Source organism: Pantoea sp. R13S299 (assembly GCF_048515925.1).
Classification (GTDB): domain Bacteria; phylum Pseudomonadota; class Gammaproteobacteria; order Enterobacterales; family Enterobacteriaceae; genus Pantoea.
On sequence record NZ_JBLYEF010000004.1, the window covers coordinates 1 to 113,264 of the forward strand.

Here is a 113,264-nt window from a genome sequence, read left to right on the forward strand (position 1 = left end):
TTGCCTGGCGGCTTTAGCGCGGTGGTCCCACCTGACCCCATGCCGAACTCAGAAGTGAAACGCCGTAGCGCCGATGGTAGTGTGGGGTCTCCCCATGCGAGAGTAGGGAACTGCCAGGCATCAAATTTAGTGCGCTGATATGGCTCAGTTGGTAGAGCGCACCCTTGGTAAGGGTGAGGTCCCCAGTTCGACTCTGGGTATCAGCACCAGTTAAGACACGAGTTCGGTAAATAAAAGAATTTGCCTGGCGGCTGTAGCGCGGTGGTCCCACCTGACCCCATGCCGAACTCAGAAGTGAAACGCCGTAGCGCCGATGGTAGTGTGGGGTCTCCCCATGCGAGAGTAGGGAACTGCCAGGCATCAAATAAGAGAGAGCCCTTTGCGTATGCGAAGGGCTTTTTTCGTTGTGCCAATCCGATAATCCGCACTAAGACTCCCTCATATCAGCCCGGTTTTCTGTGCCTTTATCACCGCATCGGCTCATTCAGCTGACTGAAGGTGGTTTTAAGGCCATAAAAAAACCCGGCACCAGGCCGGGTAGTAAGAAAACTGAGTCATTAATCAGTGAATAACCTGCGATAAAAAAGCCCGTGTACGTTCCGATTTAGGATTCGCAAAGAACTCCTGCGGCGGTGCAACTTCGACGATCTCACCCCGATCCATAAAGATCACCCGGTCAGCCACCGTTCTGGCAAAGCCCATCTCGTGGGTGACGCACAGCATGGTCATTCCATCCTCAGCCAGACCAATCATCGTATCCAGCACCTCTTTAACCATCTCAGGATCCAGCGCTGACGTTGGCTCATCAAACAGCATAATTTTAGGCTTCATACAGAGTGAGCGGGCGATGGCGACACGTTGCTGCTGTCCGCCAGAGAGCTGACCAGGAAACTTATGTGCATGCTCGGCGATACGCACGCGTTCCAGATAGTGCATAGCTAGCTCATCAGCTTCTTTCTTAGGGATCTTCCTCACCCAGGAAGGGGCCAGCGTACAGTTCTGCAATACGGTCAGATGCGGGAAGAGATTGAAATGCTGGAATACCATGCCGACTTCGGTACGCACGCGCTCAATGTTACGAACGTCATCGTTAAGGTGGATACCGTCAACAACAATGCGGCCCTGCTGATGCTCTTCCAGATGATTGATACAGCGGATCGTCGTCGATTTGCCGGAGCCGGAAGGTCCGCACAACACGATGCGTTCACGGGGTTTAACCTGCAGGTTGATGTCTTTCAGTACGTGGAACTGCCCGTACCATTTATTCACGTTCTCAAGGGAGATCATCAACGCGTCGGAAGAGTGTGTCATAGAGTCAGTCATGTAAAACCTCAGTGCGATGTACGCCCGGTGTGAAAGCGCTTTTCCAGATACTGGCTGTAGCGCGACATGCTAAAACAGAAGATCCAATAGACCAGTGCAGCGAAGACATAACCTTCAGTCGACATACCCAGCCAGGTCGGATCGACCGTTGCCTGCTGGACGCTGCTGAACAGATCGAAAAGACCAATGATGATGACCAGACTGGTATCTTTGAATAGTGCAATAATGGTGTTAACCAGGCCGGGGATGGTGAGCTTCAGCGCCTGTGGCAGAATTACCAGCATCTGCGTCTTCCAGTAGCCCAGCGCCAGAGACTCGGCCGCTTCATACTGACCTTTCGGCAGTGCCTGCAGGCCACCACGAACCACCTCGGCCACATAAGCGGACTGGAACAGAATGACGCCTACCAGTGCGCGCACCAGTTTATCGATGTTAGTACCTTCAGACATAAACAGCGGCAGCATCACTGATGACATGAACAGCACGGTAATCAGCGGCACGCCACGCCAGAACTCGATAAAGATAATCGACAGCGTGCGGACCACCGGCATACGTGAGCGACGGCCAAGCGCCAGCAAAATACCCAACGGCAGTGCACCGGCAATACCGACCGACGCGATAATCAGCGTCAGCGTTAATCCGCCCCACTGACGTGTTTCGACACGCTCCAGCCCCAGATACCCGCCATACAGCAGGAACCAGACAATCACCGGATAGATGACGGCCCAGGCCGCAATGTAGCGTCCACGATACGGCAGGCTCTTGAGGAACATCGGCACAATCGACAGCAGGCCAATCACCAGCGCCAGATTGATACGCCAGCGCAGCTCATGTGGATAAAGCCCATACATGAACTGGCCGAAACGCGCATGGATAAAGACCCAACAGGCACCCTCTTTGGTGCAATCGGCGCGCGTGGTGCCAATCCAGTTTGCCTGAAAGACCAGCCAGTTCAGCGCGGGCGGAATGACGTGCCAGATTACCCAGATGCAAAACAGCGTCAGTAACGTGTTAAACCAGCTGGAAAACAGATTTTTACGAGCCCAAAGCCAGGCGCGACTGACAGGAGTCGTCGGGACGGGGGGCGTTTCATGCGTAGTCACAGACATAGTTATCCCGTTCTCTTAACGCTCAACCAGCGCAATTTTGCGGTTGTAGAAGTTCATAAGCATCGATATCAGCAGGCTGATAATCAGGTAAACGCCCATCGTAATAGCAATCGTCTCTATCGCCTGACCGGTCTGATTCAGCACCGAGCCGGCAAACAACGACACCATATCGGGATAACCGATAGCGGCGGCCAGTGAGGAGTTTTTCACGATGTTCAGATACTGGCTGGTCAGCGGCGGAATAATGACGCGCATGGCCTGAGGAATAATCACCTGGCGCAGCGTAACCGGATTCGGCAGACCCAGCGATCTTGCGGCTTCATGCTGACCATAGGGCACCGACTGAATCCCGGAACGGATCACTTCGGCGATAAACGATGAGGTATAGATCGACAGTGCCAGCGTCAGTGCCGCCAGCTCCGGTATCATCACCGAGCCACCGCGGAAATTGAATCCATGCAGTTGTGGCACATCCCAGTGCATAGCTGCGCCAAACCCAAGATGCGCCAGCAAAGGAAACAGAATCAGCATCCCAATGGCAGCGGGCCAGGTGCGACGTAACTCACCAGTTTTCAGCTGGTGCTGGCGGTTAAAGCGGTACAGTCCATAGCTCACCGCCATGGCCAGAAGCACCGCGATCACAAACGGCCAGCTGCCCGGCGCATAGGTCGGCCACGGAACGTAAAGCCCGCGATTGCTGACATAGGCCAGATCGAATGCACTCAGCGCCTGACGGGGTCCCGGCAGATTGCGTAATACCGCGAAGTACCAGAAGAAGATTTGAAGCAGGGGCGGGATATTACGGAAGGTTTCGATGTAGATGTTAGATAGCTTACGCAGCAGCCAGTTATCAGAAAGGCGGGCAAGACCGACCGCGAATCCGAGAATCGACGCGAAAACAATACAGAGTGCAGAGACCAGCAGCGTGTTGGTTAATCCGACCAGAAACACGCGCGCGTAGGTATCTCCCTCTGTGTACTCAATGAGATGCTGAACGATGCCGAAACCGGCAGTGCGTTCCAGAAATCCAAACCCCGATGTAATGCCGCGATTGGCAAGGTTGATAATGGTGTTATGCACCAGATAACCCACCACACCAAGCACAGCGACGACGGCTATGAGTTGATAAATCCAGGCGCGAACCGTGGGATTACCAAATGAAAAATCCCTTTTCACGGTTGGGCGTTGTGACATGTTGAAACCTCAATACGAAAGCTGGGGTAGGGCACCGCAGAATACGGTGCCCGATTGGTGAGGTCTGTTAACGTACCGGTGGTGCGTACTGAATCCCGCCCTGGTTCCACAACGCATTCTGACCACGTGCGATCTTCAGTGCGCTGTCTTTACCGACGTTACGGTCAAAGCTTTCCTGATAGTTACCCACTTGCTTGACGATGTTGTAGGCCCACTTGTTATCCAGCTTCAGATCTTTACCAAAATCACCTTCGGCGCCCAGGAAGTGTGCCATGTCTGGATTGGTTGGTTTGGCTGTCATCTGGTCAACGTTCTTCGAGTTGATTCCCATCTCTTCCGCATTCAGCATGGCATAGAGCGACCATTTGACGATGGTGAACCAGTCATCATCGCCACGACGCACCAGCGGCCCCAGCGGCTCTTTGGAGATCACTTCTGGCAGGACGATAAACTCGTCAGGTTTGCCGAGCTTAATGCGTAGTGCGTAGAGCTGAGACTGGTCAGATGCCAGCGTATCGCAGCGGCCGCTATCCAGCGCCTTAGCGGATTCATCGGAACGGTCGAAGGTCACCGGCGTGTATTGCATTTTGTTAGCTTTGAAGAAATCCGCCACGTTAAGTTCGGTATCGGTACCCGCCTGGATACAGACAGTCGCGCCATCCAGCTCTTTTGCACTTTTCAGACCGGCTTTCTGGTGAGTCAGGAAGCCGATACCGTCGTAATAGTTCACGCCCGCAAACAGGAAGCCCATGCCGCCATCGCGCGATGAGGTCCAGGTGGTATTACGTGAAAGCACATCTACTTCGCCTGACTGCAGTGCGGTAAAACGCTCTTTCGCGGTCAGCGGGGTGTATTTCACTTTGGTCGCATCGCCAAACACAGCCGCAGCCGTCGCACGACACACATCCACATCGATACCGGTAAACTTGCCGGCAGCATCTGCATAGGAGAAGCCCGGCAGGCCGTCACTGATACCACATTGAACAAAACCTTTTTTCTTTATCGCATCCAGTGTGGTGCCTGCGTGTGCTTGCTGAGCAATGCCAACCAGCGAGGCGGCGGCGATCAGCGTAGAGAGCATCATCTTTTTCATAAAGCATCCTGTGTGGCGGGATCATGTTGTTATGTTTGCGCACTTTAATGTGCGTTTTTTCCTGTCTGTGGCGGTCAGCCATCCACGACTCTGCAAAGCTGATGCCAGGTTTGCAGAATCCTGAATTCATATGAAAGAACGGTTAATAATCGGAAGCACTTAGAAAGTTCCGCTAATATGGCGCACCAAAAGGAAGCAAAGCGAGCCGACCCGATCACATTTAGTGCAAATAGTTTCACTATATAGAAGCAGTGTGAGCGCTCGCTCAGGCAGGAATGTATGAAGAGATTGCGTTGCTATTAAATGCGCAGAAAGTCACATACCCAGCAGTGATGGGATATGCAGCGAGGCGAGAGAGAGGATAAGCACTAAGTCAAATCAGAGCGGACGAAAGCGAGAGGGCGAAATATCACCTCAGCGATTGCAACTATAGTTACCATATAGCAGGAAAGTGTTTCACTATTTTTGCCGTTACTTTGTGCGACGTTGCACAAATAAAAACGCCAGCCCGAAGGCTGGCGTAATTAACAGACAGAACTAAAAATCAGTTCATGCCGTATTTTTTCAATTTCTTACGCAGCGTACCGCGGTTGATACCCATCATCAGGGCAGCACGGGTCTGGTTGCCACGGGTATACTGCATCACCATGTCCAACAGAGGCTGCTCGACTTCAGCCAAAACCAGCTCATACAGGTCGCTCACATCCTGACCATTCAGTTGAGCAAAATAGTTCTTCAGTGCCTGTTTAACCGAATCACGCAAAGGTTTTTGAGTTACCTGATCCTGTGAGTTAACGGTAGAAACGGTCAGTACGTCAGAATTTACGCGTTGTTCGAACATAGTTCTTTCAGCTCTTTATTTCGTTACGCAAGATTTTCGAAGTATGCCTCCAACGCCTCCAGCTGTTCGCTGGCATCCTCAATGGCGTTGAATGTGCGCCGAAACTGGTCATTCGGGGCGTGCTCCTGCAGGTACCAGGAGACGTGCTTTCGCGCTATACGGTATCCCTTGCCTGAACCGTAAAAGTCGTGCAGCTCACGTATATGCGAAACAAGCAAGCGCTTGACCTCTGCCATCGGCAGCGGGGCAAGCAACTCCCCAGTGTCCAGATAATGCTGGATTTCCCGGAAGATCCACGGTCTTCCCTGAGCAGCGCGTCCTATCATCAGAGCATCGGCCCCTGTATAGTCGAGCACCGCTCTGGCTTTATGCGGGTCAGTTATGTCTCCATTCGCGATAATCGGAATGGAGACACTCTGCTTAACTGTCCGAATGCTGTCATATTCAGCTTCTCCGTTGAACAGGCAGGCACGAGTGCGACCATGTATCGTCAGAGCCTGTATACCGCAGCGTTCAGCCAATTGGGCAATCGCGACACAGTTCCTGTTTTCAGGATCCCAGCCAGTACGAATTTTCAGCGTAACCGGCACATTCACTGCATTAACCACTGCGGAGAGAATTGACTCCACCACGGTGGGATATTGCAGCAAGGCTGAACCCGCCATCTTGCGGTTAACCTTCTTGGCAGGGCATCCCATATTAATGTCGATGACCTGTGCACCAGCCTCAACATTAATGCGTGCGGCTTGCGCCATTTCACTGGGATCGCAACCGGCAATTTGCACGGCGCGAATGCCTGGCTCATCACTGTGAACCATGCGTAATCGGGATTTGTCACTAGCCCAGACTTCCGGGTTAGAAGACAACATCTCAGAAACTGCCATGCCTGCACCCATTTCGTGACACAGCGCCCTGAACGGCCTGTCGGTAATACCGGCCATCGGTGCTGCAATCAGTCGATTTCTCAGCTGGAGGTTTCCAATACGCATGAAGTCAGAATAGCCATACTGTGTCTGCAAGGCGGCGTATATTACGCATTTTTGCTGGAAGATGAAAGGCCAAACTTTGAACAATCAGCAAGAAAGATCAATGAAATCCGGGTGATGATTGTAGGTCTTGATTATTACTCTTATATATCAATGAATTAATAGTTTATGCTTAAATTGTGAACAAAAGTTTTTCCAGAAAAGTACGTCGATTCGCCAGATAAAAAACGTCACATGCCGTGATTAACGATACAAGCATCCATTTCATATCGGGAAAGCCCGCAGCTTACGCTACGGGCTGGCTTAATGTTCTGTGAAGGCACTTTGTACCGGCGAGAGCGGTATCAGAAGGGCAGACAGGCGCTAAATTCAGGATTTAATCCCGGTAATCCGGCACCACTCTTCTTTAACCGCCACCGGGTCGAGCGTGAACTCGCTGGCATACGCTTCACAGACGCTCTCTGCCTGGCTCTCTAACACACCTGAGAGGCCCAGGTGACCGCCAGACTTAGGCAGTACGCTGATCAGAGGAGCCAGTTCACGAAGCGGACCGGCCAGAATGTTAGCGACCACCACATCAGCCTGCAGATTGTCCGGTTGCTGGTGGGGCAGGTAGAGCGACAGGCGATCGGAGACACCATTGCGCTCAGCATTATCCCGGCTAGCCTGAATGGCCTGCGGATCGATATCAATGCCGATCGCCTGAGATGCGCCGAGTTTAAGCGCGGCGATCGCCAGGATCCCCGAGCCGCAGCCGAAATCGATCACCGTTTTGCCTTCCAGATCCAGCCCATCGAGCCAGGTGAGGCAGAGCGAGGTGGTGGGATGGGTGCCGGTTCCAAACGCCAGGCCCGGATCGAGCATCACGTTGACGGCATCGGGATCCGGCACATCACGCCAGCTCGGACAGATCCAGAGACGCTCACCGAAGCGCATCGGGTGGAAGTTTTCCATCCATTCGCGCTCCCAGTCTTTATCTTCGATCTGTTCGATCCGGTGACGAAAACCAGCGCCCAGCAGCGGATGCTGCTCCAGTTCGGCGGTAATAGTGGCCATGTCAGTTTCTGCATCGAACAGGCCGATGACATCGGTATCGCCCCACAGGCGAGTTTCACCTGGTAGCGGTTCATACACCGGCGTGTCGTTGGTATCCTGAAAGGTCACTGAAACCGCACCGATGTCCATCAGCGCATCGCTCAGCGTCTCCGCGTGAGCACCTGAGCTGTTAATTTTGATTTGAATCCACGGCATAACGTCTCTCTTTCCGTCAGTGTTGCGGCGCGTCGACCGCTTGCGGCGCGCGTCCAAACAGGTTGCCCACTAAAAATGCCAGCAGGCTTAAAAGCAGGGAGGGCACAATGGGGTGAAAACCCAGAATCTGCAGGTTAAGGCTCGCCATAAAAGCGTAGCAGCCTCCACCCACCACCATGCCGGTGATGGCCCCTGCGGCATTGGCGCGTTCCCAGTAAAGGCCAAGTACCAGCGGCCAGAGGAAAACCGCCTCAAGGCCGCCAAATGCCAGCAGGTTGAGCCAGATAATCATATCGGGCGGATTCCATGCCGCAATCAGCAGCAGGATACCCAGTGCGAAGGTAATGGTGCCAGATAAGAACCTAAGTCGCGTCTCATTTTCCAGCTGTTGCGGGGCGACTCGCAGATAGAGATCTTTGATTAGCGTAGCCGAAGCCTGTAACAGCTGGGCATTGATGGTCGACATGATCGCAGCCATCGGGGCCGCCAGGAACAGCCCGGCCGCTAACGGTGGCAGAACCGTAATCATCAGGGTCGGAATGACGCTATCCGGCACGGTCAGATTCGGCAGTACGGCACGGCCCAGCGCGCCGGCCAGATGCATGCCCAGCATCAGAATCACCACCACGATGGTGCCCAGAATGATGGCCCGATGAACAGCCTTGCTGTCTTTATAGGAGATGCAGCGCACTGCCGTATGCGGCAGGCCAATCACCCCAAAGCAGACCAGCACGACAAACGAACTGAGGAAGGTCGGCGTAATAATCTCGCCTGGCCCCTGGGGCGACAGCAGAGCAGGATCAATGTCATGCAGTTTCTGCACGGCGGTGCCTAATCCGCCAGCCTGATGAATCACCGCGAACAGCAGCAGAAAGGTGCCAATCAACATCACGATGCCCTGCATGGCGTCATTGAGGACGCTGGCACGGAATCCGCCGAAAGCGGTGTAGAGCGCGATAGTACCGCCAAAAATCAGCAAACCCGTGTCATACGGAATACCTGCGGCGGTTTCGAGTAGCCGCGCACCGCCAATAAACTGCACCGTCATGGCACCGATAAAGGCAATCAGCAGGCTCAGACTCGCCAGCCAGATCAGCAGCGGGCTCTGATAACGGGCATAGAGCATGTCATTCAGCGTCACCGCATTATGCTTACGCGCCAGAATGGCAAACTTTTTCCCCAGTACACCCAGCGAGAGCCAGACGGCGGGCACCTGCACCATCGCCAGCAACACCCATCCCAGCCCATATTTATACGCGGCACCGGGGCCTCCAATAAAGGAGCTGGCACTGATATAGGTAGTCGTGAGCGTCATCGCCAGCACAAACCCGCCCATGGAGCGGCTGCCAAGGAAATATTCAGTCAGGAAGCTGCCTTCACGCCTTTTACGGACGGCAAATACCGACAGGGCGGCAATCACCACCAGATAAATCAGCAACGGCAGGATAATTTCACTGTTCATTTTTATCCTCCAGCGGCATGTCGCGGAAAATGACCCGCACCATCATCCAGCACAGGAAAATAAACAACAGGGGAGCAAACAGGCAGGAGAGTTCAAACCAGCGCGGCAGGCCGGTAATACCTATGTCATTGCCACCCAGCCAGGCGGAAAGCCCCCAGGCAGCGAGCCAGAGGAGAGTGAGATAGAGCGACCAGCGCGCCTCTTTATGAGCCTGTATAAAACGAGCGTCCATGATTCAACCTTAACGCCAGCGGCAAAAGAAAAAGGCCGGATTAACCGGCCTCTGACTGACTCAGCGTTGCGATTACTTCTCGTGCAAGCCGAGTTTTTTCTCCAGATAGTGGATATTGGTTCCACCGTGCTGGAAGTTTTCGTCGGACATGATTTTCATCTGCAGTTCAACGTTGGTTTTGATACCGTCGATGATCAGTTCCGCCAGCGCATTTTTCATGCGGGCGATAGCCACATCGCGCGATTCGCCATAAGTGATCAGTTTACCAATCATGGAATCGTAATAAGGCGGCACGGTGTAGCCTGAGTAAATGTGCGACTCCCAGCGCACGCCAAAACCGCCTGGCGCGTGGAAGCGGGTAATTTTACCCGGGCTTGGCAGGAAGGTCACCGGATCTTCGGCGTTGATACGGCACTCGACCGCATGTCCGCGAATGATCACATCTTCCTGTTTGATCGACAGAGGCTGGCCCGCAGCAATGCGCAGCTGCTCTTTGATCAGGTCGACACCGGTGATCATCTCGGTCACGGGATGTTCAACCTGAATACGGGTGTTCATCTCAATGAAGTAGAACTCACCGTTTTCATACAGGAACTCAAAGGTGCCTGCGCCGCGATAGCCAATTTCAATACAGGCCTGGGAACAGCGATTGCCGATAAAGCGACGCTGCTCTTCGGTGATGCCTGGGCCTGGCGCTTCTTCGACAACTTTCTGGTGACGACGCTGCATGGAGCAGTCACGTTCGCCCAGATAGATCGCGTTGCCCTGACCGTCAGCCAGTACCTGAATCTCGATGTGGCGCGGATTCTCCAGATACTTCTCCATGTAAACCATGTCGTTGTTGAAAGCCGCTTTGGCTTCCGCTTTCGTCATGTTGATGGATTCTTCCAGATCTTTGTCGCCGCGCACTACGCGCATACCACGACCGCCGCCGCCGCCGGACGCTTTGATGATGACCGGATAACCGATGCGCTTAGCAAAGGCACGGTTTTTTTCCATATCATCAGTCAGCGAGCCGTCAGAACCCGGTACGGTCGGGACGCCTGCTTTCTTCATCGCGTTGATTGCTGAGACCTTGTCGCCCATCAGGCGAATGGTGTCTGCTTTCGGGCCGATGAAGATAAAGCCGGAGCGCTCAACCTGCTCAGCAAAATCGGCATTCTCAGAGAGGAAGCCGTAGCCCGGGTGAATCGCCACCGCGCCGGTGATCTCTGCAGCAGAGATCAGCGCCGGGATATTGAGGTAACTTTTAACTGACTGCGCCGGGCCGATGCAGACGGTTTCGTCTGCCAGCAGCACGTGCTTCAGGTCTCGATCCGCGCTTGAGTGAACCGCTACAGTCTTGATGCCCAGCTCTTTACAGGCACGCAGAATGCGCAGTGCGATCTCACCACGGTTAGCAATAACAATTTTATCCAGCATGATCTGCCCCGTTACTCGATGATAACCAGTGGCTCGTCAAATTCGACCGGCTGACCGCTTTCAACCAGGATAGCTTTAACCACGCCTGATTTGTCCGCTTCGATCTGGTTCATCATTTTCATGGCTTCGACGATGCACAATGTATCGCCGGCACTTACTTTCTGGCCGACTTCAACAAAGGCTTTCGCATCCGGGCTCGGCGTACGGTAGAAGGTGCCTACCATCGGTGAACGCACGATGTGACCGCTGATCTCAGCCGGTGCCGCTTCGGCAACCGCTGCGACAGGGGCAACAGCTGTCGCCAGAGCAGGCTGTGGAGCTGGCGCAGCGTAAGCCTGCTGCATCATCGGGTAACCTGTGTTGACAGGTGCACGGCTGATGCGAACGGACTCTTCACCTTCGGAGATTTCCAGCTCAGAAATGCCAGACTCTTCAACCAGTTCGATCAGTTTTTTAATTTTACGAATATCCATGAGTGGGGTTCCGTACTCAGTTTGATTAATTAGATTGAGACAGGCGTTTTACTGCCGTTTGTAAAGCCCATGTGTAGCCGTCAGCGCCAAGCCCACAGATCACGCCAGCAGAAACATCAGAAAGATAGGAGTGATGGCGGAAGGGCTCGCGGGCATGCACATTAGAGAGATGAACCTCGATAAACGGTATTTCTACCGCCAGCAGGGCATCACGTAGTGCAACACTGGTATGGGTAAACGCGGCAGGATTAATGACGATGTAATCCACATTGCCTTTGGCCTCATGAATGCGATCAATCAGCTGAAATTCAGCATTGGTCTGCAGGTGGCTCAATTCCACATTCAACTGGTCTGCCTGACGCGTCAAATCGTCCACGATCTGACGCAGCGTGGTATGGCCATACTTCTCAGGTTCACGTGTTCCCAACAGGTTAAGGTTGGGCCCGTTTAAAAGCAGAATATGTAATTTATGCGCCATCGTGCTGCCATCTCCCGCAATCATTGAGGCATCGCGTAAAATACCTTGCGAATCTTCGTTTGTCACCTTTCAGGATGAAAAAGAAGACCCGACGAGCAATAAAGCCGGGCATTATATCCGTTTCGTGTCATTTCGCAGCAAAATACTGGTCTTATCTGCGAAGATGATCGGATGTGGCCTGCGGGCCACATCTTTTATCAGAAAACAGCAGAAGAAAACAACGGAAGAAGCGCTAGCGGGGCCACCATTTAAGAAATTTTTTGTAACGCCACGCTAACAGTATCGCAGCAAGCAGGGCATAGATAAGTGGCTGGGGAGAAAGGATTTTCACTGACCAGATATAGTGAATCGGCACCAGGATCGCGACAAGATAGACCGCGTTATGCAGGGTTTGCCAGCGCTTACCGAGCTTACGCTGAGCGCGCTGGAACGAGGTGACCGCCAGGGCCAGTAATATCAGCCAGCTGATAATTCCCAGCGTCAGATAGGGACGGGAGATCAGCTCGCTGCCCAGCAGACGCAGGTTGTCAGCGCCCAGCTCCAGCAGGTAATAGCTCAGCAGATGAAGCGAAGCCCAGACAAACGTCCAGACGCCGAGCAGACGACGGGTGCGGATGAGAAGCGGCTGCCTGCCGTAACGTGCCAGCGGTGAGACCAGCAGCGTACCCAGCAGCAGTTTCAACGCCATACGGCCGGTAAAGTGCTGAATATCTTTTGCCGGATCCGCACTCAGGCCACCCTGCATCGCGGCCAAAATCAGATAAACCAGCGGCAACAGGGCCGCCAGATGCAGAATTACCTTGAGCCACATGATCTGTTTTATCGACAGGCGGACCACTTAGTAATTCTCCCGTAAATCCATGCCACGGTAGAGCGACGCCACCTGTTCGGCATAGCCGTTAAACAGCAGCGTTGGCTGACGTTCAACCTTAAGGCTGCCACCAGGGCCAATAAACCGCTCTGTCGCCTGCGACCAGCGTGGGTGATTGACGTGCGGATTCACATTGGCATAAAAGCCATACTCGTCGGCAGCAATCTGGTTCCAGGTGGTTGGCGGCTGTTTATCGGTCAGCGTGATTTTGACGATCGACTTAATGCCTTTGAAGCCATATTTCCACGGCACGGTCAGACGAATCGGCGCGCCATTCTGCGGCGGCAGCGCTTTACCGTAGACGCCGGTAGTCAGTATCGTCAGCGGATGCATCGCTTCATCCATACGCAGACCTTCTACATAGGGATAGTTGAGGCCACCACCAATAAAGCGATCTTTTTGTCCCGGCATCTGCTCCGGATCGTACAGCGTCTGGAAGGCGACAAAGCGCGCTTTGCTGGTGGGTTCCGCCAGCGAGAGAAGCTTATTCAGCTCAAAGCCTATCCAGGGCACCACCATCGACCAGGCTTCTACGCAGCGCATGCGATAGATCCGCTGCTCCATGGCAAACCGTTTAAAGATGTCATCCATATCCAGCGTCACGGGCTTAGCCACTTCGCCATCAATGGTCAGTTTCCAGGGCTCTGTTTTCAGCGTACCGGCATTGGCAGCCGGATCGGCCTTATCCAGTCCGAACTCATAGAAGTTGTTGTAGCCGGAGACTTTATCCGCAGGCGTTAAAGTCAGATCGGCCTGATACTGCGCCGGTTTGGTAAAGTCCAGTGCCCGGCCTGCTGGCGCAGGTGGGCGGTCGTTGCCTTTGAACCAGCTGAGAATATCGGCATTGGCTACGCCCGGCATACCCATCGCCGCAGCGCTCAGTCCCAGCGTTTTCAGCACCTGGCGGCGCTTCATATTAAAGATGCTTTCCGGCGTTACGTCGGCTTCGGTCAGGTAGGGTATGCGTTTCATTGGGCTTCTCCAGACAGGATGTCATCATCCAGCATGATGACTATCGCTGATATCAGCCAGTTTCGCCGTGAAAATGTGAAATTTCCTGGCTGACCGGTGCGATGAGAATGCACCGAAAAGTGGCGGGATCAACGTCAGCGATGATATCCCAGGGATATACTTCGGCTTCATGCGTCCGGGCACTGTCGGCAGCGGCAAATTATGCTATTTTGCTCGTGTTTTCGTCAGGCTGACGGTACAAGGTTGGGTGATCCGGTTATCACCGCAGTAATACAGGCACAGGGATGCGATTAACCACAAAATTATCTGCGTTTATTACCTTTTTAAGCTTGCTGGCAATGTCATTGATGCTGGCTGGCTGCGCATTCAGTATTTTCTGGTTCAGTCATCAGCGGGTTGAACATCGGGCGCAGGTACTGGCGACCGAGGTCGATCAGGCGATGTTTACCGAGACGCCAGCAGAGCTGCATAACTGGCTCACGCGTATGATGCCGATTATGAACGCTGAGCAGATTTCCCTTCACAACGGCAAGCAAACTTTTCTCACCCTCTCCCGACACGAAAATCAGATGCTGGAAGACGAGCCCAATCGTTTTCTCCAGGTCGATGTGCCTTTGATGCATCAGACCGGTTTGCAACTGCGGGTCGTTACCCTTGATCCTGCCAAAACCTGGCTGCGCTCCATCACCGGAGCCTACACGCTGGGCATCCTGTTTACCGTTATGCTGGTGATGAGTCTGGTGCTGCTGATGATGCATCGCTGGCTCAGCCGTCAGTGGCGCGGCATGGAGCACCTTGAGGTGCGGGCTGAAGCGATTATCAGTGGTGAGCGCGGAGTCGTGCCGAAACGGGGTGTGGATGAGTGGCCACCCAGGGCGAGCCGCGCGATGGATGTGTTGCTGGAGGATTTGCAGGAAGCGGGCGAACAGCGTCTGCGTATCGACACCCTGATCCGTACCTTTGCTGCGCAGGATGGCCGCACCGGCCTCAATAACCGGCTCTTCTTTGATAACCAGCTCGCCACCCTGCTGGAGGATCAGGAGGATGTCGGCACTCACGGTGTAGTGATGATGGTGCGCCTGCCTGATCTGGACACGCTGAAAGATTCGCTGGAGCCGGGGCTGGTGGAGGAATACCTGTTTAATTTCGTCAACATGCTCTCCACCTTTGTACTGCGCTATCCCGGCGCCTTGCTGGCACGCTACTTCCGCAGCGATTTTGCCGTGTTACTGCCGCATCGCAGCCTCAAAGAGGCAAACAGCATTGCCGATCAGCTGATTAATGCCGTCGATTCTCTGCCGCCGATGCGCATGGTGAATCGCGATGATCTGATCCATATCGGTATCAGTGCCTGGCACAGCGGACAGACCGTGCCGCAGGTGATGGAAAATGCCGAAATGGCCACGCGACGTGCGGCACTATTAGGCGGCAACAACTGGACCAATGGTGCCGGAAATCCTCAGGATGCCGGACGTGGAAGCGTGCGCTGGCGAACCCTGCTGGAGAACACGCTCAGCAGAGGCGGCCCACGGCTTTACCATAAACCCACCGTCAATATTGAGGGTAAGGTACAGCATCGGGTGATGCTGACCCGCATCTTCGATGGCGACAAAGAGGTACTGGCCGCGGAATATATGCCGCTGGTTCAGCAACTCGGTATGGCGGATGCCTGGGACCGCCAGCTAATGACCCGCATTGCCGCACTCTCTGAACTCTGGCCGGAAGAGACACTGGTGATTCCGGTGACGATAAACTCGCTCCTGCACCGTTCATTTGTACTCTGGCTGCAAAATATGCTGCTGCAGTGCCCTAAATCACAAAGAAAACGATTTTTATTTGAACTTGCCGAGGCAGATGTTTGTCAACACATCAACCGTTTAGCGCCCGTATTCCGCGCACTCAAAGCGTTTGGCTGTCGGGTTGCGGTAAATCAGGCGGGTCTGACTGTGGTCAGCAGCGCCTATATACGACAATTACCGCTGGAGCTGATCAAGCTTGATGCCGGTCTGGTGCGCAACATAGAGCGTCGGACCGAAAATCAGCTGTTCGTGCAGAGTCTGCTGGAAGTCTGTAAGTGCACAGGCATTCAGGTATTTGCTACCGGGGTCCGTACAAAAGCGGAGTGGCAGACGTTAGTCGCGCTGGGTGTCGCAGGCGGGCAGGGTGATTTTTTTGCCCCTTCGCTTCCGGTTAACAGTAACGTGAAGAAGTATTCACAACGTTACCGTATTTAATGAATTGCCGTCGGACTGACGAAAATTTGCGGTTTTTTTTAATGTTTAGCCGCATCTGAACCACTAAGTCTGCTGTCGGAAATGTTAGATTTTATGTCGGGCTGGGCGAAGGGAAATCGCATGAAATGCAGTGCTGATGGCGTCTGGTCGCCATTCAGCCGTTGCGGATCGCCGGTTCAGATGACTTAAACGCAATCAGGCGTCTTTTTTCACCGAAGCAGAACGTTTTTGCGCCTTGTGGCAGCTTCGTGTGGTTGGTAAAGTAAGCGGATTTTATTTTCCGCCCCCAGCTTGCAGGATTATCCCTTAGATGTTTAAAAAATTTCGTGGCATGTTTTCCAACGACTTGTCCATTGACCTGGGTACCGCGAATACCCTGATTTACGTAAAAGGACAGGGCATCGTGCTGAACGAGCCTTCCGTGGTCGCTATTCGTCAGGACCGTGCCGGTTCGCCGAAAAGCGTCGCGGCCGTGGGTCATGACGCCAAACAGATGCTCGGCCGTACGCCAGGCAACATTGCAGCTATCCGTCCGATGAAAGATGGCGTTATCGCTGACTTCTTCGTGACCGAAAAGATGCTGCAGCACTTCATTAAGCAGGTTCACAGCAACAGCTTTATGCGTCCCAGCCCACGTGTGCTGGTCTGCGTACCCGTTGGGGCCACGCAGGTAGAACGCCGTGCGATTCGTGAATCCGCTCAGGGCGCAGGCGCGCGTGAAGTCTTCCTGATTGAAGAGCCGATGGCTGCCGCTATTGGTGCAGGTCTGCCTGTTTCTGAAGCGACCGGTTCCATGGTCGTCGATATCGGTGGCGGTACGACAGAAGTGGCCGTGATCTCCCTTAACGGTGTGGTCTACTCTTCCTCCGTACGTATCGGTGGCGATCGCTTCGATGAAGCTATTATTAATTATGTGCGTCGTAACTACGGTTCACTGATCGGTGAAGCGACCGCAGAACGTATCAAGCATGAGATCGGTTCAGCCTATCCGGGTGACGAAGTCCGTGAAATTGAAGTCCGTGGCCGTAACCTGGCAGAAGGTGTACCGCGTGGCTTCACGCTGAACTCCAACGAAATTCTGGAAGCGCTGCAGGAGCCGTTAACCGGCATCGTTAGCGCGGTGATGGTTGCTCTTGAGCAGTGTCCGCCAGAGCTGGCTTCTGATATCTCAGAACGCGGCATGGTGCTGACCGGTGGCGGTGCGTTACTGCGCAACCTGGATCGCCTGCTGATGGAAGAGACAGGTATTCCTGTTGTGGTTGCTGAAGATCCGCTGACCTGTGTGGCTCGCGGTGGCGGCAAGGCGCTGGAAATGATCGACATGCATGGCGGCGATTTGTTCAGCGAAGAATAATTGCCTCAACCGGCTGAGAACGCAATGATCATGCGAGGGAGTGGCATGTGAACCGGCGATATCTGTGCCGGTACAGTGCGTTCAGCCCAGGGAAGCACGGTGTTTGCCGTCGCTTCCTCTCCTGTTGTCGAGGATCACGCAGATTATATGAAGCCGATTTTTAGCAGGGGGCCTTCCCTGCAGTTGCGTCTTTTTCTGGCGGTAATTGTGGCGATTGCCATCATCATTGCCGACAGCCGTGTGGGTTCTTTTACCCAAATACGCAACTATCTGGATACGTCGGTCAGTCCGTTTTACTTCCTGGCCAATGGGCCACGTCAGCTGCTGGATGGCGTGTCTGAGTCGCTGGCGTCGCGTCAGCAACTGGAGCAGGAAAACAAAGCGTTACGTCGTGAACTCTTCCTGAAAAACAGTAACCTGCTAATGCTGGGGCAATATAAGCAGGAAAACGCACGTCTGCGTGAACTGCTGGGTTCACCGCTGCGTCAGGATGAGCAAAAGATGGTGACACAGGTGATCTCCACCGGCACCGATCCTTATACCGACCAGGTTGTGATCGACAAAGGCAGCGTTAACGGTGTCTATGAAGGTCAGCCGGTTATCAGTGATAAAGGTGTGGTGGGTCAGGTCATCGCCGTTGGACAACTCACCAGCCGCGTGCTGCTGATCTGCGATGCGTCCCATGCTCTGCCGATTCAGGTGCTGCGTAATGACATTCGTGTGATTGCCGCCGGTAACGGCTGTACCGAAGATCTCCAGCTTGAACATCTGCCGGGTAATACGGACATTCGTGTCGGTGATGTGCTGGTGACCTCTGGTATTGGTGGCCGTTTCCCTGAAGGCTATCCGGTGGGCGTGGTCTCCTCTGTGAAAGTGGATACCCAGCGTGCTTACACAGTGATCCAGGCGCATCCGACCGCCGGTCTGCAGCGTCTGCGTTACCTGCTGCTGCTGTGGGGTGCCGATCGTAATGGCGATATGCCACTGCCGCAGGATGAAGTCCACCGCGTCGCGAACGAGCGTCTGATGCAGATGATGCCGCAGGTTTTACCGCCTGCCGGTGAAATGGGTCCGCCAGCGCCAGCCACTCAGATGGGACCGCCTGCACCGTCAGCCAGTAGCAGTAGCGGACAGAGCAGCACCTCGCGTTCACGCGGGGGCCAGCCTTGAGTCGATATCGTAGCCAGGGACGTTGGGTCATCTGGCTCTCTTTCCTGGTTGCGTTAGTCCTGCAGATCATGCCCTGGCCGGAAGAGATTTATATGTTCCGGCCCTCATGGCTGCTGCTGATCCTCATCTATTGGGTGCTCGCACTGCCGCATCGGGTGAATGTCGGTACCGGATTCGTGCTGGGTGCCATCATGGATCTAATCGCCGGATCCACGCTAGGCGTGCGTGCGCTGGCGCTCAGTATCATTGCCTACCTGATTGCCTTTAAGTTCCAGTTATTCCGCAACTTAGCGTTGTGGCAGCAAGCGTTAATGGTTATGGTGCTGTCACTGGCGATGGATGTGATTGTCTTCTGGGCAGAATTCCTGGTAATCAACGTTTCATTCCGACCTGAAATTTTCTGGAGCAGTGTCGTCGACGGTATTCTCTGGCCCTGGCTATTCTTATTAATGAGAAAAATTCGTCGTCAGTTCGCTGTTCAATAAGGAAATTTATGGTAACCCTCTATCTTGCTTCCGGTTCACCGCGTCGTCGTGAGCTGTTAACTCAACTTGGCCTGACCTTTGAGCGCATCGTGACTGACGTTGAAGAGCAACGTCAGCCGAATGAAGCGGCGGAGATCTATGTCCGCCGTCTGGCGAATGACAAAGCGCAGGCGGGTGTCAGGCTGGTCGGGCAGGATCTGCCGGTGCTGGGCGCGGATACCATTGTGGTGCTGAATGGCGAAGTGCTGGAAAAACCGCGCGATGCCGCCCACGCCCACGCGATGCTGCGTAAACTCTCCGGTCATACGCATCAGGTGATGACGGCGGTGGCGCTGGCCGACAGCCAGCAGGCGCTGGATTGCGTCGTGACCACTGATGTGACATTCCGCACCTTAACTGAGAGCGACATCGACGACTATATCGCTACCGGCGAACCGATGGATAAAGCGGGTGCATACGGTATTCAGGGCAGGGGAGGAAACTTTGTCCGCAAAATTAATGGAAGCTACCATGCAGTGGTCGGATTACCTCTGGTTGAGACAGCGGAGCTGCTCAGCCATTTCCAGTCACTGCGTGCTGTAAGAGGTCAACATGACGGCTGAATTACTGGTTAACGTCACGCCTTCTGAAACCCGTGTTGCCTATATCGACGGCGGCATCCTTCAGGAAATACATATCGAGCGTGAAGCGCGGCGCGGCATTGTTGGCAATATTTACAAAGGACGGGTAAGCCGTGTTCTGCCCGGCATGCAGGCTGCCTTCGTCGATATCGGCCTGGAAAAAGCGGCCTTTCTGCACGCCTCTGACATCATGCCGCATACTGAATGTGTGGCGGGTGATGAAAAGAAAAACTTCATCGTACGCGATATCGCTGAGCTGGTGCGTCAGGGACAGGATCTGGTGGTTCAGGTTGTTAAGGATCCGCTGGGCACCAAAGGCGCCCGGCTGACTACGGACATTACCCTGCCTTCACGTTATCTGGTCTTTATGCCGGGCGCATCGCATGTTGGTGTCTCGCAGCGCATTGAGAGTGAGAAAGAGCGCGATCGGCTTAAAGCGGTGGTGGCTGACTACTGCGACGACCTCGGCGGCTTTATTATCCGCACCGCCGCAGAAGGGATCGGAGAAGAGGAACTGGCGCAGGATGCCGCTTTTCTCAAACGTCTCTGGACCAAAGTCAGCGAGCGTAAAAAGCGCAACCAGACCCGCTGCCTGCTCTACGGCGAGCTGGCGCTGGCCCAGCGTATTCTGCGTGATTTTGCGGGTGCCGCGCTGGATCGCATCCGGGTCGACTCGCGTCTGACCTGCGACATGCTGGTGGAATTTACCGGTGAATACATCCCGGAAATGGCCGGTAAGCTGGAGCTCTACAACGGCAAACAGCCTATTTTCGACCTGTTTGACGTCGAAAATGAGATTCAGCGCTCGCTGGATCGTAAAGTTGAACTAAAGTCAGGCGGATATCTGATCATCGATCAGACCGAAGCGATGACCACCATCGATATCAACACCGGTGCATTTGTCGGCCATCGTAATCTGGAAGAGACGATCTTTAATACCAATGTTGAGGCCACTCAGGCGATCGCGCGTCAGCTGCGACTGCGTAATCTGGGGGGCATCATCATTATCGACTTCATCGACATGAGCAATGAAGATCATCGGCGTCGCGTGCTGCATTCGCTGGAAAGTGCGCTCAGTAAAGATCGGGTCAAAACCGGTATCAATGGCTTCTCGGCCCTGGGTCTGGTGGAGATGACGCGTAAGCGGACCCGTGAAAGTATTGAGCATGTCCTGTGCCAGGACTGCCCGGTCTGCAAAGGGCGCGGCACGCTGAAAACGGTTGAAACGGTTTGCTATGAAATCATGCGTGAGATTGTCCGGGTTCACCATGCCTATGATTCTGACCGTTTTCTGGTCTATGTTTCACCGACGGTCGGCGAGGCGTTAAAAACCGACGAGTCTCATGCACTGGCTGAAGTGGAAATCTTTGTCGGCAAGCAGGTTAAAGTTCATGTCGAAGCGCTCTACACTCAGGAGCAGTTCGACGTGGTGATGATGTAACGCCAGCCCGTGACCGGTTTCTTCGGATATCGGGCTGAAAAATCGCCCTTGTTTGGGATAAAATGCGCGTTTTTAACGCTTTTATCTGGAGACGGTCGGGTATGAGAACCAACTATCCGTCGTTTACGGAACACAAGGAGAGGCGTGAGTGAGGCAGTTGCCGAAGATTATGTTACTGCTGGTCGCGGCAATCATCGTGATTGTCGCGCTGCTGGTCAGCGGATTGCGTCTGGTGATGCCGCATCTCGACAGCTATCGCAGCAACCTTCTTCAATTCATCTCCGATCGAAGCGGAGTGCCGGTTAACGCCAGCCAGTTAGAGGGCAAATGGGAGAACTTTGGCCCAACTCTGCAGGTTCGCGATCTCAGCGTCGATCTGCATGAGAACGGCAAGCTCACCATCAATCGCATCAATCTGGCGCTCGACGTCTGGCAATCCCTGCTGCACTGGCGCTGGCAGTTCCGCGACCTGACCTTCTGGCAGCTGCATCTCGACACCAATCGTCCCCTGCTCGACAACGACAAAGAGAAAAACAGCTTCCGTCCGGCGCAGATTAACGAACTCTTCCTGCGGCAGTTTGACCACTTCGACCTGCGTGACAGCACCATCCGTTTCCGCACCCCATCCGGCCAGCATGCTGAGCTGGCGATCCCGCGACTTACCTGGGTCAATGAAAATAATCGCCACCGGGCCGAAGGCGAAGTCAGTCTGTCGAGCTTTACCGGCCAGCACGGCGTAGTACAGGTTCGACTCGATCTCAACGACAGTAACGGTTTACTCAATGATGGCCGCATCTGGATGCAGGCCGACGACGTCGATATGCGTCCGTGGCTGGGCCGCTGGGTGCGCGACAATACCCGTCTGGACAGCGCCCGCTTCAGCCTGGCAGCCTGGGTCAACCTGCGTGATGGCGACATCTATGCCGGTGATCTGCTGCTGCGCAAGGGCGGAGCCAGCTGGCAGGGCGAGACCGGACGACACCGCATCGAGGTCGATGGGCTGACCGCGCACCTCTCACGTTTCCAGAATGGCTGGGTGGTCAATGTGCCACAGACCCGGCTCAGCACCGACGGCGAGTCCTGGCCCGCCGGTCACTTCTCGCTGTTATGGCGTCCTGAAGATAAGCAGATGCTGGGGCCGGATGGTCAGCCGGAAGTGCGGGTTCGCGCCACACAACTGGTGCTGAGTCATATTGCGCCGATCGTTCCGCTGTTTGCGCCACTCTCTCCGGCGCTATTTGAAAACTGGCAGACGCTGCAGCCACAGGGCACCATCGATGGCCTGGCGCTGGATATTCCGTTACAGCAGCCTGAAAAAACCCGTGTACAGGTGAAGTGGCGTGATTTCAGCTGGCAGCACTGGAAATTGTTGCCGGGCATCAGCCACTTAAGCGGTGAAGCGCGCGGTAGCCTGAGCAATGGTCAGGTCAGTGTGGATATGGGGGCGGCGACCGTTCCCTATGGCGATATGTTCCAGGCTCCGTTAGAAATTAAGCGGGTGACCGGTGCACTGCGCTGGCTTAAAGATGAACATGGCCTGACGCTGGCGGGTGAAAATCTTGACCTGGAAGCGCGTTCGCTCTGGGCGCGCGGCGACTTCAGCTACCAGCAGAATAGCGGCGGTGAGCCACGTCTGGATATTCTGGCGGGTATCCGGCTTACCGATGCGGGCGATGCCTGGCGCTACTTCCCGGTGCCGCTGATGGGTAACAGTCTGACGCACTATCTGAGTGGGGCAGTGAAGGGCGGCAAGGTGGACAACGCCACGCTGCTGTTTGCCGGTAACCCGGCGCTGTTCCCGTTCAAGCACAATGATGGCATGTTCCAGGTCTGGGTGCCTCTTCGCCAGGCGACCTATGAGTTTCAGCCCAAATGGCCGGCGCTGAGCAATCTCGACATCGACCTCAACTTCCTGAACGACGGTCTGTGGATGAAAGCGCCAGTGGCCCGACTCGGCGAGGTGGACGCGCGTAACGTCACGGCGGTGATCCCGGACTACCTGAAAGAAAAACTGATTATCGATGGCGATATCAGTGGTGAAGGCCAGCAGATCGCTGACTATTTCGACCAGTCGCCGCTGAAACCTTCACTGGGTGCCGCGCTGGAGCAGTTGCAAATCAAAGGCCGCGTCGGCGGTCATCTGAATCTGGATATTCCGCTGGATGGCCAGCAGGTACATGCCCGCGGCAATGTCGACCTGAATAATAATTCGCTGTTTATCAAGCCGTTAAAAACCACGATCAACAACCTCTCAGGCCGCTTCCGTTACGACAACGGCAATCTGGCCAGTGAGGATCTGCGGGCGAACTGGTTCGGTCAGCCGATGGGCGTCCGTTTCAGCACCAAAGAGAATCCGGACGACTTTGGCGTGAACGTCAAACTTCAGGGCGACTGGCAACCCGCGAAAATCAGCGAGATCCCGGCAGCCGTCAGCAAACAGTTGGGCGGGCATTTCCCCTGGCAGGGCGACGTTAATATCACGCTGCCCCATCATGGCGGGGCGCGGTATGACGTGCTGCTGAACGGTAATGCCAAAGGAGTAAGTAGTCACTTACCTTCGCCGCTCGACAAGAAAGCCGGTGAGGCGATGCCAGTTGCCATTCAGGCCAGCGGCGACCTTAGCCATTTCGATCTCAGCGGCAGCGTCGATGCAAACCATCGCTTTAACAGCCGCTGGTTGCTGGAGCCGACGCTGCGTGTTGACCGCGGCATCTGGCTGAATGATGCCCGGAAAACGCCTGCGCTGCCCGATCATCCCGGCATGGTGCTGAACCTGCCTGCGCTGGATGGCGAGGCCTGGGTAGCGATGATGGCTGCCGGCGGTTCTGCAGGTGCGGGTGCGACCGGCGGGGGCGGTGACTTCAAGACGGGTGGCGTCACGCTGCCGGGTAACATGACTCTGCGCAGCCCGGCGGTCACGCTGGCGGGGCAGCAATGGCATGAAGTTGAAGCGACACTGACTCAGAGTTCAGGCGGCAATGGCCAGGTCAGCGTCAATGCGAAAGAGCTACGTGGTGCGCTGACAATGGCGCCCAAAGCACCGTGGCAGGTGAACCTGGATTACCTCTACTACAATCCGCAGTGGGATAACGATGCAGGTAAAGGCGGCAAAGCGCCTCCTCAGCAAGCTACAAACATTAACTTCAGCCAGTGGCCTGCCCTGCAGTTGCGCTGCAAAGAGTGCTGGGTACTGGGTCAGAAATATGGTCAGGTATCCGCGATGCTGCAACCTAAAGGAGATACGTTAGCGCTTACTAACGGGAAAGTGGATACCGGCAGTTCGCAGCTGAAAATCAATGGTGAGTGGGTCAATCGGCCGGAAGACCAGCGCACCTCGCTGAAGGGCACGCTCAAGGGTCCGAATATTAATAACGCGACCAACTGGTTTGGCGTCAACACGCCGCTGCGCGATTCGCCATTTGATATTACTTACGACCTGCACTGGCGTTCAGCGCCCTGGCAGCCCTCGGCTGAGACGCTGAGTGGCACACTTAAGACCCACTTTGGCAAAGGCCAGATCGCGGATGTCAATACCGGCACGGCCGGGAAAATCCTGCGGCTGGTAAGCTTTGATGCGCTGCTGCGCAAACTGCGCTTCGACTTTAGCGACACCTTCACCAACTCGTTCTATTTCGATTCGATTAACGGCACGGCCTGGATCGAAAACGGCATGATGCGCACCGACAACCTGCTGGTAGATGGGCTGGAAGCGGACATTGCGATGCAGGGCAATCTCGACCTGGTGAAGCGTCAGATCGACATGGAAGCGGTGGTTGCCCCTGAAATATCCGCCTCGGTCGGTGTGGCAACCGCCTTCGCCATTAATCCGGTGATTGGCGCGGCGGTGTTTGCCGCCAGTAAAGTTCTGGGACCGCTGTGGAACAAGATATCGCTGCTGCGTTATCACATCAGTGGCCCGCTGGATAAACCGGAAATCAATGAAGTGCTGCGTAAACCGCGTGAAACAGACAACAAGTGAATTTGACGCCGTACCGGAATTACCGCAGGCTATGATTATCTGAGCACATAATGAGTGAGAAACGATGACTCTGAACCTGGTAAGTGAGCAGTTACTGACTGCTAACGGCATTAATCAGCAGGACCTATTTTCCCTGTTAGGGCAGCTTTCAGAACGTCGTCTGGATTATGCCGATCTCTATTTTCAGTCCAGCTTTCACGAATCCTGGGTGCTGGAAGACAAAATTATAAAAGATGGCTCATACCATATCGATCAGGGTGTGGGCGTGCGCGCGGTCAGCGGTGAGAAAACCGGCTTCGCCTATGCAGACCAGATCACGCTGAATGCGCTGCGTCTCTCTTCTGAAGCGGCACGCAGCATTGTGCGTGAACAGGGCAATGGCAAGGCACACACGCTGTCTGCCGTGATGAACCGTTCGCTCTATTCGGCGGTCGATCCGCTGAGCAGCCTGACGCGTGAAGACAAAATTGCCCTGCTGCATCGCGTTGATAAAGTCGCCCGTGCGGCTGACCCGCGCGTACAGGAAGTGAATGCCAGCCTGACCGGTGTTTATGAGCAGGTACTGGTAGCCGCGACTGACGGCACGCTGGCGGCAGACGTTCGTCCGCTGGTTCGCCTCTCTATCAGCGTTCAGGTTGAAGACCAGGGCAAGCGTGAGCGCGGCGCAAGCGGCGGCGGTGCACGTACCGGTTATGCGTTCTTCCTTGAAGATGAAAATGGCGAAGTGCGCGCTGACGCCTGGGCGCGTGAAGCGGTGCGCATGGCGCTGGTTAATCTCTCTGCTGTGGCGGCACCTGCTGGCGCGTTGCCGGTGGTGCTGGGCGCGGGCTGGCCTGGCGTCCTGCTCCATGAAGCGGTCGGTCACGGTCTGGAAGGTGACTTCAACCGCCGTGGCACCTCGGTGTTCAGCGGTAAAATCGGTCAGCAAGTCGCGTCTGAACTCTGTACCGTGGTAGATGACGGCACCCTTGAAGGGCTGCGCGGTTCACTGGCGGTGGATGATGAAGGCGTTCCCGGCCAGTACAACATGCTGATTGAGAATGGTATGCTGAAAGGCTACATGCAGGACAAGCTGAACGCGCGTCTGATGGGCGTCAGCCCGACCGGTAACGGACGCCGTGAATCTTACGCGCATCTGCCGATGCCGCGCATGACCAACACTTATATGCTGGCAGGCAAATCATCGCCGCAGGATATTATTGAAAGTGTTGAGTACGGCATCTATGCGCCGAACTTTGGTGGTGGTCAGGTGGATATCACCTCCGGCAAATTTGTCTTCTCAACTTCAGAGGCTTATCTGATTGAGAACGGCAAAATCACCAAACCGGTCAAAGGTGCCACGCTGATTGGCTCCGGCATTGAAGCGATGCAGCAGATCTCGATGGTGGGTAATGACCTGGCGCTGGATAAAGGCGTGGGCGTCTGCGGTAAAGAGGGCCAGAGCCTGCCGGTCGGTGTCGGTCAGCCTACCCTGAAGCTGGATAAACTGACCATCGGCGGCACCGCCTGATGTGACCTTAACAACCCGCCGCCCGGCGGGTTGTCAGAATGCTGACAAATCCAAAGCCGGATGAACCTGGCAGCAATGCAATAGCTGAAAGCGCAGGGAACACGGGCAGAGGAGGAAAGCGTACCGCGCCACGGATGGCGCGGGCCGAGCGTGTCAGGGATGACATCTTTTGCGTCTTTCCGATCTGACCGTGTTCCCTTCGCTGGCTGGGTCTCACAGCTGGCCGGGGCAGATGTTGTCAACAATCTCTTGCTAGCTTTTACGGTGCTGCTGATACTGCTCGGCCACCTGTTCAAAATAGCCGGTCAGATAATCGATACAGACCTGCACCTTGAGCGGCAACTTATCTTTCTCGGTATAGAGCGCATAGACCGGACGCGGATCGGACTGATACTGCGGAAACAGAATATCGATCTCCCCTGCGGTGATCTCATCAATCACCCACATCATCGGCACATAGGCGATGCCATTGCCCGACTTCAGCCAGCGGATCAACGTCAGCGAATCATTGGTCACGAAACGTCCCTGCGGTGCCAGGCGGGTCACGAGGCCCTCCGGCGCAATCAGCTCGAAATTATTGTCGGGTCGAACGCTATATTCCAGCCAGGAAAAATTATCGATATCACCCGGCTTCTCCGGCGTGCCGTGCTGCGCCAGATAGCTTTTTGCGGCGCACACCACCATCGGCATTGCGCCAAGACGACGCGAAAAGAGGCTGGAGTCTTTTAATGCACCTACCCGAATCACCAGATCCAGACCATCCGCAATCAAATCCGGAGCCGGCACGCCGGTGACCAGATTCACACTCAGCCCAGGATATTCCCGCAGCATATCGCTGGTCATACCGGCTAACACGTTCTGCGCCATGGTCGAGGAGCTGCCAATTCGCAGTACGCCAATCGGCGTATTGTTAAACGCATAGAGCTGCTCATGCACCTGCGTCGCTTCCGCCAGCATACGACGGCAGCCCTGATAATAGATTTTACCCGCTTCGGTCAGTCCGATACTGCGGGTACTGCGATTCAGCAGCTTAACCTGCAATGCATCTTCCAGTTTCGCGACGATCTGGCTAATCGATGAGACGCTCAGATGAAGCTGACGCGCCGCAGCGGTAAATGAGCCCAGTTCAACCACTCTGGCAAAGACAGACATGCCTTTCAGTCGTTCCATTGTTTACTCTGGCTTAAAAGTGATTTAGATCACCTTCTGTAGAAAACTTATAGTCAGGCGCGTTATTATAAGCGCGCCGGGGTATTTCCCGGTGATTCTTCATTGCCTGATACCCTTCGATGATACGCTATTATTAAGCCAGCTGCGGTTCGGATAGCGCTGCCAGAGGGTTTTCCTGCGACATCTGAAAAGGCAACGAAGTATCCCGGCAAGGTCGAACTAAGGATTTGTGATGAGTGTGCTTCCGGTATTTGTCATGTTTGGGCTCTCTTTTCCGCCCGTTTTCATCGAACTTATTATTTCACTGATGCTGTTCTGGTTAGTGAAACGTGTGCTGACGCCGAGCGGTATCTACGATCTTGTCTGGCATCCGGCACTTTTTAATACAGCGCTTTACTGCTGTGTGTTTTACCTTGTCTCCCGTTTATTAGTCTGAGGTTGAAGTGAAAGCACTCATAAGAAAAATCGCGCGCTACGCGATCACTATCCTGCTGGTCATCATTGCTGTGGTCATCATCTTCCGCGCCTGGGTGTTCTATACCGAATCGCCCTGGACGCGTGATGCGCGTTTCGCGGCTGACGTGGTGGCGATCTCGCCGGATGTTACCGGCCTGATTACCGAGGTCCCGGTACACGACAACCAACTGGTGAAGAAGGGCGATACCCTGTTTGTCGTTGACCGGCCGCGCTACCAGAAAGCGCTCGATCAGGCTCAGGCGGATGTTGAATATTACCAGGCGCTGGTCAGTGAGAAACGTCGCGAAGCCGGACGCCGTAATCAGCTTGGCACCTCAGCAATGTCCCGCGAGGCGATTGAGCAATCCAACAACGATCTGCAAACCAGTGAGCATCAGCTGGCGAAATCGGTGGCGACACGCGATCTGGCTGCGATCGACCTTGAGCGCACCACCGTGAAAGCGCCTTCCGATGGCTGGGTCACTAACCTCAATGTTTACCAGGGCGAGTTTATTACCCGTGGTTCTGTGGCGGTGGCGCTGGTGCAGCAGCACTCTTTCTATGTGCTGGCTTACCTGGAAGAGACCAAACTGCATGGCGTGGAGAGGGGATTCCGCGCGGAAGTGACCCCACTCGGCAGCAATATTGTGTTGCGTGGCACCGTTGACAGCGTGGCGGCGGGCGTGACCAACAGCAGCAGCTCAGTCGACAGCAAAGGGATGGCGACGGTAGATTCCAACCTGGAGTGGGTCCGTCTGGCGCAGCGTGTGCCGGTCCGCATCCGGCTTGATCAGCAGCCCGGCAATCGCTTCCCGGCGGGTACCACGGCAACGGTGGTTATCACCGGTCAGGCCGATCGTCAGCCTGAGCATGTTTCACCGATGATCCGACTGTTTAATCGCCTGCGTGAGTTTGGTTAAGAGGGCGATATGATTCAGTTCCTGCGGTTCCCGGTAAAGCTCACCTTTGCGCTGGTGTTAGCGCTGATGGTCGGCTTTCATCTCAACCTTGAAACGCCACGCTGGGCGGTGATGACCGCCGGGATCGTGGCGGGCGGCACCGCGTTTGCGGCCGGTGGCGATCCCTATTCAGGGGCGCTGCGCTATCGCGGTGTGTTACGTATTATCGGGACATTTATCGGCTGTATCGCCGCGCTGACTATCATGATCGCCACCGTTCGTGCGCCGGTCGTAATGCTGCTGCTGTGCTGCATCTGGGCAGGACTCTGCGTCTGGCTCTCTTCGCTGATCAAGGTAGAGAACTCCTATGCGCTGGGACTGGCGGGCTACACCGCGCTGATTATTGTGGTGACGGCCAACGCCAGCGGCGGTCTGACGCTGGTGCCACAATATGCGGTAGAACGCTGCAGTGAAATCGTACTCGGGATTCTGTGCGCCATCCTGGCCGACATGATCTTCTCACCCCGTTCGATTAAAAAAGTGATCGATGCGGAGGTCGACTCACTGCTGGTGGCGCACTATCACCTGCTGCAACTCTGCGTCGCTCATGCGGACAAAGACGAGGTCGATAAAGCCTGGAGCGCGCTGGTACGGCGCACCACGGCACTGAACAGCATGCGCAGTCAGCTGATGATGGAATCGTCCCGCTGGAAGAACAGCAACCGCCGTTTGCAGATGCTCAATACCCTGTCGCTGACGCTGATTACGCAGGCTGCCGAAACCTTTCTGATCCAGAATTCCCGTCCTGATTATATTCCGCCCCAGTATCGGTTGATGGTTGAAAAGCCAGCCTCGACCATTGAAGAGGTGCATAAGCGGATGAAAGTGATGCGGCGGGTGATGGGTGCTTCGGGCAAAACAACGCCGGTCACGCTGGCCAGTTGGGTCGGCACCGCTACCGAATATCTGCTGCTGCTCAAAGGGATTAAAAGCAACAGCCGGATTACCTCGCTTGAAGAGGAAATTCTGCAGCGTGAAGTGGTAATTCAGGCGCGTTCCGCTGAAACCCATCATGCGATGATTAACGGAATCCGCACTTTTGTGGCTACCGCGCTGGGATCGCTGTTCTGGCTCTATACCGGCTGGACCTCAGGCAGCGGCTGCATGGTCATGCTGGCCGTCATCACCGCGCTGGCGATGCGTATGCCCAACCCGCTGATGATGGCGAAGGATTTTCTCTACGGCATGATCGTCGCGGTTCCGCTGGGTGCGCTCTACTTTATGTATGTTCTCCCCGGTACGCAGCAAAGCGCACTGCTGCTCTGCATCGCAATCGGCCTGCTGGGTTTTATCGGTGGCATCTTCATTCAGCGGCGTCAGCTCGGCACGCTCGGGGCGTTAATTGGCACCCTCAATGTGCTGGTTCTTGATAACCCGATGCAGTTCCGCTTTAACGTCTTCCTCGACAACGTGCTCGGTCAGGTTATCGGCTGCTTTGTGGCGATGATGGTCATCCTGCTGATTCGTGATAAATCAAAGGCGCGCACCGGACGCAAACTGCTGAATCGCTTTATGTATGCAGCGGTCTCGGCCATGACCACCAATCAGGCGCGTCGGCGTGAAAACCATCTGCCTGCGCTCTATCAGCAACTGTTTCTGCTGCTGAACCTGTTTCCGGGCGACATCAATAAGTATCGCATCGCACTAACACTTATCATCGGTCATCAGCGGTTACGCGACGCGGAAGTGCCGGTTAATGACGATCTCTCTGCTTATCATCGGCAGCTGCGCTACACCGCGGACCGGGTGATCTCCGCCAGCAGCGATGACAAGCGGCGTTACTACTTTGAACGCCTGCTGAAAGAACTCGATGTCTATCAGGAAAAACTGGCCCATTACGATGCGCCTGTCAGCGTAACGGAACCAGTAAAACGACTGGCGATGATGCTGGATAAGTACCAGAACACGCTCATCCAAATCTGAATCTGGCCGCTGCGACCTGTAGCGGCCTGCGCAATCCCCGCCCATCACAAAATCTGTCGCTTTTGCCAACTATACTCTCCTGACGGAAGAGCAAAACTGACAGGAGCGAATCAATGAAATCACTGCAAGAGAGCGAACTGTTCCAGACCGGCTATTTGGCCGACGGCCAGTGGCATCAGGCTGCCTCTACCTTTGACGTGACCAATCCGGCAACCGGTGAGGTGATTGCGCAGGTAGCAAAAGCCAGTAAAGCTGAAACGGAACAGGCTATCGCCGCCGCAGAACGTGCCTTTCCCGCCTGGCGTGCGCAGACCGCAAAAGCACGTGCTGAAATTCTCACTCGCTGGTACCAGCTGATCATTGAAAACAAGCGCTGGCTGGGACAGCTGATGACGACCGAACAGGGCAAGCCCCTGAAAGAGGCGGAAGGGGAAGTTGAGTACGCCGCCAGTTTCATTCAGTGGTTTGCCGAGCAGGCGAAACGGGCCAATGGTGAGATCATTCCGCCCGCAAAACCGGGTTCCCGTATTCTGGCAACCCGTGAGCCGATTGGCGTGGTGGCTGCCATCACGCCGTGGAATTTCCCGATGGCGATGCTGACCCGCAAACTGGGGCCAGCCCTGGCGGCGGGCTGCACCGGCATTATTAAACCCGCTAATAACACGCCGCTCTCCGCCTTTGCCCTGCTGGCGCTGGCGAAACAGGCGGGCGTGCCGGATGGCGTACTGAACGCGGTGGCGGGGGATACCCATGCCATCAGCGATGCGATCATGGCCAGCAAAGCAGTGCGTAAAATCTCGTTCACCGGCTCCACCCAGGTAGGCAAGCTGCTGATGCGTAATGCTGCCGAAACCATGAAAAAAGTGTCGATGGAATTAGGGGGGAATGCCCCGTACATCGTGTTCGACGATGCCGACATTGATGCCGCTGTACAGGGTGCGATTGCCAACAAATTCCGTAATGCAGGCCAGGTGTGCGTCAGCGTAAACCGGTTCTATATCCAGAATGCCATCTATAACCGTTTCACTCAGCAACTGGCTGCCGAAGTGAACAAGCTGAAGGTGGGCAACGGCATGGACGAAGGCGTGATTGTCGGACCATTGATTGAAGCGTCGGCGGTGGAAAAGGTTGAGCAGCACGTAAAAGATGCAGTAGCCAAAGGCGGCAAATTACTGGCGGGTGGCGAGCGACATGCGCTGGGCGGCAACTTCTGGCAGCCAACCGTCATTACCGAGGCGCACGAAGATATGCAGCTCGCGCAGGAAGAGACGTTTGGTCCGGTAGCCGCCTGCTTCCGTTTCGATGATGAAGAGGACGTGATCCGCCGGGCCAACAATACACCATTCGGCCTCGCTGCTTACTTTTACACCCAGAATCTGCAACGGGTGTTTCGTGTTTCAGCCGCGCTGGAAAGCGGCATGATCGGCATTAACGAGTGTGCTGTTTCCACTGAGCTGGCACCGTTTGGTGGCGTGAAAGAGTCGGGGCTGGGCCGCGAAGGTTCAGTACTCGGCATGGAAGAGTATCTGGAGGTCAAAACGCTGCACCTAGGCGGTTTGAGCTAACCGGGACACAGCCGGGCGGCAAAAGTCGCCCGCAGACGGAGCATGGGAGCCGTCAGCATGAAAATCGAGCGTTTTGATTTTAATGAAATTGTCGACCAGGCCCATTTCTTCCGCCAGTTCGCCGAGCGGTTTTCGCTGGAGGAGCGCCGTATCTGCGATCTGGATGGATTATGGGATGTGGTGACGGGCGATCTGTTACCGATGCCGCTGGAGATTGAGTTCGTCAATCTGGGCAGGGGACAGCGACGGCGCTATGGCGCACTGATTCTGTTATTTGATGAAGCGGAAGAGGAGCTGGAAGGCCGGCTGCACTTTAACGTCAGATAAAACGTCAGATGAAAAAAGGCCCCGGCGAGCGGGGCCAAAGGGTTCGTCATAAATCTGACGAGGAATTACTTATAAAGCTGTGCGGTGATGTGATAGTTATCACCGGTGCGCGCTTCAATCACTTTATAGGCGCTGGCACCCTGTTCATCGGCTTTCTGTGAAAGCTCAGCGCGGTAATCCATTGGTGCTCCCGCGGTTCCACTGATGCTTACGGTGCCCGCAGGCTGCAGGTTCTGCGTCTGATCGGCGGTTACCAGTTGTGCGGCTGATGCGCCGAACGCCATAACGGAAAGCAGACTGACTGTAGCGATGGTTGTTTTGATATTCATGATTATCTCCTCAATACAATCAACAACCTGCGGTTACTCATAGAGGCGGGTCGTCGATATTTGTTATGCGCCTTCAGGCGTCATCACGGTTAATTATTTATAAAGCTCAGCGGTAACATGCCAGGTGTTGTCCTGGTTGTTTTCGATGATGCGATAGTGGCTTGCGCCCTGTGCATCGGCTTTCTCTGACAGCACCTGACGAATATGCGTCTGGTCGCCGTTACGGCCACCAATGCTGATGGTCTGATTCATTGGCTGCAGACCCTGTGCCTGTTCATTAGATACCAGGCTTGCGGCGCTGGCGCCCACTGAGAACAGGGAGGCCAGGCTCAGTGCGGCAATCGCTAATTTCATTTTCATGGTCAACTCTCCTGAAGTTTTTGCTTTAGCTCTCCGGAGCGCAAAAGGCGCGTCAGACAGAGAGCCAATGGCATTATCGGGTTACGCCTTAGTTATAGAGTGCGGCGGTAGCGTGATAATTGCCGTTGTTGTAGGCCTCAATCACGCGATAGGCTTTTGCGCCCTGCTGATCGGCTTTGTCGCTGAGTTTCTGCCTGATATCCATTGGTGAACCCGATACGCCGCTGACACTGATGGTGCCGACAGCCTGCAGATCCTGAGCCTGAGAAGCATTGATAGATTCTGCGGCCACAGCACCAAATGAGAGGGCAGAGAGAATGCTCAGGGCAGCGATGGTAGTTTTTACGTTCATAGATATTTCCTCGTCGTCTATTTTTATCTTTCTAGTTAGTGTGATTTGCATCACGAAAAGAAGTATAGAACTAATAACGACAGAAATTAATACTCCGCTAATAATGTTTTTTTGTGATTCTTTATCCTTATGGCTACTTTTAATAACTTAACGTTATAAAAACTGCATGAAAAATAGCCTTTGGTCTGTTTTTAATCACAAAAACAGTGAGATAGATCACTTTAACGTTTAGTGCGAAACCAGGGGATATATCGGACTGGAGTTTGATCTGGATCCGGGTATTGGTGCCGGATCAGTGATGTAAAGCAGTGTAAAATAGCGCAAAAAGTGAAGCATAGTAAGCGATCTGACCAACGGTCAGGGGCATGAAAGCAGGCTTATTGCTCATTAAGTAGCAGGGTAGTGTGACGTAAAGCTATGGGAAGAGAGAACAAACTGACGACCTGGCGCGGGAGTGCAGGCCGTCAGTCAGCGATCAGAGTTCCTGTTCAAACAGGTTGAGGATCGCGCTGTGCAGCTGCTTAACCGTAAAGTCGCGCGCACGGGTGATAAAGATCGTGTCATCGCCAGCAATGGTGCCAAGAATCCCTTCTGACTTACCCAGTGAATCCAGCAGGCGTGCAATCAGCTGTGCTGCGCCCGGGCTGGTATGAATTACGACCAGCGCATCGTTGTAGTCGATATCCAGTACCAGGTTTTTCAACGGGCTGGTGGTGGTCGGCACACCCAGCTCAGCGGGCAGGCAATAGACCATCTCCATCTTGGCATTGCGGGTGCGCACTGCGCCAAACTTGGTCAGCATCCGCGAGACTTTGGACTGATTGATATTTTCAAAGCCCTCATCCTGAAGCGCCTGAACAATTTCGCCCTGGGAACTGAATTTTTCTTCTTTTAATAAGGCTTTAAAAGCCTTGATCAGATCGTCTTGTTTCGATGGGTTTCGCATAGGTTACCAATAAATAGAGAGAATAACCGCGCAGCCGCCTGCGGCAGAGTGGTGATTATGCATTTAAATGCATTTTTATGCAATCGGTCGATTGATGAGCAGGGTTCGGGCGGCTAGCGGGCGGCGATAATAACAAATAAATCCGCTCAGACCAAAACCCCCGTCACAGCCCCGGAAGGCGAAGGTTGCAAAGTTGTTATATTATTGGTGGTGTAGTAACAGAAGTAGTAACAGAAAACGCTCGTAGCCGTTCTCTGTCTGACGACGGCAAAGTTGTCGGTCATTCAGGCGCAATGATAAGTAACTTTTGAATCCGGCGATTAAGTGTGAAAACACGTAGAATTAACAGCGGATATTTATCATCGCCTGAGCAGTTGATTAAGGTCTGACACAGATAGAATTTCGGCCCATCTCTGCCCCACCTTAATAAGGAGTTAAGAATGAAAGTTGCCGTTCTCGGTGCCGCTGGCGGCATAGGCCAGGCGCTCGCACTTCTGCTCAAAACCCAGCTTCCCGCAGGTTCAGAACTCTCACTGTACGACATCGCGCCGGTTACGCCTGGCGTTGCCGTTGATCTCAGCCATATCCCGACTGCCGTTGCTATTGAGGGCTTCAGTGGAGAGGACGCGACACCCGCCTTGCAGGGTGCCGATGTGGTACTGATTTCTGCTGGTGTTGCACGTAAACCGGGTATGGATCGTGCTGACCTGTTTAACGTTAATGCGGGTATCGTGCGTAACCTGATTGAACAGGTTGCTACTACGGCACCTAAAGCATTGATTGGCGTTATTACCAACCCGGTCAATACCACCGTTGCCATTGCAGCAGAAGTGCTGAAAAAGCACGGCGTCTACGACAAAAATCGTCTGTTTGGCGTGACTACGCTGGATATCATTCGCGCCAATACCTTTGTGGCGGCGCTGAAAGGTAAGCAGCCTGATCAGGTTGAAGTTCCGGTGATTGGCGGCCACTCTGGCGTGACCATTCTGCCGCTGCTGTCGCAGGTTAAAGGCGTCAGCTTCAGCGAGCAGGAAGTTGCGGATCTGACCAAACGCATTCAGAACGCCGGTACCGAAGTGGTGGAAGCCAAAGCGGGTGGCGGATCGGCTACGCTGTCGATGGGCCAGGCGGCCGCACGATTCGGTCTGTCACTGGTTCGTGCGCTGAAAGGTGAGGCGAATGTGGTGGAGTGTGCTTACGTGGAAGGTGAGGGTGAACATGCCCGCTTCTTCTCGCAACCGCTGCTGCTGGGTAAAAACGGGATTGCTGAGCGCAAGCCGATTGGCACCCTCAGCGCTTTCGAACAGCAGGCGCTGTCAGGCATGCTGGATACGCTGAAGAAAGATATCGCCCAGGGTGAAGAGTTCGTTAAGCAGTAACTGACGGTTCAGACTTGCAATAACGCCCGGCCTTGCCGGGCGTTTTGCATTACAGGCCGCCAGATTTGTAGGCGCGGGCTGCGGGCGTACCGTTGCTGGCAGGCAGCTTCTTGCCCAGGGTCTCCATACGCATCTGGAACGGCGGGAATGGCATCTCAATACCGTGCTGATCAAATCCGCTCAGAATTAACTGATGCAGCTCGTGACGCAGCGGCATACGGTGTCCCATCTCAGCGGCATGCACACGGAGTTCAAACAACTGAATCCCCTGCTGCAAATCGACCAGGAAGGCTTCCGGTTGCGGCGTGTCCAGGACATAGCTGCAGCGTTCCGCCGCCTGAATCAGAATGGTGGTCACCTGTTCACTGCTGACTTTCGCCGGGGCCGGAATGGTCAGCACCACGCGCGTCACGGAATCGGACAGCGACCAGTTAATAAACTGCTCGGTGATAAAGGCCTTGTTCGGCACAATGATCTCTTTGCGGTCCCAGTCGGTAATGGTGGTCGCGCGGGTATTGATCCGCGTGATGCTGCCGGTCAGATCTCGGATCGTCACGGTATCACCGATACGAATCGGCTTTTCGAACAGGATAATCAGACCCGAGATAAAGTTGGCAAAAATCTCCTGCAAACCAAACCCCAGTCCCACACCCAGCGCGGCAACCAGCCACTGTAGCTTCGACCACTCAATACCAATCATTGAGAAACCAATCAGACCCCCAATCAGCAGCAGCAGATATTTGGTCAGGGTTGTGATGGCGTAACCGGTGCCGGGCGTCAGATTCAGATGCTGCAGCAGCGCCAGCTCTAGCAGCGCGGGCATATTGCGCACCAGCTGGGTAGTAATGATAAACACCAGAATGGCAATCAGCACCGACCCCAGGGTGATGGGCTGAATCGACTCCACGCCCTGCACGGACGTACTGACATCCCACAACTGAATATTCTCCAGGAAGCCAAAGGCCGAATGGATTTCTGACCACAGCACAATCACCGAGACCAGCGCGATCAGCATCAGGATAGAGCGAACCAGCCGCAGCGACTGCGCACTGATCGCATCCAGGTCAATCACCGGCTCTTCAATTTCAATCGCATCAGTGTTCAGAGAGCCTTGCTCTTTCTCTTCTTCACTGCGCGCACGGTTAGCCAGCATGTCGGCACGGCGCTGACGGGCGCGATCAAAGCCGAGACGGCGACGCTGAATCAGCATCCAGCGCCGGATAATGTGATAGATAACCAGCAACAGGAACCAGATGGCGACGGAGGTCTCCAGTCGCGCCAGCAGCGCCTGCGCGGTCGCCAGATAACCTACGGCGGAGGCGAGAGCAGCCATCAGCGGCATGGCGATCATCAGGTTCCACAGCATCCGGTTCACCATATTCTCGCCATTTCCCTCTTTATCGAGGTAGAGCGGAATGCCGGAACGTTTCAGACTCACGGTAACGATACTGATTGCCCCGCAGATCAGGATGAAACAGAGACGGCCCAGCGATGAGGAGAACTGCCGATCTTCCAGATTGCCAAAAGCTATCAGCAACATAATCAGCGGCACAATTAATCCGATGCTCAGCGAGTAGTAGCGCATGGCGCGTGCCACCCGGTTTTGCGGCCAGCGGAAATGCACAATGAACAGGCCGTTGGGACGGGCAAAGGCGGCGCTGATCATAAATGCCCACAGCAGCGGCAGCGTGGCGGTAATGCCATCGCCAATCGCTACGGCGATAGGGTAGGGCCATGCGTTCTGCAGGCCATAACCCAGCGTACCCCATAACACCGGCAGCGGCAGCGCCACCAGGATCGACCAGAACAGGGTACGGATGGTCAGGCGGAAACGATCCTGGGTCACCTTGCCGACCTTGCTGGCGGAGCGCTCGAGAAAAGCATTGAAGTGGCGGCGCGAGCTGATGCTGAAGCCGACCAGCAGTAACGCACCAATGATCGGCAGCACCGAGTTACGGCTGGTGAACATCATTGCCATCGCTTTGCCGAGTTGCCCCAGCGTATCCAGCGATAGCAGACGGGAAAGATCTTTGGCCAGATCCAGCGGATAACTTAAACCAATCGGATTGACATCGGCGGTCCAGAACAGATAGCGGTGCGTCGCCTCTTTGACTTCCGTCAGCGCATCCTGCAACTGCGTATTGCCGACCTTAAGCTTGGTAATCTCCAGAATCAGCGTGTCACAGCCGGAGATCAAAGAATTGAGCAGTTCGCGCTGTGTGCGTAGCTGCGCATCAAGAATACGTTTCTGATCTGCGGTTAAGGGCTGACCATCGGCCTGCCGTCCTTTACGCAGCGCATCCTGGCGCTCCAGCAGATCCTCATAATAGAGACGCTGCACGCGAAGCTGTGCCATCTCATTATCAATCTGCTGCGACTTCGGCATCTCCGGCAGGCGTGCGACCTGTGCCCGTAGTGCTTCGCCCAGCAGGTTAGAGGCGCCCAGCCACTGCGATTGCTCACGCAGGGTAGAGAGCGCCTGGCGGACCTGAATAATCTGGTTGGTGGCCAGTCGCTGCTGCGATGCCACCAGATCCATGCGCTGCGCCTGTTGATTCAGTGCAACCGAGAGTTCACGGTTAACCCGAAACTGATCGCTGATCTCAGGCGGCAGATCGCCACTGTTTTCCGCCAGTTGCTCGGTGCGGGCCAGTGCGACTTCCGCTTCACGTTGCCGCTGATCGTTGAGCTGGTTGCGCAGCGCCTGCAGATAGTTATCGAGCTGAGTCGCTTTACGCTGGTGGGCTTCAGCGCGCATCCGTGCCAGTTCCTGGCGGTTGTTGGCGGAGAGCTGTGCCAGCTCAAGTTCATCGACGAGTGCTTTATTCGCGGCGCTTTCCGCCTGACGTGCCGCCAGTTGCAGCTGGCCCTGCGGCGAACTGCTGCTGACGCCCTGCAACCGACGTTCACTCTCCGTCATCGCCCGGCGTGCTTCGGTCTGCTGCTGCGGCAACTGCGACAGAGAATCACTGATTTCCCGCGCCCGATCCTGCTCCTGCCGCGCCTGACGACCCTCTTCCAGCAACTGGCTGCTGACCTGCAGGATCTCCTGATCCAGCTCGGCGCTGCTCATGTTGTTGCGCACGGTTTTCCCGCTGTCACTCAGCGCGGCAATCTGCTGACGCAGTTCGCGCGCCAGACGCGGAAAGTCATCAATGACCTGCTGATATTGCGCCGCGCGTTCCAGCGATTCATCGCGTTCAGAGAGGAAGTTCAGGGCGGCTTCAATCGTCTGGATCTGCTCCGTCTGAGACGGTGAGCTTTTGGCCGATTTTACCTCTTCCAGCTGCTGTTTGAGCTGGCTGGCGTCAGGAAGGCTGGCCGCGAAGGCCGGGCTGCTGAGCCACAGGCTCAGCAGCAGGAGGAGAATCGAACGCACAGAGGACACTCAATTTAATCGACGATGACGTCGGAAATGTCTGTCGCGACCGGCAGCGCAATCGCCAGCGGTTGACCCAGACGGGTTTTGCTTTCGGCTTCCAGGCTTTCAGCCAGTTTGACGCGGCCCGGTGCGAACAGGTTGATGACGGTAGAGCCGAGTTTAAAGCGGCCCATTTCCTGACCTTTAAGCAGTACCACGGCGCCTTCATCATCCGCTGCCGGATAGTGCCAGCGCTTGATCACACCTTCACGCGGTGGCGTGATGGTGCCAGCCCAGACGGTTTCAATGCTGCCGACAATAGTCGCGCCGACAAGGATCTGTACCATCGGCCCGATATCGGTTTCGAAGTAGCAGATAACGCGCTCGTTACGGGCGAACAGGTTAGGAATATTACGTGCAGTCAGTGGGTTGACGGAGTAGAGGTCGCCAGGCACATAGATCATCTCGCGCAGGATGCCGTTGCACGGCATATGGACGCGGTGATAATCACGCGGTGCCAGATAGGTGGTGACGAACTCGCCATCAACAAACCGTGCCGCCATCTGCTCATCACCCGCCAGCAGCGCGTCAATGGTGTAGTAATGACCTTTAGCCTGGAAAATCTGGTCGCCTTCAATGTGTCCGAGCTGGCTGATAGCGCCATCTGCGGGCAGGGCGATAAGGCTGGCGTCAGCATCCACCGGGCGCGCATCGTCTTTCAGCGGACGGACAAAAAAGTCATTAAAGGTACGATAGCTGGCGGTATCGGGCTTCCGCGCTTCCGCCATGTCGACTTTGTAAAACCAGACAAAGATGTCAATGACCAGTTTGGTCAACCAACCACCGCGGCGACTGGCGCCCCAACCGGCAAGTTCAGTCAGCCATTTCTTCGGGAGAATATGATTCAAGCCGAGTTTTAAACGATCAAACACCTTAGCCTCCTGGCTATTTGTGGACGTAGTAAAAAAGGGGGCGAATTGTAGCAGCGCCCCGTTCAGATGGCGACTATACCCGATTTCCGGCACGCTGCACGGTCTGAACGCACCACTGGAATGGACGTCGCAAAATGCAACGGCTTATCTGTTCAGACGGGGTTATACCGATTAACTTTCACCATCAGGGAAATTTTTACGCGTTTTTACCTGCGCCATGCTCTCCAGGATACGGTGGTAGTTATCGAAACGGGAACGGTTGATTTTTCCCTGTTCGACCGCTTCACGAATGGCACAGCCAGGATCGCTGCCGTGTTTACAATCGCGGAATTTGCAATCGCCCAGGTATGCACGGAATTCGACAAACCCGCGGGTAACCTGTTCCGGCTCCAGATGCCACAAACCAAACTCTCGCACGCCAGGTGAATCGATCACGTCGCCGCCGTCCGGGAAGTGATACAGACGCGATGCGGTGGTTGTGTGCTGGCCTAAGCCTGAGCCATCCGACACTTCGTTGGTCAGAATCGCGACCTGCTCTTCTTTGTCGAAGCCGAGCAGGGCGTTCAGCAGACTCGACTTACCCACCCCGGACTGACCGGCAAAGATACTCACACGGTCGGTTAAGGCCGTTTTCAGATCGTCCAGGCCGTTTTTCGCCCGGCTGGAGACCATCACGACGCGATAGCCAATATCGCGATAGATATCCATCTGCTTATCGACAAAGGCGCGCGCCTTGTCATCCAGCAGATCGGTTTTGTTCAGTACGAGTAACGGTTCGATGTCCAGCGTTTCGCTGGCCACCAGATAGCGGTCGATGATATTCAGCGACAGTTCGGGCAGGATCGCCGACACGACGATGATCTGATCGATATTCGCCGCCATCGGCTTCACGCCGTCGTAAAAATCGGGGCGGGTTAACACGCTGGTGCGCTCATGCACCGCTTCAACAATGCCTTTGCCGCCGCTGGTGGCCGGACGCCACATCACCCGGTCGCCAGTCACCAGCGAACGGATAGTACGGCGGATATTGCAGCGGTGGGCGACGCCTGCGCTATCCTCAACATCAGCATGCATGCCAAAACGACTGACAACGACCCCATCTGCAGTTTCACCAAACAGGTTGTCATCCGCATCCGGACGCTCTCTGCGTTGGTTGAGACGGCGATCGTGGTTAGCGCTTACGCGACGTTGTTGGCCTTTCGACAGTTTATTTTTACTCACTCACCCTCACAGCATTAGCCAGATTTCGCCCGGCTGGGCAAAACGTCTATGATACACCTTATTCATCGTGAATGACGACTACAGCAACCGCAGGAAACAGCATGGCTACTGGAAATGAACAGAATCTGATCTGGATTGATCTTGAGATGACCGGACTTGATCCGACGCACGATCGCATTATTGAGATTGCGACCCTGGTGACTGACGCCAACCTGAACATTCTGGCGGAAGGGCCGGTCATGGCCGTTCATCAGTCCGATGCGCAGCTGGCGCTGATGGATGAGTGGAACGTCCGCACCCATACCAACAGCGGTCTGGTTGCGCGGGTGAAGGAGAGTAGGATTGACGACCGCGCAGCAGAGCTGGCGACCATTGAGTTCCTGAAACAGTGGGTTCCTGCCAACACATCGCCTATCTGTGGCAACAGCATCGGGCAGGATCGCCGCTTCCTGTTTAAGTACATGCCTGAGCTGGAAGCCTATTTCCACTATCGCTACCTGGATGTGAGTACTTTGAAAGAGCTGGCGCGTCGCTGGAAACCGGAGATCCTGCCTGGCTTCAAAAAAGGCGGCACGCACCAGGCGCTGGATGACATCCGTGAGTCTGTGGCGGAGCTGGCTTACTACCGCGAGCACTTTTTGCAGCTTTAGTGGGCTGCGGGTGCGCATGAAATCGCCAGTTTGCTGTTTTAATCAGCAAACGCGCGGAAAGCGAAAATTTTTGCTTTCAGACGCTTGCAGCAGCAACGATTTCTCGTATAATGCGCACCCCGTACCGGTGAAGAATTTATTAACGGTACAAGGCGCGGGAATAGCTCAGTTGGTAGAGCACGACCTTGCCAAGGTCGGGGTCGCGAGTTCGAGTCTCGTTTCCCGCTCCAGATTTAAAAAGCATGCAGTAACCTCTTTGCGGGAATAGCTCAGTTGGTAGAGCACGACCTTGCCAAGGTCGGGGTCGCGAGTTCGAGTCTCGTTTCCCGCTCCAGTTTTGATTAAGCAGTACCCTTCTATGCGGGAATAGCTCAGTTGGTAGAGCACGACCTTGCCAAGGTCGGGGTCGCGAGTTCGAGTCTCGTTTCCCGCTCCAGTTTTAACATCACCCTGTTTCAGTCCGTTATCCGGCTGTTTTACGTCGCGTGATTTTTGATTGCTTCCTGAAGGTTATCCACAGCACGATACCCCATCATCCGCGCCCGTTACGGCGATCTGTAAATTGTTTTTGAACAGAGTTATCCACAGCTTTGTGCTTTAACCGAAGCGATAGGCTCATTATTAAATAAACACAACTTTTACATAAGCTGTTGATATTTATATCTATGAAAATATTTCAATTTGTTATTTCACAGCGAAATCAGCGATGTTGCAGTTGAATGACAACAGCTTTTTATTTTTATTCACAGCATGTGGAAAACGATAATACGCGCCAGGGCTGGTCAATCACGCATCACGCGGCAAACCCTTCTCTACTGCACGAACCAGCCGCTTCTGCTGGGCAGGCTGCACTTCAACCACAAGTTGATCGCGTTTCTGCTGCTGCTGTGTGATTGCCCACAGAATATGTTCATCCAGGAGTTCGCTCTCACCCAGTCGCTGTTCCAGAACCTGAACAACTTCAGGCGACCAGGGCGCGTTACCCAGCGCGACGGCAATATTACGCAACCAGCGTAAATGACCAATTCGGCGAATCGCTGAGCCTTCAGTAATACGTAAAAACTTCGCTTCATCCCACTGAAACAGTTCGACCAGCTCCGGCGCATGTAACGCGGCTCGCGGTGAAAAGTCACTTTCGTCACTGAGTTGTCCATATCGATTCCACGGACAGATGAGCTGGCAGTCATCACAGCCATAAATCCGGTTGCCCATCAGCGGACGAAACGCTTCCGGAATAGCCCCTTCCAGCTCAATGGTGAGATAGGAGATACAGCGACGAGCATCAACGACGTAAGGCTCAACGATAGCGTTGGTGGGGCAGATGGTCATGCAGGCGACACAGCGACCACACTGCTCCTCCTGCGGGGTATCTAACGGCAGCGGAATATCGATCAGCAGTTCGCCGAGGAAAAACCACGAGCCAGCTTCCCGGTTCAGTATCAGCGAATGTTTGCCGGTCCAGCCGAGTCCGGCTTTGGCCGCCAGCGGTCGCTCAAGCAGCGGTGCTGAATCCACAAATGGGCGGAAATTTAGCTCGCTACAGTGCTGCTGGATCATTTCTCCGAGCTTTTTCAGTCGATTGCGCAATACTTTGTGGTAATCACGACCTAATGCATAACGGCTGACATAGCCCAGTTGGGGATTTTTCAGCGTGCTGGCAAAGGCGGCTTTGGCCGGAAGGTAGTTCATGCGAACGCTGATGACGCGCAGCGTGCCGGGTAGCAGCTCATGAGGACGCGCCCGCATCATGCCGTGTCGCGCCATCCACTCCATCTCGCCATGATACTGCTTGTCCAGCCACGCCTGCAGGCGCGGCTCTTCCGCACTGAGATCGGTATCAGTGATGCCGACCTGCTGAAAGCCGAGATCCAATCCCCACTGTTTAATCTGTTGTGCGAGCTGATGAAGATCGAGAGGGTATGACATGAGTGACCAGGATTCGAAGAAAAACAGCCGCAGTTTACCATATTCTGTCTGGCCTGCGCAGGCCGTGGCGCAGCTTGAGCAACAGGGAGCCGATACGCTCGGGATAACTCTGTATGAGCTGATGCTGCGCGCCGGACAGGCCGCTTACGAGCATCTGACTGCGTACTGGCCAGAAGCCAGTAACTGGCTGATTCTGTGCGGCCACGGTAACAACGGTGGCGATGGCTATGTGCTGGCGCGACTGGGTCAGGCGGCGGGCAAAACCGTTACGCTGCTGGCGTGCGAAAGTGAAAAAGCGTTGCCCGAAGAGGCTCAGCGCGCGCGGGACGCATGGCTGGATGCGGGCGGTGAAATTCATGCGGCCGATGCGGCCTGGCCAGAACAGATTGATGTGATTGTCGATGCGCTGCTGGGAACCGGCAGCAATCGTGCGCCCAAAGAACCCTATGCCACGCTAATCCAGCAGGCGAACGCCCATGCGGCACCGATACTCGCCATCGATATGCCTTCCGGCTTATCCGCCCGCAACGGGACCGCGCCTGGCGAGGTGATTAATGCCAGCCATACGCTGAGCGTGGTGGCACTGAAACCGGGCCAGATCACCGGCAAGGCACGAGACTATATCGGAAAGCTCTATTATGCCGATCTCGGACTGGCCGCTTTTCTGGCGGGCGAAGCGGCACCCATCGCGCGATACGATGCCAGTGCATTAACTCGCTGGCTAAAACCGCGTAAACCGACCTCGCACAAGGGTAGTCACGGTCGGCTACTGGTCGTCGGGGGCGATGCCGGTACCGCTGGCGCAGTGAGAATGACCGCAGAAGCCGCATTACGCAGCGGCAGTGGATTAGTGCGAGTACTTACTCACAAAGATAATATTATTCCGATTCTTACCGCCCGACCCGAAGTTATGGTCGATGAACTGACCGATGAACGGCTGACGGAGGCGCTGGAGTGGGCCGATGTTATCGCGATTGGGCCGGGTCTGGGTCAGCGTGAATGGGGAAAGCGGGCACTGAAGCAGGTCGCGGGCAGTGAAAAGCCGATGCTTTGGGACGCGGATGCGCTTAACCTGCTGGCAATCAGTGCTGAGAAACGTCAGAATCGCATTATTACGCCGCATCCTGGCGAAGCGGCGCGTTTGCTGAATATCGAGACCAGTGAAATTGAGAGTGACCGCTTACATGCAGCGCAGACATTGGCGCAGCGTTATGGTGGCGTGGTGGTCCTGAAAGGTGCCGGTACACTGATTGCCAGCGAGCAGGGCGAAATGGCTTTTGCGGACGTGGGCAATGCCGGTATGGCCTCTGGCGGTATGGGTGATCTCCTGAGTGGAATTATCGCCTCGCTGGTGGGTCAGAAACTGACGCTGTTTGATGCGGCCTGCGCTGGCTGCGTGGCTCATGGTGCAGCGGCCGATGCGGTGGCTGCAGAACGCGGTACCCGCGGTATGCTCGCAACTGATTTACTGGATCTGCTGTGGCAGTTTGTTAATCCTGAGATGAATAAAGAAGCATGAAGACCTGTGTTATCTCTTTGCCCGATGAGGCGGCTACGCTCAGTTTGGGCGCTCAGCTGGCGCGCGCCTGTGGCAGCGCGACAGTGATTTATCTCTATGGCGATCTGGGGGCGGGTAAAACCACCTTCAGCCGCGGCTTTCTGCAGGCGCTGGGCCATCAGGGTAACGTGAAAAGTCCCACTTACACCCTCGTTGAGCCTTACCAGCTCAACGACCGTACGCTCTATCACTTCGATCTCTATCGCCTTGCCGATCCCGAAGAGCTTGAGTTCATGGGTATCCGTGACTACTTCAGCGGCGACGCCATCTGTCTGGTGGAATGGCCGCAGCAGGGTGCCGGTTTCCTGCCGTCGCCCGACCTTACCTTAACGCTGCGTTATGTGGGCGAGGCGCGTGAGGCGGAGCTGACGGCACAATCCCCGTCGGGCCAGCAGTCGCTTGAACAATTTGGTCAGGGCAGGGATCAGGCATGATGTCACGGATGAAAATAGCGCTGGTATCTCTGTTGCTGCTGGTCTGTACGCCCCTTTTTGCCGCCACCCTGTCCGATATCAAAGTGGCCAATGGCGACAGTCAGGCCACCATCACCCTGAACTTTGCCGGACAGCCGGTCTATGCCTTCTTCCCTCTGCACAACCCGAATCGTGTAGTGCTTGATGTGCGCCAGAGCGGCGTAGTTCAGGGGCTGCCGCTTAACTTCAGCGGCGAAAATATCGTAAAGCGAATTCGTACCAGCACGCCTAAAGATAAACAGAGCGTGCGGCTGGTATTTGAACTGACACAGGCGGGTAAAACCCGGGCGGTCACCCAGCGCAACGGCAACAGCTACAGCGTGGTCTTCACCATTACCGGTAAGGCGCCTGTTATTACGCGCAGTGTGCCTGCACCGGTCACCGCCCCGAGGCCTGTGCCGACCCAGAGTGCCGACGCGGTTAACCCGTTTAATTCCAGTCCGGTGACATCCGTGACCAGCACCACCAGCACCGTGCGTCCCGGTAGTGCGGTCAGCCAGAATGACACCGTGATTGTGGCGATTGATGCCGGACATGGCGGCCAGGATCCGGGCGCTATCGGGCAACGCGGACTAAAAGAGAAGAACGTCACGATTGCGATTGCCCGTAAACTGCGGGTGCTGCTGAACAACGATCCGATGTTCAAAGGCGTGCTGACGCGTGATGGCGACTATTTTATCTCGGTCATGGGCCGCTCCGATGTAGCGCGCAAGGCCAATGCCAACGTGCTGGTCTCAATTCACGCTGACGCCGCGCCAAGCCATGCCGCGACCGGTGCCTCGGTCTGGGTATTATCCAACCGTCGCGCGAATAACGAGATGGCAAACTGGCTGGAGCAGAAAGAGAAACAGTCTGAGCTGCTGGGCGGCGCAGGAGACCTGCTGGCGAACAGTCAGGCCGACCCTTACCTCAGCCAGGCGGTACTGGACCTGCAGTTTGGGCACTCGCAGCGTGTGGGTTATGACATCGCCCAGAAAGTGTTGCAGCAGCTGCGCGGCGTAACGTCGCTACATAAACGTCTGCCCGAGCATGCCAGCCTTGGCGTGCTGCGTTCACCGGATATTCCTTCTTTGCTGGTGGAAACCGGCTTTATCAGTAATTCCTCGGAGGAGCGACTGCTTGGCAGTAGCGCACACCAGGATAAGATTGCGCAGTCGATCTACAGAGGTCTGCGCACTTATTTCCTGGCGCACCCGCTACAATCCATCCCAAAGGAGGAAAACCGGCCGCTGGGCTCGTCGCCAGTGGTCAGCGTAGCCAGTAACCCGGCGACCGGCGTGACGCAATATACCGGTGTAACCCAGCGTCATACGGTGGCGCGCGGTGAGACACTCTCCGGCATTGCTGCGAAGTATGGCGTCAGCATGGACACCCTGCGTGACATGAACACCTTGAAGCGGGATGTGGTCTGGGTCGGGCAGCGGCTGAAAGTGCCGGCCAGTGCGGCTGCCAGTCGTACCACGCGCGCTGCGCCACGCGGTATGGTGCGCCATAAAGTTGTGGTCGGTGATTCACTGACCGGCATTGCCGCCCACTACGGCGTCAGCCCGAAAGCGATAATGCAGACCAATAATCTGAAGTCGACCAACGTCATGTTGGGACAGAACCTGAAAATTCCTGCATCCTGATTGTTTGCCCGGCCGCTGTGCCGGGCTGCCAGCTAAAAGGAAAACCATGCCGATTCAAATTTTACCGCCCCAGCTGGCAAACCAGATTGCGGCGGGTGAAGTGGTTGAGCGTCCTGCATCGGTTGTCAAAGAGCTGGTGGAAAACAGCCTGGATGCGGGTGCGACGCGCATTGACGTGGATATTGAAAAGGGCGGCGCAAAGCTCATCCGCATCCGTGACAATGGCTGCGGCATCGTGAAAAGCGAGCTGTCGATGGCGCTGGCCCGACACGCCACCAGTAAAATTGCCTCACTCGATGACCTGGAAGCGATCATGAGCCTGGGTTTTCGCGGTGAAGCGCTGGCCAGTATCAGCTCTGTCTCCCGCCTGACCTTAACCTCTCGTACCGACGATCAAACCGAAGCCTGGCAGGCCTATGCAGAAGGGCGTGATATGACGGTGACGGTGAAACCGGCGGCGCACCCCTGTGGTACCACGCTGGAAGTGCTGGATCTCTTTTACAACACGCCGGCACGCCGCAAATTTATGCGCACTGAGAAAACCGAGTTCGGTCATATCGACGAAGTGATCCGTCGTATTGCACTGGCGCGTTTTGACGTTGCGATTTCGCTGAGCCACAACGGCAAGATGATGCGCCAGTATCGGGCCGTCAGCGAGGAGAGCCAGCGCGAACGGCGACTGGCGGCGATCTGCGGCACCACCTTTATGCAGCATGCGCTGCGAATTGACTGGCAGCATGACGACCTCTCGCTGCGCGGCTGGGTCGCCGATCCCACCGGTTCGCGCCAGGTCACCGATCTGCAATATTGCTACGTCAATGGCCGGATGATGCGCGACAAGCTGATCAACCACGCTATCCGCCAGGCGTTTCAGACCCAGCTTCAGGATGACCAGCAGCCTGCTTACGTGCTCTATCTGGAGATCGATCCGCATCAGGTGGATGTCAACGTTCACCCGGCCAAGCATGAAGTGCGGTTTCATCAGTCGCGTCTGGTACATGATTTTATTTACCAGGGCGTGGTCAGCGCTCTTCAGGCGATGGCGGCACCCACCTTGCCTGCGCTGCAGACCGAAGAACCCGCGCCGCGCTGGCAGCCTGAAAACCGTCAGGCGGCCGGGGGAAACCATTTTGCCCAGCCTGCGGCGTCCGGCGGTGAGCGAAAACCCTCAGCGCCCGCGCGTGAAGCGCAGCCTGCAGCGGCACCCGCCTGGCAGAACAAAGAGAATGTTTATCGTCAGCGTGAAGGCGCAGTTTATCAGCAGCTGCTGAAAACACCCGTCAGCGCCACACCGCCTTTAAAAGCCCGCGAGCCAGCGCCACCTCCGGTTGAGAGGCCTTCGCCGCTGGCGGCCCATGCCCAGAGTTTTGGCCGGGTACTGACGGTGTTGCACAACCATTATGCGCTGCTGGAGCAGGAGCAGAAGTTAATGCTGATGGCGCTCCCGGTTGCGGCGCGCTGGCTGAAACAGGCGCAGCTTGAACCGGGTGAAGAGGGGCTTAAACCGCAGCCACTGCTCATTCCGGTACGGCTGAAAATCGCCCTGGATGAACGCCAGTCGGCGAAAGAAAATAGCAGCCTGCTCAATCAGATGGGCATCGATCTTCAGATAGACGGCGACCACGTGACCCTGCGCGCGGTGCCTTTACCGTTACGAACACAAAATTTACAAATCTTGATTCCTGAGCTGTTAGGCTATCTCGCCCGGCAGCAGGAGAACTCTGCGACGCAACTGGCCCAATGGCTGGCGCGGCGTCAGGAAACAGTGTCCTCCGACTGGAATCACTCACAGGCGATCAACCTGCTGGCAGAGCTTGAACGGCTTTGCCCACAGCTACTGAAATCGCCGCCTTCAGGCTTATTACAGCCCATAGAGATTGAGAGCGCGGTTAACGCGTTGAAGCATGAGTGAACTAAACCAGGCTGGCCGGCCAAAGGCTATTTTTTTGATGGGACCCACGGCGTCTGGCAAGACTGCTTTAGCAATTGAGTTGCGTAAGCAGTTACCAGTGGAACTAATCAGTGTTGATTCTGCCTTAATCTATCGTCAGATGGATATTGGCACGGCGAAACCGTCGGCTGAGGAGTTAGCAGTGGCGCCCCATCGTCTGCTCGACATCCGCGATCCCGCAGAAGCCTATTCGGCAGCGGAGTTCCGGCGGGATGCTTTAGCAGAAATGGCGGAGATCGTTGAAGCCGGACGAATACCGTTGCTTGTTGGTGGAACCATGCTCTACTTCAAGGCGTTACTTGAAGGATTGTCGCCGTTGCCCTCGGCCGATCCCGACGTTCGTCAGCAGATAGAGCAAACGGCGCGTGAAAAAGGCTGGGATGCTTTACACCGCCAGCTGTGTGAAATCGACCCGGTTGCCGGCAGTCGTATTCATCCGAATGATCCGCAGAGACTTTCGCGAGCACTGGAAGTTTTTTTTATTTCGGGTAAAACTTTAACGGAACTGACAAAAACATCCGGTGAAGCGTTACCCTACGACGTGCAACAGTTTGCCATCGCCCCCGCGAGCCGTGAATTGCTGCATCAGCGCATCGCGTTGCGTTTTGAGCAGATGTTGGCGTCAGGATTTGAAGCGGAGTCTCGGGCCCTTTTTGCACGAGGTGATTTGCATACGGACATGCCTTCCATTCGTTGTGTTGGCTATCGTCAGATGTGGTCTTATTTATCGGGCGAAATTGATTACAGCGAGATGGTTTATCGTGGAATTTGCGCGACCCGGCAGCTTGCTAAGCGACAGATGACCTGGTTACGCGGTTGGGAAAATGTTCACTGGCTTGACAGTGACGAGCCCCGGCTGGCGCGTGATACAGTGTTACAGGTTCTTAGTGCGAAGCATGGGTGATTGTGTACAATTGATGGGTTATCGTGCGCAAATTTTTACGCAGTTTTTTTCGAACCATAGGTTCTACTAGCAACAAACAACAAGCATATAAGGAAAAGATAGAATGGCTAAGGGGCAATCATTACAAGACCCGTTTTTGAACGCACTGCGTCGTGAACGTGTTCCGGTTTCGATTTATCTGGTTAACGGTATTAAGCTGCAGGGTCAGATTGAGTCATTTGATCAGTTCGTCATTTTGTTGAAAAACACGGTAAGTCAGATGGTTTATAAGCACGCCATTTCTACCGTAGTTCCTTCGCGCCCGGTTTCTCACCATAGCAATAATACCGGTGGCGGCAGCAACGGCGGCAGCAACAATTACCATCATGGCGGCAGCAACACGACTGCGCAGCCACAGCCACAACAAGACGGTGATAACGCAGAATAACGCGTCACCGTACAGCCAGGAACGGAGAACAGAGGTTTTCCGTCCTGGTCTTTTATTTAGCGAGGTTATAGCTTGTTTGACCGTTATGAAGCCGGTGAGCAGGCCGTACTGGTACACATCTGGTTCTCCCAAGACAAAGAAGTAGAAGATTTGCAGGAGTTCGAAACCCTGGTCTCTTCTGCTGGCGTTGAGGCGCTGCAAGTGGTTACTGGCAGCCGTAAAGCGCCACATCCCAAGTATTTTGTCGGTGAAGGAAAGGCCGTTGAAATTGCCGATGCGGTAAAAACAACTGGAGCATCGGTCGTATTATTCGATCATGCCCTTACACCCGCTCAGGAAAGAAACCTCGAGCGCCTGTGCGAATGCCGGGTCATTGATCGCACCGGTTTAATCCTGGATATCTTTGCCCAACGCGCACGTACCCACGAAGGTAAATTGCAGGTTGAGCTGGCACAGCTACGCCATCTTGCGACACGTCTGGTACGCGGCTGGACTCACCTTGAACGCCAGAAAGGCGGGATCGGTTTACGTGGTCCGGGCGAAACACAGTTAGAAACAGACCGCCGCCTGTTGCGCGGACGTATCAGCCAGATTTTGTCTCGTCTTGAGCGGGTTGAGAAACAGCGTGAGCAGGGACGTCAGTCTCGTGCCAAAGCGGACGTACCAACGGTTTCGCTGGTGGGTTATACCAACGCCGGTAAATCGACCCTCTTTAACGCCATGACCTCTGCCAACGTCTTTGCCGCAGACCAGCTGTTTGCGACACTCGATCCCACACTGCGCCGTCTGAATGTTGCCGATGTCGGAGATGTGGTGCTGGCGGATACGGTCGGCTTTATTCGCCATCTTCCTCACGATCTGGTTGCCGCTTTTAAAGCCACGCTGCAGGAGACACGTCAGGCGACGCTGTTAATGCACGTGATCGATGGCGCTGACCTTCGCGTCACAGAAAATATCGCCGCCGTTGATGCCGTACTGGAAGAGATTGAAGCGGACGAAATCCCGACGCTGTTGGTGATGAATAAAATCGATATGCTCGACGGATTCGAACCGCGTATCGATCGTAACGAAGAGAATCTGCCGATTCGCGTCTGGCTTTCCGCCCAGACCGGCGTTGGCGTTCCGTTGTTATGGCAGGCGCTTTCAGAGCGTCTGGCAGGTGAAATCGCCCAGCACGCGTTACGTCTGCCACCGGAAGCGGGGCGTCTTCGCAGCCGTTTCTATCAGTTGCAGGCGATTGAGAAAGAGTGGAATGAAGAAGACGGCAGTGTAGGATTGCAGATACGTATGCCCATCATTGAGTGGATGCGTTTATGTAAGCAGGAACCGTCGCTGACCAGTTATATTGTTTGATATTTCCCAATCCAACTTACCCAAAAGATTTCAGGTTGTAGCAAGGCGGCAATTAAACGAATCCCCGGGAGCTTACTCCTGTAAGTGACCGGGATGAGTGAAAGCAGCCAACGCAGCAACAGCCTGAAAGATGACGGGTAAATCGTAATTACAATAAATGGAGTAGAGACATGGCGTGGAATCAGCCCGGAAATAACGGACAGGACCGCGACCCGTGGGGAAGCAGCAATAATCAAGGCGGCAACTCTGGGGGGAATAAGGGAGGACGGGAATCCGGGCCTCCTGATCTGGATGATATCTTCCGTAAGCTGAGCAAGAAGCTTGGTGGACTGGGCGGTGGCAAACAGAGCGACAACGGTCAGCGCGGCTCCGGCAGCGGTGGCAAAATTGTTGGCATCGTGGCTGTTGCTGCTGTAGTCATCTGGGCTGCAAGCGGTTTCTACACCATCAAGGAAGCGGAACGTGGCGTGGTGACGCGCTTCGGTAAGTTCAGTCACCTGGTCGAACCGGGTCTGAACTGGAAGCCGACGTTCATTGATCAGGTGCGTGCGGTTAACGTTGAATCGGTGCGTGAACTGGCGGCTTCTGGCGTCATGCTGACCTCGGATGAGAACGTCGTACGCGTCGAAATGAACGTGCAGTACCGTGTGACCGATCCTGAACGTTATCTCTACGCTGTGACCAGCGCGGATGACAGCCTGCGTCAGGCGACTGACAGTGCGCTGCGTGGCGTCATTGGTCGTTCTACCATGGACCGCATTCTGACCGAAGGCCGTACCGTGGTGCGTAGCGAAACCCAGCGTGAAATCGACGAGACAATTCGTCCTTACAACATGGGCGTCGCAGTAGTGGACGTCAACTTCCAGGCTGCCCGTCCGCCGGAAGAAGTGAAGTCTGCGTTTGATGACGCGATTGCTGCACGTGAAAACCGTGAGCAGTACGTCCGTGAAGCAGAAGCTTACGCCAACGAAGTTCAGCCTCGTGCTAACGGTCGGGCGCAACGTATTCTGGAAGAGGCGCGCGCGTATAAAGAGCGTACCGTTCTGGAAGCGCAGGGTGAAGTGGCGCGTTTTGCCAAGATTCTGCCGGAATATAAAGCCGCTCCGGAAATCACCAAAGAGCGTCTTTATATCGAGACCATGGAACGCGTGCTGAGCCATACCCGCAAAGTCCTGGTTAACGATCGGGGTAACAACCTGATGGTGCTACCGCTGGATCAACTGATGCGTGGCACGCAGGCTGCACCGGGCCAGAGCGGCCAGAAGGGCAGTAGCAGTTCTTCGCTGCCGGCTATCTCCGATCGCAGCGCCAGCCGCACTGACACGTCGTCATACAGTCCGGACAACATCATGGATCAGCGTCGGGCAAATGCTCAGCGCAGCGACAGCCAGCGCGAAGGGAGAGAGTAATCGATGCGTAAGCCAATAGTATTTTTGATCATTGTCGTACTGGTGGCGCTCTATGCGTCGCTGTTTGTGGTGCAGGAAGGGGAGCGAGGTATTGTTCTGCGCTTCGGTAAAGTCCTGCGCGATGGCGAAAACAAACCGCAGGTATTTGCGCCGGGTCTGCATTTCAAGATCCCATTCCTGGAAACGGTTAAAACGCTGGATGCACGCATTCAGACCATGGACAACCAGGCCGATCGCTTCGTCACCAAAGAGAAGAAAGATCTGATCGTGGACTCCTACATCAAGTGGCGTATCAGCGACTTCAGTCGTTATTACCTGGCCACGGGTGGCGGTGATGTCTCTCAGGCGGAAGTGCTGCTGAAACGTAAGTTCAGTGACCGCTTACGTTCTGAAATGGGCCGTCTGGATGTGAAAGATATCGTAACGGACTCACGGGGTCGCCTGACGACGGATGTACGTGACGCGCTGAACACCGGTTCTGCAGGCAGCGATGATGAAATCGCAACACCAGCGGCGGATGACGCGATTGCCAGCGCAGCGGCCCGTGTAGAGCGTGAAACCAACAGCAGCGAGCCAGCACCGAATCCGAACAGTATGGCGGCATTAGGTATTCAGGTGATGGATGTGCGCATCAAGCAGATCAACCTGCCGACCGAAGTGTCAGACGCGATCTTCAATCGTATGCGTGCTGAGCGTGAAGCAGTAGCACGCAGCCAGCGTTCGCAGGGTCAGGAAGAGGCAGAAAAACTGCGTGCTCAGGCCGATTACCAGGTAACACGTACTCTGGCTGAAGCCCAGCGTGAAGCGCTGATTACACGCGGTGACGGTGATGCGGAAACGGCGCGGTTGTTTGCCGATGCATTCAGCAAAGATCCGGACTTCTACGCCTTTATTCGTAGCCTGCGTGCTTATGAAAACAGCTTCAGTGAAAATCAGGATGTGATGGTGTTAAGCCCGGATAGCGACTTCTTCCGATATATGAAGGCGCCCTCTAACGCGACCCGTTAAGAACTGATATAACCTGTGGGCCGACAATGTTGTCGGCCTTTTTTTTGGGTAGCAGAATGAAAACGAGCATCTGGATGGCACTGGCGCTGGTATTAGTGCTGGAAGGGTTGGGACCGATGTTTATGCCGCGCGCCTGGCGACGCATGATCCTGACGATGACCCGCTTACCCGATCGCCTGCTGCACCGCTTTGGTGGAGGGTTGGTGGTGGCTGGCATGGTGATTTACTGCATGCTTAGCCTGCATGGCAACCTGTAAATCGGGTTTCAGACCGGCTAAATTGTGCCTCTTCGCGCCATTATCCCCAACATGTTGTAGTGATCAAAACTCAGGCAAAAAAGCGCGCAATCGTATGCTAAAAGTGCTGAAAACCATGGGATCAGATGGTAGAATCCTTTTTTAAGCAATCGGTGATTTTGAGAAATGGGTAAGAACGTCGTCGTACTGGGCACCCAATGGGGTGACGAAGGTAAAGGTAAGATTGTAGACCTTCTGACTGAGCGCGCGAATTATGTTGTGCGTTATCAAGGCGGCCACAATGCGGGCCACACGCTTGTCATCAACGGTGAAAAAACCGTCCTCCACCTGATCCCTTCTGGCATTCTGCGCGATAACGTCACCAGCATCATTGGTAACGGCGTAGTGCTCTCTCCTGAAGCCTTAATGAAAGAGATGAAAGGCCTGGAAGCGCGCGGGATTCCGGTACGTGAACGTCTGCTGATTTCTGAAGCCTGTCCGCTGATCCTGCAATATCATGTTGCGATGGATATGGCGCGTGAACGTGCCCGTGGTGCCAAAGCGATTGGTACGACCGGACGTGGCATCGGTCCTGCTTATGAAGATAAAGTCGCTCGTCGTGCACTGCGCGTCAGCGACCTGTTTAACAAAGAAACTTTTGCCGCCAAGCTGAAAGAAGTCGTCGATTTCTACAACTTCCAGCTGGTGGAGTACTACAAAGAGCCGGCCGTCGACTTCGATAAAGTGCTTAACGATGTGATGGAAGTCGCTGACATCCTCACTGGCATGGTCGTTGACGTCTCTGAACTGCTGGACGTCGCGCGTAAGCGTGGCGATCTGATTATGTTTGAAGGCGCGCAGGGTACGCTACTGGATATCGATCACGGTACCTATCCGTACGTGACCTCATCCAACACGACTGCAGGTGGCGTCGCAACCGGTTCAGGTATTGGCCCGCGTTATGTCGACTACGTGCTGGGTATTGTGAAAGCTTACTCAACCCGCGTTGGCGCAGGCCCGTTCCCGACTGAACTGTTCGACGAAACCGGCGAATTCCTCTGTGCGCAGGGTAATGAGTTTGGCGCGACCACCGGTCGTCGTCGTCGTACCGGCTGGCTGGATGCGGTAGCGGTTCGCCGCGCAGTTCAGATCAACTCCCTGTCAGGTTTCTGCATGACCAAGCTGGACGTGCTGGATGGCCTGAAAGAGGTGAAAATCTGTGTTGCTTACCGTATGCCTGATGGCCGCGAAGTCACCACTACGCCACTGGCCGCAGAAAACTGGGAAGGCATTGAGCCAATCTACGAAACTCTGCCAGGCTGGAGCGAGACAACGTTTGGCGTGAAGACGCTGGAAGGTTTGCCTCAGGCAGCACGTGACTACATCAAGCGTGTGGAAGAGGTAACAGGTGTGCCGATTGATATCATCTCAACCGGTCCCGATCGTAGTGAAACGATGATTCTGCGCGACCCGTTCGACGCATAATCATTGAGGCCGGACACTGTCCGGCCCTTGTTTTTCCACTCTCTGATGCCACTTAACCTCCCTTCGCTTGTCAAACCTCGTGCTGGCTTAAAAAATCGCACGGCGGATCAGACTCTGGTTTATCATCGTAGTTAATCGAATGGCGATCCGATTTAATCCTGACATCAATCGTAAGGCGAATAACGTCATGCCGCGCCTGAAGGTTCACTGAGGTTACTGTGCAGCTCACGAGTTTTACTGATTATGGCTTACGGGCCCTGATTTATCTGGCATCGTTGCCAGAAGGTCAGCAGACCAATATTACGGCAGTGACGAACACGTATGGTTTGTCCCGTAATCATATGGTCAAAATCATCAATCAGCTGAGCCGGGCGGGCTATGTTGCCGCCACGCGGGGTAAAAACGGAGGCATCCGTCTGGGTATGCCAGCGCGCCAGATTGTCATTGGCGACGTGGTGCGTAAGATGGAACCCCTGCAATTAGTGGATTGCGCCTCCTGCTCCATCACGCCAGCCTGTCGTCTGAAGCAGGCGTTACATGATGCCGTGCAGCGATTTTTGCAGGAACTGGATAGCTATACGTTGGCAGACCTGGTCGAAGGAAATACACCACTTTATGAGATCATCTTGTCCAGGTCGCCAGTGGAAATAAATATTAAATGACATCGGAGGAACCGCTATGTCAAAAGATCCTTTTCAGGATAGAGAAGCTGAAAAATACGAAAACCCTATTCCGAGCCGCGAATTTATTCTGGCTCTGTTAGAAAAACGTGAAAAACCTGCCAGCCGTGAAGAGCTGGCTGAAGAGATGAATCTGCAGGAAGAAGAGCACCTTGAGGCGCTGCGTCGCCGCCTTCGCGCCATGGAGCGTGATGGTCAGCTGGTGTTCACCCGCCGTCAGTGTTATGCCCTGCCAGAACGTCTTGATCTCCTGCGCGGTAAAGTTATTGGCCACCGTGATGGCTACGGCTTCCTGCGGGCAGAAGGGCAGAAAGATGACCTTTACCTCTCCGCAGAACAGATGAAATTCTGTATGCACGGTGACGTGATCCTGGCGCAGCCGCTGGGTGCCGATCGCAAAGGCCGCCGCGAAGCGCGCGTGGTCCGCGTGCAGGAACCGCGTAACAATCAGATCGTTGGCCGTTACTTTACCGATGCCGGTGCCGGCTTCGTGGTACCGGACGACAGTCGCCTGAGTTTTGATATCCTCATCCCGCCTGAAGAGACGATGAACGCCCGTATGGGTTCCGTGGTGGTGGTTGAGCTGGTCCAGCGTCCGAACCGTCGCACTAAAGCGATCGGTAAAATCGCCGAGATTCTGGGCGATGATATGGGCACCAGCCTGGCCGTGGATATGGCGCTGCGTACGCATGAAATCCCACACACCTGGCCGCCGGAAGTGGAAGCTCAGGTCAGTAAGCTGAAAGAAGAAGTTCCGGAAGAGGCCAAAAAAGGCCGCGTCGATCTGCGCAAACTGCCGCTGGTCACTATTGATGGTGAAGATGCCCGTGACTTCGATGATGCTGTCTACTGTGAGAAGAAGCGCGGTGGCGGATGGCGTCTGTGGGTAGCTATCGCCGACGTGAGCTATTACGTTCGTCCCGGCACGCCACTGGATGATGAAGCGCATCAGCGCGGCACCTCAGTCTACTTCCCGTCGCAGGTTGTACCGATGCTGCCGGAAGTGCTGTCTAATGGTTTATGTTCGCTTAACCCGCAGGTTGATCGTCTCTGTATGGTCTGCGAGATGACCATTTCGACCAAGGGTAAACTGACCGGCTTCAAGCACTATGAAGCGGTGATGAACTCCCATGCGCGTCTGACCTACAACAAAGTCTGGAACATCCTGCAGGGCGACAAAGAGCTGCGTCAGCAGTATGCGCCGCTGGTCAAAGACCTTGAAGAGCTGAATAACCTCTATCATGCGCTGGAAGCTGCACGTGAAGAGCGTGGCGGCATCTCATTTGAAACGGAAGAGGCGAAGTTCATCTTCAACGCCGAGCGCCGTATCGAACGTGTTGAGCGTGTGTCACGTAATGACGCTCACAAACTGATTGAAGAGTGCATGATCCTGGCGAACATCGCTTCGGCACGCTTCGTTGAGAAAAATCAGGAACCGGCACTGTTCCGCGATCACGATCGTCCGACTGACGAAAGCATTAAGAGCTTCCGTACCGTGCTCAATGAGCTGGGACTGACTCTGCCTGGCGGCAATAAACCGCAGCCAATCGACTACGCGGCGCTGCTGAAGCAGGTTGCCGATCGTCCTGATGCGGAAATGCTGCAAACCATGCTGCTGCGCTCGATGAAGCAGGCCGTTTACGATCCGGAAAACCGCGGTCACTTTGGTCTGGCACTGTCGTCCTATGCGCACTTTACCTCGCCAATCCGTCGTTACCCGGATCTGACGCTGCACCGCGCTATCAAGTATCTGCTGGCAAAAGAGCAGGATGAAGGTAAAGGCCTGGTACAACGCGCCATCAAATATCTGATGCCGAGAGAGCGCAGCGTCGCCAAAGATATGACGACAGCCACCGGCGGCTATCACTACGAGATGCCGGAAATGCTGCAGCTGGGTCTGCACTGCTCCCTGACTGAACGTCGCGCCGATGAAGCAACCCGTGATGTCGCGGACTGGCTTAAGTGTGACTTCATGCAGGATCAGGTCGGCAACGTCTTCAACGGCGTCATCTCCAGCGTCACCGGATTTGGTTTCTTTGTCCGCTTAAGCGATCTGTTTATTGATGGTCTGGTCCACGTTTCAACGCTCGACAACGATTACTACCGTTTTGACCCGGTAGGTCAGCGTCTGATCGGTGAATCGGGCGGCCGCACCTATCGTCTGGGTGACATGGTTGAAGTGCGTGTTGAAGCGGTCCATATGGACGAGCGTAAAATCGACTTTGCCCTGATCTCCAGCCAGCGTCAGGTGCGTGGTGAAGGTAAAACGGCGCGTGACCGTGCGAAGCGTGACGACAAGGCGCCAACCAAACGCCGTCGTGATGCGAGCAAGAAGTCTAACTTCGAGCCGGATTCTGCGTTCCGCGGTGACAAGGGCAAGCCCGCCGCTGCGAAAACCGAGGATAAAAGTAAAAACGTCTCGGAAAAAACCCGTAAAATCGCCGCCGCCACCCGGGCGAAGCGCGCCAGAAAAAAGGCGCAGCCTGACTGATGCGCGCACCCGCCCTTTCTCAGGAGAAAGGGCGGTCATTCATTCTTTTCCAAACACTGAGCAGATCGATGAGCGAAATTATTTTTGGTATCCATGCCGTGCAGGCGCTGCTGGAGCGTGACCCACAACGTTTTCAGGAAGTCTTTATCCTCAAAGGCCGCGACGATCGTCGCCTGCAACCCCTGGTCGCCGCGCTGGAAGCTCAGGGTGTCGTGATTCAGCTGGCCGAGCGCAAGTGGCTCGACAGCCAGGTTGAAGGTGGTGTGCATCAGGGTATCGTGGCGCGGGTGAAACCGGGTCGTCAGTATCAGGAAGGCGACCTGCCGGATCTGCTGCAGAGCCTGGAGAAACCGTTCCTGCTGGTGCTGGATGGTGTTACTGATCCACACAACCTGGGTGCCTGCCTGCGCAGCGCCGATGCAGCCGGTGTGCACGCGATTATCGTGCCGAAAGATCGCTCTGCTCCTCTGAATGCCACCGCCAAAAAAGTGGCCAGCGGCGCGGCAGAAAATGTGCCGTTGATCCGCGTCACCAACCTGGCGCGTACTCTGCGTCTGCTGCAGGAGTACAACATCTGGGTGGTCGGCACCGCAGGTGAGGCTGACCATACTGTCTTCCAGAGCAAAATGACCGGCCCGATGGCGCTGGTGATGGGCGCGGAAGGGGAAGGCATGCGTCGTCTGACCCGTGAGCATTGCGATGAGCTGATCAGCATTCCGATGGCGGGCAGCGTCTCTTCGCTGAATGTCTCGGTCGCGACCGGCATCTGCCTGTTTGAAGCGGTGCGTCAGCGCAACGCCTGATCCCCGATGTGATCCTCGCCACAAATTAGTTCCTGTACCAGGCATAACTGCGCGTCATTTGTATATACCCAAAGGATTTCGGGTTGCATTGAGGCGGCAAGAGAACGAATCCCGATGAGCTTACATGAGTAAGTGATTCGGGTGAGTGAACGCAGCCAACAAAAATGCAGCTTGAAAGACGACGGGTATACTTACTGAGTGACATCCGCGAGGAGTGGTTATGACCTGGACAACACACACCGTTTTTAATCAGCCCCATCCTCTGAGCAACAGCAACCTGTTCCTGTCTGATACGCCGCTCTGCGAGGCTCTGTCACGCGAAGGCGCCGGATGGGACAGGGAATGGCTGGCGTCGGTTGGCCTACAGCTGGGCAGCGCCGAGTCGCTGGAGCTGGGCCGGCTCGCCAATGCTGAACCGCCTGAACTGCTGCGCTACGATGCTCGTGGCGAACGCATGGATGAGGTCCGTTTTCACCCCGCCTGGCATCTGCTTATGCAGGGCGTCTGCGCCAGTCGCCTGCACAACCTCAGCTGGCAACCTACCGTTCGTGAACAGGCCAGCGTGGCGCGCGCTGCTCGCTTTATTCTGCATGCGCAGGTTGAAGCGGGCACCCTCTGCCCGGTGACCATGACGCACGCGGCCATTCCCCTGCTGCAGACTTATCTGCCTGCCGCCTTTGAGGGCTGGCTCGATCCGCTGCTCAGCGATCGCTACGACAGCCATGCTCAGCCCGGCGACCAGAAACGCGGTCTGCTGATTGGGATGGGCATGACGGAAAAGCAGGGCGGCAGCGATCTGCTCACCAGTACCACCCATGCCAAACCGCTGGGCGCGCGCGGCGCGGGTGAGGCCTACCGGCTGACCGGTCACAAATGGTTCTTCTCTGTGCCACAGAGCGATGCGCATCTGGTGCTGGCCCAGACGCCCGCCGGATTAAGCTGCTTCTTCCTGCCGCGTCTGTTGCCCGACGGGTCACGCAACGCCATCCAGCTGGAGCGGCTCAAAGATAAGCTGGGCAATCGCTCCAATGCCAGCTGTGAAGTGGAGTTTCGCGACGCGACTGGCTGGCTGCTGGGGGAGGAGGGTGAAGGCGTGCGGCTGATCCTCAGGATGGGCGGCATGACGCGCTTTGACTGCGCGCTCGGCAGTCATGGCCAGATGCGGCGCGCTTTCTCGGTGGCCATCTGGCATGCATATCAGCGCCAGGTGCTGGGAAAAAATCTGGTGGATCAACCGCTGATGCGTCAGGTTCTGGCCCAGCAGGCGTTGCAGCTGGAGGGGCAAACCGCGCTGCTGATGCGGCTGGCACGCGCCTGGTCACAACCGGCAAAACCGCATGAAGTCACCTTTGCCCGCCTGTTAACGCCAGCGGTAAAATATGAGATCTGCAAAGCGGGAGCGCCTTTCGTGGCGGAATCAATGGAAGTGCTGGGGGGCATCGGCTACTGCGAAGCGAGTGAGCTGCCGCGCCTCTATCGGGACATCCCAGTCAACAGCATCTGGGAAGGATCGGGCAACGTGATGTGTCTTGATGTCCTGCGCGTGCTCGCCCGTCAGGCAGAGGTCACGGAGATGCTGAGTCAGGAGTTTGAGGCGGTGAAAGGGAGTAATCGTCATTTCGATACGCGCTGGCGTCAGCTGCGTCTGAGGCTTAGCCACGTTCCTGAAGAGCAGGCGCGCGAGGTGACCCACACGCTGCTGCAGCTGGCGACGGGCGCTCAGCTACTGAAATATGCCGAACCCCCGCTGGCGGATGCATGGTGCCAGCAGTGGCTCGACCAGCGCGGCTCACGCCCGCTGGACGCCGCCATCACCGATCGTTTACTGGACCGCGCCTGTGGCAGATGATGCACCGTACAGAATCGCACTGGCGTACCAGAAGCCCGGCATGACCGTCTCGCTCAGCATCACAATCTGATAGTAAGCAGCCCCGGCCTGATTGGCCTGGGCGGCAACCGCCCGCTGGGCGTCATCCGGTGAGCCGTGCACGTTAACAGTAATATTACCCAGCTTCGGCAAACCGCCACTCTGCGCCCGTGAAATCTCCTGCGCCTGTCGGGTTGGCGCAGGCGGGGCTTTTGGCGTGGTCTCAAACGCGGAACAGCCTGCCAGCAGCAGGCTGAGCACCAGTAAATAAGCGGAACGCATAGCAAAACCCCTATCCAGGACGAAACGTTAAGTGTACGCCATCGCCCTGAATGACGTCAGGATTTAAGGCTGAATACGCTGACCAGTTGGGTCAGGTGATGCCCTTTATCACTCAGGTTCTGCGCGCTGTTTTCCGCCTGTGCCACCAGTTCGCTGTTCTGGTGAGTCGCCTGGCTGATCTGGTTCATCGCAATATTAACCTGGCCGATACCCGCCGCCTGCTCCTGCGCCGCGACGTTGATCTCGCCCATCAGCGCCTGCACCTGCTCGATGTGGGTCACAATGTCGGTCATCGCATCGCGCGTCTGCTCAGAGAGCTGGTGGCCCTCCGCCACGTTGCTGATGGAGGTCGCAATCAGCCCATCAATCTCTTTGGCGGCCTGCGCGGAACGCTGCGCCAGCGCTCGCACTTCTGCGGCCACCACGGCAAAGCCACGGCCCTGTTCACCGGCACGTGCTGCTTCAACCGCAGCATTCAGCGCCAGGATATTGGTCTGGAAGGCGATGGACTCAATCACGTGCGTGATATCCGCAATGCTTTGCGATGAAACCTTAATGGCTGACATGGTATTGACCGAGCGCACCACCGTTTTACTGCCGTGACTGACGATATCGCTGGCTTCAGCCACCAGGGACATCGCCTGACGCAGGCTTTCGGCGGTGTGTTCTACCGTGGCGCCAAACTGCTCCATGCTGGCGGAGGTTTGCTCCACGCTGCTGGCCTGACGCCCGATCTGCTCGCTGATGTTGTGGCTGCTGGCCGCGATGGTGTCCGTGCCGTCGCTGATCTCCTGCGCCGCACCGCGCACCTGACCGACGATTTTCTCCAGACCATCGCCAATGCCATTAATCGCAATGATCAGCTGGCCCACTTCATCGCGACGCGGGGTATCCATATGGACCTGCAGATTCCCGGCGGCATACTGCTCCGCCAGATGGATCACCTGCTGCAGCGGACGGGTAATCGCCCGACGGCTGTACCAGACAAAGCCCAGCGCAAAGACCACCACCAGAATCAGTCCGGTAGCCAGGAACAGGTTACGGCTATGCGTAATCGGCGCCAGCAGACTGTCACGGTTAACTTCGCCGGTGATCACCCAGTTCCAGTCGGGCAACTGCTGCCAGGCCAGAATCTGCATCTCACCATTGATCTCTACCTGCTGCATGCCCTGCGGCTGCGTCAGCAGCGGCTGGAGTGTCGCGTCATCCCAGACGGGGCGTTTCCCTTCGTCGTGCTGATCGAACAGATACACGCCCTGCGTCTTACCGGGCGTGCCGTTGAGCACAAAGAAATGACCGCTATCACCTAACTTACGCGCCAGGATTTTTTCACGCATCAGCGCATACTGTTTATCAATGCCAACACCGACAAACAGGATGGCAACGACTTTGCCACTCTCATCTTTTACCGGCTGATACTGTGTGATGTAGCGATGGCCGAACAGCGTCGCCAGCCCGCGGAAGACTTCGCCCTTGTGAACACTTTTCCAGGCAGCACCGGTGCGGTCAAGCTGCGTACCGATGGCGCGACTGCCATCCTCTTTTTTCAGCGAGGTGGAAACACGGACAAAATCATCGCCATCTCGCACGAAAATGGTCGCCACCGCGGCGGTGCGTTCGGTGAAATCGTCAACCGCCGTCTGGTCCAGGTTCAGTGTTTTTAACCCTGCGCGCAGCACCGGTGTCGAAAAGGCACCGACCTGCACCCGTGAGCTTTCATCCAGGCTAAAGCGCTTAGGCAGGAAGCTGGTAAACAAATCGGTGTAGTGAGCCACCTCTTCGGTAAGTGTGGCGTTAAACATGGTGGTCATTTCATAGATGCCCTGCACCTGGTTGTGCATGTCATCGATGGCGAGATTTTCCAGCTGGCGCGAGGCATTGTGGCTTTGAATCAGTGTCAGTACCAGCAACAGCAGCGCAACGCTGAGAGACGTCAGTACAGACAGCTTAACTCCGAGACTCAGTCCGCTGAGAGAGAGACGCTTCATAAATTACCTTTGATCAAGTTAGGGGAATACACGATCAACGGCAGAGAGCGGGAAAAGTTTAGCGTGGAATGGCATAACTAAGCACAGCGGGGAATTTCGCAAATCAACCGGCAGAACGTAGACTTGATCGGCACGCCTTGCCTCTTCAGGAGAAATCATGATTGAACTCACCACCGAAACGCTGGCCGGTATCGAATGCCTGCACGCCACGCCAGCCGGACAACGGCATCAGCCACTGCCCACCGTACTGTTTTATCACGGTTTTACTTCGTCAAAAGAGGTCTACGCCTATTTCGCCGTTGCTCTGGCGCAGGCGGGATTCAGGGCGGTGATGCCGGATGCGGAGCTGCACGGCGCACGTTATCACGGTGATGCCGATGAACGACTGGGCCGCTTCTGGGAGATTCTGAAACAGAACATCGATGAGCTGCCGTTGCTGGAGGCTGCGCTGCGTAAAGACAATCTGATCGCTGACAGGCGTTTCGCGGTGGCGGGCGCGTCGATGGGAGGCATGACGGCACTGGGTGCGATGGCGCGTTATCCACAGATCCAGAGCGTCGCCTGCATGATGGGGTCGGGCTATTTTATGCAACTTAGTCAGTCGCTGTTTCCGCCGCTGGTGGCCGATACGCCGGAGCAGAAAGCGCAGTTTGCGGCCCGCATGGCACCGCTGGCGGACTATGATCCCTGCAACCATCTGGAAGCTCTGGCAAATCGTCCGCTGCTGTTATGGCATGGCGAAGCGGATGAGGTAGTACCCTGGGCGGAGACTGTCCGGCTGGAGAGGGCGCTGCGTGACAACGGGCTGGCGCAGCATCTGACCTCGCTGTCGGAAAAACAGATCGGGCACAAGATTACGCCCTCCGCCTTAACTGCGCTGGTCAGTTTTTTTAAACAGCAGCTTTAAACAATGAACGGGCGGAGAAGGACTCTGCCGCCCGTAAACTTACCGGCACTTACCAGAACGCAGACGCTTTCTCTGCTGCGCAGGCAGGCGCACTGACCGGGTTTCTTTCCGGCGTATCCAGCCGGTTAACGTAAACATAACCCGATGCCGCTTCGCTGCTGTGACTTCTTATCTGCTGCGCACAGTCAGCATGGCTGGCAAGAGCGGGTGGAGACAGGAAGAGACCCAGTAAAGTGGCGATGACGAACGTTTTCATGCCCGACTCCTCACTTCAGGGAACACACTCTGAGTGACGCCACTCAGCGAACCGTAGCGTCTTTATTCATTTTAGCGATTGAGCTTATTCTCGCCAGATCGTCCGTCTGAACCTCTTCGTCAGCGTTTTTGAACAAACGGTGATTAACTTGCTGTATTCCCGTCATTAGCACAAAAAGCCACGGTATCTGGCACGATGCCTGTGATTTGTTTAAATGTGCGCTTGAGTTTAGGGGCCGCCGCCAGTATGATTACGCGTCAATTTTTCAGCCGCATTCTCAGGCTGTGTCCCACAAACGCTCGTCATGGCGAACCTTTGTGGGACACAGCCTATAACGTTCCTTGCTTCCATGGGCCGCGGTTGACCCCGACAGGAGGCTGAATAATCCGTAAGGAGCAATTTCGATGCGTCATTACGAAATCGTATTTATGGTTCATCCTGACCAGAGCGAACAGGTTCCTGGCATGATCGAGCGTTACACTGGTGCTATCACTGGTGCTGAAGGCACGATTCACCGTCTGGAAGACTGGGGCCGCCGTCAGCTGGCTTACCCGATCAACAAACTGCACAAAGCGCATTACGTTCTGATGAACGTTGAAGCGCCGCAGGAAGCGATCGATGAGCTGGAAACGAACTTCCGCTTCAACGACGCCGTTATCCGTAGCATGGTTATGCGCGTTAAAAACGCGGTAACTGAAGCATCACCGATGGTTAAAGCGAAAGATGAGCGTCGTGATCGTCGCGAAGATTTTGCTAACGAATCCGCTGATGAGTCAGATGCTGGGGATTCTGAAGAGTAATCCATCGTGACGGTCAATCGACTTCGCCTGTCAGGCACTGTGTGCAAGACACCGGTTCGAAGAGTTAGCCCGTCAGGAATTCCTCACTGTCAGTTCGTGCTTGAGCACCGCTCAGTGCAGGAGGAGGCCGGGTTTCACCGGCAAGCCTGGTGTCGTATGCCTGTTATTATTAGCGGCAGCGCCCATCAGGTGATTACTCAACATATAACGGTCGGCACGCAACTCACACTCGACGGTTTCATTAGTTGCCATCAGGCACGAAATGGCCAGAGCAAAGTGGTGTTCCATGCCGAGCAGATTGAATTGATAGATTCTGGAGACTAGCCTAATGGCACGTTATTTCCGTCGTCGCAAGTTCTGCCGTTTCACCGCGGAAGGCGTTGTTGAGATCGATTACAAAGACATCGCAACGTTGAAAAACTACATTACCGAAAGCGGTAAAATTGTCCCGAGCCGTATCACCGGTACTCGTGCAAAATACCAGCGTCAGTTGGCTCGCTGCATCAAGCGTGCGCGTTACCTGTCTCTGCTGCCGTACACTGATCGTCATCAGTAATCGGCAACTGTCCATTAACGACTTTAAGAGGATAAGGTAATGCAAGTTATTCTGCTTGATAAAGTAGCAAACCTTGGCACCCTGGGTGATCAGGTTAACGTTAAAGCGGGCTACGCTCGTAACTTCCTGGTACCACAGGGCAAAGCTGTTCCTGCTACCAAGAAAAACGTTGAGTTCTTCGAAGCACGCCGTGCTGAACTGGAAGCCAAACTGGCTGACGTTCAGACTGCAGCAACTGCACGCGCTGAGAAAATCAATGCACTGGGCACTGTAACCATCACGTCTAAAGCAGGCGATGAAGGTAAACTGTTCGGTTCAATCGGTACCCGCGACATCGCTGATGCAGTGACTGCAGCAGGCGTTGACGTTGCTAAGAGCGAAGTTCGTATGCCGAACGGCGTTCTGCGCACTACCGGTGAGCATGAAGTAAGCTTCCAGGTTCACAGCGAAGTCTTCGCTAAACTGAACGTGAAAGTTGTTGCTGGTTAATCCTGATTAACTAAGCACGACATCAACGCCGGCCCTGTGCCGGCGTTTTTGTTTTTATGCCTTTCTCCAGGCGCGGTTCGCGTTACTGCGCGCGAATAAAGCTGCCATCTGGCTGACGTGTAAACAGCACCGGGCCGTTTGCGCCATCCACTGTCAGACCGGTTACCACACCCTGCGCATCCTGACGGATTTTAACCTGCTGGCCACTTTTCAGTGAGCTGAGCGGCTGATCATTGCCTTCTACCCGCGCCATCGCAAACACATCATTGACCGGCAGACTGTTGTCACGAAACAGCTGTGCCAGGGTCTGACCGGAGGCGATAGTCAGATTGCGCCACTCGCCCTGAGAATCGGCTTTTGGCGTCTGCTGAGACGGCGATGACGAAGGCTGGCGGGCGGTGTTGTTATCATAAATATCCGCCTGCATTGGCACCTCTTTCTCCGCTGAAGGGGTAACCGACTGCTCGACCGGATAGCGCAGCGTGCTGGCAGGCCAGAGAAACGCCACCAGCATCACCAGCAGTGCCGCCACAATGCCACGACGGTGCGGCGCAGGCAGCGGGTCCATCCAGCGAATGTGATCGGTAAAATGCCAGATGCGCTGAAGCCATGTCGGCAGGCGGGATGACGTGTCTGAAGCCATTCGGGGTTCCTCCTCTCCGGCAGTCTGCTGTGGCCTGCGTGCGACCAGCCAGGTCTTCAGCCGGGATACCATTTGTGTTGCACGCATCCTGCGGCGTCGTGGGGCAATCTGGCCCATGGTTGCTCTCTTATTCAGGTGCTACAGACGGGGTGATCCCCGTCGATAGTTATAGTATGGGCAATACCGGCGCGAAGTGCCTGCCAGCATTGATAAATTTGACGGCTCTATTGTTTCTCTTTCATCAGCAAAAGTCATCTGCGACGCAGGGCATTTTACGCCAGCGGCCTGCGCTGCTATGCTGCCCGTTCGAATTTATCCGAGAGTGAAAGGAACGAAGATGACTACCCCTTCTTTCGACAGCGTCGAAGCACAAGCAAGTTACGGTATTGGTTTACAGGTTGGCCAGCAGTTGCTGGAATCTGGTCTGCAGGGTCTGCAACCAGAAGCACTGCTCGCGGGTCTGCGCGACGCGCTGGAAGGGAACTCGCCGGCCGTACCGGTTGATGTGGTTCATCGCGCATTGCGTGAAGTACACGAACGCGCTGAAGGCGTGCGTCGTGAGCGTACTGAAGCCATGGCCGCAGAAGGTCAGGCATTCCTGCAGGAACATGCGCAGCGTGAAGGCGTGAGCAGCACTGAATCAGGCCTGCAGTTCAGCGTCATTACACAGGGCGAAGGTCCAATCCCATCACGTCAGGATCGCGTACGCGTTCACTACACCGGCAAACTCGTCGACGGCACCGTGTTCGACAGCTCTGTTGCCCGTGGCGAGCCGGCTGAATTCCCGGTTAGCGGCGTTATCCCTGGCTGGATTGAAGCGCTGACCCTGATGCCGGTTGGCTCAAAATGGGAACTGGTTATTCCACAGAACCTCGCGTATGGCGAGCGCGGTGCGGGTGCCTCTATCCCACCATTCAGCACCCTGATCTTTGAAGTCGAACTGCTGGAAATTCTGTAATATCCGAGTGCTGCAACCACCCCGGTTGCAGCGTTTTCTCCCGCCTTACTTCTGCTGTAAATTCACCTGCCACAGAGCAAAGCCAATCGCATCTGTCCCTTTGGGCTGAAGCGGATATTGCGCATGCTGCTTAATAAACCCGGTCGCCTTATCCCCCGGTGCCGTTTCAAACTGAATATCGAGCGGGGTAGATGAGTTAATCGGTGCCAGACGCCAGTTGTTGTCCGCCTTCGGCTGTACGGCGCCATGCGCTTTGGTTTCCGCGCTGATGTACGCTGCTACCACCGAACGGTTCTCATCCGGCGAGGCAAAGGCGATGTACTTATCCCCGGTGCCGGCAAACTTGCCGCCGTAAGCGCGATAGTTATTGGTTGCCACCAGGAACGTTGCCTGCGGATCGATGGGTTTACCCTGCCAGGTTAACTGACGGATACGGGAGGCATCAGGATGGATCAGCTGACACTCCGCATCGTAGCGCGCGGGCTGGGTCACATCGATCTGATAATTTACCCCATCGATCACATCGAAGTTGTAGGTACGGAAATCCCAGTTGATCAGCGACTGCGTTTTGGTGCTGTGCGGATCGATCTGGTTAAACTGGCCCGCAGAACACTCCAGCCACTCTTTCACCTGCGCACCGGTAACTTTCATCACCACCAGAGTGTTGGGATAGAGATAGAGGTCAGCTGCGTTACGGAAGGTCAGCGAGCCTTTCTCAACTTCGACATAGCTGGAGGGATCGTTCTTACGTCCGCCGGCTTTAAACGGTGCGGCAGCAGAGAGCACCGGCAGGCGGCCCAGATCCGGATCGCCCTGAATGAAATGCTCCACGTAGGCGCGCTGGGCATTGTTGACGATCTGCACGGTTGGATCGTCCTGTACCAGCGACAGATAGCTGTACATCACGTCAGCGGACTTACCGATGGGCTTCGCCACAAACTCCCGCGTAGCACGGTGATCGTCAGCCAGCACTTTCACCAGCGCCGGATCCTCGGCCGCCAGCGATTTCTTCGCGGCGGTATCGTAAATTGGCCGCGCCTCTGCTTTGCCGCTACTTACCTGCCAGCGTCCGCCCTCATTGTTCAGCACCAGGTCGACCACGCCAAGATGATCGCCCCACATGCCCGGCATCACTGACGGGATTCCGTTCAGCGTGCCGTTAGCGATATCCGCGCCCTTGATGTCAGCAAACTCTTTGCTGGGGAAGACCGCATGCGCATGACCAAACAGGATGGCATTGATGCCTTCCACCTGGCTGAGATAGTAAACTGAATTCTCCGCCATCGTGTGATACGGCTCGCTGCTCAGGCCCGAGTGGGGAATCGCGATAATCAGATCGGCACCCTGCGCGCGCATCTCAGGCACGTAGCGGCGTGCTGTTTCGGTGATGTCATCGACCCGCACCTTGCCCTGCAGATTGGCTTTATCCCACACCATGATCTGCGGCGGCACAAAGCCGATATAGCCAATCTTCAGGGTCTGCGTTTTGCCGTCGCGATCCACCACCGTGGTGGATTTGATGATGTAAGGGGTAAACAGCGGTTTGCCACTCTTCACATCAATCACGTTAGCGTTCACATAAGGGAAACGCGCGCCTGCCAGCGCTTTTTTCAGGTAGGGCAGGCCATAATTGAATTCGTGGTTACCGAGGTTACCGACAGCGTAATCCAGCGTATTGAGCGCCTTATAGACCGGATGGATCTCACCCTCACGTAATCCTTTGGCCGCCATGTAGTCGCCCAGCGGACTGCCCTGAATGATGTCGCCGTTATCGACCAGCAGGCTGTTTTTCACCTCCTGACGTGCGGCGTGAATCAGCGTGGCGGTTCGCACCAGACCAAACTTCTCAGTTGGCGTGTCTTTGTAGTAGTCGAAATCCATCATATTGCTGTGCAGATCGGTGGTTTCCAGTACGCGCAAATCTACCGTCGCGGCCTGGGTGGCGACGGAAACGCTCAGGGCCAATAACATCATTCCGGGCTTAAACATGCTTGCTCCTGCTGCAAATTAAATTCAGGCTCTCAAAATAATGTAAAAGCATGACAGATAGTCATTTTAAATCGTGATGGATATAACGTTTTGGCGCATCGGCCAGCGGCTGATTCTTATACGATAAGGGCCCAGGGTGTCGGCGTGGCGATAAGCGGATAACTATGATATTGATATATCTATAAATTGAATCGCTGAAGTGCCGTTGAATAGGCACTTCAGGCGGAACTGCTAAAATGTCACTATCTGACGATGAGCTGATCCGGCAGCAGACAGACACAATGAGGTGAAAAATGTTAGAGCAAATCTGCCAACTGGCACGCGAAGCAGGCGACGCGATTATGCAGGTCTATGACGGTGCCGCGCCGCTTGACGTTTCTCACAAATCGGATGATTCGCCGGTGACCGCCGCGGATATCGCTGCGCACGAGGTAATCTTAGCTGGCCTCAAAAAGTTAACGCCTGACGTTCCTGTGCTGTCAGAAGAAGATCCGCCAGCCTGGGAGGTGCGTCAGCACTGGCAGCGCTACTGGCTGGTCGATCCGCTGGATGGCACCAAAGAGTTCATCAAGCGTAACGGCGAATTCACCGTCAATATTGCGCTGATTGAAGAGGGTAAGCCGGTGATGGGCGTGGTCTATGCGCCGGTGCTGGGCGTCATGTACTCAGCGGCAGAGGGTAAAGCGTGGAAAGAAGAGGCCGGTCAGCGCGAACAGATTCATGTCCGTGACGCACGTCCTCCGCTGGTCGTGGTGAGCCGCTCACATGGCGACGACGACGAGATGAAAGAGTACCTGAAGCAGCTGGGTGAGCATCAGACCGTTGCGACCGGCTCTTCACTGAAGTTCTGCCTGGTGGCGGAAGGTAAAGCCCAGCTCTATCCCCGCTTCGGGCCAACCAATATCTGGGATACCGGTGCGGGTCATGCCGTGGCGATGGCCGCCGGTGCGCATGTGCATGACTGGCAGGGCAAAACCCTGGACTATGCGCCGCGCGAATCCTTCCTGAATCCCGGCTTCCGCGTCTCCCTGTTTTAGGGCAGCCTGAGCCTGAACGCCCGGCGGCCGACTCTCCCGCCGCCGGGCTTTCAGGCTTACTCCTTCAGCAGTGAAGTCACCAGCGTCATCACTTTTGTCACTTCATCCTGCGTCAGCGATCCATCCTTTACGAATTTCACCTTTCCCTGTTTATCCAGCACCACAATGGCTGAACCGCCCGACTGTAACTGCCAGGCGTGCTGCACATTGCCCTTGCTGTCGATAACAAACTGCGACCACGGATATTGCTGCTTGTTGGTCTCGACGCTGCTGCGCACAAACATGCCCGTGCCGGGAATGGCGTCATCGGTATTGACGATGGTGGTGGTCTGGTAGCGATCATGCGGCAGCTTCGCGGCTTTGATCGCCTCTATCAGTGCCGCGTTCATCTCTTTCGCAGATGAGCGACCGGCAATATGCTGGACCACACGCACTTTTCCGCTGAGCTGCGCACTATTCCAGTTTTTGTAGCTAAACTTCTCCTGCTGCAATAACAGCTCGCCTTTGTCATTCACGCCAACGGCTGGTACCCGCATATCCTGTCTGAGGTCATGGGCCATCACGCTTGCCGGTATCAACAGAGACAACGCCATAGCGGCCAGAGTTATTCGCATTGTTATTTCCTTAAGTGATCAGACCAGTCAGTCATTTTACTGCAATAGTAAGCAGGGATGATGCGCCTGTCCTGGAAAGGTGTCAGGTTTGTTATGGCCGCCACAATTCCGTAACCAACGAAGGTTTATACTGTGTTGTGTGAGCCTGATAACAGAGTGTTCTGTAATGATGTGTCAATTCAGTAAAAAAATTCACTTTTAGGAACACCAGTCAGTTTGAGTGTTCTATAGTTATCGCGAATTCGCGCTTCATGGGCTGGAACCAAATTTGGAAACAGCGAAGCGTGCTTTAAAAATGTACAGGAGTCATACAGCATGAAGATCTTCCAGCGCTATAATCCGCTGCAAATAGCGAAATATGTAAAAACGCTGTTCAAGGGAAGGTTGTATATCAAGGACGTTGGCGCGTTCGAGTTCGATAAAGGGAAAGTCTTAATCCCACGCGTCAAAGACAAACAGCACCTGAGCGTGATGTCTGAAATTAACCGCCAGGTTGTGCGTCTCAAGCTTGAGTTCAACTAAGCACAAGTAATCACAAGGGCGCCATCGGCGCCCTTAGTCATTCTACTCTTCTTCGCTTTTCGTCATGCTCAGCACCGGTGGTCGTTCATCGATGCGGGTGACCAGCAACTGGTCGATGCGATAGCTATCAATATCCACCACCTCGAACTTGTAGCCAGCAAACTTCACAAAATCGGTACGCTTTGGAATCTTACGCAGCATATACATCATAAAGCCGCCGATGGTTTCGTAGTTGCCTGACTGCGGGAAATCATCGATGTCCAGCACACGCATCACGTCATCGATTGGCGTGCCGCCTTCAACCAGCCATGAGTTCTCATCACGCGCCACAATCTGCTCTTCCATGCCCTGACCGACCAGATCGCCCATCAGCGTGGTCATCACGTCATTCAGAGTAATGATGCCCACCACCAGCGCATATTCGTTCATGATCACCGCAAAATCTTCGCCAGCGGTTTTAAAACTTTCCAGCGCTTCGGAGAGGGTCAGCGTGTCCGGCACAATCAGCGCCGAGCGAATCTGCAGGCCGCTGTTCAGCGCCATGCTCTGATTACCCAGCACGCGCAGCAGCAGCTCTTTTGAGTCGACATAGCCGACGATATGGTCGATATCGCCACTGCAGACCAGAAACTTTGAGTGAGGATGCTGGGCGATTTTGGTCTTGAGGCTGGTCTCATCTTCGTGCAGGTCAAACCAGACAATATTCTCGCGCGAGGTCATGGAGGAGGGAACAGTACGCGACTCCAGCTCAAACACGTTTTCAATCAGCTCATGTTCCTGCTTACGCAACACACCTGCCAGCGCACCGGCTTCCACCACCGCGTAGATATCGTCGGAGGTGATGTCATCTTTTCGCACCATCGGCAGCTTGAAAATACGGAAGAAGACGTTCGCCAGGCCATTAAACAGAAACACCAGCGGACGCATCACCAGCAGGCAGAAACGCATCGGGTTGATGATGCGCAGCGCGATGGTTTCCGGCGCGACCATACCCACCCGCTTAGGGGTCAGGTCAGCGAACAGGATAAACAGGCTGGTGACGATGGTGAAGGAACAGATAAAGCTGAGCTGCTCTGCCAGCTCCGGTGCGACAAAACGGTTAAACAGGCCGCTGAAAACCGGGGAAAACGCTGCATCGCCGACAATACCACCCAGGATGGCGACGGCGTTAAGGCCAATCTGCACCACGGTGAAGAACATGCCCGGCGTTTCCTGCATTTTCAGCACGCGCTGGGCATTAACGTTGCCTTCGTCGGCCAGCAGTTTCAGTTTGATCTTACGGGCGGCCGCCAGCGAGATCTCCGACAGGGAGAAAAAGGCACTGATTACGATCAGCAACAAAATGACAAGTAAGCTATCTAACATATGAGATCCAAAGGGTTATCCACTTGTCATTTTTGGCCTGGGCAGCGTGGGTAAGCGCAAACAGAGTTGGTTTATCCGTGAAACAGAGCTATCCGTGCCAAAAATGTCTGCGCCAGTTCGACAACAAAGTAAATGTCGGGGCAGAAATGAAAACAGGCGGAATGCCTGTGGTGGCAGATTATAGCAGGAGCACTTATCAGGCCGCCAGAGGGCAAACCGCCGCTTCAGACAGCATTAGCGGCCAGAGCGGCCGGTTATCGGGTCAGATTTATCTGAGTGAGTCATTCTGGACTGATCATTCCCTCCCGCAGGAGTTGTATCGCTACCCCCATTTACCGACAATAGCCGCGTTATTTGAGTTAGAAGTCGATTTTGCGCCGCCGTTTGCCATAAAGTGCGGCTATGATGAGGATGTTGCCGTTGCGGTAGTGCGGGCAAAGATGATTAATAAGCGCCCCGCGGAAAAGGGGCCGGCATGATTAACAGGAGTACAGGTGCCACGATTTTATGTTTATTGCATAGCTGGCCTGCTGCTTGCCGTGCCCGCCCTTGAGGCGGCGACCGTGCGATTACAGGTAGATGGCTTAACCGGGGATCTGCAAAAGAATGTCAGAGCGCGCCTCTCCACCATCGGCAACGATGAGGTTTCGAATGATGGCCGTTTTCGTGCACGTGTCTCTGTTGCGATAAAAGAGGGACTGCGCGCGCTTGGTTACTATGAGCCGACCATCGATTTTGAATCCCGCCCCGCGCCTGCAAAAGGTGGACGGCCAGTCCTGCTGGCCCATGTCACGCCTGGCGTACCGGTAAAAATCGGCGGCAGCAACATCGTGGTCGAAGGCGATGCGCGTAATGATCCCGACTACAAAGCCTGGGTGAAGCAGGGCCGCCCAAAAGTCGGTACGCAGCTCAACCACGGGCAATATGACAAATTCAAAAGCGGCTTCTCTAATCTTGCGCTGCGTAACGGCTATTTCGACGGCAACTTTAAAAAAAGCCAGCTCGGCGTCTCAGTTGAACGACATGAAGCGTTCTGGGATATCGACTACGACAGCGGCGAACGCTATCGCTTTGGTGACGTCACTTTCAAGGGTTCGCAGATCCGCGAAGAGTATCTGCAAAATCTGGTGCCCTTTAAAGAAGGGGACTACTACAGCTCCCGCGATTTAGCTGAGCTGAACCGCCGCCTCTCCGCTACCGGCTGGTTTAATTCGGTAGTGGTCGCGCCGGAATTCAGCAAGGGACGACAGACTAAAGTGCTGCCGCTGAGCGCCGTGATGTCACCCCGCACCGAAAACACTATTGAAACCGGCGTCGGCTACTCGACAGACGTCGGTCCGCGCCTGAAAGGCACCTGGAAAAAGCCGTGGATTAACGACAGCGGCCACAGCCTTGCGGCCAGCGCCTACGTGTCCGCGCCGGAACAGCAGGTCGACCTCAGCTATAAAGTGCCACTGCTGAAAAGCCCGCTGGAGCAGTACTACACCTTCTCCGGTGGTCTGAAGCGCACCGATCTTAACGACACCAAAGCGGACACCACCACGCTGGCGATGTCGCGCAACTGGGACAGCAGCAGCGGCTGGCAGAAGGCGGTCAACCTGCGCTGGAGCCTGGATCACTTTACGCAGGCCAGCGTGACCAACACCACCATGCTGATCTATCCCGGCGTCAGCGTTAACCGCACCCGTTCACGCGGCGGTCTGATGCCGACCTGGGGCGATTCACAGCGCTACTCCGTCGACGTTTCCGATACCACCTGGGGTTCCGATGTCGACTTCCTGATCCTGCAGGCGCAAAACGTCTGGATCCGTACTTTAGGCGACAGTCATCGCTTCATCGCGCGCGGCAATCTTGGCTGGATCGAAACCAACGACTTTGACAAGGTTCCGCCGGATCTGCGCTTCTTCGCCGGTGGCGACCGCAGTATTCGCGGCTACAAGTACAAAAACATTTCACCACGTGATGACGACGGCAAGCTTACCGGTGCATCAAAACTCGCCACCGGCTCGCTGGAATATCAGTACAACGTTACCGGTAAATGGTGGGGCGCGGTGTTTGTCGACTCAGGTGAAGCGGTTAACGACATCAAACAGAGCGATATCAAAACCGGTGCGGGTATCGGTGTGCGCTGGTCTTCACCGGTTGGTCCCATCAAATTTGATATTGCCAGACCTATCGGGGATGACGAGGAGCATGGATTGCAATTTTACGTAGGACTGGGGCCTGAACTATGAAGCTGTGGAAAAAGGTCCTGATCGGTATTCTGATCTTTCTGGTTGTGCTGTTGGGTGGCGTGGCATTTTTAATCGGGACCACGCCGGGGCTGCACTTAGTGCTCAAGGGCGCGTCGCGCTGGGTGCCGGGTCTGTCGATCAAACAGGTCGATGGCGGCTGGCGTAACCTGACGCTTAACGGTCTGCGTTACGAAATGCCAGGCGTCAGCGTTGATGCCGGGCAAATCCATCTGGCGGTGGATCTCAACTGCCTGCTGCACTCCTCTGTCTGCGTTAACGATGTCTCCCTGCGTGATATCAGCGTGGTCGTCGACAGTAAGAAGATGACGCCTGCCGCACCGGCCCCGGAAGAGGAGAGTGGCAACACTAACCTCAGCACGCCATATCCGATCACGCTGAGTCATCTTGGCCTGCACAACATCAATGTCAAAGTTGATGACACCGCAATCTCGCTGCTCGATTTCACTACCGGCCTGCAGTGGCAGGATCGCGCGCTGACGCTGAATCCGACCCATATCCAGAGCCTGCTAATTGCGCTGCCGAAAGCGGCGAAAGTGGTGAAGGAAGAGGTGGTCGATCCGAAAGTGCAGCAGCCGCATCCCGCCGAGAAACCGCTGGGTGAAACGCTGCAGGCGATGTTTGCGCAACCGCTACTGCCTGCGCTGCCCGATTTTCGTCTGCCGCTGGATATTGACGTGCAGCAGATTCTGGGTGAACAGCTGCGCATTACTGGCGACACCGATATCTCCGTCAGCCGCCTGCTGCTGAAAGCCAGAACCGCCGATCGTCAGATGCAACTGTCCACGCTGGAAGTAGACTCTAATCTTGGCAACCTGAAGGGTAGCGGACAGGCGACGCTGGCGGATAACTGGCCGGTCGATTTCTCCCTGAACGGCACGGTCAATACCGATCCAATTAAAGGCGAAAAGCTGGCGCTGAAACTTAACGGCGCGATGCGCGACGAGCTGAAACTGGGGCTGAACCTCGCAGGTCCGGTGAATGCGCAGCTGGATGCGACGACCCAGCTGGCCGTCGCGGGACTGCCGTTGTCACTACAGCTGACCAGTCCGCAGCTGCGCTGGCCGCTAACCGGACCAATCCAGTATCAGGCCGATAACCTGGACTATCAGTTCAAAGGCAAAGCCACCGACTATGTGATGTCACTGCAGACCGCTGTGAAGGGCGAATCGGTGCCACCCGCTACTATCTCGCTGACCGGTAAAGGCAACGTTGAGCAGTTCAGCCTCGATCGCCTGCGCGTAGCCGCGCTGCAGGGCAATATCGATCTCACCGCGCTGGTGGACTGGAGTAAGGCAATCAGCTGGCGCAGTGAACTGACGCTGGCGGGGATCAACACCGCGAAACAGTATCCCGACTGGCCCGCGCGGCTGGATGGCAAAATCACCACTCGCGGCAGTCTGTATGGTGGCACCTGGCAGCTGAGCGTGCCCCAGCTTCAGCTGAAAGGAAACGTGAAGCAGAACGCTGTGACCGCTGATGGCTCACTGACCGGTAATAGCTACAACCAGTGGACGGTGCCGGGCATTAAGCTGGCGCTGGGTCGCAACCATCTGGATGTCAAAGGGGCGCTGGGCGACAGTCTGGACCTTGATGCCACTGTTGATGCGCCACAGCTCGACAATGCGCTGCCTGGTCTGGGTGGCGTCGTCAACGGCACCATCAAAGCGCGTGGCACCCTGAAAGCCCCGCAGCTACTGGCCGATCTCAATGCCCGTGGTCTGCGCTGGCAGCAGATGCAGATTAATCGCGTCACCCTGAATGGCGATGTCCGTTCCGGCGAGCAGGTGGCGGGTAAACTGCAACTGCGCGTCGAGCAGCTAAAGCAGGATGCGCTGAACATCAGCCTGCTGACGCTGAATGCGGACGGCAACGAGCATCAGCATCAGCTGAAGCTTAACGTGCAGGGTAAACCGGTCTCGGGTCAGCTGGCGCTGAACGGCAGCTTTGATCGCCAGACCGAACGCTGGAAAGGCTCGCTGAACGATACCCACTTTGATACGCCCGTCGGCGAGTGGCGTCTGACGCGTGCCATGGCAATCGACTATCTCAACAGCAGCCAGACGGCGACCATCGGGCCACACTGCTGGCAGAACCCCAATGCGCAGCTCTGTGTGCCGGAACCGGTTGAAGCGGGCCCGGCAGGTCATGCGCATGTGGTGCTGAACCGCTTTGACCTGGCGATGGTGAAGCCATTTATGCCGGAGGCGACGCAGCTCAGCGGCCTGTTCAGCGGTGATGTACGCGTCAACTGGACGGCTGACGGTGGCCTGCCGACCGGCACCGTGGCGCTGAAAGGCAACGGCGTGAAAGTGGTGCAGGATGTGCAGGGCAATAGCCTGCCTGTCGCCTTTGATACGCTGAACCTTAATGCCGCGCTGCAAAACGGACGCGCTAAGCTCGACTGGCTGATCCGCATCGCCAAAAACGGGCAACTGGATGGCAACGTGCAGATCGACGATCCGCAAAACCGCCGCACGCTGGGCGGTAACGTCAACATCCGCAATATCTCGCTGGCGATGATCAATCCGGCGCTGATGCAGGGCGAGAAGATCAAAGGCAGCCTGAACAGCAGCCTGCGCCTGGGTGGCAGTGTGCAGCAGCCGCAGGTGTTTGGTCAGCTTGGCCTGACGGGTGTCGATGTGGATGGCAACTTTATGCCGGTCGATCTCACTGCCGCTAACCTGAATCTGGTGTTCAACGGCATGAGCTCCACCCTGAACGGGCTGGTGCAGACGGCTCAGGGCAACATCAACCTCAGCGGTAACGCCGACTGGAGTCAGCTCGATAACTGGCGTGCGCGCATTGCGGCGAAGGGCAGTCGGGTTCGCGTGACCGTGCCGCCGATGGTGCGCATGGATGTCTCGCCGGATCTGGTGTTTGAAGCGACGCCAGCCGCCTTTAACCTTGATGGCAGCGTCGATATTCCATGGGCGCGCATCACGGTGCAGGAAGTGCCGGAAAGCGCGACTGGCGTTTCGTCGGATGAGGTGATGCTGGATAAACAGCTGAAGCCGATTGCACCGCAAACCGCCGCGATTCCGATTAACAGTAATCTGGTCATCCACGTCGGCAACGATGTGCGGCTCTCTGCGTTTGGCCTGAAAGCGAAGCTGAATGGCGATCTGAAAATGGTGCAGGATAAGTCAGGGCTTGGCCTGAATGGGCAGATCAACATTCCATCGGGTCGCTTCCACGCCTATGGTCAGGATCTGATCGTGCGTAAAGGTGAGCTGCAGTTTGCCGGTCCGCCGGATCAGCCTTACGTCAACCTGGAAGCCATCCGTAATCCGGATGCGACTGAAGATGGCGTCACTGCGGGTCTGCGCGTTACCGGTCTTGCGGATGAACCTAAAGCGGAAGTCTTCTCCGATCCGGCGATGTCGCAACAGGAAGCGCTTTCTTACCTGCTGCGTGGTCAGGGATTGGGCAAAGACGGCGACAGTAACGCCCTCACTTCGGCACTTGTTGGCTTAGGGGTTGCACAAAGTGGGCAGGTTGTGGGTAAAATCGGGGAGACCTTCGGTGTCAGCAATCTCGCTGTTGATACTGCCGGTGTTGGCGACAGCCAGCAGGTGCAGGTCAGCGGCTATGTGCTACCGGGTCTGCAGGTAAAATACGGTGTTGGCATATTTGATTCACTGGCGACGTTAACCTTGCGTTACCGCCTGATGCCTAAGCTCTATCTGGAAGCCGTGTCCGGTGTGGATCAGGCTCTCGATTTGCTCTATCAGTTTGAGTTTTAGCAATGCGAATAATTGTCTACGGCAGTTTACGGCGCAAACAGGGAAACAGTCACTGGATGACCAATGCGCAGTGGCTGGGTGATCACCAGATTGAAGGCTTTGAGCTTTACAGTCTGGGACATTATCCCGGCGTCATAGAGGGCAATGGCGCGGTACATTGTGAGGTGTACCGCATTGATGCCTCAACCCTTGCGGAGCTGGATGCGCTTCGCACCAAAGGGGGAGAGTACAAACGTTTTCTGACTCAGACGCCGTTTGGCAGTGCATGGCTTTATGTCTATCAACGCTCAGTGGCAGGACGCCAGCGCATTATGAGTGGTGACTGGCTGAAGCGCGATGAGGAGCCAGAGGCCTGAACAAAAACACCGTCCAGTTGGACGGTGTTTTTTTTTCGACTCACAAACCGGCAGCAGAATTACTTCTTCTGTGCGCGCTCGTAAGAGGCGATGATTTCAGCTTTAGCGGCTTCGGCGTTATCCCAGCCATCCACTTTCACCCATTTGCCTTTTTCCAGATCTTTGTAGTGTTCAAAGAAGTGGGTGATCTGTGCACGCAGCAGTTCTGGCAGGTCGTTCACATCTTTGATGTGATCGTACTCTTTAGACAGTTTGGTGTGCGGAACGGCAACCAGTTTGGCATCTTCGCCAGACTCGTCGGTCATTTTCAGCACGCCAACCGGACGGCAGCGGATCACTGAGCCTGGGACCAGTGGATACGGGGTCGGAACCAGTACGTCAACCGGATCACCATCCAGAGAAAGGGTATGGTTGATGTAGCCGTAGTTGCACGGATAGAACATGGCGGTAGACATGAAACGGTCTACAAACAGGGCACCAGACTCTTTATCAACTTCATATTTGATCGGATCAGCATTTGCTGGGATCTCAATGACAACGTAGATATCTTCTGGCAGGTCTTTACCTGCTGGCACCTGGTTCAAACTCATCTGGCATTCCTTCAGTAGTCGTATGTTGAGTGTCGGCTATTATAGCCAACTGACTCTGAAAGTATGCCCTCTTTTTGGCGTTTCGGAATGCGCCCAAACGCTACTTAGCCGTGACAAATAATGAAACAATGCCTGCGGCAATCAGTGGCCCTACCGGCACGCCCCGGAAGAACGCCACGCCAATCACTGTACCAATCAGCAGCCCCCCGATCACCGAAGGTTGCACGCTCATAAAGTTCACGCCACGACCGCCCAGCCAGGCGACAAAAATCCCCACCAGAATCGCCACAATTGACTTCCAGTTAGCAAAAGATTTGAGCAGCGCGGAGGCAGGCAGTGAGCCGCTGGCCAGCGGGGCCATCACCGCGACGGTAAGAATAATGATGCCTAAGGTAATGCCCTGTTTTTCGACGTAGGGGAAGAACTGGGCCAGCGGGGTAATTTTGATTGCCAGCAGCACCAGAATGGAGATGGTGACCGCATTGTTGTGAACGAAATAACTCAGTACGGCGAGGCCGATCAGAATGATGGTCGAGGCGTAAGCAGCCATGGTTTGTCCCTGAAGGTTATTGAACGCGCTGACTTCCGTCAGCGCAAAAGCCTGTTATCGATCAGCAGTCATCGGGGTTCGCACAACTGTTTTTAGCCAGTGACTGCAACATCAACGCCTGATTCCGCACCAGGCTCAGACTCTGGGCGCTCAGCGCGACGCTACCCAGCGTTCCCTGAGAGCTGAGCTGACTGCGGCTCGCCGCCAGCCAGCTGTCGCGGTAGCTCAGCCAGGCACGCTGAGCGGCACGCAGTTTATTTTTTGGTTCGCCGGTCAGGGTCTTCATCAGTGTGTTGTACTGCTTATTCATCTCCTGATCCCACACCTGACTGGCCGCCGCGTAGCACTGGTTCATGGCAAGCGTAGTCGGGGCATTATTGAGGCAGCGATCGGGCGAGGCCTCCTGGGGCATATCCTCTGCCAGCGCTGATGTGCTGAGACACAGCAGCATCAGAAACAATCCTGGTTTCATTCTTTTCTCCGGATAACGGAAGGGCGGCGATCAGCTTGATGGATGTTTCTGTGATGATCAAGTTGTTAACACTAATCACAATTAAAGTTTCGGACCGTTACTGCCGATAATTCCTCCGCTTTAGGGCCGCTTGAAATTCGCCTTTTCACATACACGGAAACTATCAGGATGAAACAGTTATCACTTCGCACGGGGTTGCTGGCATTGCTGGCATTCATGACACTGCTGCTGTTGGCGGTGAGTTTTATGGGTATCGTGGCTATTAACAAAGGGAATCGCTCGCTGGATGTGATCAACCGCATTCAGGGGATCGAGCTGAACAGTCTGTATAAGAGCAATTCAGACCTGATGCGGGCCCGCGCTAACGCGGCGCTGGCGGTACGTAAAATTGAAATTGGTATGCTGGAAGAGGGTGCGGCAGTCACTAAACTGTCGCAGGCAGATGTGGTGTCATCGCAGAAACACCTGAAGCGTTTTGTGGATGCCGGAACGGTGACGGCGCACGGCAAAATGCTGGCGGATGCGGTTTCAGCCAGTTACAAAGCCTATCTCGACCAGGGCATCAAACCGATGATGGACGCGCTGGACAAGCAATATACCGACGAATATTACCAGCTGCTGGAAGGCAACCTGGCGACACTGGCGGCAAGCTACGATAAGGCAGTAAATGACTTCAGCCAGCTGGCCGATCAGATCACCCAGGCCCAGCTGGCAGAGGCGGCCCACAACGAAACCAAAATGAAAATCCTGATCGCGGTAGCGGGCGTATTAACGCTGCTGCTGCTGGTGCTCGCCTGGCAACTGCTGCGCCGGATGCTGCTACAGCCGCTGAACCTGGCGATTGTCCATCTTGAGCAGATCGCGGCGGGCGATCTGTCGCAGGCGCTGCCACCGTCCAGCAACAATGAGCTGGGTCGGCTGAACCATGCGCTGAGCGGGATGCAGCAGTCGTTGCGTACCTCGGTGAGTCAGGTGCGCGAAGCGAGTATGCAGATCGACATCGGTAGCCGTGAACTGGCGGCGGGTAACGTTAATCTGTCGCAGCGCACCGAGGAGTCTGCCGCCTCGCTGGAGCAGACGGCGGCCAGTATGGAGCAGCTCACCGCCACGGTGCGGCTTAACGCCAGCAACGCCCAGCAGGCACATCAACTGGCTAATGCGGTCTCTGATACCGCCGATCGCGGCGCGGAAGTCGTCTGCTATGTGATGGAAAAAATGCATGAGATTACCGACAGCTCCAATCGTATCGGCGACATTCTCAGCGTGATCGACGGCATCGCCTTCCAGACTAACATCCTGGCGCTCAACGCCGCCGTGGAAGCGGCGCGTGCAGGCGAACAGGGCCGTGGCTTTGCAGTGGTAGCGAATGAGGTGCGCACGCTGGCACAGCGCAGTGCTAACGCCGCCAAAGAGATCCGCACGCTGATCAGTGATTCACAGACGCGGGTCAAAGAGGGCACCGAGATGGCGACGCGCGCGGGTGAAACTATGGATGAGATTTCTGGCGAGGTCATGCGCGTCACGGCACTGATGAAAGAGATCTCGATGGCCTCCGACGAGCAGAGCCGTGGCATTGAGCAGGTCAATCTGGCCGTCACGCAGATGGATGCAGCAGCGCAGCAGAACGCCGCGCTGGTGGAGCAGGCAACCGCCGCGACTCAGTCGCTGGAAGCGCAGTCCGATCAGCTTCAGGCAACCATGGCGCAGTTCAGATTGCAGACGGCGTAAAAGCAAAAAGGGCGCGAAATCGCGCCCTTTTTATATAACTCTTTTTATACCACTGCCAGATTAACCCTGACGGCAATCCGGGAACTCAGCCAGGAAACGCTCAACGTCGTTAACCATCGCCTCATTACCGCAGTAGAACGGGCAACGCTGATGCAGCGTGACCGGTGGAATATCCAGAATACGTCTCTGACCGTCGGTAGCTTTACCGCCCGCCTGCTCGGCCAGGAACGCCATCGGGTTGCACTCATACAGCAGACGCAGCTTACCCTGAGGATGGCTGGCGGTGCTTGGATAGAGGTAGATGCCGCCTTTCAGCAGGTTACGATGGAAATCCGCCACCAGCGAGCCGATGTAACGTGAGGTATAAGGACGATGCGTTGGCAGATCCTCTTCCTGACAGAACTTCAGATATTTCTTCACACCCTGCGGGAAACGAATGTAGTTACCTTCGTTGATCGAGTAGGTGTAACCGGTTGGTGGATAGGTCATACGCTCGTGACTGAGGCAGAACACACCCAGTGACGGATCGTAAGTAAACGCATGCACACCTGCACCAGTGGTATAAACCATCATGGTGGATGAGCCGTAGACCACGTAACCCGCAGCAACCTGCTTGTTGCCTGGCTGCATGAAGTCCGCTTCAACGACTGGCGTGCCAGGTTCGCTGACGCGATGATAAATAGAGAAAATGGTGCCGACGGAAACGTTAACGTCGATGTTAGAAGAACCATCCAGTGGATCCATTAACACTACGTACTTACCGTTTTCCTCACCTTCAAAGATAACGAACTCGTCTTCTTCCTCAGAAGCGATACCGGCGACGATGCCACGTGCTTTCAGAGCTGCCTTCAGTTTTTCGTTAGCAAACAGATCCAGTTTCATCTGCTGTTCGCCCTGAATATTCTCCACGCCGCTGGTTCCGAGGATATCCACTAAACCGGCTTTATTAATGTCGCGGTGGATAATTTTGGCACCCAGCTTGATAGCTGAAATCAGCGCCGTCAGTTCACCTGTGGCGTGCGGAAAGTCGTGCTGCTTCTCGACGATAAATTCGCCCAACGTTTTCATAACACATTCCCTGAATCTTCGATGGAGTGGCAGCACGCGTAACAGTCTGCCAACGGATGCGTACGCAGTTTAGCCGAATGAACTTCAAAAACCATAGTCCTAATCCGTTTCTTCCGTCTGCGACCGGCGTTACACTGTGCGCCGAACTTTTGAGTAATGGATCATGTTATGCGCATTCACATCCTCGGGATTTGTGGCACTTTTATGGGCGGTCTGGCGATGCTGGCTCGTTCACTTGGTCATCAGGTGACCGGTTCAGATGCCAACGTTTATCCGCCAATGAGTACCCTGCTCGAACAGCAAGGTATTGAATTAACAGAAGGTTACGACGCCAGCCAGCTTGATCCGGTGCCTGACTTAGTCATCATCGGCAATGCGATGACGCGCGGTAACCCCTGTGTGGAAGCGGTGCTGGAACGCAACATTCCTTACCTCTCTGGCCCACAGTGGCTGCACGATTTCGTGCTGCGCGATCGCTGGGTGCTGGCCGTGGCCGGAACCCACGGCAAAACCACCACAGCAGGCATGGCAGCGTGGATTCTCGAGGCGTGCGGCCTTGAACCCGGCTTCATTATTGGTGGTGTGCCTGGAAACTTCGATGTCTCGGCAAAATTAGGAAAAAGTCCATTCTTCGTGATTGAAGCGGATGAGTACGACTGCGCGTTTTTCGACAAGCGTTCCAAGTTTGTCCATTACTGCCCACGCACCCTGATCCTCAATAACCTTGAGTTTGATCACGCCGATATCTTTGACGATCTGCGGGCGATCCAGAAGCAGTTCCACCATCTGGTGCGGATCGTGCCGGGGCAGGGCAAGATCCTGCTGCCGGAACATGATCCTAACCTCAAACAGGTGATGGCGATGGGCTGCTGGAGCGAGCAGGAGAGCGTGGGCGAGCACGGGCGCTGGCAGGCGAAGAAGCTGACTAACGATGCCTCTCACTGGGAAATCTGGCTCGACGGCGAGAAAGTCGGGGAAGTGAACTGGGGACTGGTTGGCGAACACAACATGCATAACGGACTGATGGCAATTGCTGCCGCGCGGCATGTGGGTGTGAAACCGGAAGATGCAGGCCAGGCACTGAACACCTTTATCAATGCGCGTCGCCGGCTGGAGCTGCGTGGCGAAGTCAACAGCATCAAAGTCTATGATGACTTCGCGCACCATCCAACCGCGATTCTGGCGACGCTGGCTGCCCTGCGCAGCAAAGTCGGCGGCAGAGCGCGCATCCTGGCCGTGCTGGAGCCACGCTCCAACACCATGAAGATGGGCGTCAGCAAAAACGACCTGGCCCCGTCACTGGCGCGAGCGGATGAAGTCTTCCTGTTCCAGCCGCACCATATTCCGTGGCAGGTTTCAGACGTGGCAGAAGCGTGCATTCCGCCTGCGCACTGGAGCGCGGATATCGATACCCTGGTAGAGATGGTGGCCAAAGCCGCACAGCCAGGCGATACGATTCTGGTTATGAGCAACGGCGGGTTTGGTGGCATTCACCAGAAGCTGCTGGACAGGCTGGCATAACATCAGGGGCGCCCTTATCGGGCGCCTTTTTTAAAAGCATTATTCCCGACAATATTATTCCCTCAATCAATACTGCATATTTTGAATTCGATCTGCTCACTCTTCCTGTTATTGCCATATATCCCCTGTTAGTGTCTGAAAGAGAAAGGCTCCTCCTGCCGGTTATTTCTAGCATCATCCTGGTTGCTGATTAAATAAATAAAATCAGAAGCGTTATAAGTTTAATTAACAGGTTTATTTATGCGTAACCTTATATCAGGACGGATTTTAAATATAAGTTAACTCTGGGTTAAATGAATGGATCTGGATAATTCATTGCTCTGATTGCTACCAATAAGGATGGTGTTATGGGAAATAATAAATCATTAACCTTTTTTGTGGGTGCGGCGCTGCTAAGCACTTCTGCCACAGCGCTGGCGACCGCTACCGTTGACTACCGTCATGAGTACCGCCTTCGTGACCGCACACACTATGACAAGCTGGGTCTGAGCACCACGCTGCCGGACAATATGTTTCTCGGCGTCGAAACCAAATTCAAAACCGGCGGTGCAGATCCGAAAGACAAATATTATAACGACACCGTGTTAAACGTGGTGGAAGTGACCTTTCTGAAATCGTATTTCTGGGGAAACTGGACGCTGTCGCCTTTTATCCAGCCCGAATTTAACTCCTCACGTACCGAATGGAAATTTGGTGTAGCACCCTGGTATAAAATTAATGACCGCTGGTCTGTCGGCGGATTATATCGTCTTGAGCTGACAGATTATGCGCATGAGGATCAATGCCGCACCGGTGGCATTGATTATTGTGATACTGACCGGCATCGTACTGCTAACCGTTTTGATCTCTATCTGCGGAATAAAACCGATCGGCTTACCACCACCTATAAGCTGGTGTATAAGCACGCGGATGCGAAACTGTTTGCCAATAAACATGATGACTACGAGCAGGAATTACAGTTCGATTATGCGCTTGGCAACGATCGCGTCTGGGTGCCTTACGTCACCTTTGGCGATATCGGACGTTCGGCTACATCGAGCGAACGCCAGCTGCGGCTGCGCACCGGTATTCTCTACATTTATCGCTAAATGCTCTGCCGGGAGGCGGGCGAGGCTGCCCGCCATGGCATTACTTCGCTTCGGCCAGTTCGCGCAGGTACTGGAAAATCTGACGGGCAGACTTCGGCGGCTTATTGCCCGTTTTCTCTTTCTGTGCGTTACGGATCATGCTGCGTAACTGCTGACGATCGGCTTCGGGATAGAGCGCAATCACGTCACTCATCGCCTCATCGCCTTGCTCAATCAGACGATCGCGCAGCATTTCCAGTTTATGGAACAGCGCAACCTGCTGGTTATGACGATTATTAAGCTTATCCAGCGCAACGCGGATCGGCTCCACATCAATACTGCGCAGCAGTTTGCCGATCAGCTGCAGCTGACGGCGGCGACCCTCTTTCTTGATGCGCTGCGCCAGCTCGACTTCGGCACGCAGGCGCTCATCCAGCGGGATTTTATCCAGCGAGTTTTTACCCAGCTCAACCAGTTCGGCACCCAGGCGCTTTAACTCTTCTGCATCGCGTTTAATTTCACTCTTACTGACCCAGATAATCTCTTCATCTTCTTCTTCGTCATTATCTGGCACATCGTCGAGCCACTCATCGGGCTGTTTGGTCATTTCCGGGCTCCCAAAAAAAAGAGGCTAATCCTACCAGTTTATCGGGTGACTGCGAAATTGTTCTCTGACTCTGATAGACTCAAATCATTCACACATAAGATTAGACGGCAGGTCGATGAACGTATCTACTCAGGTTGCAGAACAGCGAAAAGTACTGGAGCAGGCCATTGCGCAGGCACTTGAACTGGCTAAAGCAAGCACTGACAGCGCGGAAGTGGCAGTCAGTAAAACCACCGGCATCGGGGTCAGCACCCGCTATGGCGAAGTGGAAAACGTCGAATTCAACAGCGACGGTGCGCTGGGCATCACCGTTTATCATCAGAATCGTAAAGGCAGCGCCTCATCGACCGACCTCAGCCCGGACGCGATCAAACGTACCGTGCAGGCGGCGATTGATATTGCGCGCTACACCTCGCCCGATCCGTTTGCCGGACCGGCCGACGCAGAGCTGCTGGCCTATGATGCGCCGGACCTGGATCTCTACCATCCGTGGGAGATTGATGCTGACCGTGCCATTGAACTGGCTGCGCAGGCAGAACAGGCGTCTCTGCGTGCAGACAAGCGTATCACCAATACCGAAGGTGGCAGCTTCAACAGCCACGTCGGCATCAAAGTCTTTGGCAACAGTCACGGCATGTTGCAGAGCTACTGCTCAAGCCGCCACTCGCTCTCCAGTAGTGTGATTGCCGAGCAGGATGGCAACATGGAGCGCGACTACGCCTACACCATTGGCCGCGCCTTTGAAGATCTGAAAAGCCCGGAGTGGGTCGGTGCAGAGTGCGCACGCCGCACGCTCTCCCGTCTGGCTCCGCGTAAACTCCCAACGATGAAAGCCCCGGTGATTTTTGCCTCTGAAGTGGCGACCGGCTTATTCGGTCATCTGGTTGGCGCGATTAGCGGCGGCAGCGTTTACCGTAAGTCAACCTTCCTGCTGGATTCCATGGGTCAGCAGATTCTGCCGGAGTGGCTCACCATCAATGAGCAGCCGCATCTGCTGAAAGGGCTGGCCTCTACGCCTTTTGACAGCGAAGGCGTGCGGACTCAGGCGCGCGACATCATTAAAGATGGCGTGCTGCAGACCTGGCTGCTGACCAGTTACTCAGCCCGTAAACTCGGCCTGACCAGCACCGGTCACGCTGGCGGCATTCATAACTGGCGCATTGCCGGTCAGGGCCACAGCTTTGACGAGCTGCTCAAGCAGATGGGCACCGGATTAGTCGTGACCGAGCTGATGGGCCAGGGCGTCAGCGCCATTACCGGTGATTACTCACGCGGTGCGGCCGGTTTCTGGGTCGAGAATGGTGTTATTCAGTACCCGGTCAGCGAAGTCACCATCGCCGGAAATCTTAAAGACATGTGGCGCAACATGGTGACGATTGGTGACGATATTGAAACCCGTAGCAATATTCAGTGCGGTTCCGTGTTACTGCCTGAGATGAAGATAGCGGGACAATAAAGATGAATTCCTGAAGCAGCCTGTTGGCTGCTTTTTTTTCATCACAATAAAAAGGAAGTAATGATGCGTAAGCATGTAATTGCAATGTTGTCGGCTTCTCTGTTGTTCTCCAGCGTCAGCCTCTATGCGGCGGATCTGGAGCAGGATATGGACACGCTGAATGCGAACCTGAAAATCGTCAAGAAAAGTGACAATGCTCAGGAGATGCAACAGGCGTTAACTAAAATGCGTGCCGCGGCGCAGGATGCTAAAAAATCGACGCCGGATAAGCTGGAAGGTCAGCCTGCTGACAGCGCGCAGGTCAAAGATTATCACGCGGGCCTCGACTCACTCATCGCACAGATCGACGTGGTCAGCGCGCTGGCGAAAGCCAACAACGTGGAGGGCGCAAAGCGCGAAGCGGCTAAATTTGATGACATCCGCAATACCAACCATAAGAAATTCCGTTAATCCGATCGCCGGTCAGCCCGACCGGCGCTCTTTTACCATCACTTCTGCTTATAACCACGCCCTGAACCGCAACGCGTCACGCCTGTCGTCGCACAACATCACCGTCTGTCACCGCTAAATCCATCATTTTGCGCATTATGCGACGCGTGTCGCACTAAGCGTGCAGCCTGCGATCTGACGCACAACCTTCACTTCAATTTCCACTTGCTGCTGGAAATGTTGCCTCTCCACAGCCGGGGTGATGACCGTTAATTTGTTTCTAACGCGAATTATCCGGTTTAACAGGAGTAGCAAGGTGAGCAATAACGGCGTCCCGGTGTATGAAGCGCCACCGGAGAAAGTGCAACAGCTGGCTGAGCGCGTGATGACGCAGATTGCGGCCATCTATCAGCAGCATGGCATTCAGCCCAATGCGGTTCAGCAGCAGATGCTGCAATCGCATGTCGGTGCCATGGCGTCACGCTCGCTGAGCGGAGAGCCGCTGCCGGAAGTGGAAGCGGAGCTGTTTGAGGATATTCCGCCGGAAACGGTCGCGCTGGCGCAGCAGGTCGTCGATCTGTTCGGCAATCTCCCCCGCGAAGAGGCCTGGCTGCTGTCGGTGCATATTGAAGTCGCGCGATCCAACAATTAGAGAGGAACACAACATGGTAACAGTCGTGATTGGCGATCGTTTAGGTAAGGGCCAGAAAGTGGCGGCGGGCATCGAGAAAGCGGGTGGCCGTGCCGTCGTGGTGCCAGGTGTGGCCGCTGACATGAAGCTGGGTGACGTGATGAAGGCAGAAAACGCCGATTTCGGCATCTCGTTCTGCGGCAGCGGCGGCGCAGGGGCCATTACCGCACAGAACAAATATGGCTACAAAGCTAAACATGGCATGCGCTCTGTCGACGAAGGCGTCACCGCCATTAATGAAGGTGCCACCGTGCTGGGCTTCGGCTTTATGGATAAAGAAGAGTTAGGTGAGCGGCTGGTGCAGGCCTGGAACAAGAAGCACGGCAGCTGATTATGAAAGAACAATACGTTACCCAGGTGACGGTTGAGGGCAAAGGCGACACCAAAGCGAAAGCCTTTGCCGATGCCCTGAGTCGGGTGCAGAACCAGGTTCTGCGCGCGACGCAAAAAATTCTGCTGCGCATTGAACCTCAGGATGTCCGGGTGCTGCGCGCGCAGGAGAGCGTCAAAACCGAGAAGTTTCTCTTCTTCTTTCTGGCGCGCCAGCGGAGGAGCTTCAGCGTCACGCTGGAGATCACCGTCAGCGTCACCGTTTTCGACACCGAACAGGTGACGTTCACGGCGGCATCATAAAACAGAGCCTGTTCACATCAGCCAGCTACTGGCCCGATTCCCAGCTGTCGCGATAGCGCGGCGGTCGGGCGGGGCGATGGAGCGGCTGAGGCAGGGCAGGTAAAAACGACAACAAGGTACAACAACATGTTTTTAATCATTTTGTTTAAGTCGTTGATCATTGGCGGGCTGGTCGGGGTTGGCGTCGGTGCGGGCGCTGCTCGCATGTTCCACGCTCCAACCACCCAAGGCATGGGCGCCTTTCGTACGCTGGGCGAGCTTAACTCGTGCGAAGGCGATCCGGCCTCCCACTTCTCCTTTGGTCTTGGCTTCTTTTTTAATGCCTGGGCATCGTCTGTCGCAGCCGGTTCATTCACGCAGGATGTGGATCACCGCATCATTCCAAACTGGGGTGCGGCTGCCCTGATGGTGAAAAACCGTAATGTGGCGGAGACGCTGCATGACCCGAAAAAAATGGCCATCGCCTGCGGCATCATCGGCATGATCGTGGTCGCCTTCCTCAACTCTACCGCCTCGGCGGTTCCCGCTGCGCTGCAGGTTACGGCGGTCAAAGTGCTGGTGCCCGCCGCAAACCTGCTGGTGAACACGGTGATGCCGGTGATTTTCTGGCTGGCGGCGATCGACGCAGGCAAAAAGTCAGGCTTCTGGGCCACCATCTTTGGCGGTCTGGCGCAGCTCATCATGGGCAACGCCGTGCCGGGCCTGGTGCTGGGTATCCTGATCGGTAAAGGCGTGGAAGAGAGCGGCTGGAACCGGGTCACCAAAGTGATGATGACCGCGATCGTACTGCTGTTTGTGCTGAGCGGCTTCTTCCGTGGTTTCGACATGAAGCTGCTGCAGTCCTTCCAGCTCGGCATTCCCGGCTGGCTCGACATGATCCATAACTCAGTCAGCGGCAAATAAGGGGCGATGCGATGAACGAAAATAAAGGCTTCTGGTACGCCGACTGGTCTTTCCCGATCTTTGTTGGCCTGCTCTCCTCGGGCGTTTTTGCCGGGACCCACATGTATTACCTCTATGGCATCGGCGCGTTTAACGAAGTGGCGTTTGTGTCGATGCTGCGTGCAGGGATGGAAACCGGCGTCTACGGCGCGGTCGCCGCCTTTGGTGCCAGCTTCCTGTTCGCCCGCATTATCGAAGGCTCGCTGGTGGGCATTCTGGATATCGGCGGCGCGATTCAAACCGGCGTGGGGCTGGGCGTTCCGGCACTGCTGCTGGGTTCAGGCATCATCTTCCCGGTGGCGAATTTTGCGGCCTCACTGGCGACGGGGCTGGTGATCGGCGTGGCGATTGGCTACCTGATTATTCTGGCGCGTAAATTCACCATCAATCAGAGCGACTCGACCTACGGCGCAGACGTGATGATGGGCGCGGGTAATGCTTCGGGCCGCTTCCTGGGTCCGCTGATAATCCTGTCCGCCATGGCGGCCTCCATTCCGATTGGTCTGGGTTCGCTGCTGGGTGCGCTGCTGTTCTATCTCTGGAACAAGCCGATTACCGGCGGCGCAATCCTCGGTGCGATGATCCTGGGTGCGCTGTTCCCGATTGCTCTCTGAATCTCACCGGCAGCCTGGCAGCGGGCTGCCGTTAAGGAGAAACCATGTACGACTTGATTATCCGCGCAGCAAGACTCAGCGATGAGCAGGTGGTCGATATTGCGCTGCAGGATGGCCGCATCGCCGCCGTGGGCAACGTGCAGGGCAAGGCCCGGCGCGAAAGCGATCTGGCTGGCCGCTACTACGTCAGCGCCGGCTGGATCGACTCCCATGTTCACTGCTATCCCAAATCACCCATTTACCATGATGAAGCAGACGCGATTGGCGTGGCGCATGGCGTCACCACGGTGGTCGATGCGGGCAGCACCGGCGCAGAACACATTGATGACTTCTACCAGCTGACGCGCGCGGCGCAGACGCAGGTCTATGCGCTGATCAATATCGCCCGCACCGGCATCGTCACTCAGAATGAGCTGGCCGATATGACGCAGATCGATGGCGAAGCGGTGCAGCAGGCCGTCGCGCGACTGCCCGATTTTATTGTCGGCCTCAAGGCGCGCATCAGCAGCAGCGTGGTCGGTCAGAACGGCGTCCAGCCGCTGATAAAAGCTAAGGCCATTCAGCAGGAGAGCGGCGGGCTGCCGCTGATGGTTCACATTGGCAACAATCCGCCCAATCTCGATCAGATTGCCGATCTGCTGACCACAGGCGACATCATCACGCACTGCTTTAATGGCAAACCCAACCGCATCCTGACGCCGCAGGGCGAACTTAAAGCGGCGGTCAGACATGCTATCGCGCGGGGCGTAAAACTCGATGTCGGACACGGCAGCGCCAGCTTCAGCTTCGGGGTCGCCCGCGTGGCGATTGCGCAGGGCATCCTGCCCGACACCATCAGCTCTGACATCTACTGCCGCAATCGTCTGGCCGGGCCGGTTCACAACCTGGCGCATGTGATGTCGAAATTCTTTAGCGTCGGCATGACGCTGCCGCAGGTGATCGACTGCGTCACGGTTAACGCGGCCGCCGGACTGCGCCTGCTGCGCAAAGGCCAGCTGAAAGTCGGCTACGACGCCGATCTGACTGTTTTTAGCGTGAAAGAGGAAGCCCGGCCCTTCATCGATTCAGAAGGTGAAGAGGTTACCGGTGAGAAGCATCTGGTTCCACTGGCGGCTGTGGTCGCCGGTAAGTGGATCGCGACTGAAGAAGGAATAGCGCATGACCCCGGTATATGAAAAGTATGGCCTGAAGCCGGTCATTAACGCCTCTGGCCGTATGACGATCCTCGGCGTCTCGACGCCGTCGAGTGACGTGATCGACACGGTGAAGTATGGCCTCGATCACTACTTCGAAATGAAAGATCTGGTGGATAAGACCGGGGCTTACATCGCCGGTCTGCTGAAGGTGGAGAACGCGCTGGTGGTCTCCTGCGCCTCGGCTGGTATCGCCCAGTGCGTGGCGGCGGTGATTGTGAAAGACAACGACTGGCTGGTGGATAACCTGCACGCCGCGCCGCTCACCGTCCCGCACCAGATTGTGGTGCCGAAAGGGCACAACGTGAACTATGGCGCCCCGGTCGGCAGCATGGTGGCGCTGGGTGGCGGGCAACTGGTGGAAGCGGGTTACAGCAACGAGTGTTCACCTGCCCAACTGGCGGCGGCGATCACGCCACAGACTGCAGCAATCCTCTATGTGAAATCGCATCACTGCGTGCAGAAGAGTCATCTTGATGTGGCGCAGGCCGCGGCGGTTGCGCGTGAGCATGGCCTTCCGCTGATCGTCGATGCGGCAGCGGAAGAGGATCTGCAATGCTACTACCAGGCGGGTGCCGATCTGGTGATCTACAGCGGTGCGAAAGCGATTGAAGGGCCTACCAGCGGCCTGGTCATTGGCAGACACCACTACGTTGAGTGGGTCAAACGCCAGACCAACGGCATTGGCCGCGCGATGAAAGTGGGCAAAGAGGGAATTCTGGGGCTGACCCAGGCGATTGAAAACTATCTGTCCCAGCCAAAAATCAGCGGCGCGCAGATGGTGGAAAAAATGACGCCGTTTATTGAGCAGCTCAACAGCCTGAATGGCGTGACGGCCCGCATCGTGTGGGATGCCGCCGGACGCGACATCGCCCGGGCTGAGATTAAGTTCGACGAAGCCACGATCCAGCAGCGCACCGGCGATCTGGTGCAGGCGCTGAAAAAGGGCGACGTCGCGATCTACTTCCGTGGCTACAAAGCCAACGAGGGGATCATTGAGGCGGACGTGCGCAGCGTCAGCGCCGATCAACTGCACACTATTTTCACCCGCATTCAGGCACTGTTAAATGGAGAGAAACACGCATGACGCTGACACCCAATTTCTATCAGGATCGTCTCTGCCTTAACGTTCTGGCGGGATCTAAAGAGAATGCGCGCGCTATCTGGCAGGCTGCAGAAGGGCATGTGCTGGTCGGCGTGCTGTCAAAAAACTACGCCAGCAATGAGGCCGCTATCGCTGATATGCGCGAGTATGCCGCGCTGATTGATAATGCACTGTCGGTGGGGCTGGGCGCGGGCGATCCTGAACAGTCACAGATGGTGAGTGAGATTTCGGAGGTGCTGCAACCACAGCATGTGAATCAGGTCTTTACCGGCGTTGCCACCAGTCGTGCGCTGCTGGGCCAGTCACAGACGATAGTGAACGGTCTGATCTCGCCCACCGGCACGCCGGGTCAGGTGAAAATCTCCACCGGACCGCGCAGCGCAAAACGGCAGGATGGGATCGTACCCATCGAAACGGCAATCGCAATGTTGCAGGATATGGGCGGCAGCTCGGTGAAATATTTCCCGATGGGCGGTCTGCAGGCGGTGGATGAGTACCGCGCTGTAGCGGAAGCCTGTGCAAAACAGGATTTCTGGCTGGAGCCCACCGGCGGTATCGATCTGGAAAATTTCGGCGAGATCGTGCGCATTGCGCTGGAAGCGGGCGTCCGCAAAGTGATCCCGCACGTCTACAGCTCGATCATCGACAAAGCCAGCGGAGAGACCCGCATTGACGATGTGAAGCAGCTGCTGGCCATCTGTAAAACAGTACTGGCCCGGTGATCGGCCCGATCTGCCTCTGACGGGCAGATCGGGCAACATGGACGTTGCGTAACGATCGCCGTAGGCTGATGTTCCCACTCTTTGTCAGCAAACAGGTAATGCTTGTGAGATTTCCCAATCAGCGCCTTGCGCAACTGTTCGATGCCCTGCAAAACGAAACGCTGCCTCAGGATGAGCTGGCGCGGCGTTTTGCCGTCTCGACACGCACCGTGCGCACCGATATCACGGCGCTGAATGCGCTGCTGGCAGACCATGGCGCGCAGTTTATCCTTAGCCGTGGCGCGGGCTATCAGCTGAAGATTGAGGATGCCCAGCGTTTTCAGCATCTGCAGCAGCATACGGCATCGCCACTGCGGGTGCCGCGCACTTCGCCGGATCGGGTTCGCTATCTGCTGACCCGCTTTCTCACCGCCGCCTACTCCCTGAAACTGGAAGAGCTGGCGGAAGAGTGGTTTGTCAGCCGCGCCACCCTGCAGAACGATATGGCAGAAGTACGTGAATGGCTGGGGCGTTATCACCTTACCATTGAGAGCAAGCCCCATTACGGCATGAAGCTGTTCGGCAGCGAAGTGGCGATTCGGACCTGCCTCACCGACCTGTTATGGCAAATCGATCAGGCGCAGCCAGAGAGTCCGCTGCTGACAATTGAAGCGCTCAACAGCGGCATGCTCGAGACGCTGCGCCCGCTGCTGCAAGGCTGTTTTGCGCAGCACAACATTCGCCTCAGTGATGAGGGTGAACGCTATCTGCGGCTCTATTGCGCCGTGGCGGTGCGTCGCATCAGCGAAGGTTATCCGCTTAACGATCCGGGGGCCGAGGAGATTGGCGATGAGGTGCGGGAAGCGGCGCATCAGCTGATTAATCTGATGCGCCCGCTGGTCAGCAAACCGATTTCACCGGCGGAAGAGAACTGGCTGCGGGTCAACATCGCCGCACGGCGCATTCAGGCGATCGCCCCCAGCGCCATCAATGCGGATGACGCCGACGCGCTGGTGGATTACCTGCTCAGCTTTATCAACACGCACTACAACTTCAATCTGCAAAACGATCAGCAGCTGCGCGCCGATCTGCTCACCCATATCAAAACCATGATTACCCGGGTGCGCTATCAGATTCACATTCCCAACCCGCTGCTCAGCAACATCAAGCAGCACTATCCCATGGCCTATGATGTCACCCTGGCGGCGGTGACCAGCTGGGGGAAATATACCCCTTACGTCATTACTGAGAATGAGATTGGTTTTCTGGTGCTGCATATCGGCGTCGGGCTGGAGCGCCACTACGACGTGGGTTATCAGCGTCATCCGCAGGTGCTGCTGGTGTGCGACAGCGGTAACTCTACGCTGCGGATGATTGAGGCGATGCTGCTGCGTAAATATCCGCAGTTACAGGTCACGGCGCGTCTGTCACAGCGCGAGTATGAGGAACGCAGCCGCATCGACGAGGATTTTGTGATCTCCACCATCCGGCTCAGCGAAAAAGAGAAACCGGTAGTAGTGATGTCACCGTTTCCCACCGGTTTTCAGCTGGAGCAGATTGGCAAGCTGGTGCTGGTCGACCGGACGCGGCCCTATATGTTGGCGAAATTTTTTGATGCCCAGCACTTTCATATCGTCGACAAGCCGACGACCCGATCTGAGCTGTTCCGCCAGTTGTGCGATCAGCTGCAGGAAGAGGGCTTTGTGGATGCGGCGTTCTATCCGTCCGTCGAGGAGCGCGAAGCGATTGTCAGCACCATGCTCGGCGAAGGCATTGCGCTGCCGCACTCGCTGGGACTACTGGCGAAGAAAACCGTGGTGTATACCGTGCTGGCGCCGCACGGCATTCCCTGGGGAGACGATACCGCCTATGTCATCTTCCTGCTGGCGATCAGCAAAAGTGAATATGAAGAGGCGATGGCGATATACGATCTGTTTGTGACGTTCCTGCGTGAAAGGGCGATGACCCGCCTGCGGGACAGCACCGATTTCACCTGCTTCCGTGCGGTGGCGATGGATTGCCTGAGCCGGCCATAAACTCTTAGTTTTTCTTCGCCAGCAGGCGGGGGATCTCGCGCAGGCACCAGGATTTGGCTTCGCCCATGCTGTCACGCCGCCACGCCATAATAATATCGACCTCGCGGGTATATTCCGGACTCACCACGCGCAGGCGGCCTTCCGCAATATCCTGCTCCACCAGTGAATAGGGCATGGTCGCCACACCCAGGCCTGCCAGCAGCGCACGGCGCTTATCATCCATGCTGCTCACGGTCAGACGCTGCTGCTTATCCAGCAACTGCACGGTCAGCACCGGGCGCTCACGCGCGGTATCTGCCACCGCGATGCCACGGTATTTCACCCGCGTCACTTCAGACTGGGGTTCAGGCTCGTTATGAATCGGGTGGTCAGCACTGGCTACATAGACGCTCATCATGGTGTAGAGCTTTCGGGTGTTGATCTCGGTGGAGGCACGGAAGTGCATATCGGGGGCAATCACGATATCGGCGCGACCCTGCTCCAGCCGTTCCCACGCGCCCGCCAGCACTTCAGTGACCAGCGAAAATTGCGTATTGGCTTTATCGGCCAGACGGGTCACCAGCGGAAAGAGTGCATCAATGGGCACCAGCGCTTCGGTGACGATAGTCAGATGGGTTTCCCAGCCGCGAGCCAGCGCTTCAGCGTCGGTGGTAAGCTTATCGGCCGCTTCCAGCAGCACCCGGCCACGCTCCAGCAGCATGCGTCCCACGTTGGTAAATTTAGTGCGGTGACCGGAGCGGTCAAACAGCACCACATCCAGCTCCTCTTCCAGCTTTTGCATGGTGTAGCTGAGGGCAGAAGGAACACGCCCCAGTTCATCTGCTGCTGCTGCAAAACTGCCACGTCGATCAATCGCATCCATAACGCGTAAAGATTCAAGGGTTAACGCACGCTCTTTAGCCATCCCGGTTCTCTGTCAGGAAATTTGAACATGCCGGGCAGATTAACTGGCTAACAATCCGGCGTCCAGACTTTTACCATAGTGGGTATAAAGTCCGTGGCCGATCCTCGTCACCGGATGCCGGAGGTAAATAATGATAACAACACGCAGTGCGTCGGCATGTGGCCAGGCCGATTTCGGCTGGTTGCAGGGCCGCTATAGTTTCTCTTTTGGCCACTATTTTGATCCTAAACTGATGGGCTACGCATCGCTGCGTGTTCTGAACCAGGAAGTGCTGGCACCAGGTGCGGCTTTTCAGCCGCGTACCTATCCGCAGGTCGATGTGCTGAACATCGTGCTGCAGGGTGAAGCCGAATATCGTGACAGCGAAGGCAACACCATCAGCGTGCGGGAAGGCGAGGCGCTGCTGCTCTCTGCCCAGCAGGGGGTGAGTTACACCGAAATCAACCTGAGCAAAGATCGCCCGCTGACACGCATGCAGCTGTGGCTGGCCGCCTGTCCTGAGCGCGAAAATCCGCGGATGCAGAAAATTGCCCTGACGGAAGGCCGGTTGTCTCAGCTGATCGCCTCGCCGGATGGCGTGGACGACAGCCTGCAACTGCGTCAGCAGGTGTGGATTCATCAGGTTGAGCTGGCTCCGGGCGAACAGCACTCGCTGCGGATACAGGGGCCACGAGCTTATCTGCAGTCGATTCACGGTTCGCTGGAGGCGATGTCCGGCACGGAGCATCAGGAGAAGCTGGGCTGTGGCGATGGCGCGTTTGTGCAGGAAGAGAAGCTGTTGCAGCTGAAGGCCAAAACCGCGACCCGCGCGCTGGTCATCGACATTCCGGTCTGAAAATCGGGCAATAAAAAAGGCGGCCATGGCCGCCTTTTTGCGTTTTAGTGGGTTACTTCAGCATGGTAAAAGCGGTGGTGACGTGCTTAACGCCACTGACGCGGCTGGCGACATCAGCCGCGGCCTGCGCTTCCTGTTGTGTCACCAGACCCAGCAGGAACACTTCGCCATTCTCCGTCGTCACCTTCACGTTGGAAGATTTCACCTGATCGCTGCCCAGCAGCTGCGAGCGGATTTTGGTGGTGATCCAGGTGTCGGATGACGTGGTGCCCAGCGTCACTTTCTGGCCGATGCGGATCTCGTTATAGACCTCGGTTGCGCCATCAACGCCCATGGTGATCTGTTTGGCACGATTGGCGATCTCCTGCGAAGGCGCCTGACCGGTCAGCAGCACTTTGCCCTGATAGGCGGTGGCAATTACGCGGGCATCGGTTTTAATCTGCTGATCTTTTGCCAGCGCATTCGTGACGCGTAGCTCCAGCGTGCCGTCATCAACCTGTGTCCCCACTGAACGGGGATCGGTGGCCGTTTTGGTAGCAACGGCTGCACCGCCAGCGACGACCGCAACGCAGCCCTGCAGCAGCATGGCGGTTAACAGAATAGCTATAGCATTCAATGCTTTCATTCGTGCTCCTTCAGTCATTCCTGATGGGGAAAGAGAGTGTTATCGATCAGATCGCATAAGCAATTCACGGTCAGCATATGCATCTCCTGAATACGGGCGCTGCGGTGCGACGGAATGCGGATTTCCACATCCTGCGGCCCCAGCAGTCCGGCGAGCTCTCCGCCATCATACCCGGTAAGCGCAACGATAGTCATATCGCGTGTTACCGCCGCTTCTACGGCCTTAACGATGTCACGGGTGTTGCCACGGGTCGAGATAGCCAGTAACACATCGCCTGCGTGTCCCAGCGCGCGAACCTGCTTGGCATAGATCTCATCGTGCAGACGATCGTTACCAATCGCAGTCAGCATCACGTTGTCGGCACTTAACGCCAGTGCCGGTAAGCTGGGGCGCTCAGTCTCGAAACGGTTGATCATGCTGGCGGCGAAGTGCTGTGCATTGGCGGATGAGGCGCCGTTGCCACAGCTCAGGATTTTATTGCCATTCAGTAGCGACTGCACCAGTGTCATGGCCGCGCGGGAGATGGCATCGGGCAACGCCTCAGCTGCGGCAATCTGAGTCTGAATACTTTCGGTAAAACACGCTTTAATTCTTTCCTGCACACGACCACCTGGTTCTAAACGTCTGCATTAAAGGCATTCGGCAGCCACTCGAGCGCCGTGCCGGTAATGGCGATGATGTCGAAACGGCAATTCACTGTTTCAAAACTGCCGCCGCGTTGCGCCAGCCAGAGAGCGGCAGCGCGCAGCAGCTTTTGTTGTTTATTCCGGGTTACGCTGGCGAGCGCGCCACCATAACGCGCATCGCGTCGGTAGCGGACTTCAACAAACACCCAACAGTGCCCGTCACGCATAATCAGGTCAAGTTCACCATTGCGAAAGTGAACATTACTGGCGACCCATATCAGGCCAGCCTGCTCCAGATAGCGCCGGGCATCGTCTTCATGCCCGGCACCAATCTGACGGCGATTTAGTTGGCCGGTGCGATTTCGCCCCGACGATACTGGTTCCATGTCAACTTCCTGTTGATCACACAATCCGTGTCGGCGCTGAGCTTGCCGGTATTGCCATCCAGCGTGAAGCCAGGAGACTGACGCATCTGGTTGAAGTGATTCGCCAGCGTCCAGGCATCCATACCCATGGCATAGAGACGCACCAGCGAGTAGTCATTATTGAATGACTTCGATGTCTGCTGCATCAGGCCAGGATTGCTGCCGGAGAGCAGCGGAATATCGCTGAACTGCAGGCCATCCATTTCCAGACGGAAGTCCGGGCCGGCACCGGCCTGCGCACTGCGCGAGCTGGCGTAGAGCGAGATGTTGCTGCGACTGCCGGTGCGCATGGTGATCATCGGCTTAATCAGCTGCAGTTCATCCTGCGTTGAGACGATGTAAACCGCATCGACACCGCCACCGCTGCTGGTGCTGACCACATCAGGCGTGCTCTGCTGCGGTGCCGGAATGGTCATGCCCGCAATTGAAACACCCTGCGGCTCGGCAGGTGCAGCGTTCACCGGCGTACCCGACAGGCTGATGCCCGCACCGCTGTTGATGCCCTGTTTCAGCTCAGAGGTCGAGCCAAAGCGCTGCTGCATGACGGTGCTGCCACCCAGTTTCTGCCACTCCTGAGCAAAAGCGTTGGTGACGCGATCGCCCAGGCCGCTGCGCGGAACCAGCAACAGCGGCTGGCGTTTGCCCTGATCCCAGATATGGTGCGCGGCATCGCGCGCTTCGTCTTCAGGAGAAAGCGCAAAGTAGCAGATATTCGGATGGTTCTGGATCTTCTCAGGCTCGTTAAGCGCCAGCACATTCAGTGGCGTCTGGCTGTTAGCGACCTTCTCAACGTTACTCTTCAGCAGTGGGCCAACCACGATAGTGGCGCCGTCCTGCTGTGCCTGCTGCATCACCTGCTCAATCGGCTGGCTGCTGGTGTCATAGACCTTGATCTGAGCGTTGCTGGCCGGTGCGGCAGCAGGCTGAGATTGAGGCTGTGACTGAGGCTGAGGTGTGGTGTCGGCCGACTGCTGCGGCGCGCTGATCGGATCGGTGGAAGATCCAGCGGCGGCAGCGGGTTGCGTGCTGGCGGTTGCATCCGCGGCGGCGGGCTGTGCAGCAGCTGGCTGGGCGACCGGCGCGGTGACGCCATTCTTCGCGTCGTTAAAGCCTTTCTGAATCGCATTCGCGAACACCTGTGCCTGGCCATTCAGCGGCAGCAGCAGGGCGATGATGCTGGTAGAGGCTTTGGTGTAGTTCTGCATCTGGCTCAGCTGCGTCGGCAGCGTTTTGGCCGCTGGGTTCTGCGGATAGCGGGTCTGCCAGTCTTTGATGCCGGACTTGAGCATCTCAGCATCCTGGGCGTTGGCACGCCAGACCGCGAGCAGATCCAGCCAGCCCTGCAGCACATTTTCATCCGCATTAATCACCAGGTTGCTGACATCCTGCGGCGACATCTGCGTCAGTGTCTGCCAGGTGGCGTCAATATTGCCCTGATGGTCGGTGCCTTTCAGCAGCGGCTCCTGAGCAATATAGTTGCGCAGCAGCGAGAGTGAAGGGCGACCCTGTGCGCTGGCAATCTGCAGGCTGTAGTAACGCGCCAGCTGATCCTGCGACAGTGCGCCGGTTTTCACCTGGGCTAACACGGGCTGAACATCGGCGAACTTCTGCTGAGCAATCAGCAACTGCGCTTTCAGCAGCAGCGATTCCTGTTGCTGCGTTTCAGAAAGCTGCTGCGGCAACTGGCTCAGTTGCTGCGTCGCTTCAGGATACTTTCCTTCCTTCAACAGGGCGCGGATTGCAAGTAATTGCCAGTCGGTCTTGCTATCATCGCTGCTTTGCTGCGCTTGCTGCAGATAGTAAGCGGAGCTGGCGGTGACTGGCCCCTGAATATTGACGGCTGAGGTTTGCGGCTTCTGACCGCTACACGCGGCTAAAATCAGCCCAGCAAGAATGACAGGCAGAAAGCGTCCTGCTTTATGACGAACGACTTTTGAAGGAAGCATACTGTATCCAGTGATGTTTTTTTCAAGATGCTCAATATTAAATCGGCAATTCGGATGAAACAATGAAACAACTCGATCGGGCAGAGATTTCTGCCAGCACGCTCTACATCGTTCCAACCCCGATTGGTAATTTGGGTGATATCACCCAGCGGGCGCTGACGGTGCTTTCGAGCGTCGATCTGGTCGCTGCGGAAGATACACGTCATACCGGGCTGTTGCTACAACATTTCGCCATCAATGCGCGACTCTTCTCACTTCATGACCACAACGAGCAGCACAAGGCTGAGCTGCTGCTGACGAAGCTGCAAGAGGGTCAAAGCATAGCCTTAGTTTCTGATGCTGGCACGCCGCTGATTAACGATCCGGGCTACCATCTGGTGCGCCGCTGCCGTGAAGCAGGCATCCGTGTGGTGCCGCTGCCGGGCGCCTGTGCTGCCATTGCCGCGTTAAGTGCCGCAGGACTGCCATCCGATCGTTTCTGTTACGAAGGGTTTCTGCCCGCCAAAACCAAAGGCCGGTGCGATGCGCTGCGGGCGCTGGTGCAGGAGCCGCGCACGCTGATTTTCTATGAATCGACCCATCGTCTCATCGACAGCCTGCAGGATATGGTGAGTGAGCTGGGCGCTGAACGCTATGTGGTGCTGGCGCGCGAGCTGACCAAAACCTGGGAGTCGATTTACGGTGCGCCGGTCGGCGAGCTGCTGGCCTGGGTGAAAGAAGATGAGAATCGTCGCAAAGGCGAGATGGTGCTGATTGTCGAAGGGTATAAAGTCGATGATGAAGACGCGTTACCGGCTGATGCGCTGCGTACGCTGGCGCTGCTGCAAAAAGAGCTGCCGTTGAAACGTGCGGCTGCGCTGACCGCCGAGATCCACAGCGTGAAGAAGAATGCCCTTTATAAGTATGCGCTGGAGCAGCAAGAGGCGTGACAAATGCCGGCAAATGTCCTATTATCCCGCGCCGAAGCTGACCAGACAGTCGCCGCTTTGTCGTCGTCCTCACTTGTGGGGAGACGGGCAGAGGGGAGGAAAGTCCGGGCTCCATAGGGCAGGGTGCCAGGTAACGCCTGGGAGGCGCAAGCCTACGACCAGTGCAACAGAGAGCAAACCGCCGATGGCCCAGAAATGGGATCAGGTAAGGGTGAAAGGGTGCGGTAAGAGCGCACCGCGCGACTGGCAACAGTTCGTGGCACGGTAAACTCCACCCGGAGCAAGGCCAAATAGGGGTTCACAAGGTACGGCCCGTACTGAACCCGGGTAGGCTGCTTGAGCCAGTGAGCGATTGCTGGCCTAGATGAATGACTGTCCACGACAGAACCCGGCTTAACGGTCAGCTTCGACTTTTTACTAAAAACCCCGCTTCGGCGGGGTTTTTACTTTATGGGCTCTGTGCGGGCAGCGATGAATGACTGTCCACGACGCTCTCTATGAAAAGAATGCGGCTTAACGGTCAGCTTCGACTTTTTACCAGAAACCCCGCCTCGGCGGGGTTTTTGCTTTTTGGCGCGAGCAACAGACAGACTTTAACCGCGGCCGTGTGGTTCATCCCAGTCAAACGCTGGGCCCAGCGAAATCACGCCGCTCGGGTTGATGGTTTTGTGGCTGCAGTAGTAGTGATGGCGGATATGCGGCAGGTTGACCGTTTCTGCAATGCCCGGCATCTGATGGATGTCGCGCAGGAAATCACTGAGATTGTGACATCACTGATGAAATGCCATTTCAACCGAGGATATATCCGACATTTAAGACGTTTTTTACTCCTCCACTCAAATGAAATTTTATAAAAAATTCAGTTTGTAAATGCTCTGAATCATTGTTTAATTTTGATCAAAACCACTGTCTTAATGTGGTTATTATCCATACAATGATTGCATATGGAAATAAATTAAAAGCGAGCAGAGGGACTTATGCAATACACGAATGAATTAACCGCTGAAATAATAAAATCATGTGCACAACCGCCGTACACTCAGGAAGAAATTGCTACTTTTGACAAAAGCGTGCAGCAGGAAGCATTCGATATAATTACCCGATTAGCCACTTCCCCTGTCACACACATGTTCAGAATAGCAACGGTCGGAAGTCTTACGCGTAACGGTGGCATTCCTCAAAAAGCATCGGGGAGGAGTACTGCCGGAGGACTTCAGGTGGCGCGGGTTGGCGACAGGGTTGTGTATGCTGATGGCAGTGAGGCCACTATTATTTCCGGTGCTGGCGCAGCGCGCTTAATACAGGGAGCACCCGCTGCACTGGTTGGAAGCATGCTGGATAACGGCGATGAAATCATCTCAACGCCACAATGCATTAGTCGATTGATTTTCCGTGAAGGCGACCTACTCCCTAAAGGATTTCTGACCATGCCGGGGAGTAAGCACTAATGGCAGTTAAAGGTAACTTTCTTTTCAGAGGTGATAAGACGGTATGCGGCGGGCTTATCCTTGAGGGATGGAGTGATCATCAGTTTTTCGATAAAGACATGGCCTGTGAAGGTCATAAAGTTACCTGTGGTAAACATCCTGGCAGATTCCGTATTTGTGGCGGTATTAACGATGAAATACATGGCAAAAGAATTGCCGGAACGCTCCACAGTTATAGCTCCTGCCCCTGTAAATCAAAATTCATTCCATCAAACCTTGATGATGATTATGAACTTGGCGGAGAAGCAACAGTAACGCACACCGATTTATCTCACCTAATTAAGATGCCTGTACTTCCAAAGCCCATTGAGTCTGAACAGGGACAACACGTACAAACAGCGAAGAAGAAAACAGGCATTGATGCGGGTTTTACCATCCTCCCCTACGGCGGCACAACAGAAGCCTGGCAACGTCTGCTATTCACAGAGAATCCTCCAGCAGGGGTAAAGGATCTATTCGCTACACTAAACGGCCCGGATGAAAGATACAAAGCGGGTTCTATCATGCTGATGGTTGACCCCAATAAGCAGGATGAAGAGCAAATCGCTCATATGCAGGCCGCTAAACAGCGGATTGATGCAGCTTTAGCCCCTCTCTCTACCCAGCAAGCTAACTTTCTTTTCAAACACAAAGACACTATTGAGATGTTTGCAGCCGCTGCCACTACTGCAAACGATGCTGCTGGAAATGCAGGAAGAGCAACGGAAGCAGCGAAGGGATATTTTGAGAGAGTCGAAAAAGTTCTCGTCGAGATCGAGAAGACATACAAAAACCAGTACATCACCAACGGCACGCTGATCGGTGAACAGTTTTTCGTTGAGCGCCGTCGATTATTCGAACAACTCGATAGCGTGCTGAAAATGTTCATGAAACATCGTTTCATGCTCAATGAGTACACTGATCTGAAAAGTGCCCTTGGCCTCTCCAGCCGTTCAATCACACACCGCTGGAACGAAACAGGCGTTAGCGATATTGAAGGTTACGCGACGCACATCGAAAAGCTGGCGAACTACGTGAAGTTGATGGAAACAGCCGGGAAGATTGGCCTTGGCCTGTCAGCCCTTAATACTGCTGCGAAGATTACTGAAGCCTGCACGGTCGGTAGAGACTGTGCGAAAACGTCTTTTACTTCTATTGGTGAGTTTTCGGGTAGCTTACTTGGTGGAAGGGTTGCCACAAAAATATTGGCTGGTAGTTTGACGGAAACCGCCTGCGTTGCAATCCTGGGTGCAGCAACCTTTGAAGCAGGTGGGGCAGGAGCATTACTTTGTACGATTGGTGTAGCTGGTGGAGTCGCATACGGAAGTGATAAAGCAGTTTCCGCATTCGGCGGTTTTTTAGGTGAAAAACTTTACGAGGCTACCAGTGATGATTAACACAATGGATAAAGCGTTCATTGCTGCAGGTTGTCTGGGTTTTGGATTTGCTATCGCTAGCCTTGTAGCATCAACACTCAACAAAAAAAGATATAAAGAGATCTGCTTATTGTACAAAGAGAAGTTTGGCGAGTTGCCGCCAATGGTTCAAATATTCGATGACGTAAACACTCTCTACGTGAACTTTACCTACAGTGTAAAAATGCAGTTTATCTTTAAGCCGTTACTCTGGAATCGAAGCTCGCATTTTACAAAGAACGATGACAAAGATTTTATCCGTGGATTACCGAAGCGTCTAATTGGTCCATTTTATCTTGAGCTATACTTTGCCATCATAAGTCTGGCATTTTTTATCATCGGTGGAGTTTTAATGTATGTAATAAAGCATGGTGGGGGATGAGGAAATGTCTATGGCTGGGTTTTGTGCCGGTCTTTCTTTTGCTTATTAACCAACTTTATCTGTCGCACAACGTGAGATACAGTCTGCGACACAAGAAAACTCCAGCGCCGTAGATGGTTGACGCACAGTTGAATGAAGCCGCCTTATCGGTCAGCTCGGACTTTTACTGAAAACCCCGCCTCAGCGGGGTTTTGCTTTATAACACTAACAACTTTTAACCGCGGCCGTGCGGTTCATCCCAGTCAAACGCTGGGCCCAGCGAAATCACGCCGCTCGGGTTGATGGTCTTGTGGCTGCAGTAGTAGTGATGGCGGATATGCGGCAGGTTGACCGTCTCCGCAATGCCTGGCATCTGATAGATATCGCGCAGGAAACCGCTCAGATTTCTGTAGTCACTGATCCGGTGACGATCGCATTTAAAGTGGGTCACATAGACCGGATCGAAACGTACCAGCGTGGTCCACAACCGCAGATCCGCTTCGGTCAGCTGATCGCCGGTGAGATAGCGATGCTGGCCCAGGATCTGCTCCAGTCGCGACAGCGAATGGAACAGCGCGGTCACTGCCTCATCGTACGCAGACTGCGAAGTGGCGAAGCCCGATTTATAGACGCCGTTGTTCACGGTGTCGTAAATCCAGCCGTTCAGCTCATCAATCTTCTCGCGCAGCGCTTCGGGATAGTAGTCACCGGCTCGGGCACCCACCGCATCAAACGCACTGTTGAACATGCGGATGATATCGGCAGACTCATTGCTGACGATGGTGTTCTGCTGTTTGTCCCACAACACCGGCACAGTAACGCGGCCACTGTATTGCGGGTCGGCGTGCAGATAGAGCTGATAGAGGAACTCGTTCTGGTAAAGCTTATCGCCGGTCGCATCCTGGAAGGTGTCATCGAAGGTCCAGCCGTTCTCCAGCATCAGCGGATGAACGACGGAGACGTCGATCATACTATTCAGACCCTTCAGCTGACGCATCAGTAGCGTACGGTGTGCCCAGGGGCAGGCCAGCGAGACATAAAGATGATAGCGATCGCGCTCAGCAGCAAATCCCGCTTTGCCCACCGGACCTGCGCTACCATCCGGCGTCACCCAGTTGCGAAAGGCTGATTCTGAACGTTTGAAACGTCCGCCTGTAGATTTGGTGTCGTACCAGGTGTCATGCCAGACACCGTCAATTAACTGTCCCATAATGGCTCCAATGCAAACAGGGCGGGGAAATGTCCCCGCCCTGCTAAGTATATGTGGCATTACGCTTTATGTGAGATTAGCGCGCAATCGCTGTCTGTGGTTTTCTTTTGCTGATCAGGCGATCGATGCTGTATGCACCCGGACCCACCAGACCTAACACCAGGAAGCCACCTGCGATAGAGAGGTTCTTCATGAACATCAGCTGGTTTACGCCTTCAGCGAAGTTACTGTGAAACAGAAACGCGGTCAGGATGGTGAAGCCTGCAGTGAACAGGGCAGTGAAACGGGTCAGGAAACCGAACAGAATCGCCAGACCGCCGCCAAACTCCAGCAGGATAACCAGCGGCAGCATAAAGCCAGGGACGCCCATCGCTTCCATATATTGCTGAGTGCCTGCATAACCGGTGATTTTGCCCCAGCCGGCCGTAATGAACAGGATTGGCATCAGGATGCGAGCCACTAACAAACCAACGTCTTCGAATTTTTTCATCATTTACTCCAGCGCTATCAGGGATGCAGGGCAAGCTGCCCGCAGGGTTTATGCCCGCTGAAAGCAGTGCTGCATTCATTGGGTTGATGGCTGGAGATGATAGTCGCGGAGTGGAAAGGTTGTAAGCGAGATATACTGTCAGTGTTTTTCAGAAAATCTGATGAAGAAAAGCCGGCCTTTTCAGGACCGGATTTTAGCAGAATTAACGCGGAGGCAGTGCGGATTTAATCATGCGCCAGGTACTCCAGGCGCTGAATCCCCGTTTTGCCCAGCGTAACAGCATGTTGGGACTGCGAACTGAGTAGATAGCCAGCGCGCTGCTGCCAATAGCCAGATAGCGACGTAAGCTGAGGAAAGTGAACCAGCCGCGATCGTAATGGGCGGTACCTTCCAGCCAGTCACGCCGCGCAGCGCTTAAATCCAGCCGCTGCTGCTGCACATGCTTAAGCAGTTCATGGATGCGTTCTTCACGCTCGCGGCGGCTCATCAGCGCTGGTCCTCAAGCAAATTACGGTCGGTTTCCAGCTCTTTGCGCGTGTGGCGCAACAGCGTGGACTGACGTGATTTGCGCAGCGTCCAGAGCCCTAAAATAACCGCCAGCAGCAGCAGTGTGCCGGTCGTGATGCCAATGGCCATCAGACGGTACTGCGCATCCACTGCCCAGATAATCAGAACCATCAGGCTCATCAGACCAAATGCAGTGAACAGCATTGTCAGGCCAACCATCAACAGTAGCTGAATCAGGTTAGCTTTCTCGTGCTCCAGTTCCACCACTGCCAGACGAACGCGCGTCTCGACCATGCCAACCAGCGTGGTAACAATACGCTGGCCGATGTTAATGACCCCTTTAGCCGGGCCGTGGTTATGCTGTGAGTCAGCCATAGTTATCGACGCGAGATGAGCATGCCGAGTGCGACGCCAATCGCTGCACCGATACCCACACCATGCCATGGATTTTCACGCACGTAGCCTTCGGCTTTCTGCGCCGCTTCGCGGGTGGACGCAGCGATACGCTCGCTTGATTCGCCCAGACGTTCACGTGAGCTATCCAGCGCATCACGCGCTTTACTACGAAGTTTATCCAGCTCACTTTTGGATTTTTCAGTGCTGCTGCTCAGCACTTCTTCCAGGGTATCAGCCAGGTTTTTCAGTTCAGCACGCAAATGTTCCGATGATGTGTCTTTTGACATAAAATACTCCTTTAACATCAGTTGGTTAATTCCGATTAATAGGGCTCCGCCTGTAGCTTTTTCAGCTCCCGGCGCGCTTCATCCAGTTTTTCCTGTCGCTTAACAATCTTGTCCCTGTCATGGCCCTCTTCACGCTCTTCCCTGAGTGCGTGCTCACGCTCGGCAACTTTCTGCTTCTGAGCGTTGATTCTTTCCAGATGGGCGGCCTCAAGCTTTTTATCGCTGCAATCTGCCCGGACTTCGGTCAGCGCGCGTTCCAGACCATTAACCCGGCGCTGGTTGTTATGCTTCTGCGCCATCCCGATTTCACGCTGAATATCCTGCTCTTTCTGTTCGCAAAGCGATTCTGCCGCCAGCAGCGAACCCGACAGCGCAAACAGCGTGACTCCCAGTAATACTTGATATTTCATCGGTCCTGAACCTTCCATTGCGACCTGATTCGTCATCACACGCTTAATCTTATTCCTGCGGGCGCTGAGAATCGACTCTCGGTTAAGCATAGACACCCATAGTAAAAAGTTCAAAGAAGACCGGGAGATAGAGCGCCTTTAAGACCGCCACACCAACCCGCGGCGGTCTTAAAAAAGAGGGGAGTCGGGAGATTATGCCAGTGAGAGGTGCTGAGAGTGATCGTGCTGCGCCACAATAAAGCCCTGTGGCAGCAGGCGGCGTAACACCTTCTGGGCGGCCAGACTCTGCTCTTCACTGTCAAAATGGATAATCAGTGCATCACCCGCCGGGGTAATGCTTTTGATACGAATACCCTGAGCACTTAATTGCTGATAAAGATAAAAACCATCGGGCAGCGTTGCGCCAGCATGGGAAACCCGAATCTGCACGATCGTTTCGTGTTTCATCAGCGGCGGGATCGCGCAAAGCGCGACCAGCGCCAGCGCGCCAGCAATCAGCCACGGTAACCACCGTTTAGGAATAGCCTGCAGTAATTTCATTACTCGGCTTTCCCGTTCTGATTCGACTGTCGCTTACGCCATATCACCACCAGCGATCCCACCAGACCAAACACCAGCAGTGCCAGCGGCAGCATCATCAGGAAGAACATCATCTCATCTTCGTAACGACGGAAAATCGGGGTTTTACCCAGCGCGAAGCCGATAACGGTCAGAATCACGACCCACAGGAACGCACTGACCCAGTTGAAGAACTGAAAGCGGGCATTACTGAGGCCTGACAATCCGGCGATGGTCGGCAGCAGCGTGCGTACAAACGCGATAAAGCGACCAATCAGCAGCGCAGATAAGCCGTGACGGTGGAACATGCTGTGCGCGCGCAGATGATACTGGGCGGGAAGATGGGAGAGCCATTTCTGTACCGTGGGCGTGTTACCCAGCCAGCGGCCCTGTATGTAGCTGACCCAGCAGCCAAGACTGGCACCGGTCGTTAAAACCAGAATCGTGATGGGGAAACTCATGGCACCTTTGGCAATCAGCACACCGACCAGAATCAGCAGACTGTCACCCGGCAGAAATGCGGCGGGAAGAAGGCCATTTTCTAAAAACAAAATCATAAACAGCACGCCGTAAATGGCCCATACCAGCGTGGGATCGGAGAGGGTTTCGTAGTCCTGCTGCCACAGGGCATGCAGCAACGATTGCAAAATATCCATCAATTCATTCCTGAACATCAGTGTTAAACATGTCCCACAGGGACTTAAACGCAGACCGGCATTTCGTTATAAATTTTAGGAGCGCAGCCTGGGCGGGGGGTTTCCGGATCCTTCCAGAATTGATTGTTAAATCAGCGACTTTATAATCCCCTGTCGCAAAGGGTAATAAAAGGGCGATAACTGTAACAAAAATCGCCTGTCTGAGACAGGAAAACTCTCGTGCGAACAGGAGTTTTACCTTGTGAAACGGCCTGTAAAAAGGAGCTTTACATGACCTGACACTATTGCAGACTAACTGACCATTTCAGGGAGTTTTCAGGCAATTTTAGCGGGCGTTATTGGACCCATCAGGCAGGATGACCGGATTCTCACCAAACATGTAACGGTCCACGTTAAATTCAAAATCATCCGCCGTCGCGTTAAACA

At 55.3% G+C, this 113,264-nt stretch carries 111 protein-coding genes, 4 tRNA genes, 2 rRNA genes, 1 other RNA gene and 1 pseudogene (1 of these 119 running past the window's edge); 68 read left to right on the top strand and 51 right to left on the bottom strand.

Translation table 11 applies throughout. From position 1 onward, the window contains the following. Positions 1-3 precede the first annotated feature (3 nt). The 3 genes from rrf (ACN1CO_RS17045) (at position 4) to rrf (ACN1CO_RS17055) (ending at position 359) form a co-directional block, all read left to right on the top strand. Positions 4-119 (top strand): 5S ribosomal RNA (rrf, locus tag ACN1CO_RS17045). A 14-nt stretch (positions 120-133) separates the two neighbouring features. Beyond that, positions 134-209 (top strand) — tRNA-Thr (locus ACN1CO_RS17050). Positions 210-243: 34 nt separating this feature from the next. Next, positions 244-359 (top strand): 5S ribosomal RNA (gene rrf / locus ACN1CO_RS17055). Between the two features lie 202 nt (positions 360-561). Here the strand turns inward: rrf (ACN1CO_RS17055) and ACN1CO_RS17060 are convergent. The 14 genes from ACN1CO_RS17060 to msrP form a co-directional block, all read right to left on the bottom strand. Further along, positions 562-1,323, bottom strand: coding sequence for an amino acid ABC transporter ATP-binding protein (locus ACN1CO_RS17060; protein ID WP_090966293.1), 762 nt, complete (start codon positions 1,321-1,323; stop codon positions 562-564). 8 nt (positions 1,324-1,331) lie between these two features. Continuing rightward, the gene (locus ACN1CO_RS17065) at positions 1,332-2,432 is read right to left on the bottom strand and encodes an amino acid ABC transporter permease (protein ID WP_419140005.1); all 1,101 of its coding nucleotides are present in this window, start codon (positions 2,430-2,432) and stop codon (positions 1,332-1,334) included. A gap of 15 nt (positions 2,433-2,447) precedes the next feature. Beyond that, positions 2,448-3,626 (bottom strand): amino acid ABC transporter permease, encoded by a 1,179-nt coding sequence (locus tag ACN1CO_RS17070; protein WP_419140006.1) that lies wholly within the window; start codon positions 3,624-3,626, stop codon positions 2,448-2,450. Positions 3,627-3,693: 67 nt separating this feature from the next. After that, positions 3,694-4,719: an amino acid ABC transporter substrate-binding protein gene (locus tag ACN1CO_RS17075; protein ID WP_419140007.1), complete on the bottom strand. Its 1,026-nt coding sequence runs from the start codon at positions 4,717-4,719 to the stop codon at positions 3,694-3,696. Between the two features lie 544 nt (positions 4,720-5,263). Beyond that, complete coding sequence (fis, locus tag ACN1CO_RS17080) at positions 5,264-5,560, bottom strand: DNA-binding transcriptional regulator Fis (protein WP_003855228.1); 297 nt, start codon at positions 5,558-5,560, stop codon at positions 5,264-5,266. 23 nt (positions 5,561-5,583) lie between these two features. Further along, the gene (dusB, locus tag ACN1CO_RS17085; RefSeq protein WP_008925814.1) at positions 5,584-6,549 is read right to left on the bottom strand and encodes a tRNA dihydrouridine synthase DusB; all 966 of its coding nucleotides are present in this window, start codon (positions 6,547-6,549) and stop codon (positions 5,584-5,586) included. A 366-nt stretch (positions 6,550-6,915) separates the two neighbouring features. Beyond that, entirely contained in the window at positions 6,916-7,797 is an 882-nt protein-coding gene (prmA, locus tag ACN1CO_RS17090) for a 50S ribosomal protein L11 methyltransferase (protein WP_419140008.1), read from the bottom strand. Positions 7,798-7,813: 16 nt separating this feature from the next. Further along, positions 7,814-9,259, bottom strand: coding sequence for a sodium/pantothenate symporter (gene panF / locus ACN1CO_RS17095; protein ID WP_419140009.1), 1,446 nt, complete (start codon positions 9,257-9,259; stop codon positions 7,814-7,816). Continuing rightward, complete coding sequence (locus ACN1CO_RS17100; protein WP_419140010.1) at positions 9,249-9,491, bottom strand: YhdT family protein; 243 nt, start codon at positions 9,489-9,491, stop codon at positions 9,249-9,251. The genes panF and ACN1CO_RS17100 overlap by 11 nt, the downstream gene beginning before the upstream one ends. Positions 9,492-9,563: 72 nt before the next feature. Then, complete coding sequence (accC, locus tag ACN1CO_RS17105) at positions 9,564-10,913, bottom strand: acetyl-CoA carboxylase biotin carboxylase subunit (protein WP_136196658.1); 1,350 nt, start codon at positions 10,911-10,913, stop codon at positions 9,564-9,566. Positions 10,914-10,924: 11 nt separating this feature from the next. Further along, positions 10,925-11,386 carry an acetyl-CoA carboxylase biotin carboxyl carrier protein gene (gene accB / locus ACN1CO_RS17110; RefSeq protein ID WP_419140011.1) on the bottom strand — a complete coding sequence of 154 codons (462 nt, stop codon included), beginning with the start codon at positions 11,384-11,386 and terminating at the stop codon, positions 10,925-10,927. Between the two features lie 25 nt (positions 11,387-11,411). After that, complete coding sequence (aroQ, locus tag ACN1CO_RS17115; protein WP_419140285.1) at positions 11,412-11,864, bottom strand: type II 3-dehydroquinate dehydratase; 453 nt, start codon at positions 11,862-11,864, stop codon at positions 11,412-11,414. A gap of 232 nt (positions 11,865-12,096) precedes the next feature. Next, complete coding sequence (gene msrQ, locus ACN1CO_RS17120; protein WP_419140012.1) at positions 12,097-12,702, bottom strand: protein-methionine-sulfoxide reductase heme-binding subunit MsrQ; 606 nt, start codon at positions 12,700-12,702, stop codon at positions 12,097-12,099. Beyond that, a complete protein-coding gene (msrP, locus tag ACN1CO_RS17125; RefSeq protein WP_419140013.1) occupies positions 12,703-13,707 on the bottom strand; it encodes a protein-methionine-sulfoxide reductase catalytic subunit MsrP in 1,005 nt (334 codons plus the stop codon). 284 nt (positions 13,708-13,991) lie between these two features. Between msrP and csrD the strand changes: the two genes are divergently transcribed. The 8 genes from csrD (at position 13,992) to tldD (ending at position 26,500) form a co-directional block, all read left to right on the top strand. After that, positions 13,992-15,941: an RNase E specificity factor CsrD gene (gene csrD / locus ACN1CO_RS17130; protein ID WP_419140014.1), complete on the top strand. Its 1,950-nt coding sequence runs from the start codon at positions 13,992-13,994 to the stop codon at positions 15,939-15,941. A 310-nt stretch (positions 15,942-16,251) separates the two neighbouring features. Then, entirely contained in the window at positions 16,252-17,295 is a 1,044-nt protein-coding gene (gene mreB, locus ACN1CO_RS17135) for a rod shape-determining protein MreB (RefSeq protein ID WP_003855260.1), read from the top strand. Positions 17,296-17,442: 147 nt separating this feature from the next. Then, complete coding sequence (gene mreC, locus ACN1CO_RS17140) at positions 17,443-18,465, top strand: rod shape-determining protein MreC (protein WP_419140015.1); 1,023 nt, start codon at positions 17,443-17,445, stop codon at positions 18,463-18,465. Then, a complete protein-coding gene (gene mreD / locus ACN1CO_RS17145) occupies positions 18,462-18,950 on the top strand; it encodes a rod shape-determining protein MreD (RefSeq protein ID WP_090966267.1) in 489 nt (162 codons plus the stop codon). The genes mreC and mreD overlap by 4 nt, the downstream gene beginning before the upstream one ends. Before the next feature lie 8 nt (positions 18,951-18,958). Beyond that, positions 18,959-19,552, top strand: a complete 594-nt coding sequence (locus ACN1CO_RS17150; protein WP_419140016.1) for a Maf family protein — start codon at positions 18,959-18,961, stop codon at positions 19,550-19,552. After that, positions 19,542-21,011: a ribonuclease G gene (gene rng / locus ACN1CO_RS17155; protein WP_419140017.1), complete on the top strand. Its 1,470-nt coding sequence runs from the start codon at positions 19,542-19,544 to the stop codon at positions 21,009-21,011. The genes ACN1CO_RS17150 and rng overlap by 11 nt, the downstream gene beginning before the upstream one ends. A gap of 148 nt (positions 21,012-21,159) precedes the next feature. Beyond that, positions 21,160-24,990, top strand: coding sequence for an AsmA2 domain-containing protein YhdP (yhdP, locus tag ACN1CO_RS17160; protein ID WP_419140018.1), 3,831 nt, complete (start codon positions 21,160-21,162; stop codon positions 24,988-24,990). A gap of 64 nt (positions 24,991-25,054) precedes the next feature. Then, entirely contained in the window at positions 25,055-26,500 is a 1,446-nt protein-coding gene (gene tldD / locus ACN1CO_RS17165; protein WP_419140019.1) for a metalloprotease TldD, read from the top strand. A gap of 7 nt (positions 26,501-26,507) precedes the next feature. On the opposite strand, the gene ACN1CO_RS17170 is transcribed toward tldD, so the two are convergent. Together ACN1CO_RS17170 and aaeR are read right to left on the bottom strand one after the other, a co-directional pair. Then, positions 26,508-26,666 (bottom strand): hypothetical protein, encoded by a 159-nt coding sequence (locus ACN1CO_RS17170; protein ID WP_419140020.1) that lies wholly within the window; start codon positions 26,664-26,666, stop codon positions 26,508-26,510. An 86-nt stretch (positions 26,667-26,752) separates the two neighbouring features. Continuing rightward, positions 26,753-27,670 carry an HTH-type transcriptional activator AaeR gene (gene aaeR / locus ACN1CO_RS17175; RefSeq protein WP_031592720.1) on the bottom strand — a complete coding sequence of 306 codons (918 nt, stop codon included), beginning with the start codon at positions 27,668-27,670 and terminating at the stop codon, positions 26,753-26,755. 232 nt (positions 27,671-27,902) lie between these two features. Here aaeR and aaeX point away from each other — a divergent pair, with 232 nt between their 5' ends. The 5 genes from aaeX (at position 27,903) to ACN1CO_RS17200 (ending at position 32,900) form a co-directional block, all read left to right on the top strand. Beyond that, entirely contained in the window at positions 27,903-28,106 is a 204-nt protein-coding gene (gene aaeX, locus ACN1CO_RS17180; protein ID WP_003855277.1) for a p-hydroxybenzoic acid efflux pump operon protein AaeX, read from the top strand. A gap of 7 nt (positions 28,107-28,113) precedes the next feature. Further along, positions 28,114-29,046 carry a p-hydroxybenzoic acid efflux pump subunit AaeA gene (aaeA, locus tag ACN1CO_RS17185; RefSeq protein ID WP_419140021.1) on the top strand — a complete coding sequence of 311 codons (933 nt, stop codon included), beginning with the start codon at positions 28,114-28,116 and terminating at the stop codon, positions 29,044-29,046. A gap of 9 nt (positions 29,047-29,055) precedes the next feature. Continuing rightward, positions 29,056-31,008, top strand: coding sequence for a p-hydroxybenzoic acid efflux pump subunit AaeB (aaeB, locus tag ACN1CO_RS17190; protein WP_419140022.1), 1,953 nt, complete (start codon positions 29,056-29,058; stop codon positions 31,006-31,008). Between the two features lie 113 nt (positions 31,009-31,121). Continuing rightward, a complete protein-coding gene (locus ACN1CO_RS17195) occupies positions 31,122-32,573 on the top strand; it encodes an NAD-dependent succinate-semialdehyde dehydrogenase (protein WP_419140023.1) in 1,452 nt (483 codons plus the stop codon). Between the two features lie 57 nt (positions 32,574-32,630). After that, positions 32,631-32,900 (top strand): barstar family protein, encoded by a 270-nt coding sequence (locus tag ACN1CO_RS17200; RefSeq protein ID WP_419140024.1) that lies wholly within the window; start codon positions 32,631-32,633, stop codon positions 32,898-32,900. A gap of 65 nt (positions 32,901-32,965) precedes the next feature. Here ACN1CO_RS17200 and yhcN (ACN1CO_RS17205) read toward each other — a convergent pair whose 3' ends face one another. The 4 genes from yhcN (ACN1CO_RS17205) to argR all read right to left on the bottom strand — a co-directional run bounded on the left by yhcN (ACN1CO_RS17205) (position 32,966) and on the right by argR (position 34,887). Then, positions 32,966-33,229 carry a peroxide/acid stress response protein YhcN gene (gene yhcN / locus ACN1CO_RS17205; protein ID WP_419140025.1) on the bottom strand — a complete coding sequence of 88 codons (264 nt, stop codon included), beginning with the start codon at positions 33,227-33,229 and terminating at the stop codon, positions 32,966-32,968. A gap of 93 nt (positions 33,230-33,322) precedes the next feature. Further along, positions 33,323-33,589, bottom strand: a complete 267-nt coding sequence (locus tag ACN1CO_RS17210) for a YdgH/BhsA/McbA-like domain containing protein (RefSeq protein WP_013359194.1) — start codon at positions 33,587-33,589, stop codon at positions 33,323-33,325. Between the two features lie 88 nt (positions 33,590-33,677). Continuing rightward, positions 33,678-33,941 (bottom strand): peroxide/acid stress response protein YhcN, encoded by a 264-nt coding sequence (gene yhcN / locus ACN1CO_RS17215; protein ID WP_419140026.1) that lies wholly within the window; start codon positions 33,939-33,941, stop codon positions 33,678-33,680. 475 nt (positions 33,942-34,416) lie between these two features. Next, a complete protein-coding gene (argR, locus tag ACN1CO_RS17220; protein ID WP_009087485.1) occupies positions 34,417-34,887 on the bottom strand; it encodes a transcriptional regulator ArgR in 471 nt (156 codons plus the stop codon). 440 nt (positions 34,888-35,327) lie between these two features. On the opposite strand from argR, the gene mdh reads away from it, so the two are divergent. Next, positions 35,328-36,266, top strand: coding sequence for a malate dehydrogenase (gene mdh, locus ACN1CO_RS17225; RefSeq protein ID WP_136197256.1), 939 nt, complete (start codon positions 35,328-35,330; stop codon positions 36,264-36,266). A gap of 49 nt (positions 36,267-36,315) precedes the next feature. Here the strand turns inward: mdh and mscM are convergent, their stop codons facing one another. The 3 genes from mscM to rsgA all read right to left on the bottom strand — a co-directional run bounded on the left by mscM (position 36,316) and on the right by rsgA (position 41,780). Then, complete coding sequence (gene mscM / locus ACN1CO_RS17230) at positions 36,316-39,645, bottom strand: miniconductance mechanosensitive channel MscM (protein WP_419140027.1); 3,330 nt, start codon at positions 39,643-39,645, stop codon at positions 36,316-36,318. A gap of 14 nt (positions 39,646-39,659) precedes the next feature. After that, positions 39,660-40,559, bottom strand: a complete 900-nt coding sequence (gene asd / locus ACN1CO_RS17235) for an archaetidylserine decarboxylase (RefSeq protein ID WP_419140028.1) — start codon at positions 40,557-40,559, stop codon at positions 39,660-39,662. Between the two features lie 171 nt (positions 40,560-40,730). Then, on the bottom strand, positions 40,731-41,780 hold the full coding sequence (rsgA, locus tag ACN1CO_RS17240) for a small ribosomal subunit biogenesis GTPase RsgA (RefSeq protein ID WP_419140029.1): 1,050 nt from the start codon (positions 41,778-41,780) through the stop codon (positions 40,731-40,733). Positions 41,781-41,881: 101 nt separating this feature from the next. Here rsgA and orn point away from each other — a divergent pair, with 101 nt between their 5' ends. The 4 genes from orn (at position 41,882) to ACN1CO_RS17260 (ending at position 42,866) form a co-directional block, all read left to right on the top strand. Then, a complete protein-coding gene (gene orn / locus ACN1CO_RS17245; protein ID WP_419140030.1) occupies positions 41,882-42,430 on the top strand; it encodes an oligoribonuclease in 549 nt (182 codons plus the stop codon). A gap of 154 nt (positions 42,431-42,584) precedes the next feature. Next, positions 42,585-42,660: transfer RNA gene (locus tag ACN1CO_RS17250), tRNA-Gly, on the top strand. A gap of 28 nt (positions 42,661-42,688) precedes the next feature. Beyond that, positions 42,689-42,764, top strand: a tRNA-Gly gene (locus tag ACN1CO_RS17255). 26 nt (positions 42,765-42,790) lie between these two features. Beyond that, a tRNA-Gly gene (locus ACN1CO_RS17260) sits at positions 42,791-42,866 on the top strand. Positions 42,867-43,216: 350 nt separating this feature from the next. On the opposite strand, the gene queG is transcribed toward ACN1CO_RS17260, so the two are convergent. Next, positions 43,217-44,356 carry a tRNA epoxyqueuosine(34) reductase QueG gene (queG, locus tag ACN1CO_RS17265; protein ID WP_419140031.1) on the bottom strand — a complete coding sequence of 380 codons (1,140 nt, stop codon included), beginning with the start codon at positions 44,354-44,356 and terminating at the stop codon, positions 43,217-43,219. Between queG and nnr the strand changes: the two genes are divergently transcribed. The 15 genes from nnr (at position 44,355) to ACN1CO_RS17340 (ending at position 62,611) form a co-directional block, all read left to right on the top strand. Further along, a complete protein-coding gene (nnr, locus tag ACN1CO_RS17270; protein WP_419140032.1) occupies positions 44,355-45,875 on the top strand; it encodes a bifunctional ADP-dependent NAD(P)H-hydrate dehydratase/NAD(P)H-hydrate epimerase in 1,521 nt (506 codons plus the stop codon). The two genes, queG and nnr, sit on opposite strands and share 2 nt — an antisense overlap. Continuing rightward, on the top strand, positions 45,872-46,348 hold the full coding sequence (gene tsaE / locus ACN1CO_RS17275) for a tRNA (adenosine(37)-N6)-threonylcarbamoyltransferase complex ATPase subunit type 1 TsaE (protein ID WP_419140033.1): 477 nt from the start codon (positions 45,872-45,874) through the stop codon (positions 46,346-46,348). Before nnr ends, tsaE begins: the two co-directional genes overlap by 4 nt. Next, positions 46,345-48,015: an N-acetylmuramoyl-L-alanine amidase AmiB gene (gene amiB, locus ACN1CO_RS17280; RefSeq protein WP_419140034.1), complete on the top strand. Its 1,671-nt coding sequence runs from the start codon at positions 46,345-46,347 to the stop codon at positions 48,013-48,015. Before tsaE ends, amiB begins: the two co-directional genes overlap by 4 nt. A 46-nt stretch (positions 48,016-48,061) precedes the next feature. Then, on the top strand, positions 48,062-49,927 hold the full coding sequence (mutL, locus tag ACN1CO_RS17285; RefSeq protein WP_419140035.1) for a DNA mismatch repair endonuclease MutL: 1,866 nt from the start codon (positions 48,062-48,064) through the stop codon (positions 49,925-49,927). Continuing rightward, positions 49,920-50,870, top strand: coding sequence for a tRNA (adenosine(37)-N6)-dimethylallyltransferase MiaA (gene miaA, locus ACN1CO_RS17290; protein WP_179898661.1), 951 nt, complete (start codon positions 49,920-49,922; stop codon positions 50,868-50,870). The genes mutL and miaA overlap by 8 nt, the downstream gene beginning before the upstream one ends. Before the next feature lie 103 nt (positions 50,871-50,973). Continuing rightward, positions 50,974-51,297: an RNA chaperone Hfq gene (gene hfq / locus ACN1CO_RS17295; protein ID WP_419140036.1), complete on the top strand. Its 324-nt coding sequence runs from the start codon at positions 50,974-50,976 to the stop codon at positions 51,295-51,297. 72 nt (positions 51,298-51,369) lie between these two features. After that, complete coding sequence (hflX, locus tag ACN1CO_RS17300) at positions 51,370-52,650, top strand: ribosome rescue GTPase HflX (RefSeq protein WP_090966223.1); 1,281 nt, start codon at positions 51,370-51,372, stop codon at positions 52,648-52,650. A 170-nt stretch (positions 52,651-52,820) separates the two neighbouring features. Next, a complete protein-coding gene (gene hflK / locus ACN1CO_RS17305; protein WP_419140037.1) occupies positions 52,821-54,059 on the top strand; it encodes an FtsH protease activity modulator HflK in 1,239 nt (412 codons plus the stop codon). Between the two features lie 3 nt (positions 54,060-54,062). Continuing rightward, positions 54,063-55,067, top strand: a complete 1,005-nt coding sequence (hflC, locus tag ACN1CO_RS17310) for a protease modulator HflC (RefSeq protein WP_003855319.1) — start codon at positions 54,063-54,065, stop codon at positions 55,065-55,067. A gap of 56 nt (positions 55,068-55,123) precedes the next feature. Then, positions 55,124-55,324: a DUF2065 domain-containing protein gene (locus ACN1CO_RS17315; RefSeq protein ID WP_010256126.1), complete on the top strand. Its 201-nt coding sequence runs from the start codon at positions 55,124-55,126 to the stop codon at positions 55,322-55,324. A 165-nt stretch (positions 55,325-55,489) separates the two neighbouring features. Beyond that, positions 55,490-56,788 carry an adenylosuccinate synthase gene (locus ACN1CO_RS17320; protein WP_136197349.1) on the top strand — a complete coding sequence of 433 codons (1,299 nt, stop codon included), beginning with the start codon at positions 55,490-55,492 and terminating at the stop codon, positions 56,786-56,788. A 218-nt stretch (positions 56,789-57,006) separates the two neighbouring features. Then, positions 57,007-57,450 (top strand): nitric oxide-sensing transcriptional repressor NsrR, encoded by a 444-nt coding sequence (gene nsrR / locus ACN1CO_RS17325; protein WP_419140038.1) that lies wholly within the window; start codon positions 57,007-57,009, stop codon positions 57,448-57,450. A gap of 16 nt (positions 57,451-57,466) precedes the next feature. Further along, positions 57,467-59,959, top strand: coding sequence for a ribonuclease R (rnr, locus tag ACN1CO_RS17330; protein WP_419140039.1), 2,493 nt, complete (start codon positions 57,467-57,469; stop codon positions 59,957-59,959). Positions 59,960-60,027: 68 nt separating this feature from the next. After that, positions 60,028-60,762 carry a 23S rRNA (guanosine(2251)-2'-O)-methyltransferase RlmB gene (rlmB, locus tag ACN1CO_RS17335; RefSeq protein WP_419140040.1) on the top strand — a complete coding sequence of 245 codons (735 nt, stop codon included), beginning with the start codon at positions 60,028-60,030 and terminating at the stop codon, positions 60,760-60,762. A gap of 220 nt (positions 60,763-60,982) precedes the next feature. Then, positions 60,983-62,611 carry an isovaleryl-CoA dehydrogenase gene (locus tag ACN1CO_RS17340; protein WP_419140041.1) on the top strand — a complete coding sequence of 543 codons (1,629 nt, stop codon included), beginning with the start codon at positions 60,983-60,985 and terminating at the stop codon, positions 62,609-62,611. Here the strand turns inward: ACN1CO_RS17340 and bsmA are convergent. Continuing rightward, the gene (gene bsmA, locus ACN1CO_RS17345; RefSeq protein ID WP_419140042.1) at positions 62,585-62,911 is read right to left on the bottom strand and encodes a biofilm peroxide resistance protein BsmA; all 327 of its coding nucleotides are present in this window, start codon (positions 62,909-62,911) and stop codon (positions 62,585-62,587) included. The genes ACN1CO_RS17340 and bsmA overlap by 27 nt on opposite strands. A gap of 56 nt (positions 62,912-62,967) precedes the next feature. Next, complete coding sequence (locus tag ACN1CO_RS17350; protein WP_419140043.1) at positions 62,968-64,899, bottom strand: methyl-accepting chemotaxis protein; 1,932 nt, start codon at positions 64,897-64,899, stop codon at positions 62,968-62,970. A 157-nt stretch (positions 64,900-65,056) separates the two neighbouring features. Between ACN1CO_RS17350 and yjfP the strand changes: the two genes are divergently transcribed. Beyond that, complete coding sequence (gene yjfP, locus ACN1CO_RS17355) at positions 65,057-65,806, top strand: esterase (RefSeq protein WP_419140044.1); 750 nt, start codon at positions 65,057-65,059, stop codon at positions 65,804-65,806. A 49-nt stretch (positions 65,807-65,855) separates the two neighbouring features. Here yjfP and ACN1CO_RS17360 read toward each other — a convergent pair whose 3' ends face one another. Beyond that, positions 65,856-66,062, bottom strand: a complete 207-nt coding sequence (locus ACN1CO_RS17360; RefSeq protein ID WP_419140045.1) for a hypothetical protein — start codon at positions 66,060-66,062, stop codon at positions 65,856-65,858. 404 nt (positions 66,063-66,466) lie between these two features. Between ACN1CO_RS17360 and rpsF the strand changes: the two genes are divergently transcribed. From rpsF to rplI, 4 genes are read left to right on the top strand one after another with little or no spacing between them, the layout of a single operon-like run. Next, positions 66,467-66,862, top strand: coding sequence for a 30S ribosomal protein S6 (rpsF, locus tag ACN1CO_RS17365; protein WP_003855334.1), 396 nt, complete (start codon positions 66,467-66,469; stop codon positions 66,860-66,862). A 6-nt stretch (positions 66,863-66,868) separates the two neighbouring features. Next, positions 66,869-67,186: a primosomal replication protein N gene (priB, locus tag ACN1CO_RS17370; protein WP_010256154.1), complete on the top strand. Its 318-nt coding sequence runs from the start codon at positions 66,869-66,871 to the stop codon at positions 67,184-67,186. A gap of 4 nt (positions 67,187-67,190) precedes the next feature. Continuing rightward, on the top strand, positions 67,191-67,418 hold the full coding sequence (rpsR, locus tag ACN1CO_RS17375) for a 30S ribosomal protein S18 (RefSeq protein ID WP_002210155.1): 228 nt from the start codon (positions 67,191-67,193) through the stop codon (positions 67,416-67,418). Between the two features lie 39 nt (positions 67,419-67,457). Then, positions 67,458-67,907, top strand: coding sequence for a 50S ribosomal protein L9 (gene rplI, locus ACN1CO_RS17380; protein ID WP_419140046.1), 450 nt, complete (start codon positions 67,458-67,460; stop codon positions 67,905-67,907). Positions 67,908-67,989: 82 nt separating this feature from the next. Here rplI and ACN1CO_RS17385 read toward each other — a convergent pair whose 3' ends face one another. Continuing rightward, a complete protein-coding gene (locus tag ACN1CO_RS17385; RefSeq protein WP_419140047.1) occupies positions 67,990-68,667 on the bottom strand; it encodes an OapA family protein in 678 nt (225 codons plus the stop codon). 220 nt (positions 68,668-68,887) lie between these two features. On the opposite strand from ACN1CO_RS17385, the gene fklB reads away from it, so the two are divergent. After that, positions 68,888-69,508: an FKBP-type peptidyl-prolyl cis-trans isomerase gene (fklB, locus tag ACN1CO_RS17390; protein WP_419140048.1), complete on the top strand. Its 621-nt coding sequence runs from the start codon at positions 68,888-68,890 to the stop codon at positions 69,506-69,508. A gap of 45 nt (positions 69,509-69,553) precedes the next feature. Here the strand turns inward: fklB and ACN1CO_RS17395 are convergent, their stop codons facing one another. Beyond that, on the bottom strand, positions 69,554-71,497 hold the full coding sequence (locus ACN1CO_RS17395) for a bifunctional 2',3'-cyclic-nucleotide 2'-phosphodiesterase/3'-nucleotidase (protein WP_419140049.1): 1,944 nt from the start codon (positions 71,495-71,497) through the stop codon (positions 69,554-69,556). A 293-nt stretch (positions 71,498-71,790) separates the two neighbouring features. Here ACN1CO_RS17395 and cysQ point away from each other — a divergent pair, with 293 nt between their 5' ends. Then, on the top strand, positions 71,791-72,534 hold the full coding sequence (gene cysQ, locus ACN1CO_RS17400) for a 3'(2'),5'-bisphosphate nucleotidase CysQ (RefSeq protein ID WP_419140050.1): 744 nt from the start codon (positions 71,791-71,793) through the stop codon (positions 72,532-72,534). Between the two features lie 56 nt (positions 72,535-72,590). Here cysQ and ACN1CO_RS17405 read toward each other — a convergent pair whose 3' ends face one another. Next, entirely contained in the window at positions 72,591-73,148 is a 558-nt protein-coding gene (locus tag ACN1CO_RS17405) for a YtfJ family protein (protein ID WP_419140051.1), read from the bottom strand. Positions 73,149-73,463: 315 nt separating this feature from the next. On the opposite strand from ACN1CO_RS17405, the gene ACN1CO_RS17410 reads away from it, so the two are divergent. After that, complete coding sequence (locus ACN1CO_RS17410) at positions 73,464-73,670, top strand: DUF1107 domain-containing protein (protein ID WP_003855513.1); 207 nt, start codon at positions 73,464-73,466, stop codon at positions 73,668-73,670. A 42-nt stretch (positions 73,671-73,712) separates the two neighbouring features. Here the strand turns inward: ACN1CO_RS17410 and ACN1CO_RS17415 are convergent, their stop codons facing one another. Beyond that, on the bottom strand, positions 73,713-75,035 hold the full coding sequence (locus ACN1CO_RS17415; RefSeq protein WP_090966189.1) for a hemolysin family protein: 1,323 nt from the start codon (positions 75,033-75,035) through the stop codon (positions 73,713-73,715). A 23-nt stretch (positions 75,036-75,058) separates the two neighbouring features. On the opposite strand from ACN1CO_RS17415, the gene ACN1CO_RS17420 reads away from it, so the two are divergent. From ACN1CO_RS17420 to ACN1CO_RS17435, 4 genes are read left to right on the top strand one after another with little or no spacing between them, the layout of a single operon-like run. Beyond that, a complete protein-coding gene (locus ACN1CO_RS17420) occupies positions 75,059-75,514 on the top strand; it encodes a hypothetical protein (protein WP_419140052.1) in 456 nt (151 codons plus the stop codon). A gap of 15 nt (positions 75,515-75,529) precedes the next feature. Further along, on the top strand, positions 75,530-77,269 hold the full coding sequence (gene tamA / locus ACN1CO_RS17425) for an autotransporter assembly complex protein TamA (protein WP_419140053.1): 1,740 nt from the start codon (positions 75,530-75,532) through the stop codon (positions 77,267-77,269). Next, on the top strand, positions 77,266-81,033 hold the full coding sequence (gene tamB, locus ACN1CO_RS17430; RefSeq protein WP_419140054.1) for an autotransporter assembly complex protein TamB: 3,768 nt from the start codon (positions 77,266-77,268) through the stop codon (positions 81,031-81,033). Before tamA ends, tamB begins: the two co-directional genes overlap by 4 nt. Before the next feature lie 2 nt (positions 81,034-81,035). After that, a complete protein-coding gene (locus ACN1CO_RS17435) occupies positions 81,036-81,389 on the top strand; it encodes a gamma-glutamylcyclotransferase family protein (RefSeq protein WP_008925784.1) in 354 nt (117 codons plus the stop codon). Positions 81,390-81,448: 59 nt separating this feature from the next. Here ACN1CO_RS17435 and ppa read toward each other — a convergent pair whose 3' ends face one another. The 3 genes from ppa to ACN1CO_RS17450 form a co-directional block, all read right to left on the bottom strand. Continuing rightward, the gene (gene ppa, locus ACN1CO_RS17440; RefSeq protein WP_033734022.1) at positions 81,449-81,979 is read right to left on the bottom strand and encodes an inorganic diphosphatase; all 531 of its coding nucleotides are present in this window, start codon (positions 81,977-81,979) and stop codon (positions 81,449-81,451) included. Between the two features lie 100 nt (positions 81,980-82,079). Then, a complete protein-coding gene (locus ACN1CO_RS17445) occupies positions 82,080-82,529 on the bottom strand; it encodes a DUF441 domain-containing protein (RefSeq protein ID WP_419140055.1) in 450 nt (149 codons plus the stop codon). A 61-nt stretch (positions 82,530-82,590) separates the two neighbouring features. Further along, positions 82,591-83,001 carry a lysozyme inhibitor LprI family protein gene (locus tag ACN1CO_RS17450; protein ID WP_419140056.1) on the bottom strand — a complete coding sequence of 137 codons (411 nt, stop codon included), beginning with the start codon at positions 82,999-83,001 and terminating at the stop codon, positions 82,591-82,593. A gap of 168 nt (positions 83,002-83,169) precedes the next feature. Here ACN1CO_RS17450 and ACN1CO_RS17455 point away from each other — a divergent pair, with 168 nt between their 5' ends. Further along, positions 83,170-84,729 carry a methyl-accepting chemotaxis protein gene (locus tag ACN1CO_RS17455; protein WP_419140057.1) on the top strand — a complete coding sequence of 520 codons (1,560 nt, stop codon included), beginning with the start codon at positions 83,170-83,172 and terminating at the stop codon, positions 84,727-84,729. Between the two features lie 60 nt (positions 84,730-84,789). Here the strand turns inward: ACN1CO_RS17455 and fbp are convergent, their stop codons facing one another. Further along, positions 84,790-85,797, bottom strand: coding sequence for a class 1 fructose-bisphosphatase (fbp, locus tag ACN1CO_RS17460; protein ID WP_090966175.1), 1,008 nt, complete (start codon positions 85,795-85,797; stop codon positions 84,790-84,792). Between the two features lie 168 nt (positions 85,798-85,965). Here fbp and mpl point away from each other — a divergent pair, with 168 nt between their 5' ends. Then, a complete protein-coding gene (gene mpl / locus ACN1CO_RS17465) occupies positions 85,966-87,318 on the top strand; it encodes a UDP-N-acetylmuramate:L-alanyl-gamma-D-glutamyl-meso-diaminopimelate ligase (protein ID WP_419140058.1) in 1,353 nt (450 codons plus the stop codon). A gap of 347 nt (positions 87,319-87,665) precedes the next feature. Further along, positions 87,666-88,406, top strand: a complete 741-nt coding sequence (locus tag ACN1CO_RS17470; RefSeq protein WP_419140059.1) for an oligogalacturonate-specific porin KdgM family protein — start codon at positions 87,666-87,668, stop codon at positions 88,404-88,406. A 40-nt stretch (positions 88,407-88,446) separates the two neighbouring features. Here the strand turns inward: ACN1CO_RS17470 and yjgA are convergent, their stop codons facing one another. Next, positions 88,447-88,992, bottom strand: a complete 546-nt coding sequence (gene yjgA, locus ACN1CO_RS17475) for a ribosome biogenesis factor YjgA (RefSeq protein ID WP_419140060.1) — start codon at positions 88,990-88,992, stop codon at positions 88,447-88,449. Between the two features lie 115 nt (positions 88,993-89,107). Here yjgA and pmbA point away from each other — a divergent pair, with 115 nt between their 5' ends. From pmbA to ACN1CO_RS17530, 11 genes are all read left to right on the top strand, one after another. Beyond that, complete coding sequence (gene pmbA, locus ACN1CO_RS17480; RefSeq protein ID WP_419140061.1) at positions 89,108-90,448, top strand: metalloprotease PmbA; 1,341 nt, start codon at positions 89,108-89,110, stop codon at positions 90,446-90,448. 63 nt (positions 90,449-90,511) lie between these two features. Next, positions 90,512-90,898, top strand: a complete 387-nt coding sequence (gene cybC / locus ACN1CO_RS17485; RefSeq protein ID WP_419140062.1) for a cytochrome b562 — start codon at positions 90,512-90,514, stop codon at positions 90,896-90,898. Between the two features lie 295 nt (positions 90,899-91,193). Beyond that, a complete protein-coding gene (locus ACN1CO_RS17490; protein WP_419140063.1) occupies positions 91,194-91,529 on the top strand; it encodes a glycine dehydrogenase in 336 nt (111 codons plus the stop codon). Positions 91,530-91,542: 13 nt separating this feature from the next. Beyond that, complete coding sequence (locus tag ACN1CO_RS17495) at positions 91,543-91,899, top strand: SFCGS family glycine-rich protein (RefSeq protein ID WP_010256477.1); 357 nt, start codon at positions 91,543-91,545, stop codon at positions 91,897-91,899. Between the two features lie 2 nt (positions 91,900-91,901). Further along, positions 91,902-92,201, top strand: coding sequence for a DUF4312 family protein (locus ACN1CO_RS17500; protein ID WP_137241187.1), 300 nt, complete (start codon positions 91,902-91,904; stop codon positions 92,199-92,201). Positions 92,202-92,327: 126 nt separating this feature from the next. Further along, positions 92,328-93,104, top strand: coding sequence for a DUF4311 domain-containing protein (locus ACN1CO_RS17505; protein ID WP_008925780.1), 777 nt, complete (start codon positions 92,328-92,330; stop codon positions 93,102-93,104). A gap of 11 nt (positions 93,105-93,115) precedes the next feature. Further along, complete coding sequence (locus tag ACN1CO_RS17510) at positions 93,116-93,757, top strand: DUF4310 family protein (protein WP_419140064.1); 642 nt, start codon at positions 93,116-93,118, stop codon at positions 93,755-93,757. Positions 93,758-93,801: 44 nt separating this feature from the next. Next, complete coding sequence (locus ACN1CO_RS17515) at positions 93,802-94,932, top strand: amidohydrolase/deacetylase family metallohydrolase (RefSeq protein WP_419140065.1); 1,131 nt, start codon at positions 93,802-93,804, stop codon at positions 94,930-94,932. Then, entirely contained in the window at positions 94,916-96,037 is a 1,122-nt protein-coding gene (locus ACN1CO_RS17520; protein ID WP_419140066.1) for a DgaE family pyridoxal phosphate-dependent ammonia lyase, read from the top strand. The genes ACN1CO_RS17515 and ACN1CO_RS17520 overlap by 17 nt, the downstream gene beginning before the upstream one ends. After that, positions 96,034-96,777: a 2-dehydro-3-deoxy-phosphogluconate aldolase gene (gene dagF, locus ACN1CO_RS17525; RefSeq protein ID WP_419140067.1), complete on the top strand. Its 744-nt coding sequence runs from the start codon at positions 96,034-96,036 to the stop codon at positions 96,775-96,777. The genes ACN1CO_RS17520 and dagF overlap by 4 nt, the downstream gene beginning before the upstream one ends. Positions 96,778-96,881: 104 nt before the next feature. After that, positions 96,882-98,792, top strand: a complete 1,911-nt coding sequence (locus ACN1CO_RS17530; RefSeq protein WP_419140068.1) for a BglG family transcription antiterminator — start codon at positions 96,882-96,884, stop codon at positions 98,790-98,792. Positions 98,793-98,796: 4 nt separating this feature from the next. On the opposite strand, the gene ACN1CO_RS17535 is transcribed toward ACN1CO_RS17530, so the two are convergent. Further along, positions 98,797-99,696 carry a LysR family transcriptional regulator gene (locus ACN1CO_RS17535; RefSeq protein WP_013359142.1) on the bottom strand — a complete coding sequence of 300 codons (900 nt, stop codon included), beginning with the start codon at positions 99,694-99,696 and terminating at the stop codon, positions 98,797-98,799. A 130-nt stretch (positions 99,697-99,826) separates the two neighbouring features. Between ACN1CO_RS17535 and ACN1CO_RS17540 the strand changes: the two genes are divergently transcribed. Next, the gene (locus ACN1CO_RS17540; protein WP_419140069.1) at positions 99,827-100,531 is read left to right on the top strand and encodes a pirin family protein; all 705 of its coding nucleotides are present in this window, start codon (positions 99,827-99,829) and stop codon (positions 100,529-100,531) included. 52 nt (positions 100,532-100,583) lie between these two features. Here ACN1CO_RS17540 and dolP read toward each other — a convergent pair whose 3' ends face one another. From dolP to ACN1CO_RS17560, 4 genes are read right to left on the bottom strand one after another with little or no spacing between them, the layout of a single operon-like run. Next, a complete protein-coding gene (gene dolP / locus ACN1CO_RS17545) occupies positions 100,584-101,156 on the bottom strand; it encodes a division/outer membrane stress-associated lipid-binding lipoprotein (protein WP_013359140.1) in 573 nt (190 codons plus the stop codon). A 14-nt stretch (positions 101,157-101,170) separates the two neighbouring features. Continuing rightward, complete coding sequence (gene diaA, locus ACN1CO_RS17550; protein WP_003855538.1) at positions 101,171-101,758, bottom strand: DnaA initiator-associating protein DiaA; 588 nt, start codon at positions 101,756-101,758, stop codon at positions 101,171-101,173. Between the two features lie 14 nt (positions 101,759-101,772). After that, on the bottom strand, positions 101,773-102,168 hold the full coding sequence (locus tag ACN1CO_RS17555) for a YraN family protein (protein ID WP_140034121.1): 396 nt from the start codon (positions 102,166-102,168) through the stop codon (positions 101,773-101,775). Further along, a complete protein-coding gene (locus ACN1CO_RS17560; protein ID WP_419140070.1) occupies positions 102,126-104,153 on the bottom strand; it encodes a penicillin-binding protein activator in 2,028 nt (675 codons plus the stop codon). Before ACN1CO_RS17560 ends, ACN1CO_RS17555 begins: the two co-directional genes overlap by 43 nt. 62 nt (positions 104,154-104,215) lie before the next feature. Here ACN1CO_RS17560 and rsmI point away from each other — a divergent pair, with 62 nt between their 5' ends. Both rsmI and rnpB read left to right on the top strand, forming a co-directional pair. Beyond that, positions 104,216-105,082, top strand: coding sequence for a 16S rRNA (cytidine(1402)-2'-O)-methyltransferase (rsmI, locus tag ACN1CO_RS17565; RefSeq protein WP_045139595.1), 867 nt, complete (start codon positions 104,216-104,218; stop codon positions 105,080-105,082). 33 nt (positions 105,083-105,115) lie between these two features. After that, positions 105,116-105,494, top strand: an RNA gene (gene rnpB / locus ACN1CO_RS17570) — RNase P RNA component class A. Positions 105,495-105,675: 181 nt separating this feature from the next. Here rnpB and ACN1CO_RS17575 read toward each other — a convergent pair. Beyond that, positions 105,676-105,846, bottom strand: a pseudogene (locus ACN1CO_RS17575) (glutathione S-transferase family protein); the annotation flags it as partial. A gap of 213 nt (positions 105,847-106,059) precedes the next feature. On the opposite strand from ACN1CO_RS17575, the gene ACN1CO_RS17580 reads away from it, so the two are divergent. The 3 genes from ACN1CO_RS17580 to ACN1CO_RS17590 are packed head-to-tail and all read left to right on the top strand — an operon-like array spanning position 106,060 to position 108,345. Beyond that, positions 106,060-106,530, top strand: a complete 471-nt coding sequence (locus tag ACN1CO_RS17580; RefSeq protein ID WP_419140071.1) for a PAAR domain-containing protein — start codon at positions 106,060-106,062, stop codon at positions 106,528-106,530. Next, positions 106,530-107,945 (top strand): PAAR domain-containing protein, encoded by a 1,416-nt coding sequence (locus ACN1CO_RS17585; RefSeq protein ID WP_419140072.1) that lies wholly within the window; start codon positions 106,530-106,532, stop codon positions 107,943-107,945. Before ACN1CO_RS17580 ends, ACN1CO_RS17585 begins: the two co-directional genes overlap by 1 nt. Beyond that, positions 107,938-108,345 carry a hypothetical protein gene (locus ACN1CO_RS17590; RefSeq protein WP_419140073.1) on the top strand — a complete coding sequence of 136 codons (408 nt, stop codon included), beginning with the start codon at positions 107,938-107,940 and terminating at the stop codon, positions 108,343-108,345. The genes ACN1CO_RS17585 and ACN1CO_RS17590 overlap by 8 nt, the downstream gene beginning before the upstream one ends. A 214-nt stretch (positions 108,346-108,559) precedes the next feature. Here ACN1CO_RS17590 and ACN1CO_RS17595 read toward each other — a convergent pair whose 3' ends face one another. The 9 genes from ACN1CO_RS17595 to exuR form a co-directional block, all read right to left on the bottom strand. After that, positions 108,560-109,534: a glutathione S-transferase family protein gene (locus tag ACN1CO_RS17595; RefSeq protein ID WP_419140074.1), complete on the bottom strand. Its 975-nt coding sequence runs from the start codon at positions 109,532-109,534 to the stop codon at positions 108,560-108,562. A gap of 76 nt (positions 109,535-109,610) precedes the next feature. After that, positions 109,611-110,024, bottom strand: coding sequence for a DoxX family protein (locus ACN1CO_RS17600; protein ID WP_419140286.1), 414 nt, complete (start codon positions 110,022-110,024; stop codon positions 109,611-109,613). A gap of 202 nt (positions 110,025-110,226) precedes the next feature. Continuing rightward, positions 110,227-110,511 (bottom strand): YqjK-like family protein, encoded by a 285-nt coding sequence (locus tag ACN1CO_RS17605; RefSeq protein WP_179898626.1) that lies wholly within the window; start codon positions 110,509-110,511, stop codon positions 110,227-110,229. Further along, complete coding sequence (locus ACN1CO_RS17610) at positions 110,511-110,906, bottom strand: phage holin family protein (protein ID WP_090966137.1); 396 nt, start codon at positions 110,904-110,906, stop codon at positions 110,511-110,513. Before ACN1CO_RS17610 ends, ACN1CO_RS17605 begins: the two co-directional genes overlap by 1 nt. A 2-nt stretch (positions 110,907-110,908) precedes the next feature. Further along, positions 110,909-111,214: a DUF883 family protein gene (locus ACN1CO_RS17615; RefSeq protein WP_419140075.1), complete on the bottom strand. Its 306-nt coding sequence runs from the start codon at positions 111,212-111,214 to the stop codon at positions 110,909-110,911. Positions 111,215-111,249: 35 nt separating this feature from the next. Next, positions 111,250-111,624, bottom strand: coding sequence for a DUF1090 domain-containing protein (locus tag ACN1CO_RS17620; RefSeq protein WP_419140076.1), 375 nt, complete (start codon positions 111,622-111,624; stop codon positions 111,250-111,252). A 192-nt stretch (positions 111,625-111,816) separates the two neighbouring features. Next, positions 111,817-112,164 (bottom strand): EnvZ/OmpR regulon moderator MzrA, encoded by a 348-nt coding sequence (gene mzrA, locus ACN1CO_RS17625; protein ID WP_419140077.1) that lies wholly within the window; start codon positions 112,162-112,164, stop codon positions 111,817-111,819. After that, entirely contained in the window at positions 112,164-112,838 is a 675-nt protein-coding gene (locus ACN1CO_RS17630) for a DedA family protein (protein WP_419140078.1), read from the bottom strand. The genes mzrA and ACN1CO_RS17630 overlap by 1 nt, the downstream gene beginning before the upstream one ends. 325 nt (positions 112,839-113,163) lie before the next feature. Continuing rightward, positions 113,164-113,264 carry the 3' portion of a transcriptional regulator ExuR gene (gene exuR, locus ACN1CO_RS17635; protein WP_090966126.1) on the bottom strand. 676 nt of this gene lie beyond the right edge of the window, so 101 of the gene's 777 nt are visible here — the last part of the coding sequence; its start codon lies off the right edge, out of view; its stop codon occupies positions 113,164-113,166.

What these genes read in the sequence shown, in the direction of transcription:
- ACN1CO_RS17065 (WP_419140005.1), bottom strand. Translation starts at nt 2,432, where the DNA reads ATGTCTGTGACTACGCATGAAACGCCCCCCGTCCCGACGACTCCTGTC.
- ACN1CO_RS17315 (WP_010256126.1), top strand. Translation starts at nt 55,124, where the DNA reads ATGAAAACGAGCATCTGGATGGCACTGGCGCTGGTATTAGTGCTGGAA.
- argR (WP_009087485.1), bottom strand. Translation starts at nt 34,887, where the DNA reads ATGCGAAACCCATCGAAACAAGACGATCTGATCAAGGCTTTTAAAGCC.
- rpsR (WP_002210155.1), top strand. Translation starts at nt 67,191, where the DNA reads ATGGCACGTTATTTCCGTCGTCGCAAGTTCTGCCGTTTCACCGCGGAA.
- dagF (WP_419140067.1), top strand. Translation starts at nt 96,034, where the DNA reads ATGACGCTGACACCCAATTTCTATCAGGATCGTCTCTGCCTTAACGTT.
- mdh (WP_136197256.1), top strand. Translation starts at nt 35,328, where the DNA reads ATGAAAGTTGCCGTTCTCGGTGCCGCTGGCGGCATAGGCCAGGCGCTC.
- mreB (WP_003855260.1), top strand. Translation starts at nt 16,252, where the DNA reads ATGTTTAAAAAATTTCGTGGCATGTTTTCCAACGACTTGTCCATTGAC.
- rlmB (WP_419140040.1), top strand. Translation starts at nt 60,028, where the DNA reads ATGAGCGAAATTATTTTTGGTATCCATGCCGTGCAGGCGCTGCTGGAG.
- ACN1CO_RS17445 (WP_419140055.1), bottom strand. Translation starts at nt 82,529, where the DNA reads ATGGCTGCTTACGCCTCGACCATCATTCTGATCGGCCTCGCCGTACTG.
- ACN1CO_RS17510 (WP_419140064.1), top strand. Translation starts at nt 93,116, where the DNA reads ATGAACGAAAATAAAGGCTTCTGGTACGCCGACTGGTCTTTCCCGATC.
- ACN1CO_RS17620 (WP_419140076.1), bottom strand. Translation starts at nt 111,624, where the DNA reads ATGAAATATCAAGTATTACTGGGAGTCACGCTGTTTGCGCTGTCGGGT.
- ACN1CO_RS17605 (WP_179898626.1), bottom strand. Translation starts at nt 110,511, where the DNA reads ATGAGCCGCCGCGAGCGTGAAGAACGCATCCATGAACTGCTTAAGCAT.
- ACN1CO_RS17520 (WP_419140066.1), top strand. Translation starts at nt 94,916, where the DNA reads ATGACCCCGGTATATGAAAAGTATGGCCTGAAGCCGGTCATTAACGCC.
- ACN1CO_RS17415 (WP_090966189.1), bottom strand. Translation starts at nt 75,035, where the DNA reads ATGTTAGATAGCTTACTTGTCATTTTGTTGCTGATCGTAATCAGTGCC.
- accC (WP_136196658.1), bottom strand. Translation starts at nt 10,913, where the DNA reads ATGCTGGATAAAATTGTTATTGCTAACCGTGGTGAGATCGCACTGCGC.
- dusB (WP_008925814.1), bottom strand. Translation starts at nt 6,549, where the DNA reads ATGCGTATTGGAAACCTCCAGCTGAGAAATCGACTGATTGCAGCACCG.
- fis (WP_003855228.1), bottom strand. Translation starts at nt 5,560, where the DNA reads ATGTTCGAACAACGCGTAAATTCTGACGTACTGACCGTTTCTACCGTT.
- ACN1CO_RS17615 (WP_419140075.1), bottom strand. Translation starts at nt 111,214, where the DNA reads ATGTCAAAAGACACATCATCGGAACATTTGCGTGCTGAACTGAAAAAC.
- ACN1CO_RS17100 (WP_419140010.1), bottom strand. Translation starts at nt 9,491, where the DNA reads ATGGACGCTCGTTTTATACAGGCTCATAAAGAGGCGCGCTGGTCGCTC.
- ACN1CO_RS17150 (WP_419140016.1), top strand. Translation starts at nt 18,959, where the DNA reads ATGGTAACCCTCTATCTTGCTTCCGGTTCACCGCGTCGTCGTGAGCTG.
- ACN1CO_RS17070 (WP_419140006.1), bottom strand. Translation starts at nt 3,626, where the DNA reads ATGTCACAACGCCCAACCGTGAAAAGGGATTTTTCATTTGGTAATCCC.
- ACN1CO_RS17405 (WP_419140051.1), bottom strand. Translation starts at nt 73,148, where the DNA reads ATGCGAATAACTCTGGCCGCTATGGCGTTGTCTCTGTTGATACCGGCA.
- ACN1CO_RS17170 (WP_419140020.1), bottom strand. Translation starts at nt 26,666, where the DNA reads ATGTCATCCCTGACACGCTCGGCCCGCGCCATCCGTGGCGCGGTACGC.
- ACN1CO_RS17500 (WP_137241187.1), top strand. Translation starts at nt 91,902, where the DNA reads ATGAAAGAACAATACGTTACCCAGGTGACGGTTGAGGGCAAAGGCGAC.
- ACN1CO_RS17395 (WP_419140049.1), bottom strand. Translation starts at nt 71,497, where the DNA reads ATGTTTAAGCCCGGAATGATGTTATTGGCCCTGAGCGTTTCCGTCGCC.
- yjgA (WP_419140060.1), bottom strand. Translation starts at nt 88,992, where the DNA reads ATGACCAAACAGCCCGATGAGTGGCTCGACGATGTGCCAGATAATGAC.
- aaeX (WP_003855277.1), top strand. Translation starts at nt 27,903, where the DNA reads ATGAGTGTGCTTCCGGTATTTGTCATGTTTGGGCTCTCTTTTCCGCCC.
- ACN1CO_RS17595 (WP_419140074.1), bottom strand. Translation starts at nt 109,534, where the DNA reads ATGGGACAGTTAATTGACGGTGTCTGGCATGACACCTGGTACGACACC.
- ACN1CO_RS17360 (WP_419140045.1), bottom strand. Translation starts at nt 66,062, where the DNA reads ATGAAAACGTTCGTCATCGCCACTTTACTGGGTCTCTTCCTGTCTCCA.
- queG (WP_419140031.1), bottom strand. Translation starts at nt 44,356, where the DNA reads ATGTCATACCCTCTCGATCTTCATCAGCTCGCACAACAGATTAAACAG.
- rnr (WP_419140039.1), top strand. Translation starts at nt 57,467, where the DNA reads ATGTCAAAAGATCCTTTTCAGGATAGAGAAGCTGAAAAATACGAAAAC.
- ACN1CO_RS17385 (WP_419140047.1), bottom strand. Translation starts at nt 68,667, where the DNA reads ATGGGCCAGATTGCCCCACGACGCCGCAGGATGCGTGCAACACAAATG.
- ACN1CO_RS17505 (WP_008925780.1), top strand. Translation starts at nt 92,328, where the DNA reads ATGTTTTTAATCATTTTGTTTAAGTCGTTGATCATTGGCGGGCTGGTC.
- rplI (WP_419140046.1), top strand. Translation starts at nt 67,458, where the DNA reads ATGCAAGTTATTCTGCTTGATAAAGTAGCAAACCTTGGCACCCTGGGT.
- miaA (WP_179898661.1), top strand. Translation starts at nt 49,920, where the DNA reads ATGAGTGAACTAAACCAGGCTGGCCGGCCAAAGGCTATTTTTTTGATG.
- ACN1CO_RS17450 (WP_419140056.1), bottom strand. Translation starts at nt 83,001, where the DNA reads ATGAAACCAGGATTGTTTCTGATGCTGCTGTGTCTCAGCACATCAGCG.
- ACN1CO_RS17585 (WP_419140072.1), top strand. Translation starts at nt 106,530, where the DNA reads ATGGCAGTTAAAGGTAACTTTCTTTTCAGAGGTGATAAGACGGTATGC.
- panF (WP_419140009.1), bottom strand. Translation starts at nt 9,259, where the DNA reads ATGAACAGTGAAATTATCCTGCCGTTGCTGATTTATCTGGTGGTGATT.
- ACN1CO_RS17590 (WP_419140073.1), top strand. Translation starts at nt 107,938, where the DNA reads ATGATTAACACAATGGATAAAGCGTTCATTGCTGCAGGTTGTCTGGGT.
- ACN1CO_RS17540 (WP_419140069.1), top strand. Translation starts at nt 99,827, where the DNA reads ATGATAACAACACGCAGTGCGTCGGCATGTGGCCAGGCCGATTTCGGC.
- hflC (WP_003855319.1), top strand. Translation starts at nt 54,063, where the DNA reads ATGCGTAAGCCAATAGTATTTTTGATCATTGTCGTACTGGTGGCGCTC.
- pmbA (WP_419140061.1), top strand. Translation starts at nt 89,108, where the DNA reads ATGAACGTATCTACTCAGGTTGCAGAACAGCGAAAAGTACTGGAGCAG.
- hflK (WP_419140037.1), top strand. Translation starts at nt 52,821, where the DNA reads ATGGCGTGGAATCAGCCCGGAAATAACGGACAGGACCGCGACCCGTGG.
- bsmA (WP_419140042.1), bottom strand. Translation starts at nt 62,911, where the DNA reads ATGCGTTCCGCTTATTTACTGGTGCTCAGCCTGCTGCTGGCAGGCTGT.
- aaeR (WP_031592720.1), bottom strand. Translation starts at nt 27,670, where the DNA reads ATGGAACGACTGAAAGGCATGTCTGTCTTTGCCAGAGTGGTTGAACTG.
- rpsF (WP_003855334.1), top strand. Translation starts at nt 66,467, where the DNA reads ATGCGTCATTACGAAATCGTATTTATGGTTCATCCTGACCAGAGCGAA.
- amiB (WP_419140034.1), top strand. Translation starts at nt 46,345, where the DNA reads ATGATGTCACGGATGAAAATAGCGCTGGTATCTCTGTTGCTGCTGGTC.
- prmA (WP_419140008.1), bottom strand. Translation starts at nt 7,797, where the DNA reads ATGCCGTGGATTCAAATCAAAATTAACAGCTCAGGTGCTCACGCGGAG.
- ACN1CO_RS17075 (WP_419140007.1), bottom strand. Translation starts at nt 4,719, where the DNA reads ATGAAAAAGATGATGCTCTCTACGCTGATCGCCGCCGCCTCGCTGGTT.
- accB (WP_419140011.1), bottom strand. Translation starts at nt 11,386, where the DNA reads ATGGATATTCGTAAAATTAAAAAACTGATCGAACTGGTTGAAGAGTCT.
- nnr (WP_419140032.1), top strand. Translation starts at nt 44,355, where the DNA reads ATGAGTGACCAGGATTCGAAGAAAAACAGCCGCAGTTTACCATATTCT.
- ACN1CO_RS17630 (WP_419140078.1), bottom strand. Translation starts at nt 112,838, where the DNA reads ATGGATATTTTGCAATCGTTGCTGCATGCCCTGTGGCAGCAGGACTAC.
- ACN1CO_RS17555 (WP_140034121.1), bottom strand. Translation starts at nt 102,168, where the DNA reads ATGGAACCAGTATCGTCGGGGCGAAATCGCACCGGCCAACTAAATCGC.
- ACN1CO_RS17435 (WP_008925784.1), top strand. Translation starts at nt 81,036, where the DNA reads ATGCGAATAATTGTCTACGGCAGTTTACGGCGCAAACAGGGAAACAGT.
- dolP (WP_013359140.1), bottom strand. Translation starts at nt 101,156, where the DNA reads ATGAAAGCATTGAATGCTATAGCTATTCTGTTAACCGCCATGCTGCTG.
- ACN1CO_RS17320 (WP_136197349.1), top strand. Translation starts at nt 55,490, where the DNA reads ATGGGTAAGAACGTCGTCGTACTGGGCACCCAATGGGGTGACGAAGGT.
- ACN1CO_RS17455 (WP_419140057.1), top strand. Translation starts at nt 83,170, where the DNA reads ATGAAACAGTTATCACTTCGCACGGGGTTGCTGGCATTGCTGGCATTC.
- cysQ (WP_419140050.1), top strand. Translation starts at nt 71,791, where the DNA reads ATGTTAGAGCAAATCTGCCAACTGGCACGCGAAGCAGGCGACGCGATT.
- mutL (WP_419140035.1), top strand. Translation starts at nt 48,062, where the DNA reads ATGCCGATTCAAATTTTACCGCCCCAGCTGGCAAACCAGATTGCGGCG.
- cybC (WP_419140062.1), top strand. Translation starts at nt 90,512, where the DNA reads ATGCGTAAGCATGTAATTGCAATGTTGTCGGCTTCTCTGTTGTTCTCC.
- ACN1CO_RS17600 (WP_419140286.1), bottom strand. Translation starts at nt 110,024, where the DNA reads ATGAAAAAATTCGAAGACGTTGGTTTGTTAGTGGCTCGCATCCTGATG.
- tldD (WP_419140019.1), top strand. Translation starts at nt 25,055, where the DNA reads ATGACTCTGAACCTGGTAAGTGAGCAGTTACTGACTGCTAACGGCATT.
- aroQ (WP_419140285.1), bottom strand. Translation starts at nt 11,864, where the DNA reads ATGGCGCATAAATTACATATTCTGCTTTTAAACGGGCCCAACCTTAAC.
- ACN1CO_RS17580 (WP_419140071.1), top strand. Translation starts at nt 106,060, where the DNA reads ATGCAATACACGAATGAATTAACCGCTGAAATAATAAAATCATGTGCA.
- yhcN (WP_419140025.1), bottom strand. Translation starts at nt 33,229, where the DNA reads ATGAATATCAAAACAACCATCGCTACAGTCAGTCTGCTTTCCGTTATG.
- mzrA (WP_419140077.1), bottom strand. Translation starts at nt 112,164, where the DNA reads ATGAAATTACTGCAGGCTATTCCTAAACGGTGGTTACCGTGGCTGATT.
- ACN1CO_RS17060 (WP_090966293.1), bottom strand. Translation starts at nt 1,323, where the DNA reads ATGACTGACTCTATGACACACTCTTCCGACGCGTTGATGATCTCCCTT.
- yjfP (WP_419140044.1), top strand. Translation starts at nt 65,057, where the DNA reads ATGATTGAACTCACCACCGAAACGCTGGCCGGTATCGAATGCCTGCAC.
- hfq (WP_419140036.1), top strand. Translation starts at nt 50,974, where the DNA reads ATGGCTAAGGGGCAATCATTACAAGACCCGTTTTTGAACGCACTGCGT.
- ACN1CO_RS17470 (WP_419140059.1), top strand. Translation starts at nt 87,666, where the DNA reads ATGGGAAATAATAAATCATTAACCTTTTTTGTGGGTGCGGCGCTGCTA.
- fbp (WP_090966175.1), bottom strand. Translation starts at nt 85,797, where the DNA reads ATGAAAACGTTGGGCGAATTTATCGTCGAGAAGCAGCACGACTTTCCG.
- ACN1CO_RS17560 (WP_419140070.1), bottom strand. Translation starts at nt 104,153, where the DNA reads ATGCTTCCTTCAAAAGTCGTTCGTCATAAAGCAGGACGCTTTCTGCCT.
- yhcN (WP_419140026.1), bottom strand. Translation starts at nt 33,941, where the DNA reads ATGAACGTAAAAACTACCATCGCTGCCCTGAGCATTCTCTCTGCCCTC.
- ACN1CO_RS17535 (WP_013359142.1), bottom strand. Translation starts at nt 99,696, where the DNA reads ATGGCTAAAGAGCGTGCGTTAACCCTTGAATCTTTACGCGTTATGGAT.
- ppa (WP_033734022.1), bottom strand. Translation starts at nt 81,979, where the DNA reads ATGAGTTTGAACCAGGTGCCAGCAGGTAAAGACCTGCCAGAAGATATC.
- rng (WP_419140017.1), top strand. Translation starts at nt 19,542, where the DNA reads ATGACGGCTGAATTACTGGTTAACGTCACGCCTTCTGAAACCCGTGTT.
- mreC (WP_419140015.1), top strand. Translation starts at nt 17,443, where the DNA reads ATGAAGCCGATTTTTAGCAGGGGGCCTTCCCTGCAGTTGCGTCTTTTT.
- rsmI (WP_045139595.1), top strand. Translation starts at nt 104,216, where the DNA reads ATGAAACAACTCGATCGGGCAGAGATTTCTGCCAGCACGCTCTACATC.
- tsaE (WP_419140033.1), top strand. Translation starts at nt 45,872, where the DNA reads ATGAAGACCTGTGTTATCTCTTTGCCCGATGAGGCGGCTACGCTCAGT.
- ACN1CO_RS17200 (WP_419140024.1), top strand. Translation starts at nt 32,631, where the DNA reads ATGAAAATCGAGCGTTTTGATTTTAATGAAATTGTCGACCAGGCCCAT.
- ACN1CO_RS17350 (WP_419140043.1), bottom strand. Translation starts at nt 64,899, where the DNA reads ATGAAGCGTCTCTCTCTCAGCGGACTGAGTCTCGGAGTTAAGCTGTCT.
- ACN1CO_RS17495 (WP_010256477.1), top strand. Translation starts at nt 91,543, where the DNA reads ATGGTAACAGTCGTGATTGGCGATCGTTTAGGTAAGGGCCAGAAAGTG.
- ACN1CO_RS17340 (WP_419140041.1), top strand. Translation starts at nt 60,983, where the DNA reads ATGACCTGGACAACACACACCGTTTTTAATCAGCCCCATCCTCTGAGC.
- csrD (WP_419140014.1), top strand. Translation starts at nt 13,992, where the DNA reads ATGCGATTAACCACAAAATTATCTGCGTTTATTACCTTTTTAAGCTTG.
- ACN1CO_RS17210 (WP_013359194.1), bottom strand. Translation starts at nt 33,589, where the DNA reads ATGAAAATGAAATTAGCGATTGCCGCACTGAGCCTGGCCTCCCTGTTC.
- mpl (WP_419140058.1), top strand. Translation starts at nt 85,966, where the DNA reads ATGCGCATTCACATCCTCGGGATTTGTGGCACTTTTATGGGCGGTCTG.
- aaeB (WP_419140022.1), top strand. Translation starts at nt 29,056, where the DNA reads ATGATTCAGTTCCTGCGGTTCCCGGTAAAGCTCACCTTTGCGCTGGTG.
- fklB (WP_419140048.1), top strand. Translation starts at nt 68,888, where the DNA reads ATGACTACCCCTTCTTTCGACAGCGTCGAAGCACAAGCAAGTTACGGT.
- ACN1CO_RS17410 (WP_003855513.1), top strand. Translation starts at nt 73,464, where the DNA reads ATGAAGATCTTCCAGCGCTATAATCCGCTGCAAATAGCGAAATATGTA.
- ACN1CO_RS17610 (WP_090966137.1), bottom strand. Translation starts at nt 110,906, where the DNA reads ATGGCTGACTCACAGCATAACCACGGCCCGGCTAAAGGGGTCATTAAC.
- msrP (WP_419140013.1), bottom strand. Translation starts at nt 13,707, where the DNA reads ATGAAACGCATACCCTACCTGACCGAAGCCGACGTAACGCCGGAAAGC.
- tamB (WP_419140054.1), top strand. Translation starts at nt 77,266, where the DNA reads ATGAAGCTGTGGAAAAAGGTCCTGATCGGTATTCTGATCTTTCTGGTT.
- ACN1CO_RS17515 (WP_419140065.1), top strand. Translation starts at nt 93,802, where the DNA reads ATGTACGACTTGATTATCCGCGCAGCAAGACTCAGCGATGAGCAGGTG.
- ACN1CO_RS17195 (WP_419140023.1), top strand. Translation starts at nt 31,122, where the DNA reads ATGAAATCACTGCAAGAGAGCGAACTGTTCCAGACCGGCTATTTGGCC.
- orn (WP_419140030.1), top strand. Translation starts at nt 41,882, where the DNA reads ATGGCTACTGGAAATGAACAGAATCTGATCTGGATTGATCTTGAGATG.